113 protein-coding genes and 1 pseudogene (2 of these 114 only partly in view) are annotated in these 115343 nt (G+C 51.4%); 54 read left to right on the plus strand and 60 right to left on the minus strand.

Going from position 1 to position 115343, the window contains the following annotated elements; all coding sequences use genetic code 11:
* Positions 1 to 1393: the 5' portion of an ATP-dependent endonuclease gene (locus tag ACN28R_RS09525; protein ID WP_048639231.1), read on the minus strand. It extends 272 nt beyond the left edge of the window; the window shows 1393 of its 1665 coding nt (coding positions 1-1393); the start codon lies at positions 1391 to 1393; its stop codon lies off the left edge, out of view.
* A 165-nt stretch (positions 1394 to 1558) separates the two neighbouring features.
* Here ACN28R_RS09525 and ACN28R_RS09530 point away from each other — a divergent pair, with 165 nt between their 5' ends.
* Complete coding sequence (locus tag ACN28R_RS09530; protein WP_095834246.1) at positions 1559 to 2458, plus strand: LysO family transporter; 900 nt, start codon at positions 1559 to 1561, stop codon at positions 2456 to 2458.
* A 50-nt stretch (positions 2459 to 2508) separates the two neighbouring features.
* On the opposite strand, the gene ACN28R_RS09535 is transcribed toward ACN28R_RS09530, so the two are convergent.
* Both ACN28R_RS09535 and ACN28R_RS09540 read right to left on the minus strand, forming a co-directional pair.
* The gene (locus tag ACN28R_RS09535) at positions 2509 to 3342 is read right to left on the minus strand and encodes an N-acetylmuramoyl-L-alanine amidase (RefSeq protein WP_095834247.1); all 834 of its coding nucleotides are present in this window, start codon (positions 3340 to 3342) and stop codon (positions 2509 to 2511) included.
* Positions 3343 to 3390: 48 nt separating this feature from the next.
* Complete coding sequence (locus tag ACN28R_RS09540) at positions 3391 to 3714, minus strand: heavy metal-binding domain-containing protein (protein WP_048639234.1); 324 nt, start codon at positions 3712 to 3714, stop codon at positions 3391 to 3393.
* A 385-nt stretch (positions 3715 to 4099) separates the two neighbouring features.
* Between ACN28R_RS09540 and artP the strand changes: the two genes are divergently transcribed.
* From artP to artJ (ACN28R_RS09565), 5 genes are all read left to right on the plus strand, one after another.
* The gene (gene artP / locus ACN28R_RS09545; RefSeq protein WP_308198087.1) at positions 4100 to 4828 is read left to right on the plus strand and encodes an arginine ABC transporter ATP-binding protein ArtP; all 729 of its coding nucleotides are present in this window, start codon (positions 4100 to 4102) and stop codon (positions 4826 to 4828) included.
* 20 nt (positions 4829 to 4848) lie between these two features.
* Positions 4849 to 5580, plus strand: a complete 732-nt coding sequence (artJ, locus tag ACN28R_RS09550) for an arginine ABC transporter substrate-binding protein (RefSeq protein ID WP_048639236.1) — start codon at positions 4849 to 4851, stop codon at positions 5578 to 5580.
* A gap of 11 nt (positions 5581 to 5591) precedes the next feature.
* Positions 5592 to 6308 (plus strand): arginine ABC transporter permease ArtQ, encoded by a 717-nt coding sequence (gene artQ / locus ACN28R_RS09555; RefSeq protein WP_048639237.1) that lies wholly within the window; start codon positions 5592 to 5594, stop codon positions 6306 to 6308.
* A complete protein-coding gene (gene artM, locus ACN28R_RS09560; protein ID WP_048639238.1) occupies positions 6308 to 6976 on the plus strand; it encodes an arginine ABC transporter permease ArtM in 669 nt (222 codons plus the stop codon). The genes artQ and artM overlap by 1 nt, the downstream gene beginning before the upstream one ends.
* A gap of 80 nt (positions 6977 to 7056) precedes the next feature.
* On the plus strand, positions 7057 to 7788 hold the full coding sequence (gene artJ, locus ACN28R_RS09565; RefSeq protein ID WP_048639239.1) for an arginine ABC transporter substrate-binding protein: 732 nt from the start codon (positions 7057 to 7059) through the stop codon (positions 7786 to 7788).
* A 58-nt stretch (positions 7789 to 7846) separates the two neighbouring features.
* Here the strand turns inward: artJ (ACN28R_RS09565) and rlmC are convergent, their stop codons facing one another.
* The 9 genes from rlmC to nfsA form a co-directional block, all read right to left on the minus strand.
* The gene (gene rlmC, locus ACN28R_RS09570) at positions 7847 to 8986 is read right to left on the minus strand and encodes a 23S rRNA (uracil(747)-C(5))-methyltransferase RlmC (RefSeq protein ID WP_095834248.1); all 1140 of its coding nucleotides are present in this window, start codon (positions 8984 to 8986) and stop codon (positions 7847 to 7849) included.
* Positions 8987 to 9130: 144 nt separating this feature from the next.
* Positions 9131 to 9658 (minus strand): YbjO family protein, encoded by a 528-nt coding sequence (locus ACN28R_RS09575; protein WP_048639982.1) that lies wholly within the window; start codon positions 9656 to 9658, stop codon positions 9131 to 9133.
* Between the two features lie 69 nt (positions 9659 to 9727).
* Positions 9728 to 10573, minus strand: coding sequence for a putrescine ABC transporter permease PotI (gene potI, locus ACN28R_RS09580; RefSeq protein WP_048639241.1), 846 nt, complete (start codon positions 10571 to 10573; stop codon positions 9728 to 9730).
* Positions 10570 to 11535, minus strand: a complete 966-nt coding sequence (gene potH, locus ACN28R_RS09585) for a putrescine ABC transporter permease PotH (RefSeq protein ID WP_095834249.1) — start codon at positions 11533 to 11535, stop codon at positions 10570 to 10572. Before potH ends, potI begins: the two co-directional genes overlap by 4 nt.
* A 14-nt stretch (positions 11536 to 11549) precedes the next feature.
* A complete protein-coding gene (potG, locus tag ACN28R_RS09590; RefSeq protein WP_095834250.1) occupies positions 11550 to 12686 on the minus strand; it encodes a putrescine ABC transporter ATP-binding subunit PotG in 1137 nt (378 codons plus the stop codon).
* Positions 12687 to 12841: 155 nt separating this feature from the next.
* Positions 12842 to 13951, minus strand: coding sequence for a spermidine/putrescine ABC transporter substrate-binding protein PotF (potF, locus tag ACN28R_RS09595; RefSeq protein ID WP_048639244.1), 1110 nt, complete (start codon positions 13949 to 13951; stop codon positions 12842 to 12844).
* A 449-nt stretch (positions 13952 to 14400) separates the two neighbouring features.
* Positions 14401 to 14880 carry a type III secretion system chaperone family protein gene (locus tag ACN28R_RS09600; protein WP_048639245.1) on the minus strand — a complete coding sequence of 160 codons (480 nt, stop codon included), beginning with the start codon at positions 14878 to 14880 and terminating at the stop codon, positions 14401 to 14403.
* Positions 14881 to 15026: 146 nt separating this feature from the next.
* Entirely contained in the window at positions 15027 to 15923 is an 897-nt protein-coding gene (gene rimK / locus ACN28R_RS09605) for a 30S ribosomal protein S6--L-glutamate ligase (protein ID WP_095834251.1), read from the minus strand.
* 16 nt (positions 15924 to 15939) lie between these two features.
* Positions 15940 to 16659 (minus strand): oxygen-insensitive NADPH nitroreductase, encoded by a 720-nt coding sequence (gene nfsA / locus ACN28R_RS09610; protein ID WP_095834252.1) that lies wholly within the window; start codon positions 16657 to 16659, stop codon positions 15940 to 15942.
* 376 nt (positions 16660 to 17035) lie between these two features.
* Between nfsA and ACN28R_RS09615 the strand changes: the two genes are divergently transcribed.
* On the plus strand, positions 17036 to 17302 hold the full coding sequence (locus ACN28R_RS09615) for a GrxA family glutaredoxin (RefSeq protein ID WP_048639249.1): 267 nt from the start codon (positions 17036 to 17038) through the stop codon (positions 17300 to 17302).
* 278 nt (positions 17303 to 17580) lie between these two features.
* Here ACN28R_RS09615 and ACN28R_RS09620 read toward each other — a convergent pair whose 3' ends face one another.
* Positions 17581 to 17952 (minus strand): inner membrane protein YbjM, encoded by a 372-nt coding sequence (locus tag ACN28R_RS09620; protein WP_048639250.1) that lies wholly within the window; start codon positions 17950 to 17952, stop codon positions 17581 to 17583.
* Positions 17953 to 18398: 446 nt separating this feature from the next.
* Here ACN28R_RS09620 and ACN28R_RS09625 point away from each other — a divergent pair, with 446 nt between their 5' ends.
* Positions 18399 to 20087 (plus strand): aspartate:alanine antiporter, encoded by a 1689-nt coding sequence (locus ACN28R_RS09625; RefSeq protein WP_048639251.1) that lies wholly within the window; start codon positions 18399 to 18401, stop codon positions 20085 to 20087.
* 178 nt (positions 20088 to 20265) lie between these two features.
* Here ACN28R_RS09625 and ACN28R_RS09630 read toward each other — a convergent pair whose 3' ends face one another.
* Genes ACN28R_RS09630 through rbsK form a run of 3 tightly spaced genes read right to left on the minus strand, consistent with a single transcriptional unit; the run spans position 20266 to position 23573 of the window.
* Positions 20266 to 21279 carry an aldose 1-epimerase family protein gene (locus ACN28R_RS09630; RefSeq protein ID WP_095834253.1) on the minus strand — a complete coding sequence of 338 codons (1014 nt, stop codon included), beginning with the start codon at positions 21277 to 21279 and terminating at the stop codon, positions 20266 to 20268.
* Positions 21280 to 21294: 15 nt separating this feature from the next.
* Positions 21295 to 22629: an L-fucose:H+ symporter permease gene (fucP, locus tag ACN28R_RS09635; RefSeq protein ID WP_095834254.1), complete on the minus strand. Its 1335-nt coding sequence runs from the start codon at positions 22627 to 22629 to the stop codon at positions 21295 to 21297.
* Between the two features lie 14 nt (positions 22630 to 22643).
* Complete coding sequence (rbsK, locus tag ACN28R_RS09640; protein ID WP_095834255.1) at positions 22644 to 23573, minus strand: ribokinase; 930 nt, start codon at positions 23571 to 23573, stop codon at positions 22644 to 22646.
* Positions 23574 to 23773: 200 nt separating this feature from the next.
* Here rbsK and deoC point away from each other — a divergent pair, with 200 nt between their 5' ends.
* Together deoC and deoR are read left to right on the plus strand one after the other, a co-directional pair.
* The gene (gene deoC, locus ACN28R_RS09645; RefSeq protein WP_048639255.1) at positions 23774 to 24454 is read left to right on the plus strand and encodes a deoxyribose-phosphate aldolase; all 681 of its coding nucleotides are present in this window, start codon (positions 23774 to 23776) and stop codon (positions 24452 to 24454) included.
* Between the two features lie 158 nt (positions 24455 to 24612).
* The gene (gene deoR / locus ACN28R_RS09650) at positions 24613 to 25386 is read left to right on the plus strand and encodes a DNA-binding transcriptional repressor DeoR (protein ID WP_095834256.1); all 774 of its coding nucleotides are present in this window, start codon (positions 24613 to 24615) and stop codon (positions 25384 to 25386) included.
* Here deoR and ACN28R_RS09655 read toward each other — a convergent pair.
* The 4 genes from ACN28R_RS09655 to ACN28R_RS09670 all read right to left on the minus strand — a co-directional run bounded on the left by ACN28R_RS09655 (position 25383) and on the right by ACN28R_RS09670 (position 29468).
* Complete coding sequence (locus ACN28R_RS09655) at positions 25383 to 26588, minus strand: serine hydrolase (RefSeq protein ID WP_048639257.1); 1206 nt, start codon at positions 26586 to 26588, stop codon at positions 25383 to 25385. The two genes, deoR and ACN28R_RS09655, sit on opposite strands and share 4 nt — an antisense overlap.
* 265 nt (positions 26589 to 26853) lie before the next feature.
* Positions 26854 to 27513, minus strand: coding sequence for a methionine ABC transporter permease (locus ACN28R_RS09660; RefSeq protein WP_095834257.1), 660 nt, complete (start codon positions 27511 to 27513; stop codon positions 26854 to 26856).
* On the minus strand, positions 27506 to 28522 hold the full coding sequence (locus ACN28R_RS09665; RefSeq protein ID WP_048639259.1) for a methionine ABC transporter ATP-binding protein: 1017 nt from the start codon (positions 28520 to 28522) through the stop codon (positions 27506 to 27508). Before ACN28R_RS09665 ends, ACN28R_RS09660 begins: the two co-directional genes overlap by 8 nt.
* Before the next feature lie 100 nt (positions 28523 to 28622).
* On the minus strand, positions 28623 to 29468 hold the full coding sequence (locus ACN28R_RS09670) for a MetQ/NlpA family ABC transporter substrate-binding protein (protein WP_048639260.1): 846 nt from the start codon (positions 29466 to 29468) through the stop codon (positions 28623 to 28625).
* Between the two features lie 172 nt (positions 29469 to 29640).
* Here ACN28R_RS09670 and ACN28R_RS09675 point away from each other — a divergent pair, with 172 nt between their 5' ends.
* Complete coding sequence (locus ACN28R_RS09675; protein WP_048639261.1) at positions 29641 to 30258, plus strand: glutathione S-transferase family protein; 618 nt, start codon at positions 29641 to 29643, stop codon at positions 30256 to 30258.
* A 35-nt stretch (positions 30259 to 30293) separates the two neighbouring features.
* Here the strand turns inward: ACN28R_RS09675 and ACN28R_RS09680 are convergent, their stop codons facing one another.
* Both ACN28R_RS09680 and ACN28R_RS09685 read right to left on the minus strand, forming a co-directional pair.
* Entirely contained in the window at positions 30294 to 31448 is a 1155-nt protein-coding gene (locus ACN28R_RS09680; protein WP_095834258.1) for a PQQ-dependent sugar dehydrogenase, read from the minus strand.
* Positions 31449 to 31530: 82 nt separating this feature from the next.
* Complete coding sequence (locus ACN28R_RS09685) at positions 31531 to 31683, minus strand: ATP-binding cassette domain-containing protein (RefSeq protein WP_121514176.1); 153 nt, start codon at positions 31681 to 31683, stop codon at positions 31531 to 31533.
* A 245-nt stretch (positions 31684 to 31928) separates the two neighbouring features.
* Between ACN28R_RS09685 and rimO the strand changes: the two genes are divergently transcribed.
* Together rimO and sanA are read left to right on the plus strand one after the other, a co-directional pair.
* Positions 31929 to 33242 (plus strand): 30S ribosomal protein S12 methylthiotransferase RimO, encoded by a 1314-nt coding sequence (rimO, locus tag ACN28R_RS09690; protein WP_048639263.1) that lies wholly within the window; start codon positions 31929 to 31931, stop codon positions 33240 to 33242.
* Between the two features lie 190 nt (positions 33243 to 33432).
* The gene (gene sanA / locus ACN28R_RS09695) at positions 33433 to 34212 is read left to right on the plus strand and encodes an outer membrane permeability protein SanA (RefSeq protein WP_095834259.1); all 780 of its coding nucleotides are present in this window, start codon (positions 33433 to 33435) and stop codon (positions 34210 to 34212) included.
* A gap of 37 nt (positions 34213 to 34249) precedes the next feature.
* Here sanA and yeiB read toward each other — a convergent pair whose 3' ends face one another.
* Positions 34250 to 35413 (minus strand): DUF418 domain-containing protein YeiB, encoded by a 1164-nt coding sequence (gene yeiB, locus ACN28R_RS09700; protein ID WP_095834260.1) that lies wholly within the window; start codon positions 35411 to 35413, stop codon positions 34250 to 34252.
* 105 nt (positions 35414 to 35518) lie between these two features.
* Complete coding sequence (folE, locus tag ACN28R_RS09705) at positions 35519 to 36181, minus strand: GTP cyclohydrolase I FolE (protein ID WP_048639265.1); 663 nt, start codon at positions 36179 to 36181, stop codon at positions 35519 to 35521.
* Between the two features lie 570 nt (positions 36182 to 36751).
* On the opposite strand from folE, the pseudogene ACN28R_RS09710 reads away from it, so the two are divergent.
* The 4 genes and pseudogenes from ACN28R_RS09710 to ACN28R_RS09725 all read left to right on the plus strand — a co-directional run.
* A pseudogene (locus ACN28R_RS09710) lies at positions 36752 to 36892 on the plus strand (helix-turn-helix domain-containing protein); the annotation flags it as partial.
* A gap of 188 nt (positions 36893 to 37080) precedes the next feature.
* Positions 37081 to 38202 carry an S-(hydroxymethyl)glutathione dehydrogenase/class III alcohol dehydrogenase gene (locus ACN28R_RS09715; protein WP_048639266.1) on the plus strand — a complete coding sequence of 374 codons (1122 nt, stop codon included), beginning with the start codon at positions 37081 to 37083 and terminating at the stop codon, positions 38200 to 38202.
* Positions 38203 to 38227: 25 nt separating this feature from the next.
* On the plus strand, positions 38228 to 39073 hold the full coding sequence (gene fghA, locus ACN28R_RS09720) for an S-formylglutathione hydrolase (protein WP_048639267.1): 846 nt from the start codon (positions 38228 to 38230) through the stop codon (positions 39071 to 39073).
* A gap of 213 nt (positions 39074 to 39286) precedes the next feature.
* Entirely contained in the window at positions 39287 to 39499 is a 213-nt protein-coding gene (locus tag ACN28R_RS09725) for a KTSC domain-containing protein (RefSeq protein ID WP_048639268.1), read from the plus strand.
* Positions 39500 to 39552: 53 nt separating this feature from the next.
* Here ACN28R_RS09725 and ACN28R_RS09730 read toward each other — a convergent pair whose 3' ends face one another.
* Positions 39553 to 40641, minus strand: a complete 1089-nt coding sequence (locus ACN28R_RS09730; RefSeq protein ID WP_048639269.1) for an oxidoreductase — start codon at positions 40639 to 40641, stop codon at positions 39553 to 39555.
* A gap of 243 nt (positions 40642 to 40884) precedes the next feature.
* On the opposite strand from ACN28R_RS09730, the gene ACN28R_RS09735 reads away from it, so the two are divergent.
* Both ACN28R_RS09735 and ACN28R_RS09740 read left to right on the plus strand, forming a co-directional pair.
* Positions 40885 to 42399 (plus strand): sugar ABC transporter ATP-binding protein, encoded by a 1515-nt coding sequence (locus ACN28R_RS09735; RefSeq protein WP_048639270.1) that lies wholly within the window; start codon positions 40885 to 40887, stop codon positions 42397 to 42399.
* A gap of 71 nt (positions 42400 to 42470) precedes the next feature.
* On the plus strand, positions 42471 to 43391 hold the full coding sequence (locus ACN28R_RS09740) for an ABC transporter permease (RefSeq protein WP_231604390.1): 921 nt from the start codon (positions 42471 to 42473) through the stop codon (positions 43389 to 43391).
* Positions 43392 to 43462: 71 nt separating this feature from the next.
* Here the strand turns inward: ACN28R_RS09740 and ACN28R_RS09745 are convergent, their stop codons facing one another.
* From ACN28R_RS09745 to yieE, 3 genes are all read right to left on the minus strand, one after another.
* Positions 43463 to 45406, minus strand: a complete 1944-nt coding sequence (locus tag ACN28R_RS09745; protein ID WP_095834262.1) for a ligand-gated channel protein — start codon at positions 45404 to 45406, stop codon at positions 43463 to 43465.
* A gap of 372 nt (positions 45407 to 45778) precedes the next feature.
* On the minus strand, positions 45779 to 47251 hold the full coding sequence (locus ACN28R_RS09750) for an amino acid permease (RefSeq protein ID WP_048639273.1): 1473 nt from the start codon (positions 47249 to 47251) through the stop codon (positions 45779 to 45781).
* 139 nt (positions 47252 to 47390) lie between these two features.
* A complete protein-coding gene (gene yieE / locus ACN28R_RS09755) occupies positions 47391 to 48260 on the minus strand; it encodes a DNA-binding transcriptional regulator YeiE (RefSeq protein WP_095834263.1) in 870 nt (289 codons plus the stop codon).
* A gap of 118 nt (positions 48261 to 48378) precedes the next feature.
* Between yieE and ACN28R_RS09760 the strand changes: the two genes are divergently transcribed.
* Both ACN28R_RS09760 and nfo read left to right on the plus strand, forming a co-directional pair.
* On the plus strand, positions 48379 to 49458 hold the full coding sequence (locus ACN28R_RS09760) for a YeiH family protein (protein ID WP_455578926.1): 1080 nt from the start codon (positions 48379 to 48381) through the stop codon (positions 49456 to 49458).
* A gap of 79 nt (positions 49459 to 49537) precedes the next feature.
* Positions 49538 to 50377, plus strand: coding sequence for a deoxyribonuclease IV (gene nfo, locus ACN28R_RS09765; protein ID WP_048639276.1), 840 nt, complete (start codon positions 49538 to 49540; stop codon positions 50375 to 50377).
* Between the two features lie 84 nt (positions 50378 to 50461).
* Here nfo and fruA read toward each other — a convergent pair whose 3' ends face one another.
* Genes fruA through fruB form a run of 3 tightly spaced genes read right to left on the minus strand, consistent with a single transcriptional unit; the run spans position 50462 to position 54235 of the window.
* On the minus strand, positions 50462 to 52150 hold the full coding sequence (gene fruA / locus ACN28R_RS09770; protein WP_048639277.1) for a PTS fructose transporter subunit IIBC: 1689 nt from the start codon (positions 52148 to 52150) through the stop codon (positions 50462 to 50464).
* A 16-nt stretch (positions 52151 to 52166) separates the two neighbouring features.
* Positions 52167 to 53105: a 1-phosphofructokinase gene (gene fruK / locus ACN28R_RS09775; RefSeq protein WP_048639278.1), complete on the minus strand. Its 939-nt coding sequence runs from the start codon at positions 53103 to 53105 to the stop codon at positions 52167 to 52169.
* Positions 53102 to 54235, minus strand: coding sequence for a fused PTS fructose transporter subunit IIA/HPr protein (gene fruB / locus ACN28R_RS09780; protein ID WP_048639279.1), 1134 nt, complete (start codon positions 54233 to 54235; stop codon positions 53102 to 53104). Before fruB ends, fruK begins: the two co-directional genes overlap by 4 nt.
* Before the next feature lie 335 nt (positions 54236 to 54570).
* On the opposite strand from fruB, the gene setB reads away from it, so the two are divergent.
* Complete coding sequence (gene setB, locus ACN28R_RS09785; protein WP_048639280.1) at positions 54571 to 55749, plus strand: sugar efflux transporter SetB; 1179 nt, start codon at positions 54571 to 54573, stop codon at positions 55747 to 55749.
* On the opposite strand, the gene ACN28R_RS09790 is transcribed toward setB, so the two are convergent.
* Positions 55736 to 56014: a YkgJ family cysteine cluster protein gene (locus ACN28R_RS09790; RefSeq protein WP_048639984.1), complete on the minus strand. Its 279-nt coding sequence runs from the start codon at positions 56012 to 56014 to the stop codon at positions 55736 to 55738. The two genes, setB and ACN28R_RS09790, sit on opposite strands and share 14 nt — an antisense overlap.
* 209 nt (positions 56015 to 56223) lie before the next feature.
* Between ACN28R_RS09790 and yeiP the strand changes: the two genes are divergently transcribed.
* Positions 56224 to 56796 carry an elongation factor P-like protein YeiP gene (gene yeiP, locus ACN28R_RS09795; protein WP_048639281.1) on the plus strand — a complete coding sequence of 191 codons (573 nt, stop codon included), beginning with the start codon at positions 56224 to 56226 and terminating at the stop codon, positions 56794 to 56796.
* A gap of 66 nt (positions 56797 to 56862) precedes the next feature.
* On the opposite strand, the gene ACN28R_RS09800 is transcribed toward yeiP, so the two are convergent.
* Entirely contained in the window at positions 56863 to 57183 is a 321-nt protein-coding gene (locus tag ACN28R_RS09800; protein WP_048639282.1) for a fimbrial protein, read from the minus strand.
* Between the two features lie 144 nt (positions 57184 to 57327).
* Between ACN28R_RS09800 and ACN28R_RS09805 the strand changes: the two genes are divergently transcribed.
* The 7 genes from ACN28R_RS09805 (at position 57328) to yejF (ending at position 65916) form a co-directional block, all read left to right on the plus strand.
* Positions 57328 to 58314 (plus strand): CobW family GTP-binding protein, encoded by a 987-nt coding sequence (locus tag ACN28R_RS09805; protein ID WP_048639985.1) that lies wholly within the window; start codon positions 57328 to 57330, stop codon positions 58312 to 58314.
* Between the two features lie 41 nt (positions 58315 to 58355).
* A complete protein-coding gene (locus tag ACN28R_RS09810; RefSeq protein WP_048639283.1) occupies positions 58356 to 59069 on the plus strand; it encodes a phosphatase PAP2 family protein in 714 nt (237 codons plus the stop codon).
* Between the two features lie 439 nt (positions 59070 to 59508).
* Positions 59509 to 60093: a bifunctional murein DD-endopeptidase/murein LD-carboxypeptidase gene (gene mepS / locus ACN28R_RS09815; protein WP_048639284.1), complete on the plus strand. Its 585-nt coding sequence runs from the start codon at positions 59509 to 59511 to the stop codon at positions 60091 to 60093.
* Between the two features lie 291 nt (positions 60094 to 60384).
* Positions 60385 to 62193 (plus strand): extracellular solute-binding protein, encoded by a 1809-nt coding sequence (locus tag ACN28R_RS09820; protein ID WP_048639285.1) that lies wholly within the window; start codon positions 60385 to 60387, stop codon positions 62191 to 62193.
* A 9-nt stretch (positions 62194 to 62202) separates the two neighbouring features.
* A complete protein-coding gene (locus ACN28R_RS09825) occupies positions 62203 to 63300 on the plus strand; it encodes a microcin C ABC transporter permease YejB (protein WP_048639286.1) in 1098 nt (365 codons plus the stop codon).
* Positions 63297 to 64322: an ABC transporter permease gene (locus ACN28R_RS09830; RefSeq protein ID WP_048639287.1), complete on the plus strand. Its 1026-nt coding sequence runs from the start codon at positions 63297 to 63299 to the stop codon at positions 64320 to 64322. Before ACN28R_RS09825 ends, ACN28R_RS09830 begins: the two co-directional genes overlap by 4 nt.
* Position 64323: 1 nt before the next feature.
* Complete coding sequence (gene yejF / locus ACN28R_RS09835; protein ID WP_048639288.1) at positions 64324 to 65916, plus strand: microcin C ABC transporter ATP-binding protein YejF; 1593 nt, start codon at positions 64324 to 64326, stop codon at positions 65914 to 65916.
* Between the two features lie 97 nt (positions 65917 to 66013).
* Here yejF and ACN28R_RS09840 read toward each other — a convergent pair whose 3' ends face one another.
* The 3 genes from ACN28R_RS09840 to rsuA form a co-directional block, all read right to left on the minus strand.
* Positions 66014 to 66358 carry a YejG family protein gene (locus tag ACN28R_RS09840; protein ID WP_048639289.1) on the minus strand — a complete coding sequence of 115 codons (345 nt, stop codon included), beginning with the start codon at positions 66356 to 66358 and terminating at the stop codon, positions 66014 to 66016.
* A 476-nt stretch (positions 66359 to 66834) separates the two neighbouring features.
* Positions 66835 to 68025, minus strand: coding sequence for a Bcr/CflA family multidrug efflux MFS transporter (locus tag ACN28R_RS09845; RefSeq protein WP_048639290.1), 1191 nt, complete (start codon positions 68023 to 68025; stop codon positions 66835 to 66837).
* 16 nt (positions 68026 to 68041) lie between these two features.
* Complete coding sequence (rsuA, locus tag ACN28R_RS09850) at positions 68042 to 68740, minus strand: 16S rRNA pseudouridine(516) synthase RsuA (protein WP_095834265.1); 699 nt, start codon at positions 68738 to 68740, stop codon at positions 68042 to 68044.
* A 245-nt stretch (positions 68741 to 68985) separates the two neighbouring features.
* On the opposite strand from rsuA, the gene ACN28R_RS09855 reads away from it, so the two are divergent.
* The 3 genes from ACN28R_RS09855 to rplY all read left to right on the plus strand — a co-directional run bounded on the left by ACN28R_RS09855 (position 68986) and on the right by rplY (position 71411).
* Positions 68986 to 69225 carry a YecH family metal-binding protein gene (locus ACN28R_RS09855; protein WP_048639292.1) on the plus strand — a complete coding sequence of 80 codons (240 nt, stop codon included), beginning with the start codon at positions 68986 to 68988 and terminating at the stop codon, positions 69223 to 69225.
* A 3-nt stretch (positions 69226 to 69228) separates the two neighbouring features.
* Positions 69229 to 70989, plus strand: a complete 1761-nt coding sequence (gene radD / locus ACN28R_RS09860) for a DNA repair helicase RadD (protein WP_095834266.1) — start codon at positions 69229 to 69231, stop codon at positions 70987 to 70989.
* Between the two features lie 137 nt (positions 70990 to 71126).
* Positions 71127 to 71411 carry a 50S ribosomal protein L25 gene (rplY, locus tag ACN28R_RS09865; RefSeq protein WP_048639294.1) on the plus strand — a complete coding sequence of 95 codons (285 nt, stop codon included), beginning with the start codon at positions 71127 to 71129 and terminating at the stop codon, positions 71409 to 71411.
* Between the two features lie 148 nt (positions 71412 to 71559).
* Here rplY and phoH read toward each other — a convergent pair whose 3' ends face one another.
* From phoH to ACN28R_RS09890, 5 genes are all read right to left on the minus strand, one after another.
* On the minus strand, positions 71560 to 72348 hold the full coding sequence (gene phoH / locus ACN28R_RS09870; RefSeq protein WP_048639296.1) for a phosphate starvation-inducible protein PhoH: 789 nt from the start codon (positions 72346 to 72348) through the stop codon (positions 71560 to 71562).
* A gap of 633 nt (positions 72349 to 72981) precedes the next feature.
* Positions 72982 to 73494 carry a flagella biosynthesis regulatory protein FliZ gene (gene fliZ / locus ACN28R_RS09875; protein WP_048639297.1) on the minus strand — a complete coding sequence of 171 codons (513 nt, stop codon included), beginning with the start codon at positions 73492 to 73494 and terminating at the stop codon, positions 72982 to 72984.
* A 52-nt stretch (positions 73495 to 73546) separates the two neighbouring features.
* The gene (locus ACN28R_RS09880) at positions 73547 to 74269 is read right to left on the minus strand and encodes an RNA polymerase sigma factor FliA (protein ID WP_048639298.1); all 723 of its coding nucleotides are present in this window, start codon (positions 74267 to 74269) and stop codon (positions 73547 to 73549) included.
* 198 nt (positions 74270 to 74467) lie between these two features.
* The gene (locus tag ACN28R_RS09885; protein ID WP_095834267.1) at positions 74468 to 75391 is read right to left on the minus strand and encodes an Rpn family recombination-promoting nuclease/putative transposase; all 924 of its coding nucleotides are present in this window, start codon (positions 75389 to 75391) and stop codon (positions 74468 to 74470) included.
* A gap of 258 nt (positions 75392 to 75649) precedes the next feature.
* A complete protein-coding gene (locus ACN28R_RS09890; protein WP_095834268.1) occupies positions 75650 to 77341 on the minus strand; it encodes a thiamine pyrophosphate-binding protein in 1692 nt (563 codons plus the stop codon).
* A gap of 375 nt (positions 77342 to 77716) precedes the next feature.
* Between ACN28R_RS09890 and ACN28R_RS09895 the strand changes: the two genes are divergently transcribed.
* Entirely contained in the window at positions 77717 to 79108 is a 1392-nt protein-coding gene (locus ACN28R_RS09895) for an APC family permease (RefSeq protein WP_095834269.1), read from the plus strand.
* Positions 79109 to 79128: 20 nt separating this feature from the next.
* Positions 79129 to 80163 carry a histone deacetylase family protein gene (locus ACN28R_RS09900; protein WP_095834270.1) on the plus strand — a complete coding sequence of 345 codons (1035 nt, stop codon included), beginning with the start codon at positions 79129 to 79131 and terminating at the stop codon, positions 80161 to 80163.
* 145 nt (positions 80164 to 80308) lie between these two features.
* On the opposite strand, the gene ACN28R_RS09905 is transcribed toward ACN28R_RS09900, so the two are convergent.
* The 5 genes from ACN28R_RS09905 to ACN28R_RS09925 all read right to left on the minus strand — a co-directional run bounded on the left by ACN28R_RS09905 (position 80309) and on the right by ACN28R_RS09925 (position 87946).
* Complete coding sequence (locus ACN28R_RS09905) at positions 80309 to 80626, minus strand: hypothetical protein (RefSeq protein WP_095834271.1); 318 nt, start codon at positions 80624 to 80626, stop codon at positions 80309 to 80311.
* A 38-nt stretch (positions 80627 to 80664) separates the two neighbouring features.
* Positions 80665 to 82119: a flagellin N-terminal helical domain-containing protein gene (locus tag ACN28R_RS09910; RefSeq protein ID WP_095834272.1), complete on the minus strand. Its 1455-nt coding sequence runs from the start codon at positions 82117 to 82119 to the stop codon at positions 80665 to 80667.
* 146 nt (positions 82120 to 82265) lie between these two features.
* Positions 82266 to 83432 (minus strand): nucleotide sugar dehydrogenase, encoded by a 1167-nt coding sequence (locus tag ACN28R_RS09915; RefSeq protein ID WP_095834273.1) that lies wholly within the window; start codon positions 83430 to 83432, stop codon positions 82266 to 82268.
* 102 nt (positions 83433 to 83534) lie between these two features.
* Complete coding sequence (locus ACN28R_RS09920; protein ID WP_095834274.1) at positions 83535 to 86897, minus strand: O-linked N-acetylglucosamine transferase, SPINDLY family protein; 3363 nt, start codon at positions 86895 to 86897, stop codon at positions 83535 to 83537.
* A 158-nt stretch (positions 86898 to 87055) separates the two neighbouring features.
* The gene (locus ACN28R_RS09925; RefSeq protein ID WP_269467069.1) at positions 87056 to 87946 is read right to left on the minus strand and encodes a flagellin N-terminal helical domain-containing protein; all 891 of its coding nucleotides are present in this window, start codon (positions 87944 to 87946) and stop codon (positions 87056 to 87058) included.
* 282 nt (positions 87947 to 88228) lie between these two features.
* Between ACN28R_RS09925 and fliD the strand changes: the two genes are divergently transcribed.
* From fliD to fliT, 3 genes are read left to right on the plus strand one after another with little or no spacing between them, the layout of a single operon-like run.
* Positions 88229 to 89647 carry a flagellar filament capping protein FliD gene (gene fliD, locus ACN28R_RS09930; RefSeq protein WP_095834276.1) on the plus strand — a complete coding sequence of 473 codons (1419 nt, stop codon included), beginning with the start codon at positions 88229 to 88231 and terminating at the stop codon, positions 89645 to 89647.
* Between the two features lie 14 nt (positions 89648 to 89661).
* Complete coding sequence (fliS, locus tag ACN28R_RS09935; protein WP_095834277.1) at positions 89662 to 90069, plus strand: flagellar export chaperone FliS; 408 nt, start codon at positions 89662 to 89664, stop codon at positions 90067 to 90069.
* Position 90070: 1 nt separating this feature from the next.
* Entirely contained in the window at positions 90071 to 90445 is a 375-nt protein-coding gene (gene fliT, locus ACN28R_RS09940) for a flagella biosynthesis regulatory protein FliT (protein ID WP_095834278.1), read from the plus strand.
* A gap of 149 nt (positions 90446 to 90594) precedes the next feature.
* Here the strand turns inward: fliT and fliE are convergent, their stop codons facing one another.
* Entirely contained in the window at positions 90595 to 90909 is a 315-nt protein-coding gene (gene fliE / locus ACN28R_RS09945) for a flagellar hook-basal body complex protein FliE (protein ID WP_095834279.1), read from the minus strand.
* A 340-nt stretch (positions 90910 to 91249) separates the two neighbouring features.
* Here fliE and fliF point away from each other — a divergent pair, with 340 nt between their 5' ends.
* The 13 genes from fliF to fliR all read left to right on the plus strand — a co-directional run bounded on the left by fliF (position 91250) and on the right by fliR (position 102120).
* Positions 91250 to 92983, plus strand: coding sequence for a flagellar basal-body MS-ring/collar protein FliF (gene fliF / locus ACN28R_RS09950; protein WP_095834280.1), 1734 nt, complete (start codon positions 91250 to 91252; stop codon positions 92981 to 92983).
* Positions 92980 to 93972, plus strand: coding sequence for a flagellar motor switch protein FliG (fliG, locus tag ACN28R_RS09955; protein ID WP_095834281.1), 993 nt, complete (start codon positions 92980 to 92982; stop codon positions 93970 to 93972). The genes fliF and fliG overlap by 4 nt, the downstream gene beginning before the upstream one ends.
* Complete coding sequence (fliH, locus tag ACN28R_RS09960; protein ID WP_095834282.1) at positions 93965 to 94663, plus strand: flagellar assembly protein FliH; 699 nt, start codon at positions 93965 to 93967, stop codon at positions 94661 to 94663. The genes fliG and fliH overlap by 8 nt, the downstream gene beginning before the upstream one ends.
* Positions 94663 to 96045: a flagellar protein export ATPase FliI gene (gene fliI / locus ACN28R_RS09965; RefSeq protein ID WP_095835771.1), complete on the plus strand. Its 1383-nt coding sequence runs from the start codon at positions 94663 to 94665 to the stop codon at positions 96043 to 96045. Before fliH ends, fliI begins: the two co-directional genes overlap by 1 nt.
* Positions 96042 to 96488 carry a flagellar export protein FliJ gene (gene fliJ, locus ACN28R_RS09970; protein WP_095834283.1) on the plus strand — a complete coding sequence of 149 codons (447 nt, stop codon included), beginning with the start codon at positions 96042 to 96044 and terminating at the stop codon, positions 96486 to 96488. Before fliI ends, fliJ begins: the two co-directional genes overlap by 4 nt.
* Positions 96485 to 97741: a flagellar hook-length control protein FliK gene (locus tag ACN28R_RS09975; protein ID WP_095834284.1), complete on the plus strand. Its 1257-nt coding sequence runs from the start codon at positions 96485 to 96487 to the stop codon at positions 97739 to 97741. Before fliJ ends, ACN28R_RS09975 begins: the two co-directional genes overlap by 4 nt.
* 151 nt (positions 97742 to 97892) lie before the next feature.
* Positions 97893 to 98372: a flagellar basal body-associated protein FliL gene (gene fliL / locus ACN28R_RS09980; RefSeq protein WP_183096750.1), complete on the plus strand. Its 480-nt coding sequence runs from the start codon at positions 97893 to 97895 to the stop codon at positions 98370 to 98372.
* A 5-nt stretch (positions 98373 to 98377) separates the two neighbouring features.
* Entirely contained in the window at positions 98378 to 99394 is a 1017-nt protein-coding gene (fliM, locus tag ACN28R_RS09985; protein ID WP_095834286.1) for a flagellar motor switch protein FliM, read from the plus strand.
* Positions 99387 to 99800, plus strand: a complete 414-nt coding sequence (fliN, locus tag ACN28R_RS09990) for a flagellar motor switch protein FliN (RefSeq protein WP_095834287.1) — start codon at positions 99387 to 99389, stop codon at positions 99798 to 99800. Before fliM ends, fliN begins: the two co-directional genes overlap by 8 nt.
* Positions 99800 to 100225, plus strand: coding sequence for a flagellar biosynthetic protein FliO (gene fliO / locus ACN28R_RS09995; protein WP_183096749.1), 426 nt, complete (start codon positions 99800 to 99802; stop codon positions 100223 to 100225). The genes fliN and fliO overlap by 1 nt, the downstream gene beginning before the upstream one ends.
* A 74-nt stretch (positions 100226 to 100299) precedes the next feature.
* Positions 100300 to 100998: a flagellar type III secretion system pore protein FliP gene (gene fliP, locus ACN28R_RS10000; RefSeq protein WP_375153854.1), complete on the plus strand. Its 699-nt coding sequence runs from the start codon at positions 100300 to 100302 to the stop codon at positions 100996 to 100998.
* A 64-nt stretch (positions 100999 to 101062) separates the two neighbouring features.
* Positions 101063 to 101332 (plus strand): flagellar biosynthesis protein FliQ, encoded by a 270-nt coding sequence (gene fliQ / locus ACN28R_RS10005; protein WP_009113327.1) that lies wholly within the window; start codon positions 101063 to 101065, stop codon positions 101330 to 101332.
* A gap of 2 nt (positions 101333 to 101334) precedes the next feature.
* Positions 101335 to 102120 carry a flagellar biosynthetic protein FliR gene (gene fliR / locus ACN28R_RS10010; protein WP_095834289.1) on the plus strand — a complete coding sequence of 262 codons (786 nt, stop codon included), beginning with the start codon at positions 101335 to 101337 and terminating at the stop codon, positions 102118 to 102120.
* Positions 102121 to 102331: 211 nt separating this feature from the next.
* On the opposite strand, the gene flgL is transcribed toward fliR, so the two are convergent.
* The 11 genes from flgL to flgB all read right to left on the minus strand — a co-directional run bounded on the left by flgL (position 102332) and on the right by flgB (position 112460).
* A complete protein-coding gene (gene flgL / locus ACN28R_RS10015) occupies positions 102332 to 103288 on the minus strand; it encodes a flagellar hook-associated protein FlgL (RefSeq protein WP_095834290.1) in 957 nt (318 codons plus the stop codon).
* A 29-nt stretch (positions 103289 to 103317) separates the two neighbouring features.
* Positions 103318 to 105012 carry a flagellar hook-associated protein FlgK gene (gene flgK, locus ACN28R_RS10020; protein ID WP_095834291.1) on the minus strand — a complete coding sequence of 565 codons (1695 nt, stop codon included), beginning with the start codon at positions 105010 to 105012 and terminating at the stop codon, positions 103318 to 103320.
* A gap of 133 nt (positions 105013 to 105145) precedes the next feature.
* Positions 105146 to 106096 carry a flagellar assembly peptidoglycan hydrolase FlgJ gene (gene flgJ / locus ACN28R_RS10025; protein ID WP_095834292.1) on the minus strand — a complete coding sequence of 317 codons (951 nt, stop codon included), beginning with the start codon at positions 106094 to 106096 and terminating at the stop codon, positions 105146 to 105148.
* Positions 106096 to 107205, minus strand: a complete 1110-nt coding sequence (locus tag ACN28R_RS10030) for a flagellar basal body P-ring protein FlgI (protein ID WP_095834293.1) — start codon at positions 107203 to 107205, stop codon at positions 106096 to 106098. The genes flgJ and ACN28R_RS10030 overlap by 1 nt, the downstream gene beginning before the upstream one ends.
* Before the next feature lie 19 nt (positions 107206 to 107224).
* Entirely contained in the window at positions 107225 to 107941 is a 717-nt protein-coding gene (gene flgH / locus ACN28R_RS10035; protein WP_183096753.1) for a flagellar basal body L-ring protein FlgH, read from the minus strand.
* Between the two features lie 123 nt (positions 107942 to 108064).
* Positions 108065 to 108847, minus strand: coding sequence for a flagellar basal-body rod protein FlgG (gene flgG / locus ACN28R_RS10040; RefSeq protein ID WP_095834294.1), 783 nt, complete (start codon positions 108845 to 108847; stop codon positions 108065 to 108067).
* 28 nt (positions 108848 to 108875) lie between these two features.
* A complete protein-coding gene (locus tag ACN28R_RS10045; RefSeq protein ID WP_095834295.1) occupies positions 108876 to 109631 on the minus strand; it encodes a flagellar basal body rod protein FlgF in 756 nt (251 codons plus the stop codon).
* 21 nt (positions 109632 to 109652) lie between these two features.
* Complete coding sequence (gene flgE / locus ACN28R_RS10050) at positions 109653 to 110846, minus strand: flagellar hook protein FlgE (RefSeq protein ID WP_095834296.1); 1194 nt, start codon at positions 110844 to 110846, stop codon at positions 109653 to 109655.
* Positions 110847 to 110925: 79 nt separating this feature from the next.
* Complete coding sequence (flgD, locus tag ACN28R_RS10055) at positions 110926 to 111597, minus strand: flagellar hook assembly protein FlgD (protein WP_095834297.1); 672 nt, start codon at positions 111595 to 111597, stop codon at positions 110926 to 110928.
* A 14-nt stretch (positions 111598 to 111611) separates the two neighbouring features.
* Positions 111612 to 112016: a flagellar basal body rod protein FlgC gene (gene flgC, locus ACN28R_RS10060; protein ID WP_095834298.1), complete on the minus strand. Its 405-nt coding sequence runs from the start codon at positions 112014 to 112016 to the stop codon at positions 111612 to 111614.
* A 27-nt stretch (positions 112017 to 112043) separates the two neighbouring features.
* Positions 112044 to 112460: a flagellar basal body rod protein FlgB gene (gene flgB / locus ACN28R_RS10065; protein WP_095834299.1), complete on the minus strand. Its 417-nt coding sequence runs from the start codon at positions 112458 to 112460 to the stop codon at positions 112044 to 112046.
* Between the two features lie 159 nt (positions 112461 to 112619).
* Between flgB and flgA the strand changes: the two genes are divergently transcribed.
* The 3 genes from flgA to ACN28R_RS10080 all read left to right on the plus strand — a co-directional run bounded on the left by flgA (position 112620) and on the right by ACN28R_RS10080 (position 114176).
* Complete coding sequence (flgA, locus tag ACN28R_RS10070) at positions 112620 to 113291, plus strand: flagellar basal body P-ring formation chaperone FlgA (protein ID WP_095834300.1); 672 nt, start codon at positions 112620 to 112622, stop codon at positions 113289 to 113291.
* Positions 113292 to 113436: 145 nt separating this feature from the next.
* Entirely contained in the window at positions 113437 to 113733 is a 297-nt protein-coding gene (gene flgM, locus ACN28R_RS10075; RefSeq protein WP_095834301.1) for a flagellar biosynthesis anti-sigma factor FlgM, read from the plus strand.
* A 5-nt stretch (positions 113734 to 113738) separates the two neighbouring features.
* Positions 113739 to 114176 (plus strand): flagella synthesis protein FlgN, encoded by a 438-nt coding sequence (locus tag ACN28R_RS10080; RefSeq protein WP_095834302.1) that lies wholly within the window; start codon positions 113739 to 113741, stop codon positions 114174 to 114176.
* A gap of 67 nt (positions 114177 to 114243) precedes the next feature.
* On the opposite strand, the gene ACN28R_RS10085 is transcribed toward ACN28R_RS10080, so the two are convergent.
* Both ACN28R_RS10085 and flhA read right to left on the minus strand, forming a co-directional pair.
* A complete protein-coding gene (locus tag ACN28R_RS10085; RefSeq protein WP_095834303.1) occupies positions 114244 to 114660 on the minus strand; it encodes a flagellar protein FlhE in 417 nt (138 codons plus the stop codon).
* Positions 114657 to 115343, minus strand: the 3' end of a protein-coding gene (gene flhA, locus ACN28R_RS10090) for a flagellar biosynthesis protein FlhA (RefSeq protein WP_095834304.1). 1395 nt of this gene lie beyond the right edge of the window; 687 of the gene's 2082 nt are visible here — the last part of the coding sequence; the start codon falls outside the window, past its right edge; its stop codon occupies positions 114657 to 114659. Before flhA ends, ACN28R_RS10085 begins: the two co-directional genes overlap by 4 nt.

A 115343-nucleotide genomic window follows, 5' to 3' on the forward strand; every position in this document is an offset into this window, starting at 1 on the left:
CCCGCTCTCTCTCTCCCTGCGCCGCCAGCAGGCTTTGCGCCATGGCGGCGTATTTTTTCCCTGCGTCATCGCCATCGACCAGCACATGCCACTCGATGCCCATCCGCTGGGCGAACTTAAGCAACGGACGCAATCCTGATTGCGCAAATTCAATAACTTTGACGCCCTCGGCCTCAAAATGATGCCCGCATTGACGCGCCAGTTCGCTCAGCATCCAGACTTCGGTTTCTCCCTCCACCAGCAGCCAACAGCGGGCAAACAGCGCCGAAGGACGATTAAAACGGATATGGAAAGCGATGCGTCGGCTGTCTTCCGCGCTCATCCCCTGCCGTCCGATGCGATAGGTCGCAACGCGTGATGATTCGCGAACCAGGCGGCAGACCTGCTCCATCGGAACCAGCGATAATAGCTCGCCAGAATTCGTCGTGGTGATTTTCTGTAACGGCAACTGCATCAATAGCCCCCACGCCACAGACAGCATAATGGGATGCAGCCGCGTTTCCGGGTCTTCGATTAACAACAGTGGACGCGCATGGGGATCCAGCACCACCGGTCCTTTAGCCTGCAATAGCGTAGAAAACAACCCCAACAGGATAATGCGCCGACTACGGCTGTTCGGCCCGGCAATCAGGCGGTTGATATTGTCCAATGCGCGCCAGGACTTGCCATTGTAGGATCGCGAGCGCTTATGATTGTGCCGTTCGCGCAAGATGGAATTCTGTTCTGAAAAATAGTGCTCAAGCAATTGACGCATGGCGGCCAGCCCTTGCCGCAAATTTTTATCGCTTAATTTTTGCGGGTTTTGCGCCAGTTCGAACATCAGCTTTTCAAACTGATGCGCCAGTTTTTCATTGCTGTTTTCAACGGTGGCGTCCAGCGTTCCCGAGCGTAAATGCCGCATAAACCGGGCATCCCGCAGACGCAGCACCGGATGCAGACGGATAACTTCACGCGCCAGTTCGTCGATATCGTCCAAAGGGATGGGGTGGCCTTCGGCATCAAGAAAACTTCGCCAGGTGCACACCGATTGGCTCTCATCAACCTCACCTTCCAATCGGTAAAAAATCCGGTGTAACGACGCCGAGCCTTCTACCCATACGCGGTCAAGCGAGCGATAACGCGGCGCAAGATGATGGCCGGGCGCCGTTTCACAGAACGTGAAGATCACCTGCAAATGATGCTCGCGGCTGGTTTCATCTCCCGGCGTAAAATGAAAATCCTGTAAGTCAAAATGATAGAGCGGTAATGTCGGCGATAGCAGCAGAGATAAGGCATCCAGCAGGCTTGACTTGCCCCATGCGTTCTCGCCAATCAGCACAGTGTTATCATCCAGCGTCAGTGACAGACGATTAATCCCCCGGAATCCCAGAACCTCTACATTCTCCAGATACATCCGCGTCTCCTTTTTCGTCTCGCTGAAATAACAAAACAGCCTGTTGCATAAGTTATGGCGCCAAGCGATACTTTTACTCAATATGATAATTTGTTTGATTTTAATAGATTATGTCATTTTTCCCTCCCGCTACCGGCTTTTATCGCTAAGGACGCCAATTCTGTGATGTACTCGGGATTATTAATTATTCTACTGCCGCTTATCTTTGGCTATTTGGTGCCGCTGCGATCCCCTAAAATATTACAGCCAATTAACCACATGCTGAGCTGGATGGTGTATATCATTCTGTTTTTAATGGGAATTAGTCTGGCTTTCTTGGATAATCTCGGCAGTAATCTGTTACTGATTTTCCGCTATACCGCCATCTGCGCCATCTGCATTATCACGGTAAATATGGTGGCGCTATGGCTATTGGAAAAACGCCATGCCTGGCGCGGCGCCCATGAACAGGGGGTACTTCCCTCCCGGCTGCATATGCTGCTGGATTCACTCAAGCTATGCGGTGTGGTATTCGGCGGATTTTTACTGGGATTAACCCAGTGGACTGGACTTACCTATGCCAACAAAGGCAGCGAATACGCGCTGATACTGCTGTTGTTTCTGGTCGGCGTGCAGTTGCGTAACAGCGGTATGACGTTGCGTCAGATCGTATTGAATCGTCGCGGTATGACGATCGCGCTGGTCGTCGCCGGCAGCGCGCTTATTGGTGGATTGATAGCCGCCTGGGTGCTTAATTTACCGATGAGAACCGGGCTAGCCATGGCTTCCGGCTATGGTTGGTATTCGTTGTCCGGCATCCTGTTGACCGACGCCTTTGGGCCGGTCATCGGCAGCGCGGCTTTTTTTAACGATCTGATCCGTGAGCTGGTGGCCATTATGCTGATCCCCGCGCTGGTTCAGCGTAACCGCTCCTGCGCTTTAGGGCTGTGCGGCGCCACATCGATGGATTTTACCCTGCCGGTATTACAGCGCAGCGCAGGCGTGGATATGGTGCCGGCGGCGATTGTACATGGCTTCCTGTTGAGCCTTGCGGCCCCGATCCTGATGGCGCTATTTTCTTCATAAGGCTGGTGGCGCTTCTTTTTAGCGGTAAAACGCATTTTTATTACCCTGAATTAAGCGCCGGATGCGCCGTACTTCTCAAGCAGCGCATCCGCAATAGCTTCCGTCTGCGCATCCGCATTTCCCCGGTAATCCTGTGGTCTGAAATGCATCTGGAACGCGGAGATAACACGCCGTTTCTGACGTTCGGTCAGATCGCCGGATACCGAATAGCCGTAACGCGCCAATTTATCCAGCAGGCCGTCCATATCAACCGGCTGAGCCGGATCCCGTCCACCAAGGTAGAAGGCCACTCGGGCCGCGTCAGGCCATGCGCCGACACCGGCCTGAGCCAACCGTTCCCAGGGGAACAGCGGACCTGGATCCTGCTTACGCTGCGGGGCGATATCGCTGTGGGCCACCACGTTCTGCGGCGCAATCCGATAACGTTCAACAATCTGTCGCGCAATATCAGTCAATACCGCGATCTGCGGTGGCGGAAACGGCGCCCACGTTATGCCAAGCAGCGTGCGTTGATAACCTGAGTTCTCAAGTTCAATACCGATCGATGCGTTATTAAGACGCGTAAAACCGCGCCAACTGCTGACCCCGGCATGCCATGCCGCTTGCGATTCAGGCACCAGTTGCCATACAACCGGCTTACCCTGATCAAGCGGCGGATGCGCAGAAATAAGATAATGAGCGCTGACGTGTTCGTCCGTCAGCGTGCTCAGCGAGGTGGAAAAATCTTCCGCCGTGTAGTGGATTACCAGAAAACGAATCCGAGACTCCTGAGCCTGCGCCCGATGCGTTAAATCGGCTTTATAGCTGCCGCGATCCTCCAGCAAAGAGGCCGACCGGCACCCGGTCAACGAGAGCAACATCAGGATGATGATGCATCTGATCATGATGTTCCCATTATCGCCAATTCCCGGTCTGAAGTGATAACTCAATGATTAACGGCTGACTTTCACTGCGGTTCCGCTGATTGATACCATCAGCATACTGCTATCCTTACCTACGGTTTCGTAATCAATATCGATCCCGACAACGGCATTGGCGCCTAGCTCTTCCGCCTGTTCCTGCAATTCTTTAAACGCAATCTGTCTTGCCTTGCGCAATTCCTTTTCATAAGCCCCGGAACGGCCGCCCACAATGTCACGAATACCGGCAAAAAAATCACGGAAAATATTGGCGCCAAGGATCGCTTCTCCGGCCACGACGCCGCAATATTGCGTGATGGTGAAACCTTCCAGATTGGGTGTGGTAGATAGGTGCATCATAGATTCCTTCAGGGTTGATATACGTAACACCCTATATCACCGCGCGTGTAGACAGCAACGCTTGTATCGAAACAAACGCTATTAAAGTAGATGGTATTATTTATAACGCCATGATTTTAAATCATAAATTAGCGAGATCGACAACCAATATCGGCACTCGGCGATAAACTGTATGTCGCCGCTGCTTTTCCCATAAGCAAATTATCTGTCCGAATAATTTCCATCATTACAAACCCTGTCCGCCCATCAGCCGGCAACCCAGTATTTTGTGCTATTATTTAAACAATAAACCGCTTATCGGCAAATTTTAACCTACGATGATTGCATAAGTATTCTGCCGACGTTAACATTCGCGGCATCAATGGCTATTCAATTCTTACGCATGAGTATTCAACTAAACGGCATTAATTGTTTTTATGGCGCACATCAGGCGTTGTTCGATATTTCACTCAACTGTCCTGCGGGCGAAACGTTGGTTTTGCTTGGGCCCAGCGGCGCCGGGAAAAGTTCTCTGTTACGCGTCCTTAACCTGTTGGAAATGCCGCGTTCCGGTACTTTGGCCATTGCCGGTAATCAGTTTGATTTCAACCATGCCCCTGCCGACAATGCTATCCGTGAATTACGGCAAAATGTGGGGATGGTCTTTCAGCAATACAATCTCTGGCCTCACCTGACGGTTGCGCAAAACCTGATTGAAGCGCCCTGCCGCGTGCTCGGCCTGGGGAAAAGTCAGGCCCGGGAGCGCGCCGAGAAGTTGCTGACCCGCTTGCGTCTGAATGATTTTGCCGATCGTTATCCCCTTCATCTTTCCGGCGGCCAGCAACAGCGTGTCGCCATCGCCCGTGCGCTCATGATGGAACCCCAGGTGCTGTTGTTCGACGAACCGACCGCGGCGCTGGATCCTGAAATTACCGCTCAGGTGGTGGGCATCATTCAGGAGTTGACGCAAACCGGCATTACTCAGGTGATCGTGACTCATGAGGTTGAGTTTGCACGGAAAACGGCCAGCAGAGTGGTGTATATGGAAAATGGGCGTATTGTGGAGCAAGGGGATGCCAGCCATTTCACCCAGCCACAGTCGAAAGAATTCGCCAGCTATTTATCACACTGATTAATAACAGGAAAATTACAATGAAAAAATTAATCGTTGCAGCATTATTCGCTGGCGTCAGCGTTTCCGCCAGCGCCGCAGACACCATCCGTTTCGCGACCGAAGCCTCTTATCCTCCGTTCGAATTTGTTGATGCCGGCAATAACATCCAGGGTTTTGACATTGATTTGGCGAATGCGCTGTGCAAAGAAATACAGGCCACCTGCACATTCAGCAATCAGGCATTCGACAGTTTGATCCCCGGTTTGAAATTCCGTCGCTTTGAAGCCGTTATCGCCGGGATGGACATCACGCCGGAACGTCAACAGCAGGTATCGTTTACCCAGCCCTACTACGACAACTCCGCACAGTTCATTGCCCAGAAAGGCAAAATTGCTGATGTCGCCGCGCTGAAAGGGAAACGCGTTGGCGTGCAAAACGGCACCACCCACCAGAAGTACCTGATGGATAAACACAGCGACATTACCACCGTGCCTTACGATAGCTATCAGAATGCGGTTTTAGATCTGAAAAATGGCCGTCTGGACGCGGTTTTCGGTGATACCGCGGTGGTCAATGAGTGGCTGAAACAGAATGATGGCCTGGCTGCCGTTGGCCAAAACGTGACGGACAAAGACTATTTCGGCGTCGGTCTGGGGATTGCTGTTCGTCAGAATAACGATGAACTGTTGAAAAAATTCAACGATGCGCTCAGCAAAATCAAACAGGATGGTACTTATCAGGCCATCTATCAAAAATGGTTTCAGCAGTAATCTAACTCTCAATGATTGAATTTCACCCTATCGCAAGCGCCGCCGGGATGACCGTCGGCCTTGCCATTTCTGCGCTGGTGCTTGGGCTGATACTCGCTATGCTATTCGCCGTCTGGGAAACATCCCGATGGAAAATGGTCAGCTGGTGCGGTACGGCGTTGGTGACGTTATTACGCGGCCTGCCGGAAATCCTGGTGGTGCTGTTTATCTATTTTGGTTCGTCTCAGCTGCTGCTGATGCTGGCAGACGGTTTTACCCTGGATCTCTACCTGGTGGCGATCCCGGTAAAATTAAACATCGAGACGTTCGAAGTCAGTCCTTTTTTGTGCGGCGTCATCGCACTGGCGCTGCTCTATGCCGCCTATGCCTCGCAAACGCTGCGCGGCGCGTTGAAAGCCGTGCCGCAGGGCCAGTGGGAATCCGGCCAGGCGTTGGGATTAACCAAATCGGCTATTTTCATCCGCCTGATTATGCCGCAAATGTGGCGTCACGCCCTGCCCGGGCTGGGTAATCAATGGCTGGTGTTGCTGAAAGATACCGCATTGGTTTCCCTGATCAGCGTAAATGACCTGATGCTGCAAACGAAAAGCATCGCCACGCGGACTCAGGAACCCTTTACCTGGTACGTAATTGCCGCCGTTATCTATTTGCTCATCACGCTATTGAGTCAGTATGTTCTCAAACGCATTGAACTGAGAACCACTCGTTTTGAACGGAGGCCTTCCTGATGCTCGCTTATTTACCTGAGCTACTCAAAGGCCTGCATACCAGTCTGACGCTCACCGGGGCGGCGATTATCGTCGCATTGGCGCTGTCGCTGCTGCTGACGATAGTTCTGACGCTGAAAACGCCGGTGATCTCCTCCCTAACGAAAGGCTACATCACGCTGTTTACCGGCACCCCGCTGTTGGTGCAGATCTTCCTGATCTATTACGGCCCCGGCCAGTTCACCGCTATCCAGCAAATTCCGTGGCTATGGCATCTGCTGTCTCAGCCATGGCTTTGCGCCATGATCGCGCTCGCGCTCAATAGCGCCGCCTACACCACGCAGTTATTCTACGGGGCGATAAAGGCCATCCCTGACGGACAGTGGCAATCCTGCGCGGCGCTTGGCATGTCGCGCAAGCAAACGCTGCATATTCTGCTGCCGTTTGCGTTTAAACGCGCGCTTTCATCCTATTCAAATGAAGTCGTGCTGGTGTTCAAAAGCACCTCGCTGGCCTATACCATCACCCTGATGGAAGTCATGGGGTACAGCCAATTGATGTATGGCCGCACGTACGACGTGATGGTTTTTGGTGCGGCAGGGATTATCTATCTTTGCGTCAATGGGTTGCTGACCTTACTGATGCGGCTGATCGAGCGGCGCGCGCTGGCGTTTGAACGCAGGAACTGAGCCCGGATTGATGGCGACTCGCCGCCGTTTAATCAGAGCCGATTTGCACGAATAAAAGAAAAACAGACCGGAGTATGCACATGAAAAAATTATTCATCGCCACATTGCTGGCAGGGATGACATTCAGCGCCGCGGCCGCAGACACCATCCGCTTCGCTTCGTCGGCAACCTACCCGCCATTCGAATCTCTGGATGCCAATAACGAAATCGTCGGTTTCGATATGGATCTGGCGAAAGCGCTGTGTAAACAGATGCAAGCCACCTGCACATTCACTAATCAGGCATTTGACAGCCTGATCCCGGCGTTAAAATTCCGTCGTTATGACGCGGTGATTTCCGGTATGGACATTACGCCGGAACGCAGCAAACAAGTGGCGTTTACCCAGCCTTACTATGCTAACTCGGCGGTGGTGATTGCGCAGAAAGGGAAATTCAGTGATTTTGCCGCCATGAAGGGCAAACGCATCGGCATGGAAAACGGCACCACCCATCAGAAATACATGAACGATAAGCATCCGGAAGTTCAGACGGTTGCGTACGATAGCTATCAAAACGCGGTTCTGGATCTGAAAAATGGCCGTATTGACGGCGTTTTCGGTGATACCGCCGTGGTAAACGAATGGATTAAAACCAACCCGACGTTGGCAACCGTGGGTGAACATGTCACGGATGCGGAATATTTCGGTACCGGTTTAGGCATCGCCGTGCGTCCAAATGACAAAGCCCTGCTGGAAAAACTGAATACGGCGCTGGACGCCATCAAAGCCGACGGGACCTATAAATCGATTAACGACAAGTGGTTCCCGCAATAAGTCCGCTGTCTCTTCGCTACGTGGCGGCAAGCGCCGCGTAGCGTCTCACTCTTCCGCGCTATCGCCCCGGATTTTCTCTTTGCAACAGCGTTAAAACTTCATAATGCGCGGTGTGCGGGAACATATCAAATAGCTGTACCCGTACAGGGCGATAGCAAGTCAGCGCCGCCATGTCTTTCACCATACTGTCGGCATTGCAGCTGGAATAGAGAATATAGTCCGGCGCCATACGGCTCAAATAAGCGCACAGCTCGCTGCCGATGCCCCTTCTCGGCGGGTTAACCAGCACCAGATCAGGGATCTGGTCGTTACCGGTAGCAAACTGCGTCGAATCCAGCGCTTGAAATTCTATCTGCGTCAAGCCGAGCCGTTCGGCGGACAGACGCGCGCAGGCGATGGCTTCGGCGCTGATCTCAATGCCGGTCAGCCGCATTTTCGGCGTGGCGCAATGCAATCCGAAGCCCCCTACCCCACAAAAGAGATCCCACATACTTTTGATGTTTAATTCGGCCACCCAATCGCGGGCGCTAGCATATAAGGCCGCCGCCACATGGGGATTGGTCTGGAAAAAACTTTGCGGACGAATATACAACGGAACATGGTTAAGCTGTTCCGCCAACGATGACGCGTCGCTGAGTATAATTTCCTTTTTCCCTTCCATGATCGCCTGATGCACCGGCTGAATATTGGCTGAGATCACCTCAAGCCGGGGCAGTTGCTGCTGTAACCAGGGCAACGCCGCGCGTAGCTGTGCGAGTTTGGTTTCTGAACGCAGAACGAAGCGCAACATAAAAGCGCCGCGCGAAGAACTTTCCGTCAGCAACAGATACTTTAGCTCTCCGCGCCGACGAGCAACGTTATAGGGCGTCAACCCCGCTCTGGCGATAAACACTTTCAGAACGTCAAATACCGCGCCAAAACTGGCGGGATAAAGCGGGCAGTCGCATAAATCGACCGCCGTGCCATCACGATGCAGCATGCCCAGCAGCGGACGTTCAACGCTTCCGCTGACCACCATTTTGGCTTTGTTGCGAAACGCGGACTGCGGCGAAGGACAGGCCGGCAACCATTGCTGAACGGTATGAGACTGTAACAAATCAGCCAGATGTCGCTGTTTATCAGTGAGTTGCTGTGGATAGGCTTTTTCCAGCCATTGGCAGGAACGACAGGTTCCTGTGCTATAGCGCGCACAATGCATAAATTAAAAATAGAGCTGTAGAGATAGATGGGGAATAAGAGCGATTATACCACCCCGGGGGAAGATCCCATTCATCTTTCATGTCGCCGATGGCGTAGGCAGCCTCGCGTTAAAATTCATTGATATGTAAGCCGGGAGCGTTTTTCAATGCCGATTGCGGCGGCCCATGGGGCGGGTCTCATGGATGGCGCGAGTAAAAAAACGCCGGGAGCGACGCGGTAAGAAGAGCAGTACAATCACCAGCAAATCCGGTATTTTCTGTAATAACAATTGATGCAGCACCGCGACATGATTATCGCCGGAGATATGGAAAATAGCGGGGAAATATTCGCTCACGGACGCAATCAGCATATACGAAACGACCAGACACTGACAGATAACATACCCCCAGCGGCCCCAGTTGGCGCCGGCCAGTACCGCCACGCCGCAACGGATCTCCGTATAAACCATCGTCATCGACAACAGTAGGATCACCGTCGAGTCCCATGCCTGTATACTGCTCTCTATCCAGCCGCCCAGCTCGCTCAGACCGAGTTCCCAGACCAACAGTAAAATCCCCAGAAAGCGGATCGCAATAATAGCGATACCCGCCACCATGACTGGAACAGGCGTATAGGTTTTTCGCTGAGTCGGTTCGCTTTTACTGTACAAAATCGCCGGTTTCTCCTTCATGGAATAACAACGCCACCCGACTCTGGTGGCGTTGTTATTTAACAGCAAAATCCGCCGAACGGCGACCAATCACCCCCGCCGGGCTTTCTGCATATCACGCTGACGCTGTTTCTCGGCCCTTGCCATAAACCACCAGGCAATAAAACCGATAACTCCTACCACCAACAGTATCAAAGAAGCGAGCGCATTAATTTGTGGGTTAACGCCCATTCTTACGCTGGAGAACACCAGCATCGGCAACGTGGTCGATCCCGGCCCGGCGACAAAGCTGGCAATAACCAGATCGTCCAGCGACAGGGTAAACGCCAGCAACCAGCCGGAGATCAGCGCCGGAGCAATCATGGGAACCGTGATGATGAAGAAAACTTTTAACGGCGTGGCGCCCAGATCCATCGCCGCTTCTTCAATCGAACGGTCCAGTTCCCGCAGACGCGCGCTGATCACCACCGTGACATAAGCGGTACAAAACGTCACGTGCGCCAGCCAGATGGTGAGCATCCCGCGCTCCGCCGGCCATCCGATGGCATGCCCTAATGCCACAAACAGCAACAGCAGCGAAAGCCCGGTGATGACATCCGGCATAACCAGTGGCGCAGTCAGCATAAAGGCGAAGCCATTTGAACCGCGAAAACTGCCGAAACGCACCATGACCACGGCCGCCAGCGTTCCCAAAACCACCGCCATCGTCGCTGAAGCGGCGGCAATCGTCAAACTGAGCACAACCGCGCTGATCATGGCCGAATCATGGAACAGTTCGGTGTACCAGCGTGTCGACCATCCCGCCCATACCGTCACCAGTTTGGAGCTGTTGAATGAATAAATCACCAGCATCAGCATCGGTGCATAAAGAAACGTAAAACACAGGACCAGAATAACGATACGCCACGGCGAGCGAACTACCGGCAAACTATTCATGACTCAGCCTCCGCCGCTTTGCTCTGATGTTTGTGGAACCAGATGATTGGCATAATCAGCAGCAGCAACATGATGATCGCCACCGCCGAAGCGACAGGCCAGTCACGATTATTAAAGAACTCCTGCCATAGAATGCGCCCGATCATAATGCTGTCCGGCCCGCCCAGCAGTTCGGGAATCACATATTCCCCGACGGCCGGAATAAACACCAACATCGATCCCGCAATGATTCCTCCTTTGGTCAGCGGCACAATAACGCTGAAAAAGGTTTTCATCGGCCGGGCGCCCAAATCAAGCGAGGCTTCAACCAGTGAGTAATCGAGCCGGGTTAACGCGGTATAGATCGGCAGCACCATAAAGGGCAGATAGGAGTACACCACGCCGATATACACCGCCAGATTGGTATGCAGAATAACCAACGGCTGATCGATAACGCCGAGCCACAAAAGGAAATTATTCAAAATACCGTTATTTTTCAGGATCCCCATCCAGGCATACACGCGGATAAGGAACGATGTCCAGGAGGGCAGAATCACCAACAGCAGCAGGATATTACGGGTGGACGGCTTACTGTGCGCCACGGCCCAGGCCAGCGGATAACCAACCAACAGACAACACAGCGTTGATACGGCCGCCACCTGCAGTGATTGCAGATAGGCTTCGACATACAGCGCATCGCCCAGCAATTGCAGATAGTTCGCCAGGTTTAACGAAATATCAAGCTTGTCGTCCACCCAGGAAATCAGATCGGTATAGGGTGGTACGGCGCGCGCCATTTCCGCCAGGCTGATCTTGAACACAATCAAGAACGGCAGCATAAACAGCAGCAGCAGCCACAAATAAGGCAGCGCGATAACCAGCTTACGGCCATGTTCCTGCCGCCAGCGCGCCATCAGCATGGTTAGCCGCCCTCTTTTCTCTACCGGCGATGCGGCGGTGTTCTGCTCAGAAAACATTGTCATAGTGCTATTCCCCGCTACACCGTCAGCACCACACAGCTATCGGCATCCCAACACAACCTTACCTCATCGCCCCAGGTCGGCGCGCCTTTACGGTAGCGATAAGCATTCTGCAACTGTGCGCTGATAATCTGCCCGCTGTTCAGCCTGACGTGATAAATCGACAAATCGCCCAGATAGGCGATGTGTACCACCTCCCCGACGGCAAAATTGCAGCCGTCGGCCGGCGTCTCATCACAAAGCATGATTTTCTCCGGCCGAAGGGCGATATAAACCGGCACGCCATCCACAATGGAAACATCGGAATCGACCTTCAGCGGATGGACCAATCCCGGACTGCGGATAATTAATTCATCATCATGGCGCTCGGTCAGCATGCCTTCAAACATATTGACCGAGCCAATAAACTCGGCGCTGAAACGGGTATTCGGATGTTCGTATATTTCCTCCGGCTCGCCGATCTGCACGAATTTGCCACGATTCATGATGGCAATACGGCCGGCCATCGTCATCGCTTCTTCCTGATCGTGCGTCACCATAACGCAGGTCACGCCGACACGCTCCAGAATATCGACGACTTCAAGCTGCATGCGGTCACGCAATTTTTTATCCAGCGCCCCCATGGGTTCGTCCAGCAGCAACAGTTTGGGGCGTTTGGCCAGGCTACGCGCCAACGCCACACGCTGGCGCTGGCCGCCGGAAAGCTGATGCGGCTTACGACCGGCGAACTCCTGCATATGGACCAGCGTCAGCATCTCTTCCACACGATCCTTGATCTCGGAACGGGGCAGCCGATCCTGCTTCAGACCGAAAGCAATATTCTTTTCCACCGTCATATGAGGGAACAGCGCGTACGACTGAAACATCATGTTAATGGGGCGTTGATAAGGGGGAACCAGAGAGAGATCCTGCCCATCCAAGACAATCTGCCCCTGGGTGGGATGTTCAAAACCGGCCAGCATGCGCAACAGCGTGGACTTGCCACAACCGGAGGCACCCAGCAGAGCGAATATTTCGCCCTTGTAAATCGTCAGACTAACGTCATCAACAGCGGCCTGACCATCAAACGATTTGGTCAGGTTACGAACTTCCAACAGCGGCGTAACCGCTTTTTGGGGCTTGGGCTGGGGGGGACGTGGAATCACTTCACTCACTTCGCGTTGCTCTCCGGCAAAAGCAGAACACGTCACCACTTTGCTCAAGAGCGCTTAACAGCCCTTATACCAATGTCAAAGTGATGACACATATATAGTGCAAACAGGCGGGTTCAACCGCCTGTTGTATTACATAAACTCAGAATGAAAACCGCTTATTTACCGCTTTTTACTCTGGTCCAAGCACGAGTACGAGTGCGGTCAATCTGTGGTGATTGCACCTTGAGCGTAAACAGTTTCGCGCGTACATCCGCTGGCGGATAAATACCGGGATCGTTACGAATTTCTTCGTTGACCAGCGGGATCGCTTCTTTATTCGCACTGGCGTAGTACACATGATTACTGATATTCGCGATAACATCCGGTTTCAGCAGATAATTGAGGAACTGGTAGGCGGAATCGACGTTTTTGGCATCAGCCGGTATTGCGAACACGTCAAAGAAAGCCAGCGCCCCCTCTTTCGGAATACTGTAATGAATATTGACGCCGTTGTTGGCTTCCTTGGCGCGGTTGGCAGCCTGCATCACGTCGCCGGCCCAGCCGATGGCCACGCAAATATCGCCGTTTGCCAGATCGTTAATATATTGAGACGAATGGAAGTAACGAATGCTGGGACGCAGTTTCAGCAACAGATCCGTCGCGGAGCCCGTATAGTCGTCCGCTTTCGTACTGTTAGGATCTTTGCCCTGATAGTTCAGCACGGTGGCGAAAACCTCTTCAGGCGCATCCAGGAAAGAGACGCCGCAGCTTTTCAGCTTTTCCAAGTTTTCCGGCTTCAGCACCAGATCCCAACTGTCCACGGGGGCATCAGCGCCCAACACGGCTTTGACTTTGTCGACATTATAGCCAATACCGGTAGTCGCCCATAAATACGGCAGTGCATACTTATTATCCGGATCGTGCTGAGCAATCAATTTCAGCAGTTCGGGATCGAGATTCTTATAGTTCGGCAGTTTACTTTTGTCTAACGGCTGGAATACGCCGGCAGAGAGTTGACGCTCCAGAAAACTTGCTGAAGGCACCACCAAATCAAACCCCGTACTGCCCGCCATCAGTTTGCCTTCCAATACTTCATTGGAGTCAAACACGTCATAAACCACTTTGATGCCCGTTTCCTTCTGGAAATTCTGCAACGTGTCTGGGGCAATGTAGTCAGACCAGTTATAAATATGCAGCACTTTCTCTTCCGCAGATGCGGTGACGGACGCGGCCATCATTAAGCCGGCAACAACACCCGATAACCATTTTTTACGCTGGGTGAACATCCGTTCCTTCCTCCATACAAGGGTGTGATTCATGGGAGCAAACTTGTATCCATCAGATACAAAACTCTTCCTGCGTCTGTTGATTGCGTCATTACGATAAAAGCACGAGACGGCCATGCCTTCCATTTTTCAAGTTACATAGCGTGTGATTTCCTACCGTTTGAAATCTATGGGATATCTTCCCTAAATTCAGCAGGATAGACAGCGTCACGAATATAACTTTAACGCGCAACTGTTACAGAAATTAAGCATAACCGCACTACATCAGTCATACCATAGCCGAACGTAAAAAATGGCTTTTATCGATTATTTATTCATATTTTATCTATGTAATACGGGTATTTATCAACAAACTCAGATAAATATCCGGCAATACTGTGCAAAGTACAGAATAAATGATGGTTGGACAAAATAAGAAAAACTAATTGCTACCGTTGGCAGCAATAGCCTTAATGCAGGAAGGAGGTGTTCATTCTGCCAGCAGAGGAATCTTCTTCATCGCCAATAAACAGCAGATTATTGGCTCCGGCCTCTAAAATAACCATTGAAACCTGCTCTTCAGATTGTTGCATGAAGTGGCGGAACTGCTCCAGCGTCATACCCGCGGCAACGCTGAACGATTGACACACAATCAGTTTCGGCAGGTTGTCATCCTGAACGTCGATAAAGGCTTTTACCGTCAAAGAGCTGGCGTTGATTTGGCTCAGATCGCCGACCAGCGGAATTAACGCGCTGGGTTTCACCTCGGCCAATGCCGAGAACAGCACCACGTTATCCACCAGATCGACTTTGGCATCAAATACCCCGTCAAAATTCTGCATATGCGGTAAATGTAGCGCCTGACAGGAATCGCATTCAAAAAACAGGATATTTAATTGATCCAGCCACCGCCGTAGCATAGCCAAATCCGGGACGATGAGTGAATCCATTATTGTTGCCTCATACTGACTGTTTTTAAAAGGGCTCATAGCTTACGGAATATTGCGTTCTGATGCCATGATAAACTCGCACTAAGCGGCGATAAATCACAAACGATCGGAGCGATATTTTACCTCTCCGATCGTTATACAGAAAACTAACTTTTATTCATTAATAACGCACGGACACGTTGTTCGATAAATTCAATCATCAGCCCGGCAATATCAATTCCAGTGGCGTTTTCGATGCCTTCCAGCCCCGGGGAGGCGTTCACCTCCATCACCAACGGCCCGCGTTCGGCGCGTAAAATATCCACGCCCGCCACGTTCAACCCCAGCGTTTTGGTCGCCTTAAGGGCAACGGCCCGTTCCCGGGCGGTGATTTGCACCCGGCTTGCCGAACCGCCGCGGTGCAGATTGGAACGAAACTCCCCCGCTTTGGCCTGCCGTTCGATGGCCGCCACAACGCGATCGCCAATCACCAGACAGCGAATGTCCCTGCCCTGAGCTTCCCGAATATACTCTTGAACCAGAATATGGGCATTCAGCCCGCGAAAGGCGTCGATCACGCTCTCCGCGGCCTGCCGGGTTTCGGCCAGTACCACCCCGATGCCCTGCGTGCCTTCCACCAGCTTGACAACCAGCGGCGCGCCGCCAACCATTTCAATCAAGTCGTTGGTATCATCGGGAGAATGGGCAAAGCCGGTCACCGGCAAGTCAATACCGGCACTGGCCAATAGCTGAAGTGAATGCAGCTTGTCACGGGCGCGAATAACCGCGACGGCGTTGTTGAGCGGGAAACTTCCCAGCATTTCAAACTGACGCAGCACCGCCGTACCATAAAACGTGATCATCGAACCGATGCGCGGAATCACCGCATCGTATTTCACCAGCCGGCGGCCACGATAGTGCGCCGATGGCGCCGCCGAATTGATATTCATGTAACAGGAAAGCGGGTCGATAATATCAACTTGGTGTCTGCGCTCTTTTGCCGCTTCACGCAGACGTTTGCAGGAATACAAAGAACCATCCCGAGACAGAATCGCTATCTTCATAAATGTCCTACAGATACTAACGTATCGCCCATCCCTGTTGATGTAAGTAGTCCAGCATAAACGGACGTAGCTCTTTTTTTAGCGTGCGCTGTACATGCTCGCTCCAGCTATCACGGCGATTACCGGTGCGCTGTAGGTAATACTCCGCCAGTTGTCGATCGTACTCGGCCAGTTTTTCACCATCGAGCGGCTGATAGGCATTCTCATGCAACAACATTTCAGGCGGCATGCGTGGCTTTAACGGCGGCTCCGCATCCGGGTATCCCAGGCAGAGCCCGAATAACGGCAGCACCTGCTGCGGCAGTTTCAATAGCGTCGTGACATCTGCGATACTATTGCGAATCCCGCCGATAAATACGCCGCCCAATCCTAATGATTCCGCGGCGATCAGCGCATTCTGCGCCATGATTGCCGTATCAATACAACCTATCAACAGCTGTTCCGCCATCCCGACTTCAGCCTGTGGAGATATTTGCAGATGACGATGGAAATCCGCGCAGAACACCCAAAACTCCGCGGCCTGCGCAACATAGCGCTGTTCGCCGCAATAGTGAACCAGCGTCTGCCGAATTGCAGGGTCGGTAATACGGATAATGGAACTGCATTGTAGAAAACTGGAGCTGGAAGCGCTCTGGGCAGCGGCGACGATCGCGCCGCGTTGTTCATCCGTCAGCGTCTGTGAGGTAAAGGCGCGGATGGATCGATGATGTCGTAACAGGTCAATGGTGGGCGTCACGCTGGGTATCCTTCAGCAATATAAAGTTCTTCACCGATGAAAATGCCGATGCCGATGCTTTCCGGGATCGCGACGTAAACAGACCACGGATAGGCATATCATATATCTGTATAGCAGCGCGGCCATTATATGTCAGCCGATACGCCTGACCAACGTTCCTCTGTAGCGCCATCCTATAATTGTTTCCTGGCGGGGGAAATCAACGCGGCTGAAACCGATGAATGAAGGGGATATGATAGATAAAGGAAATCGCTGTAACAGGTAATGACTGCTTTTTTTCATCGACTAATGCGAGCATAGTAACCGCATTAATATTAGGCGTTTCGCCGACAATTTTAGAAAAAACGACATTTTTCTCATTTATTAAGGAGTTTACATGATCGCTGTTATTTTTGGGCGCCCTGGTTGCCCATATTGTGTGCGTGCTAAAGAGTTGGCTGAAAAACTGGCGGAACAGCGTGACGACTTCCGCTACCGCTACGTGGATATCCGTGCGGAAGGCATCACCAAAGAAGATTTGTCGAAAACGGTCGGCAAACCCGTAGAAACCGTGCCGCAGATCTTCCTTGATGAAAAACACATCGGTGGTTGTACGGATTTTGAAGCTTACGCGAAAGAAAATCTGGGTTTGTTCCAAAACTAACCAGAGCGCTAAGCAAAGACGCGCACTGCGTTTCAGACCGTTGGCAAAATAGATTTATACCCGCCATCCTCACTCGCAAAAACATCAGGAATGTTATTAACGCTGCTTGCGGCGGCCCGAATATCGAATAGTACGGCGGGGACTTCCTGGTGGCTGGCTTGTTGATTAAAAGCAGATTCCCGCCTGCGCGGGAATAACGGATTGGCGGGTCGGGATGTTGTCGTCAAACTTAAACGATGGCCGCGTCCTTTTTATCTTTATCGTCGATAAAGGATAATTCAGCGAAAATATCGTCGATAGATCGCATGAATACATAAAAATATCAGCGCCCCCAGCACACTCCAGAATACCGCGCTCAGCACATAGGCCAACTCCTGCCAGAAAGAGTGGTTCAGCGCGCGTCCGAAATACGACATCAATAGACACACCGGCATCGCAACCAATGCGCCAATCAGCGGGTAAATCAACCGCCCGCGCGCAGACAGGCAGCTCGCCGCCAGGCCGGGTAATAAAAAGAGCAACATGCCGGGATCGCCACTTAATTTATCTTCGTTGATCACATCAAGCGCACTCATTTTCTGGCTTAAAAAGATCACGGTAAACAGCAAAAAACAGCAGGCCGCACCTCCCCAACCCTTATCGCTCGCCATTATGTTTCCTCTATTGATATGCATCTGCCTCATATCCGCCCGGTGCCCTTTTCTTCACTCTTCATGGTGAATTGCTGCCTGCCCCCCCCGACTTTACCGTCAAGAGCGGCAAATTCATTGCCGGCAGGCCGTACCTTGAAAAGCTATTGGGTTTAAATCCGACACGGTAAATATGAATGGCTAAATATCCCCGATATGACACAAAGTGAGGCATTATCACTATTTATTCAGCGAATACTGGTTGTACGCCCAACAAACATCTAGAATAGCGGCTCCACAATAATTGCGATGAGCAATTTATCCTGAGTAATTATACTGGTCGTGGCTGATTCCTTTCAGTTGCCAGTTATTTATGATGCCAGTGGAACTTATGCAGGCAATGGCTAAATTTAGCCCAGATAACCATTTATATCAAGCACTTACTGGTAAATGACAAGTTACATCCCATGAATATAAACGTCGCTGATTTGTTAAACGGGAATTACATTCTGCTCTTATTCGTGGTTCTTTCATTAGGACTCTGCCTGGGGAAATTACGCCTGGGTCCAGTACAACTCGGTAATTCTATTGGTGTTTTAGTTGTATCGTTATTACTCGGCCAACAACATTTTTCGATTAATACTGAAGCACTCAACCTCGGTTTCATGTTGTTTATTTTTTGTGTTGGTGTTGAAGCCGGGCCTAATTTCTTTTCTATTTTTTTCCGCGACGGCAAAAATTACCTGATGCTTGCCTTGGTAATGGTTCTCAGCGCAATGCTTTTAGCGCTCGGGCTAGGGAAACTATTCGGTTGGGGGATCGGACTGACGGCAGGTATGCTTGCCGGCTCGATGACGTCAACGCCCGTGTTGGTCGGCGCCGGCGATACCCTACGCACAATGTCCGGTCTCGGTTCGCAGATCGGTATTGAACAGGACAACCTGAGCCTGGGTTATGCGCTCACTTACTTGGTCGGTTTGGTCAGCCTGATTTTCGGCGCACGCTATCTGCCCAAGTTACAGCATCAGGATCTGCCCACCAGCGCCCAGCAAATCGCCCGCGAGCGCGGGCTTGATACCGACAGCCAAAGAAAAGTCTACCTGCCGATTATCCGCGCCTACCGCGTCGGGCCTGAACTGGTCGCCTGGGCGGACGGTAAAAACCTGCGCGAGCTAGGCATTTACCGCCAGACCGGCTGCTACATTGAACGTATTCGCCGTAATGGCATTTTGGCCAACCCGGATGGCGATGCCGTGCTGCAACTCGGCGATGAGATCGCCCTGGTTGGCTACCCCGACGCCCACGCCCGCCTTAACCCTAACTTCCGCGACGGGAAAGAAGTTTTCGATCGCGACCTGCTGGATATGCGCATCGTGACCGAAGAGATCGTGGTGAAAAACCACAATGCCGTCGGTAAACGCCTCAGCCAGCTAAAACTAACCGACCACGGTTGTTTTCTTAACCGTATTATCCGCAGCCAGATTGAAATGCCTATTGATGACGGCGTCGTGCTGAATAAAGGCGATGTTTTGCAGGTGAGCGGTGATGCCCGGCGGGTAAAAAGCATTGCGGATAGAATCGGGTTTATCTCTATTCACAGCCAGGTGACCGACCTGCTGGCTTTCTGCGCTTTCTTTATTATCGGTATCATGGTCGGCCTGATTACCATCCAATTCAGTAATTTCACGTTCGGCATAGGCAATGCCGCAGGACTGCTGTTTGCCGGCATCATGCTTGGTTTCCTGCGCGCCAACCACCCAACCTTCGGCTATATACCGCAAGGGGCGCTGAACATGGTGAAAGAGTTCGGTCTCATGGTGTTTATGGCTGGCGTCGGGTTAAGCGCCGGCAGCAGTATCGGCCGTAGCTTCGGTGAAATCGGGGCGCAGATGCTGGTATCGGGATTGATTGTCAGCCTGGTGCCGGTGATTATTTGTTTCCTCTTCGGGGCGTATGTATTGCGGATGAATCGCGCGCTGCTTTTTGGCGCCATGATGGGAGCCAGAACCTGCGCGCCGGCCATGGAGATCATCAGCGATACTGCCCGCAGTAATATTCCTGCTCTGGGCTATGCGGGAACCTATGCCATTGCTAATGTATTACTGACATTAGCGGGCTCGCTCATCATTATTATCTGGCCTGAATTACCTGGATGACGACAAATATAAAAAATCATCAATGTTTCTCAGAAAACGCAGAACTTTTTCTTAGGGCCAGAGTCTGAATCATTGCCACTGCTTTTCTTTGTTATCCCCATATTGAGGAGCCCATCGTTCCCGCCTTTGAGGTTCAAGATCGATGGGCGTTTTCTTTTCTGAACACCTTCTGACGTTATCAGGCTAATCCGGTTTCCACATGGAAACGTCGTGTCTCGCCTGCGGCCATTTCAATTAGCGATCCTGCCCGACGAGCAGCGTTGTGTCCTTCAGGCCGACAGGTCGCCGGCAGAACAAACGCGGCGACTTTTTGATCGCCGTTATGCAAAATCCAGCGTGTGGCGTAATTCAGTTCCGCCGTAGAAAAACGGGTAATAAAACGATGCCCCTGCGGCGCATGCATGCTGAATTCTACCTGTTGCGCATACTGAGACAGGTTATCGGCAAAAAAGACGATTTCAGGATCGTAAAACTCAGGTTCATCCAGCGCCTTGAAACTTTCGGGCGTCTGCGCCAGCCTCTCCGTGTAATTCAGCCACTGAGGCGTGGGATGAACATGACCCGGGATGGAGGCGCGTAAGGCGAAAGCCCGATCGGGAATATTTTGACTAAAGGTTGCCCCGGCCACATAGGCATAGTTCATGTGGCACATGTACTGTAACGGCATCGGCACGCTCGCCAAATTCGTCACCGCCATATCAATCTTCAACAGCGTACTGCCTGCCGTCATGGTAACTGCCGGCGCGGCCCGATAATGATGACCGAATCCCTTTACATATTCATAGTCGCCCGTCAGCGTCAGACTATTATCGCCAATCACCAGACGCGCGCTGTCCATCGGCGCGCAGGCCATTTCCCCGTGCAGCGGATGTTGATCGTCCTCGGCGGGACAGCCATTACTCAGCAAACCGGAATGAAAGGCGAAACAGCCGTAGGTATCGATGATACTGCTACCCGGTTTAGGCTCCGTGAACGGGTTGGTCATCGTCAACGAATGGCCGTCAAATTCCGCATCCCAAAGCATCTGTCCATAAAACGGCAGCACAATAACGTACCCGCGCGCATTCTGTAACTTGACGGCCTCAATCCCTGAGGCATAGCGAAAGGTCGTCGCCGAAAAATCCGTATTTTCCAACAACACCCGGGGCTGTTGCGTAAACATCGAACGTGATAAGTGAATTTGCGTGCTCATCGAACTCTCCTCCATTCAGGCTTCATTCTTAACCGCGGGCCGACCGGCGGCGATACGCTGCTTGTTACGCATTTCACCCCAGAAGTAGAAACCGACGTAGGCAAAACACAGCAGGGAGACGCCAAACGATTTCTGCATTGAACCGAGATGATCGGAGACATATCCCTGAATTGCCGGGACCACGGCGGCGCCTACGATAGACATGACAATAATGGCGCCGGCGACCTCGGTGTATTTCTTATCGACGGTATCCAGCGTGCCGGCATAGATCGTTGCCCAGCAGGGGCCGAACAGTACGCTGACGAACACGGCGGCATAAACGGCGGTGAAGCTGGGCACCATGGCGACATAGGCCAGCGTCGCTACGCCTAACACCGAGTAAGCAATCAACACTTTTTCGGCGCTGAAGCGCGTCATCAGGAAATTCGCCACAAACTTACCGATAAAGAAGCAGATAAAGCTATAAATCATAAAGTTAGAGGCGTCGCGTTCGTTAGACGCGCCTAAGGTCAATGCCAGCCGAATGGTGAAAGACCACACCGCGACCTGCATTCCGACATACAGGAACTGCGCCATAATGCCGCGTTTGAAGTGGCTGTTGCCCGCCAGATAGCGCAAGGTTTCCCCCAGTGACGGCAATGGCTTTTTGCTCTGCTCGTCAACCTGCACCTTACATCTCGGGTAACGGGTCAACAGGAACAGGAAGAAGACGACCAGCAACACAAAAATCAGATATTTATAGGGTTCCAGCGTGTGTTCCAGCATTTGCAGACGGAACGCATGGACCTGCTCCGGCGTCATGGCCGCCATCTGGCTCTCCAGGCTATCGCCCTCCTGGAATACCAGATATTTACCCAGCACAATCCCCATTAACGCGCCGACCGGATAAAACGTCTGGCTGATATTCAGCCGCAGCGTGGCGTAATCGCGATGACCAATCATGGAACTATAGGTGTTTGCGGCCGTTTCCAGGAAGCTCAGGCCAATGGCGATGGCAAAAATCGCCGCCAGAAACATGGTATAGGTGGCCATATGCGATGCCGGATAAAACAGGCTGCACCCGGCGATGTACAGCGTCAGCCCCATCAAGATGGCGATTTTATAACTGCTTTTCCGAATCACTACCGACGCCGGGATAGCGATCAGAAAATAGCCGCCGTAAAACGCGCTTTGCACCAGCGCACTGGCGAAATCGCTTAGTTCAAACACGCTTTTAAATTGAGTAATCAAAATATCATTCAGGCTGGCCGCGCATCCCCACAGCGGGAACAAGCACGACAGCAAGATGAACTGGAACAATGGCGTCTTGTTCAGATAGCCATCCGGCATTTGGATAATGTCCTGACGCATGATGTTTTCCCCGGTTAGTTGGCAAGAGAATGGCTGGTAAGAAAATCACAAAATTGCGCCGCATCCGGGTAGGCACGCTGGGTACCTTTTCCCGTAACGCTATAGGCCGCAAAAGCAGAGGCATATTCCATCGCCCGTTTTATATCTCCGTCCTTCACAAAGTAGTGCGCAAAACAGCCGATGAAGGCGTCACCGGCGCCGCTGGTATCAATGGCGTGAACGCTGACCGGCTTAATATGTTGAATCTGCTCCCCCGTCATCCATACCGAACCCCGGTGCCCCATGGTAATAATCAGGTTCTTCAACCCTCTGGACAGCAGCGAACGCCCGGCTTTAATAATGTTTTCTTCGTTATCGACCGGCATATCGGTCAGGATCTCCAGTTCGGTTTCGTTGGGCATAAAGAAATCACACTGGCAGGCATAGCCGATATCCAGTTTGCGCGAGGCCGGCGCCGGATTTAAAATCACCTGGATGTGATGCTGACGGGCAAAATCAATGGCGTAATAGACGGTTTCGAGCGGGATCTCCAACTGGAGGATAATCAATTGGCATTGCATGAGTGATTCGGCCGCCGCGTCGATATCCTGAGCTGACAGATGATTGTTCGCGCCTTTGATAATCAAAATCCGGTTTTGCGATGACTTATCGACGAAGATCGGCGCCACCCCGCTTGATGTTCCGGGTACAGGCGTGACATGGCGCGTATCCACCCCAAAACGCTGTAAGTTCTTTACCGTATTGTCGGCAAAGAGATCGTCGCCGACCCGGCTGACCATCATGACGGATGCCCCCAGCTTAGCCGCGGCAACCGCCTGGTTTGCCCCCTTTCCGCCGCAACCTATTTCAAAATCGGGCGCTTCCAGCGTTTCGCCGGTTTTGGGCATGTCATCAATGTAGGTGATGAGATCCACCATGTTTGAACCAATAACTGCAATATCCATAACACGCTTCCCCTGATGGTTTTTTAATTATTCAATGTTATATTAATAACAATAACAACTAACAATTGTTATTAATGTGACAAAGATCGCATGACCAAAGGGATTTTCTGCGCATAAAGCAACAAAATAAGATTGATAACACGACGATAATGTTATTATTATAACATCTCAATTCGATTGAACCATCAAAGGAGTCAGTGATGACCACCGAAACACGCGATTACGCCCCCTATATTGACCATACGCTGCTGGCCGCCGACGCCACCGAACAACAGATCGTCAAACTGTGTGAGGAAGCAAAAACGCATCACTTCTATGCGGTCTGCGTCAACTCAGGCTACGTCCCATTAGTCGCCAGCCAGCTAAAAAATACTTCGGTCCACGTTTGCTCGGTGATCGGCTTCCCATTGGGAGCAGGACTGACATCAGCCAAAGTCTTTGAAGCGAAAGCCGCCATTGACGCCGGTGCTGAGGAAATAGATATGGTGATAAATATCGGCTGGTTGAAAAGCGGCAACCTTGACGCGGTTAAAGCCGATATTCAGGCCGTGCGCGAGGTTTGCGCCGCTATACCGTTGAAGGTAATATTGGAAACCTGCCTGCTTGACGATGAACAAATCGTGCTGATTTGTGAAATGTGTCGTGAATTGAAAGTGGCTTTCGTTAAAACATCCACGGGATTCAGCACCGGCGGCGCTCGCGCAGAACACGTGAAGTTGATGCGCCAAACGGTAGGGCCGGAGGTTGGCGTTAAAGCGTCGGGAGCCGTTCGCGATCGCCAGACGGCGGAGATCATGATCCGCGCAGGCGCTACCCGCATCGGTACCAGTTCCGGCGTGGCTATTGTTTCCGGTGAGTCGGCAGCGGCGGGAACCTACTAATTAGCGTTCACTTAAGGGCGATAACAGTAAAGAACGTGCGGATGAGGCGCCCCTGAGGGCGCCTCATCCCGTGAAACCTGGGTATATCAATACGTAACCGAATAGTATTATCCAATATAGTATTACCCGATTATGCAGGCCCACTATCAGGACATCACATGGAAACACGGCGCGAAGAACGGATTAACAAACTTGCCCAGGTTTTGAAAACAGCAGACAAACTTCATCTTAAGGATGCGGCCCAGCTACTGGGGGTTTCCGAGATGACCGTTCGTCGCGATCTGAACGCCGAGTCAGCCGCCGTGGTATTACTCGGTGGCTATGTCGTCAGTGATTTGAAAAATAATAACGTCACTAATTATTTTGTTTCCGATCAACAAACCAAACAGGTGACGGAAAAACGGACCGTCGGAGACGTCGCCGCTCGCCTGATTGATGCGAACGATACGGTGTTCTTCGATTGCGGAACAACCACGCCGTTTATTATTGAAGCCATTCCAGACGATCTGCCTTTTACCGGTATTTGTTATTCCCTGAATACCTTTCTGGCATTACAGGGGAAAAATGCCTGCAAAGTGATCCTGTGCGGTGGTCAATTTCACCCGGATAACGCCATTTTCACCCCGCTCAGCCAACGTAACGAGCTTGATAATATCTGCCCGAATAAGGCGTTTATTTCAGCGGCAGGTATCGACCTTACCGCCGGAGCAACCTGTTTTAACTTTGCTGAATTGAGCATGAAACACCGCGCGCTGGCGATGGCGCAGCGCGCGGTATTGGTTGCCGATAGCAGCAAGTTTGGTCAAATCAGACCGGCCTGCATTGGCTCACTCACGCTGTTCGATACGCTGATCACCGATCGTAAGCCAACCGCAGACTATCTCCGCTACTTCAGCGACAATGGCATTATGTTAATGGACGGCGCTCGTTAACCGAATAAGCCGCCAAACCACTGTTGCAGTTTCATCATGATGGAATCCCACAGCCGGCTAAAAAAGCCCGCTTCGGGGATCTCGTCCAGCGCAACTAACTGGCGTTGCCCGATGCTTTTACCATCAAGCTGAAAATCAATGGTGCCGACGACCTGATTTTTCGCCAATGGCGCCGTCAGCTGCGGCTGAAGCAGCGTAAAACTGGCTTTCATATTTTTCATCTGCCCTTTTGGGATCGTCAATGCGGCATCTTTCGCCACCCCAAGCCGGGCGTCCTTTTGGCTGCCAAACCAGACCCGCTGCGTGGTAAACGTCGCCCCCTCTTTGATCGGCGTTACCGTTTCATAGAAGCGGAATCCCCAGGTCAGCAGTTTCTCGCTTTCACGGAACCTTACCGCGTCCGTTGGCGCCCCCAGCACAACGGAGATCAGGCGCATATTTCCTTCGGTGGCCGAGGCGACCAGATTATGACCGGCACCGCTGGTGTGACCGGTTTTAATGCCGTCCACATTCAGGTTGGTGCTCCACAACAGACGATTACGATTGGGCTGGCGAATATTATTGAAGGTGAACTCTTTTTCCTTATGCAGCGCATACTCGTCCGGCACATCACGAATCAATGCCTGCCCCAATAACGCCATATCGCGCGCGGTGCTGTACTGTCCCGGCGCATCCAGCCCATGCACGGTAAGAAAGTGGGTATTGGTTAATCCCAGCGCCTTGACATAATTGTTCATCAGGCTAACAAACGCATCCTGACTGCCGGCCACGTGGTCAGCCAGCGCAATACTGGCATCATTCCCCGATTGAATGACGATACCTTTATTCAGTTCCGAAACCGCAATGCGATCGCCTGGCTTAAGAAACATCAGCGATGAACCACGCAGCACCGGATTGCCGGTCGCCCAGGCGTCTCTCCCGACCGTAACCTCATCCGTGGGCCGAATTTTCCCGGCCTTGATAGCCTGGCCGGTAACATAACTCGCCATCATTTTGGTGAGGCTGGCCGGGTCAAGACGTTCATCAGCATTAGATTCGGTCAGGACTTCTCCGCTGTGATAATCCATCAGAATGAAAGCCTTAGCGTCAATCTGAGGGGCGGCAGGCATCTGTTCGGCATACACTGGCGCAACGAGTCCTGCCAGTAATGCCGCGCCCGCCGTGAAAAATTTTAGATGGGGAAAGAGAATAGTTTTCTTCATGAGATCGCCGCGATATCCACAATTCATTTAAAAGATTTAACTTTCAATATGTTTCGAAAACTTTAGTAACGTCCCAAGGTAGCCGTTCATCTCGCTCAAGGAAACAACTCATTTTGTAAAAATAATCAAAGAAATGAAAAGGTCTAAAAAAACGACGAGAGAAGAGAAAAAATCAGACAACCGGCAACCATACGGGCTACGCCTGGCTGAACCATTCAATGCGGCGCCGGATACGGCGCCGCAGGTTATTGGTACGGTAAAACAATCAGCGGCGTTCGCGCTTATCAGCCCGTTTCGACAGCCAATCACCCAGCGTTTGTACAATCTGCACCAGAATGACCAACGCGATAACGGTGATAATCATGACCTCGGTTTCATAACGATAGTAACCGAAGCGGATCGCCAGATCGCCGACGCCGCCGCCGCCGACAATGCCCGCCATGGCCGAATAACCGATAAGACTGACCAGCGTAATGGTCAGCCCGCGTAATAAACCGGCCTTGGCCTCCGGCAATAATACGGTGCAGATGATCCGCATCGGGGTGGCGCCAAAGGCTTCGGCGGCTTCAATAATACCGGGCTCCACTTCACGCAGCGCGCTATCCACCAGACGGGCATAGAATGCGATGGCCGCGACCGACATCGGCACCGCAGCCGCCACCGGTCCAATGGTATTGCCTAACAGAATCTGCGTTAGCGGCAACAGCAGCACCAGCAGAATCACAAACGGAATCGAACGGATGATATTCACCAGCACGGTGCTGAACAGATACACCGCGCGGTTTTCCCAAAACAGATGACGGTCGGTCACATAAATTAGGAAACCCAGCGGTAATCCGCCGATAATGGCGAACAGGGTTGAAATACCCACCATCTGGAATGTTTCCCCGAACGCCGAAACCAGATCGATCCATAAATCAGCCATGTAACACCTCCACCTGCGCAGTCGCGGCCTGAATATGCGCCACGGCTTCCGCCACTTTTGCCGGTTCGGACGGATGTGTTAACAGCGCGACCAGAACCCCCAATGCGCGATTGCCGATATACTCAATTTTGCCATGTAGAATATTGACGGACACGCCATAACGGGTCGCCACATCAGACAACACCGGCTGTTCCGCTGAGTCGCCCACAAACAGGATTTTCAGCAACGTTCCCTGTAAATCCTCCATCAGACGGGAAGGAAGTTCGAGATTCAACGTATGAGCAACCAGTTGGCGGGTAAACGGATGCCGCGGCGAGGCGAAAATATCAAAGACATCGCCGTCCTCCACCACTTTACCGCCGGTCATCACCGCAACCCGGTCGCAGATCGACTTGATCACGCTCATCTCATGTGAAATCAGCACAATGGTGATACCCAGCTTCTGGTTAATCTCTTTGAGCAACGCCAGGATCGCCGCCGACGTCTCCAGATCAAGCGCGGAAGTCGGCTCATCACACAACAGCACTTCCGGATGATTGGCGATGGCGCGGGCAATCCCCACACGCTGCTTTTGTCCGCCGCTGAGCTGAGACGGGTACGCCTCGGCTTTATCGCCCAATCCCACCAGATTGAGAATTTCCGGCACCCGTTGTGCAATTTCAACGCTGGATTTCCCCGCCGCCTTCAGGCTGAACGCGACATTTTCCGCGACGGTACGCGTTTGCATCAAATTGAAATGCTGGAATATCATCCCGATTTTCTGGCGCTGCTCACGCAGGCTTTTACCATGCAAGTCGCTGATCTTAACCCCATTGACCCGAACTTCGCCGGCCGTAGGACGCTGTAATACATTGATCGTCCGCAGCAGCGTACTTTTCCCCGCCCCGCTGGTTCCCACAATGCCGAAAACCTCTCCCGGCTTGATATGCAACGTCACATTATCAACGGCACGATTCCCTCGCTGCTTCCCCTGAGAGAAGTCAACACAAACACTCTCTAACTGAATCATTATCCGCAAACTCCTGGCCTAAGCGGAAAAAGAATAAAGCCGGTCACAGACCGGCCAGACAAATACAACATGTTAATGACCAGTGACTACCGGCCCGTATTTACTGCGCGGGAGCTGGCGTTTTTGCCTGCATCCACTCTGGTTTCTGGAATTGGCTGAACATTGAACCCGGTTGGTTAATCACCGCGGCATAGGCAGGCGATTCAACGACGGCTTTGGTATCTTTGACAAACGGCTTGTCCAGATCCTCTGTGCGCACCGCAATCACATTCTTCAGATTTTCATCCAGCGTTTCCAGTTTGATCGCGGAAGCGAGATCCAGTCCCGCCGCAAAGGCAAAATTACCATTAACCAGCGAAGCGGTCACGCTATCCAGCGTTCTGGGCAGTTGCGCCGCTTCCAACGGTTTGAATACCAGCCCGCGCGGATTTTCAACAATATCCTTTTCCGACGCTTTGGTTGGGTCGAGATCGGGTTTGATGGTGATCAGGCCCAGCGATTGCAGAAACCGCAAGCCGCGCGCCAGATTGGTCGCGTCATTAGACAAGGTGATGACATCGCCTTTTTTCAGTTCATCCAATGATTTGATTTTATGGGAATAAAGACCCATGCTCGCCGTAGGGACGATAATCAGGCGGCTGATTTTCAGATTCTTATCGGCGGCGAATTTTTCCAGATACAGCGTATGCTGAAACAGATTGGCGTCAATACTGCCGTTGGCGAGAGCAAGGTTGGGCTGGACATAATCGCTGAATTCACGAACCACTACCTTGTAACCTTTTTTCGTCAGTTCAGGTTTAATCGCCTGGTTGACCATATCGCCATAAGGCCCCGGTGCGACACCGAAGACGATAGTTTGCGGATCGCTGTTGGCAGAAGCCAGTTGGATCCCGGCGGCCAGCAACGCGACACCTAGCGTTGCACGAAGAGAATGCGTCAATTTCATTGAATAAATTTCCTGTCTGAACACGACTTTTCGTCATTATTGAGAATAACAAGTTAAATCATAAAGATTAAAAAGGCATATCATTATTTCGCATCTATCATTCACTGTGTAGTCCGGTTGTTGGTAATAGAATACATTTTCTTCTTGTATAGCGAGTATGGCGAGGTTCTAAATGATAACGATTTGGGGACGTGACAATTCAACCAACGTTAAGAAAGTGCTTTGGTGTGCGGCGGAATTGGCGCTGCCTTACCATCATATCCCGGCCGGCGGGCAATTCGGCCGCAATCATGACGCGGATTTTCTGGCGATGAACCCTAACGGACTGATCCCCTGTTTACAAGACGGTGAACGGGTGCTGTGGGAATCAAACACTATCGTGCGTTATCTGGCCGCGCAATATGGAGAAAACTCGCTGTATATTGCGGATGCCGGGGCACGGGCCAGCGCCGAGAAATGGATGGACTGGGCGATGATGCTGGCGCCATCGTTTAGTGTGGCATTGATCAATCTGGTGCGAACCAAACCGGAAAACCGTGATATGGCATCGGTGGAAAAAGCGATAATGGAATGCGAGCGGCTACTCGGCATCGTCGATTCCGCGCTGGCGAATCAACCGTGGCTATCGGGCGATCAATTCGGCATCGGCGATATTCCTCTGGGCTGCATTATCTACGGCTGGCTTAACATGGCGATCGAACGTCAGCCGCATCCCAACCTGGAGCGCTGGTATCGGCAATTAAGCGAGCGGCCGGCTTATCAAAAACACGTCATGATTCCTTTATCCTGAGCTAACAGGCGCCGTTGCGCGCCTGTCATTTCCTGTTATTCCAACCCCACTTGCAACAGCTTGCCGTTATCGTGATCGGTCAGCAGATAAATATAGCCGTCCGGCCCCAGCCGTACTTCGCGGATACGCTCGTTGCGTTCATTCAATAAACGCTCTTCGGCCACAACGCTATCGCCGTCCAGCGTCAGGCGGATCAGATTCCGTTCGGCCAGCGCGCCAATAAACAGTGAGTTTTTCCATTGCGGGAACCGGTCGCTGTTATAGAACGCCATGCCGCTGACAGCCGGGGATTTTTGCCAGTAAAAAATCGGATCCGCCATCCCGGCAACCTGCCCGCCTTTGGCTTCAGGAATTTTCTCCCCGGAATAGTTAATGCCGTAGGTCGCTATCGGCCAACCGTAGTTTTCTCCGGCTTGGGGAATGTTAATCTCATCGCCGCCCCGAGGACCATGCTCATTCTCCCACAGCGCGCCGGACCAAGGGTTAATCGCAATGCCCTGCGGATTTCGATGGCCGTACGACCAGATTTCCGGCCGCGCGTTGGCGCGGTTAACCAGCGGATTGTCTGGCGGAATCTGCCCATCGCCGGTCAGACGGACGATTTTGCCTTGGAGCTTATCCAGATCCTGCGCCGTCGGCCGTTGGTTATTTTCGCCTAGCGCAATAAACAGATAACCCTGACGATCAAACACCAGTTTGCCGCCAAAATGGTTGCCGGTAGAAAGTTTGGGCTCCTGACGGAAGAAAACCGTGAAATTCTCCAACCGCGCATAATCGTCCGACAGGCGGCCATAACCGACGGCCGTACCGGCTTTTCCATCACTGCCTTCTTCAGCGAAGCTCAGATAAATACGCCGGCTTTGCGCAAAATCAGGTGATAACGTCACTTCCAGCAGCCCGCCCTGCGATCTGGCATAGACACGGGGAACGCCGGCAATCGGCGCTGAAAGTCCGGCTCCTGGCTGCCAACGCCGTAGATTCCCGGCGCGTTCGGTAATCAGCAGCCCCTGCGCATCCGGCAGAAAGGCCAACGACCACGGATGATCGAGTTTATCCTGCAACTCCGTTACCTTGAGCGTCGCGGCAGACAGAGTGCCGGAAACGGCAAGCAACAATGCCGCGCCGCTTAATAACAGGCGGGTCAAGCGTGACGATAACGAAGAGTCGTCAGGCGACGAGTTACGAGGCATCGCGTTGTCTCCACTCAACAGAAGTTCTGTAACTCTAGGCGTCGAGTGATATTTGTGCAAAAAAACGGCGGCAGGTTTACATTTATTGAAGAATGCTTGTCACACTTCCAGTCATCACGAAGCCCCAATCATCAGGATTCAGATATTGGCCCAGCGGAACTGAGTAGGTTTCGCGTAACGTTTTTGTCAGCGTCGTCTTTCCCGAACCGTTTGGTCCGGCAATCCCTATCTGCATTTGACGTGGCGATGAAAATATATACCACGAAGTGGATGAGGTTGATGACAAACCTTCCCAAACCCGTCATTCCAACGGCGCTATCAAACACTCTTCTATCCAAACAAGCCGTGCGGCGTATACTCCCAATCTTGATGCCAACATAGTCAGCATACTGACTTTAGCTGTACGACGACTATAAGGCGCAACAACTATGGTGTAGAATCCTGCGGTTTTTCTTTTTGAATAAATTGTGAGCAAATAACATGCAACAACCACGAATTGGATTCGTTTCACTCGGCTGCCCGAAAAATTTGGTGGACTCCGAGAGGATCCTAACCGAATTGCGTACTGAAGGTTATCAGGTGGTGCCGCGCTATAACGATGCCGAACTGGTGATCGTCAATACCTGTGGTTTTATTGACAGCGCCGTTCAGGAATCGCTGGAGGCCATCGGTGAAGCGCTGAATGAAAATGGCAAGGTGATCGTCACCGGCTGTCTGGGTGCGAAAGAGAATCAAATCCGCGAAGTCCACCCCAAAGTGCTGGAAATCACCGGACCTCACAGTTACGAGCAGGTGCTGTCGCACGTACATCAGTATGTGCCCAAGCCGGAACACCATCCGTTCACCAGTCTGGTGCCAGCCCAGGGCGTAAAACTGACGCCGCGTCATTACGCTTATTTGAAAATATCGGAAGGCTGCAACCATCGCTGTACCTTCTGCATTATTCCGTCTATGCGTGGCGATCTGGATAGCCGCCCGATTGGTTCGGTGCTGGATGAAGCGAAACGACTGGTCGACGCCGGCGTCAAAGAACTGCTGGTGATCTCCCAGGATACTTCCGCCTACGGCGCCGACGTTAAACAACGTACCGGCTTCTGGAATGGCCAACCGGTGAAAACCAGTATGGTCAGCCTGTGCGAACAGCTTGCTTCACTGGGCGTGTGGATTCGCTTGCACTACGTTTACCCCTATCCGCACGTGGACGATGTCATTCCGTTGATGGCCGAAGGGAAAATCCTGCCGTATCTGGATATTCCATTGCAGCACGCCAGCCCTCGCATCCTCAAGCTGATGAAACGCCCGGGCGCGGTGGAAAGAACGCTGGAACGCATCAAACGCTGGCGGGAGATCTGTCCGGAACTGACATTACGTTCGACGTTTATTGTCGGCTTCCCAGGTGAAACGGAAGAAGACTTCCAGATGCTGCTGGATTTCCTGCGGGAAGCCAGACTGGATCGCGTCGGTTGCTTTAAATACAGCCCGGTGGAGGGCGCCGCAGCCAATCAGTTGCCCGATCAGGTGCCGGAAGACGTAAAAGAGGCGCGTTATCATCGCTTCATGCAGCTTCAGCAAGGTATCTCCGCCCAGCGTTTACAGGAAAAAATTGGCCGTCAGTTGCCAGTGTTGATTGATGAAGTCGATGATGAAGGCGCGATTGGACGCAGCATGGCCGATGCGCCGGAGATCGATGGCGCGGTTTATCTGAACGGAGAAACCAACGTTAAGGTCGGCGATATCATTAACGTAAAAATAGAGCATGCGGACGAATACGATCTGTGGGGCAGTCGGGTCTGACGGTTCTGCTTGTCAGCCGGTCTTTTGTTCAATAAAAGACCGGCATTATTATTCAGCCGCGCAGTTTTTCCCCCGGCGCGGTAAAATCCGTCAATAATCCTCCTCTGCGACACCTGCTCCTTGCGTCCAACTTGCAGGTAAAGTAGCCTTGGAGCATGATTACTCCAATCGCCTTACCCGAGGCATAAGCATGTGGAAGCGCTTGATATACAGCCTATTAACAATTATTGGCGTACTGCTGCTGTCTGCTTTTGTCCTCGACCGCTGGATCAGTTGGAAAACAGCTCCTTTCGTCTATGACGAACTGCAGGATCTGCCGTCGCGGCAGGTCGGCGTTGTGCTGGGTACCGCCAAGTATTACCGTACCGGCGTCATCAACCAGTATTATCTCTTCCGTATTCAGGGCGCGATGAATGCCTATAACAGCGGTAAGGTCAGCTACCTGTTGCTGAGCGGCGACAATGCCCAGCAAAGTTACAACGAGCCGATGACCATGCGTCGCGATTTGATCGCGGCGGGCGTGCCGCCGGCGGATATCGTGCTGGATTATGCGGGATTTCGCACGTTAGACTCGATCGTCAGAACGCGAAAAGTCTTTGATACCAATGACTTCACCATCATCACCCAACGTTTTCACTGTGAGCGGGCGTTATTCATCGCCCTGCATCTCGGTATTCAGGCGCAATGTTACGCCGTACCATCGCCGAAAAATATTATGACGGTGCGTATCCGGGAATTTGGCGCCAGACTGGGAGCGTTGTTCGATCTGTATATCCTGAAACGGGAGCCGCGTTTTCTCGGGCCGATCATTTCCATTCCGGCACAACATAAAATTCCTGATGATGCGCAGGACTATCCCGCGGTTCTCCCTGACCAGGTTCCCAATTCTGCATCGACGGCCGCCGCCCCTTCTGCCGATCGTGCTGAACAGACCACAAATACGCCAAACGCCGCTACTTCCGCGCATTAATGAACGTCCCCTGGCTGTGGGGTTTCGCTCGCGGCCGTTATGGCGCGCTCTTCGCCACCGCCGTGGTTAACTTGCGCCACAGCCATTCAATCGGGCCTTGGCGAAAATGTTTCAGCCAGTAGTGGGAAAAGAACAAATTTATTGCCCAGATGACGGGAACGATAGCCACCAGTTGCAGGCGGTCAAGCCGCATAAACAGCCCGAGGTGGTTAAACAGCGTGGTGCATACCAAAGTTTGCAGTAGATAGTTTGTCAGCGCCATACGGCCAATGTCCGTAATCCAGTAGGTAATACGCCATTGGCACAGCGTTGGCCAAAAACCATAACACAGCGCCAGATAGCCTATCGCCTGTAAAGGCGCGCTCAGCTCGCGAGGGATCTGCAATAACAGGCCGCTCCAGCGATATTCCCAGTGAACCAGCCATTGCGCCGCCACGCCAACGCCATTGATAAATAACGCCAGTGGAATGATCCATAAGGCAAGTTTGCGATAATGCGTCAGACTGAATTCGCCTTTTAGCCAACCGCTGCGCATCAGCCCTGCGCCAAACAGCATCGAGCCGGCCAGTAACCAACCGTACTGAACGCCCAGCGACAGTAAACTGTCGATCAGCAAATCCACCCGGTTACGCCACGCTTCCGGTCCCCCCAACGTCTGCCAGTAAACCTCGTAGGCTATATTAGCAGCGCTCGGTTGCCAGAATCGTCCCGGCTGCAGGCTGAGTAACTGGCTTAACACCAGCAGAACGCAGATCCCGAGCAGATACATAAGCGCGCCGCTTCGCAGCAGAGCCTGACTTCCCGCCGCATGACGAATCATGCCGCAACACACCAGCCCAATCAGGCCGTAATCCAGCAGAATGTCGCCATCCCAAAAGAAAATGGCATGGGCCAACCCTATCACCATCAGCCAGAAAAGCCGGGCGTGGATCCAATAGGTTCCTCTTGCCAGCAAAAGCTGAAGCCCCGCACCGAAAAGCAGAGAAAACAGCGTCAGAAATTTTGCCTGCACCGTAAGATCCATAATGGCCCAGGTCCAGACATCCGTCGGCGATGGCTGCCCCTGCCAGGCCGGATTGAGGTAGGCGGCTTTCGGTAAACCGAATGCGGTGATATTGAGTAATAAAATACCGAGTACGGCGACGCCGCGCGCAAAATCCAGCGTCGCGATACGTGGTGACGAAGTGGGGTTAGCAGGCATAATTTTACGTATCAGGTCATCGGAATCACGATTGTATTAACAGACGGCCAGAAATAATACGCATTTTATTATACGTGGGCGCATATTGGCCCACGTATAGCGGAATCAGTTGTGATGGCGTACCGCGCGCAAAAATTCCTGACGGGTATTCTGACTGGATTTAAATAGTCCGCCCAGTGACGTTGTGGTGGTCGCGCTGGTTGCATCGCGAATACCGCGCGCTTTAACGCAATAATGCACGGCATCAATCGATACGGCGACATTGTTGGTGCCCAGCAGCGTTTGCAAGGCAATCAGGATTTGCTGCGTTAACCGCTCCTGAACCTGCGGACGCTGAGAAAAGAACTGCACGATCCGGTTGATCTTTGATAACCCGATAACGCCGTCTTTCGGGATATAGGCAACGGTCGCCTTGCCATCAATCGTGACAAAATGATGTTCGCAGGTGCTGGTTAAGGTGATGTCCCGGACAGTGACCATTTCATCCACCTTCATCTTATTCTCAATGATGGTGATTTTAGGGAAATTGGCATAATCCAAGCCGGAGAATATTTCATCAACATACATTTTCGCAATGCGATGCGGTGTTTCCGCCAGACTGTCATCTTCCAAATCAAGACTCAGCAGATTCATGATCTCCGTCATATGCTCGGTAATCCGCTGTTTACGCGTTTCCCGGTCTAACAATTCTCCACGCAGCGGCGTTTCAAGACCTCGCGCCATCAACGCTTCATGAACCATGACGGCTTCTTTACTTAAGGATGACATTATTATTCTCCAGCAGGTGTTACTTAAAACTTATTCCATCAGGCAGTATTGCTTGCCGGTTTGAACCTAAGCCGCGCCCGCAAAACGCGATAGCGTTGCTACGCCCGCAGAGCGGCTCGTCAGGGGGAGCATCGCGAATAATCTTACTGACTACACTGCCTTGCGGGACTGCGCGTTGTCGTGTTCAAGCTGCCTGCGACAATAACGCCGATTGGAATAGGTTCCTAAAATTGACATTGGTCGGGCCAAAACGCCGCCACCACTGTAGTTGAGAGAGAAATAATTATCCAGTGATAGTGCGTTATGATAGCTGAAATAGCTGCGGGTTATCATCATCCGGGCGCTTATGCCTTCACGTCGCCGGACCAACATCCCGGCGATGATTAATCCGCCGCCGGCAATATAAAGCGCCGATTCAAGACCGTGCGTTAGCGCCGGCCGACTTGAGAAAACCGCTTAACGCCATGTTAAACGCCTTGCTTGTTACATGAACGTTGCCAATGGTGTGACCTATCGTTAAACTCACGGAAGTGAATAATTAAGACAAAGTTAATGACAAAAAGAGAATGCATGGATCCGATTCAGTCACGCATGTTCTGCCTTGTCGCCGAAACCGGTTCGGTCGTCCGTGCGGCAGGACATCTCCACCAGGCGCCATCGAACCTCACTACCCGCCTGCGGCAGCTTGGGCAGGATCTGGGAGCCGACCTTTAATTACCACGGGAAAGAGCCGATACGTCGACCAGGTTAATCTGGCGGCGCGATGCCTTCGGCCCCAATGTTGCCGTTCTGAAAAAGCTCAGCGCTGAGCACGTCTCCGGCCAGGAGAATATTCACTAAAATCACTCAATAACCAATAGCAAAGTTTCTCGCAACAATGCCGCAATAGGAGTCACATCATGCAAACAATAAAAACTCGCGCCGCCGTCGCCTGGGGCCCAGGCCAACCGCTTTCCATTGAAGAAGTGGATCTGATGCCGCCTCAGAAAGGCGAAGTTCTGGTACGCATTGTCGCCAGCGGCGTTTGTCATACCGATGCCTATACGCTGTCAGGCAAAGATCCCGAAGGCGTTTTCCCGGCCATTCTCGGCCATGAAGGCGGCGGTATTGTGGAAGCCATCGGCGAGGGCGTGACCAGCGTCGCCGTTGGCGATCACGTTATTCCGTTGTACACCCCCGAATGCGGCGAATGTAAATTCTGCCGTTCCGGCAAAACCAATCTGTGTCAGGCCATCCGCACCACACAGGGTAAAGGTTTAATGCCCGACGGCACCACCCGCTTCTCTAAAGACGGTCAGCCGATTTTTCATTATATGGGCACCTCTACGTTTGCCGAGCACACCGTCGTACCTGAAATCTCGCTGGCTAAAATCAGCAAAGATGCGCCGCTTGAAGAGGTTTGCCTGCTTGGCTGCGGCGTAACCACCGGGATGGGGGCGGTGATCAATACCGCCAAAGTAAAACCCGGCGACAGCGTTGCCATTTTCGGCCTCGGCGGCATCGGGCTATCGGCGATTATCGGCGCGCAGATGGCCGGCGCCGGGCGGATTATCGGTATTGATATCAATACCAGCAAATTCGATCTGGCGCGCAAGCTGGGCGCCACCGATCTGATTAATCCCAAAGATTACGATAAACCGATTCAGGACGTCATTGTCGAACTGACCGACGGCGGCGTTGATTTCTCCTTTGAGTGTATCGGCAACGTCAACGTGATGCGTTCGGCGCTGGAGTGCTGCCACAAGGGCTGGGGCGAGTCGGTAATTATCGGCGTGGCCGGCGCGGGGGAAGAAATCTCCACCCGCCCCTTCCAACTGGTAACCGGCCGGGTGTGGCGTGGTTCCGCATTCGGCGGGGTAAAAGGCCGCAGCCAGTTGCCGGGTATCGTACAGCGTTATATGGATGGCGAATTCCCGCTCAGCGACTTTATTACTCACACCATGGGGCTGGAAGAGATCAATAGCGCATTCGATTTAATGCATGAAGGTAAATCGATCCGTTCTGTTATCCATTTCAGCTAAAAGCCAGCAAGGGGACCGTGTAGAAATGAACTCATCACTGGAACTTCTGGAAGAGCACCGCCTATTCGGCGGTTGGCAACGGCGCTATCGCCATGCCTCTGATACGCTGAATTGCAGCATGACGTTCAGTATCTATATCCCGCCGACGCCGGATGATACGCCATCGCCGGTACTGTACTGGCTATCGGGGTTAACCTGTAATGATGAAAATTTCACCGCCAAGGCCGGCGCTCAACGCGCCGCCGCTGAACTTGGCCTGGTTCTAGTCATGCCGGATACCAGCCCGCGGGGGGAGAACGTCGCAGATGATGCCGGATACGATCTTGGTCAGGGCGCCGGATTTTACATTAACGCCACCCAGCAACCCTGGGCCGCTCACTATCAGATGTATGACTACGTCCGTGATGAACTGCCGGCATTGATTCAGCAGCATTTTAACGTTAACCGCCGCCAGTCCATCAGCGGACACTCCATGGGCGGACACGGTGCGTTGATGCTTGCGTTGCGCAACCCAGATCGCTACCTGTCCGCTTCCGCCTTTGCGCCTATCGTTAACCCTTGCCAGGTTCCCTGGGGACGCAAAGCGTTCAGTGCTTATCTGGGTGAGGATGAAACGCAGTGGCGTCAGTATGACAGTTGCCATTTGCTGGCCAACAGCCGCAGCAAACTTCCCCTCCTTATCGATCAGGGCGATGGCGATCAGTTTTTACCCGACCAATTACAACCGGCGAAACTGGCCGAACTGGCGCAGCAACACGACTGGCCGTTCACGCTGAGAACGCAACCCGGTTATGACCACAGTTACTTTTTCATCGCCAGCTTTATTGAGGATCACCTGCGCTTTCACGCCCGGTATTTGCATCAAAAATAGCGTAATGCCGCTTTCGTTACGTCCTATTTTTAACTGGAAATCGGGAATCAGCATGGCTGGTTCCTGATTTTTTCTGAATAAAGAAAAAATTCGGCATGCCGATAAAACATTATTACAACGGCGTATAATTGCCGTTGCACAAGGCACCTTATTGCCGAACAATCATAATTACCTAACAAATAATTCAAATAATTCGGTTGGGAGTAGTTTATTTTGCAAAGAAAACGGGTTTCATCATCAGAATTGTTTGCCGTCGGGTACGACGCGGAAAATAGCGTATTAGAAGTAGAACTGCTGAACGGCAGCATATATCAATATACCGGCGTGGCGCGGATGATTTATGAAGAGCTAATGTCGAGTACGGCCAAACACCGCTATTATGCTCGCTACATTAAAAGCTCATTTCCCTATGAGAAGTTACAGTAATAAATGGAAGAATTAGGCGTTTGTCGCAGCAACCGCCTAATTCTTCGCCCGGTTTATCCCGCCGCCGTCTCCACCGTGTTAAACGCATCCAGCAGCACCGATTCACTCAACGTTTGCGGTAGATAGTGAATAGATTCACTGGGTTGCAACGTTCTCTCCGCCACCGCCTGAATAGACGCGCGATCGTTAATATCAACATCCAGTTCAGCCAGCGACGTCGGCAATCCCAAGATCTTGAATGCGGCCTTCAACTGCCGTAACGTGTCGAGATCCCCTTGCAGCGCGCTTTGCACCAGAATGCCGTACGCCACCTTGGTTCCATGCAGGAATTTCTCTGTCTGTGGCAAAACCGTTAACCCATTATGTACCGAATGCGCAGCGGCAACCCGCGTATAGCGCTCTCCCAGCCCGCCAACCATGCCGCCGCCGGCAATAATGGCATCGACGACATCGAGAAAGTCCCGCGTCAGCGTACCGCTGGCCGCGGCGTCCAACGCGGAAGCGCTTTTTTGCAATAACACGTCACGAATATCCAAGGCGGTTTGCAGCCCAAGCCGTACCGTCAACGGCAAGGTTTCAGGCTGAGGGCTTAACACCATCGCTTCATACCATTTCGCCAACGTGTCCCCCACCCCGGCCAGTAGATATTCCACCGGCGCCGCTAAAATAATGCGCGGCTCCACCAACACCAGGTGATTGGAATCAGTAAAAATTTCAAAACGCAGCGCCTGACCTTCATCGGTGTACCAGACGGAAAGCGGCGTCCAGGCGGCACAGGTGGCCGCAATCGTCGGGATCGCCACCAGCGGCACGCCCACCTCACGCGCCACGACTTTTGCCGTATCCAGCACCGCGCCGCCGCCGATACCGATCACCACCTGACAGCTATCCCCGGCCAGGGCCGCCAGCTTCGCCACTTCGCCTTCGCTGCAGTGCGCGCCAAACAAGACTCGCCGTGCCGATGGCGCATCAAATTCAGCGGGAAGATAAGGTCTTGCCGCCTTTAATGCCCGATCGCCGTAAATCCATAGCGCGTTGTTCAGCACCGCCGGCGGATAAAACTCCAGCAGTTTATCGATTGCGCCAGGGAAGGAAAAATAGTTGGCCGGGCCGACCTGTACGCGGATTGCCGTTGTACTCATGTTCTGATGTTCCTCAGGGAGCCATGCGAATAGAGCGCGATGGCGGTAATAAGGAGAATGTATTAATAACGCTATCTTATTCACTTAGCAGACAGGGGTTAAGAATTTTTTTGCTTAACTTATTCTTTTTCATTCGTAGATTACCGCCTTTCCAGCGCTGAATCTGAATTGAATCATGTTAGTTCTGTGTTACATTCCAGACCAGTTTTCTGATGATATTCACCGCCAAGAGCGTTACTGAACATGACTTCCACCACCCAACGAACACGGCTGGAAATGCGCAACATTTCCATCTCTTTTTCTGGCTTTCATGCACTGAAGCAGGTTGATTTCACGCTAGAGGGTGGCTCTGTACATGCATTAACCGGCGCCAACGGCGCGGGCAAATCAACGCTGATGACTATTCTGTCCGGCGCCTACCGTCATTACAGCGGCGACATCGTTATTGATGGTTCGCGGGTTGACATTCACTCCCCGCGCGCGGCCAAACAGCATGGCATCCATCTGGTACAGCAGGAGGTGGACGTCGCCCTGGTGCCGACGTTGTCCGTCGCGGAGAATATTATGCTGGATACGCTGGCCCAGACCGGGCATCTCCTCAACTGGCCGCAGGTTTATCGCCAGGCGCAGGCGTTGCTCGATCAGCTCGGTATCCACCTGAATGTTCGACAACGGCTGGATCGCTGCTCACTGGCGGAAAAACAACAGATTCTGTTAGCCAGAGCGCTGTCTCATGAGTGTCGTTTTTTAATTCTGGATGAGCCGACCGCCCCGCTCGATCAGGCGGAAAGCGCACGATTATTCCAGGTGGTCCGGCGCTTACAGGCCGCCGGTATCGGCATCGTTTTCATTTCTCACCGTATCCATGAAGTGAGTGAAATCTGCGATACGCTGACGGTGTTGCGTGACGGCGAGTTCGTCAGCAGCGGTCCGATGCAGGGACTCAGCGGCGAACAAATTGTCGAGAGGATGCTGGGACACCGGCTGGATGATATTTTCCCGCCTCGTCGTCACGCATCGTTACAGGATCCGTTACTGCGGGTTAAAGGACTGCACGACGAAACCCTGTTGCGGGATATCTCACTGACGTTGCGTAAAGGCGAAATTCTCGGGATCGCCGGACTGGCGGGCGCGGGCAAAACCGAACTGTGTAAAGCGTTGTTCGGCGCAACGCCTAGTCAGATTGAACAAGGCGAATATAACGGCGCCTCATGGCGTCCTCATTCGCCCTATCGGTCTGTCGAACAAGGCATCGCATTAGTGCCCGAAGAGCGCCGCAAAGAGGGCATCTTTATTGAAGAATCCGTCGCGATGAATCTTAGCGTCAGCGCCAGCGACAGTTTTTCCCGTTGGGGGGTATTCAGCCACCGGCAGGCGCAGTCCTGGGCCAAACAGATCATTACGCGATTAGCGATCCGCACCACCGGGCCGATGCAAAAACTGGCGCGGCTCTCCGGCGGCAATCAGCAAAAAGTGGCGATTGGCAAATGGCTGCGCGGCGAGGCGCAGGTGCTGATCTTTGACGAACCCACCAAAGGCGTCGACATCAAAGCGAAACAGGATCTGTTCTCGCTGATTGACGGTCTGGCCCGACAGGGTAAAGGCATCATTTACGCCTCGGGCGAGTTTTCCGAACTCGTCGGGCTGTGCGATCGCATCTGTGTACTGTGGGATGGACGTATCGTCGCCGAACTGGATGCAGCAACCATTGATGAAGAAACACTATTATTGTATTCAACTGGAGGAACTCCCGCGTGAGTCACCAACTTTCACCTAACGGGGTTCTCCCCTTGCGTCACCGCTTTTTTGAGTTCCTGTACAACTGGGGCATGCTGATCACCGTCGTCGCGCTGGTCGCGCTCTTCGGTCTGGCATCGGACAATTTTCTCGATCCTTATAACATCATCAATATCCTGCGTTCGATTGCCATCGTGACCGTGATTGCGATCGGGGTGTCCATCTCCCTGTCGGTAGGCGGTTTCGATCTTTCCGTCGGCTCGACCGCCTCGCTGGCCAATGCGCTGGTGATTTCCCTGTTTGTCTGGCATGGTTTTGACACCACAGCAGCCATCGTACTGACCCTGCTGCTGTGTACGCTGGTGGGGCTGTTTAACGCCTTCCTTATCGTGGTGCTGAAAATCCCCGATATGTTGGCGACGCTCGCCAGCCTGTTTGTCATTCAGGGCGTCGCCATGACCTACAGCTACGGCGGCTCCATCACGCAGAATATGGTGCTGCCGAGCGGTGAAATGGCCGAGGGCGTCATTCCGGAATTCTTCGCCACGTTGGGACAGGTGCCGGTCATCGTCGTCATCATGCTGGTCGTGACGTTGGTGGTTCAACTCTATCTGTCGCTGACCAAACATGGCCGCCGCATGTACGCCATCGGCGGCAATCCTGAGGCGGCGCGCCTGGCCGGGATCAGAACGGCGCGCTATCGGGTTCAGGCCTATATTCTGTCTTCGCTGCTGGCGGCGCTAGGGGGGATTCTGCTGGCTTCCCGCATTGGCTCTTCACAGGTCAATGCCGGCGGCGGGTATTTAATGGATGCCGTAGCCGCCGCCTATATTGGTTTCTCGCTGGCGGGTTCCGGCAAGCCGAACGCGTTGGGCACGCTGGTCGGCGCGGTTATTCTCGGCGTACTGCAAAACGGGTTGGTCATGCTGTCCGTTCCATACTACGCCATGGATATCATAAAAGGTCTGGTGCTGGCGCTGGCCCTCGCCATGACCTACATTCAGAAACGCTGATCGCAGCCGCTGTTTGACAAAAAAAGAAACTGATACGGGTTCAACCACCCGTATCAGATGCTTATCGGCGATCAGAAGGTAACATTCACACCCACGTTATAACGGCGTCCGTCCAGAACCGTTTCATAGGTTTCATAATCAACGCGTTTATCGAGCACATTATAGACGCCGCCCAATAACTGCACGTCTTTGGTGACCTGGTACGTCGCCCCAAGATCGACAAACGTATAGGACGGCGTAGGGGAAGACATACTGGTGCGGCCTAAATATTCAGAAGTCTTCCCGCGATAATTCACCCGCGCCCAGGCGCCCAGATCCTCGGTGGTTTTCCAGTTCAATGTGCTATTGAACATATGCTTCGGCATCTGGTTTAACGGCTTGCCTTTAAACTCGCCGCTCTTCTGTTCCGAATGGGTATAGGTATAGCTGGAAGCTAACGATAAATCGTCGGTGATATCCCAGTTGAAAGTCGATTCGACCCCGCGCATGGTCGCTTTATCAACATTGACCCGATTACTGATGAAGCGGTAATTATGACCGTCATACGGACAGGAGCCGGTATCACATATCCGAGCCTCGGTGATTTTGTCTTTGTAATCCGTATTAAACAGCGTTAGGCCGAAATTCACCCCTTCTCGGTTATCCCAGATAATGCCGACTTCCTGGCTCAGACTTTTTTCCGGCTTAAGGTCCGGATTTCCCAGAATGATCGCATTACCCGCCCGGCCCCCGGTTGCCTGTCCCCAGTTTTTAACCGTATGACGCAAATCGGGCGATCGGTATCCCGCAGAGACGCCGCCCTTCAACGTCCACTGTTCCGTTAAGTGCCATACGCCATAGGCTCTGGGCGTCCAATGCGAACCATAGTTTTCATCGCTATCCATGCGCAGACCGGTGGTCAGCGCAAAATCGTTGGTCATCTGCCATTCGTCTTCGGCAAACAGCGCCCAGCTCTTACGCGTCAGTTTTTCCAGATCCTGCGCCGTCGATAGCTGATTTCCCTTATCGTTTAAAGACTCATAGCGATACTGTCCGCCCAAACTCAAGGTATGGTCGCCAAGATAAAAGGATGTCTGGGTATTGAAAATGGTATTATCCAGCTTCATTTCACGATGTGGATTACGGTTTTCCTCACGCTGGATATAGCTGGTTGTCATGCCGAAATCGTAGATTCCGCTGTGGGTAATCGCATAATTATTACGCTCATAGCGAACGTCGGACTCGGTGTCCGAGGTTTCAATCGATTTACCCGGCGTGACATTTCTGTCCTGTACCGAATGGGATAAATCAAAGTCCAGCGTATTTTTTTCGTCGGGCGTTAGCGTGAATGTCACGCCGCCATTACGCATGCGCTGCTCGTTATAGCCGTTAACGATTTTATCTTCACTGCGATGCGAAAGCAGACCATTAATCTGAACGCCCAAAAGACCGTCAATCAGCGGACCTGCGGCATAGATACTCGATTGATATATATCGCCTGAATCGCGATCTTCCTGAATCGTCGCATCCCCCCGCACCGACGTCGTCCATTCACTGTGCGTTTTACGGGTAATAACGTTGATGACCCCGCCCATCGCATCAGAACCATACAGCGAAGACATCGGGCCGCGCACAACCTCGATCCGCTCAATGGCGGCAATCGGCGGCAGCCACCCTTGTTCAATCCCGGAGTTATCGCTGTTCGGACGCGTACCCCGCGTATCAACCCGTTTCCCATCCACAAGAATCAGGGTGTATTTAGACGACATACCGCGAATACTGATGTCGCTGCTGCTAGCGCCACCGGTTACAACAACGCCGGGTACATCTTTCAGCGCGTCGGTAACATCACGGTAGGCCTTGGTTTCCAACTGTTCGCGAGAAATAACGGAAATAGAAGCAGCGGAATCCTCTATTTTTTGTTCATAGCCTGAAGCCGTTACCACCATCACATCCTGCTGTGTGGCGCCGAACACGGATGTAGAAGCGGTTGCCGCCAGAGCCAGCGCTACTGATTTTCTTATACTGATTGACATGTTTTTGCCCTTCTAAAAACGGATGGGTTACGTTGAGTTTTTTTGCCAAATACAGTGTAATTAATTCGAAATAATTGTAAATATAAATAACTATCATTTACATAATCATTAGCCTGAACAGGATTCCATAAAAAATTATAATAAAAACAAAATATTATAATAATGACATTGCTCGATTGCAGACAAAATGAAACGCATTCGTAAGGATTACGTAAATAACTTTATTCAATTTTTATGATTAAAAGAGGAGACGCGACAGCGGATGAATGAAAACAGAAATTGAGAACGGGAAAGGTAAAGGACAGTTTATCGACGTAAAGCGGGCTGCCCCAACGCGCTAGAGCAACCCGATAAGCACAACCGCTATCGCGCTTATTTATGTTCCGGGAACGTCATATCCTGATATTTAATGAAATGCGTACCGCGCGAAAGTTTATAGCCCAACCAAATAAGCAGAAACAGCGGGATACCGATATAGGTTGCCGTAACGCCATACCAATCAATTTTATCTTCCAGGAAAGCCTGATAGTTCTGTCCCAATGTAATCACCAGGCACAGCACAAAGGCGAAAATCGGCCCCAGCGGGAAGAAACTGGAAAGGTATGGAAGACGATTCAGATCGTGTCCGGCCTTGACATAACCGCGACGGAAACGATAGTGACTGATGGCGATACCCAGCCAGGCGATAAAACCGGTCATGCCTGACGTATTTAATAACCAAAGATAAACCGTTTGATTACCGTACATGGATGACAGGAAGCACAATGCGGCAACCACCGTGGTCGCATATAACGCATTACGGGGTACGCCTCCTGTTGACAGTTTGGCGAAAAAGCGCGGCGCTTTCCCCTCAGACGCCAGCGTAAACAGCATTCGGGTACAGGCATACATCCCCGAATTGCCCGCCGACAGCACCGCCGTAAGAATAACCGCGTTCATCACCGCTGCCGCGGAAAGCAAACCGGCATGCTGAAATACCAGCGTAAAGGGGCTGACGGCCACATCTTTCACATCATTACGCAGCAGATTAGGATCGGTATACGGAATGATCAGGCTGATAATCAAAATAGCAAAGACATAAAACAGCAGAATACGCCAAAACACCTGACGAATGGCTCGCGGGATATTTTTCTGCGGATCTTTTGATTCCCCGGCGGCCACGCCGATTAATTCCGTGCCCTGGAACGAAAAACCGACAATCATCGCCACGCCCACCATAGCGGAGAATCCCCCCGCGAATGGCGCATCGCCAATCTGCCAGTTATGTATCCCCGCATTTTCAGCGCCGCGCAGGATGCCGATAATCATCAGGACGCCGACGGCGATAAAAATGACCACCGTCACCACTTTAATCAACGAGAACCAATACTCGGCTTCACCAAATCCTTTTACTGAAATGACGTTCAATAGCACCATAACCGCTAAAAACAGCGCGCTCCAGATCCAGCCGGGCACGTCCGGGAACCAATAGCCCATCACCAATTGCGCGGCGACCAGGTCAACCGCAATCGTCACGGCCCAGTTGTACCAATAGTTCCACCCCAATGCGAAACCGAAACCTTCTTCTACATAGCGGGAACCGTAAGTTGCAAACGATCCTGAAACGGGCATAAACGCCGCCAGCTCTCCCAGGCTGGTCATCAGAAAATAGACCATCGCGCCAATCAGCACGTACGACAATAAAGCCCCGCCCGGACCCGCTTGTGAAACCGTTGCGCCGGAAGCAACAAACAGACCGGTGCCTATCGAACCGCCAATCGCGATCATCGTCAAATGCCGTGCTTTCAGTTCACGGCGCAGGGATGTTCTGCCCTGAACAGAATGTTGAATGTCTTGCTGAGCCATTATTATCCTGATTGCTCTTACTAAAAAATCGAGGCGGGATTGTAACAAATAGCGCTAGTCAGGATCCCCAGGATCGCCGAATTATAAGTGAGCTTCATAACTCAAGCCCGATCATTAGCAAATGGATATATCTCCCGCGTTACGCCTCACGGCAATAACTCAAAAAACGCTGTAAAACGTTTGAAAGATGCTTCTGGCGATGGTGAACCAGGTAGAGGGTACGCATGAATTTGGGCAACGGAATAGATAATTCCATCAGTACCCCGCTTTCCAACTGTTCGGCAATAACGTGGCGAGAGAGACAACTGATGCCAATGCAATGACGCACCGCGTGCTTAATGGCTTCGGAGTTACCCAGTTCCATCACCAGACGGAAACGCGGCAGGTGCGCCAGGAGCAGATGGTCCAGAACTTCACGGGTTCCCGACCCCTGCTCACGCAGGATCCACGGAACTTCGGCCAGCGCCGATAAAGACAGCGTCTGCCGGGCAAGGGGATGAGTCGGCGCGCAGAAAACCACCAGTTCATCTTCCAGCCAGGGCTGCGTTACCAAATCGGGATGATGGCACGGCCCTTCGATCAGCCCGAGATCGACACGAAACTCGGACACGCTGGTAATCACATCCTGAGTATTGCCAACATGCAATTCCAAGGGAATTTCAGGAAAATCCTGCCGATAGCGGGCGATCATGGCCGGCAGTAAATAGTTGCCGATAGTGCTGCTGGCGTAAATACGTAACGCGCCGTTATCACGGCGAAAAAGCTGTTCAATCTCCGCTGATTGTTCAAGCAGCGATAACGCTTTGGGATAAAGCAAGCGGCCATGCTCATTGACGACGAGACGCTTGCCGACACGATCGAATAACTGGACGCCTAATTGCCCTTCCAGATCGGCCAGCGCGGCACTGACTGCGGATTGAGAAAGAGCAAGTACGACCGAAGCCTGAGTGGTTGAACCACTTTTCAGGACTTCAGTAAACACTTCCAACTGACGTAATGTGATATGCATAACAGGCTCTTTATCTGAAATACTTATAGGTTATAAATATATAATCAATTACTCTTTTAACTACTCTCAGCATAGGATCGGCCATCGATTCATTATTCTTTGAACAGGTAATAAAATGGTGGCTATTCCTGACGGTCAGTACCTAACGACGTGCCGAGACCGGACAAAACAAATCCTTCCTGGCCTATTAATAATAGGCTTAATGACATGCATCCTTCTTTGGCTGGCAGCTATTCCGAAGGTCATACAGTGGGGACCAGGCACATTAACACTGGCTATCGTGGCAGGTGTCATACTTGGTAATACGGTCTATCCATGGTTACATTCATTCTGCGACCCAGGCACGCAGTGGGCAAAACATCATCTGCTGCGATGGGGAATTATCCTTTACGGGTTTCGACTCAGTTTTCAACAAATTACCGAAATTGGCGTCACGGGTATCGCTATTGATTCCGTCATCGTGGCATCAACCTTCTTGCTCGCCTGCTGGCTAGGCCGCCGGATATTCAACCTTGACAGCGAAACCGTCATCCTCATTGGCGCGGGCAGCAGCATCTGCGGCGCGGCAGCGGTTATGGCTACGGCCCCGGTAATTAAAGCACCGGGAAATAAAATCGCCATTGCAATTTCAACCGTGGTTATTTTCGGCACGACAGCCATGTTCTTTTATCCCTGGCTGTATCGGCTCAACCTTTATTATCACTGGTTGGCCTTCAATCCGCAAACATTCGGCATGTACCTCGGCTCAACGGTACACGAGGTTGCCCAGGTTGTCGCCGCCGGACATGCAATTGGAACTGAAACGGAAAATATCGCCGTCATCGGCAAAATGCTGCGCGTGATGATGCTGGCGCCTTTCCTGCTGGTTCTTGGCATTGTGTTTAAAAAAACGCGAACAAAAACCGCGGAATCCGCATCAGAATCGTTGTCTATTGTGTTCCCCTGGTTTGCGCTATGGTTTATGGCGGCCGCCGCAATAAACTCAACCCGGCTACTCTCCCCTGCGCTGACCGGCGATTTAACCCGGTTGGATAATGTCTTGCTGACGATGGCGATGATAGCACTGGGGCTAACCACTCGCATTAGAGATATCCGTAATGCCGGATTAAAACCGCTGCTGCTGGCACTTATTTTATTCCTCTGGCTGGTTCTGGGCGGCGCCGGCATCAACCTGGCTTTTGACCAATTATTCAACTAGAAGTCAATAAATTATCAGTTAACAGCTGGTTAACCTGAGCGACAATGCCATAATGCCCCGTCATCAAGAGGAGAACATCATGAAATACGTAGGTGCTCATGTCAGTGCGGCCGGCGGTGTCGATCAAGCGGTCATACGCGCTCATGAGCTGGAAGCAACGGCTTTCGCCTTGTTCACCAAAAATCAGCGCCAGTGGCGGGCCGCGCCGTTGGCGTCCGAGGTGATTGAACGATTTAAAACCGCGTGCGCAACCTATGATTATACCCCGGCGCAAATTTTGCCGCACGATAGCTACCTGATTAATCTTGGGCACCCGGAAACGGAAGCGCTGGAAAAATCACGCGCCGCCTTTATTGACGAGATGGCGCGTTGCCAGCAATTGGGATTGACCCTGCTGAATTTCCACCCGGGAAGTCATCTAAAACAGATTGATGAAGATCGCTGTCTGGCGCGGATCGCCGAGTCGATCAATATTGCGCTGGCGGCAACCGAAGGCGTCACGGCGGTGATTGAAAATACCGCCGGGCAAGGCACGAATCTGGGATTCCGCTTTGAACATCTGGCCGCCATTATCGACGGCGTTGAAGACAAAAGCCGCGTTGGCGTCTGCATCGATACCTGCCACGCCTTTGCCGGCGGGTACGATTTACGCAGCAAAGCCGAGTGTGACAACACCTTTGCCGAATTCGATAAAGTTGTCGGTTTTCATTACTTACGCGGTATGCATCTGAACGATGCCAAAAGCGAATTCAACAGCCGGGTTGACCGTCACAACAGCTTAGGAGAGGGTAATATCGGCAAAACGGCCTTCAGCTACATCATGGGAGACGCGCGTTTTGATGGTATCCCGTTGATTCTGGAAACCGTGAATCCAGATATTTGGGCGGAGGAAATCGCCTGGCTCAAGTCGCAGATCTGATGTGTCGCGCTAAACGTAAAATGGAGCCGATGGCTTATGCCACCGGCTCCATTTTACGACTTCCCTGTATACCGGCTCGTCCTGTTAAGCAGCCGTTTTCACCAGTTCTTCATCCGGGCGTTTCAGGAATGCGTACAGCACGCCGGCCACGACTGTCCCGGCGATAATCGCAAACAGATAACCCAATACCGGCGTAATGGCGCTTGGGATCAACAGCACAAACAGACCGCCGTGCGGCGCCATCAGTTTGGCTCCCACCGCCATTGAAATAGCACCGGTCAGCGCGCCGCCGATGATGCAGCATGGCAATACGCGGATAGGATCACGGGCAGCGAACGGGATGGCCCCTTCGGAAATAAAGCACAGCCCCAGAACAAACGCCGCTTTACCGCCCTCGCGTTCCGTCGGGTTAAATTTCTTGCCGGCCAGCAACGTTGCCAGACCCATCGCCAGCGGCGGCACCATCCCCCCCGCCATAATCGCGGCCATGGGGCCATAAATCTGGCTGCTCAGCAATGTAGTGCCAAATACGTAAGCCACTTTGTTTACCGGCCCGCCCATATCGGTACACATCATGCCGCCCAGGATAGCGCCCAGGATCACCGCATTCGCCGTACCCATGGATTGCAGCCAGTCGGTCAAACCGGTCAGGATCTTGGATACCGGCGTACCAATGCCGTATACCATGATCAAGCCCATAATCAAGGTTGCCAATAGCGGGATAATCAAGATCGGTTTCAGCGCCGACATACTTTGCGGCAGGTGGATATGCTTGTTGATCGCTCTGGCGATATACCCCGCCAGAAAACCAGCGATGATACCGCCAATGAACCCGGCTCCCATGGTATTCGCCAACACGCCGCCAACCAAACCTGGCGCCAGGCCGGGACGGTCGGCAATGGAAAACGCGATATATCCGGCCAACACCGGCACCATCAGCATAAACGCCGAGTCACCGATCGTTTTCAGCGCTGCAGCCAGCGTACCCGGTTCCTTAAAGGCTTCGATACCGAACATAAACGACAGTGCGATACACAACCCGCCGGCCACCACCACCGGCAGCATGTACGACACGCCGGTCAACAGGTGGCTATAAGGCCCCGAACCGCCTTTTTTCGATTGGCCGGTCGCTTCCGCGCCGCTCTGTCCGCTGGGCTGATAAACCGTTGCTTCCGCCAGCGCCTTATCCAACTCCTGCGCGGTCTTTTTCAGCGCCAGACCGGTAGAAGTACGGTACATTTTCTTACCGGCGAACTTACTCAGATCGACTTCAATATCCGCCGCGACAATCACCACATCGGCCTGTTCGACTTCTTCCGGCGTGATGGGATTGCCCGCGCCGACGGAACCGCGGGTTTCAACTTTAACCCACCAGCCGCGTTTCTTCGCTTCGGTTTCAATCGCTTCCGCCGCCATGAACGTATGCGCCACGCCCGTTGGGCACGCCGTTACGGCGACGATACGTTTTGGTGACGCGCTTTGCTGAACTGGTGCTGCCGCAGTCGCCTGATACGTGGTTGCGTCCGCTTTGGCCTTATCCAGAAAAGCCTCCGGTTGGCTTGCGGCCAGTTCAACATCGCCAACAAAGACCTGTTTTCCATTCAGCGCCGCGTCCGCCGCAGCGGTTGCGCCAAGAATGATAGCCAGTTCGGCTTCATCAGCCTGTTCTGTAAACGTCAGCCCTGCTTTCGCAGCGGCAGCGCCGAGTAGATTTTTCACCAGATGGCTTCTCGCCAGGCCCAGTGATTTGTCTAAAATCAGCAGCGTTTTCATTATCTATCTCCTGCTGTCAGTTAAAGGGTTTCAGATCGACCCGCGCCATCATCGCGGCCAACTGAGGACGATCGGTAATACCAACATTGCTTTGGCTCACTGCCAGTGCTGCCACCGCCGTTGCCAAGCGCAAAGTATGTTCACTGGACTCGCGCATCAATAATCCATAAATCAGTCCCCCAACCATGGAGTCACCCGCGCCCACCGTACTAACCACTTCACAAGCAGGCGGTTTTGCCAGCCACGCGCCCGATGCGTTGACCCACAGGGCGCCTTCCGCCCCCAGTGAGATAACAACATGAGCGATCCCTTGTTCACGCAATGCATGCGCGGCATCAACCACATCATCCAACGTAGGTAATTTACGTCCCGCCCAGATTTCCAACTCCCGGCGATTCGGTTTTACCAGCCAGGGAGCGGCCTTCAGTCCCGCCACCAGCGCATCACGGCTGCTGTCAAAAATAATGCACGGACAATGGCTGCGTAACCTGGACATCCAATCGGTAAAGGCATCCGGATCAACACCGGCAGGCAAACTACCGCTGACGGCAACCATATCGAACTGCCCGAGCCAACTCAGGGAATCATTGACAAAACGTTGCCAATCCTGCTGCGTTACTTCAAATCCGGAGAAATTGAGATCGGTAACGTCCCCGTCTTTTTCCGTCAGTTTGACATTGATACGCGTACGTCCCGGTACAACCTGAAAACGGTTCGCAATGCCCAATTCACTGAACAATTGCTGAAAACCATCCTGATTGTCTTTACCCAGGAACCCACCCACCGTGACATCAATCCCGAGGTCTTTCAGCACCTTGGCGACATTGATACCTTTGCCAGCCGCATGCAGACCCGCTGTCTGAACCAGGTTTACTTCGCCCTTTTCAATTTCAGGACAATAGCCAACCAGGTCATAAGCCGGATTCAGGGTAATGGTGGCGACTCGCCTGCTCATGCTGCCCCCTCGCCTAAGCCAGAATTAATTGCTTCGCCAATGGCGGCCAATGCTTGTTCAGCATCGCTGCCGCTGGCGGTAAAACGTAGTTTGTGACCTTTCTTCACACCCAGTGCGATAACTTTCATCAGGCTGCGGCCATTCACCGCTTTGCCGGTACCATCAAGATTGGCAACGGTAATGTCGCTGCTGAACTGCTTAATCACATTAACCAGCATCGTGCCCGGACGCGCGTGCAAACCATGATCGTTGCGGATGGTGAACTCCGCCGTCAGCACGTCGCTCTGCTCCGGCACATCGCTGGTCAGCAAGGCCAGCAAGGTAGGCGCATCGGCTTTCAGCAAGCGTTCAGCTTTTTGCTCGGTCAACAGTTTGGTCAGGTAATCAATCGGCGCATAGGCCTGATCGTCGGCGGCGGCAACCGTCACCAGCAACGCGACAGACTCGCCATCGACATCGAAAGGCGCGGCCGGACGGGCAACGGCGGCGGCGCTGCTGATGTTGCCTTCAGCACTGTCGCTGAACCAGATACCCTGTCCCAGATTCAGTGGTTTATTGCTCACGACATGGCTGACGAAACCGGCATCCGCCGCGCCAATCTGTTGCAGGCGGCCGGCATTCAGCGCCTGCAGCGTCAGCAGATTGTCCGTTGCCACATCAAGCGAAATCAGTGAGGTATCGAAACGGAACTCCGGCATCTGCTGTTCGCCCATCAGCAGGCTGCGCAGTTCTTCCGCCGAAGTGGTGCTCGCCAAACGAGCCGCGACGCGATCGTCGCTAAGGACATGCGTTAACTGGCGTAACAGCGCCAGGTGCTCATCCGAGCGGGCCGCAATCCCCAGCACCACATAGGCCGTTTGATCTTCTCCCCAGGTAACGCCTTGGGGAAATTGAAACACCTGAACACCCGTTTTCAGTACCAGATCGCGGGTATCCGTCGTGCCATGAGGAATGGCGATGCCGTTCCCTAAATAAGTGGAGGTTTGCGTCTCGCGCTTCAGCATGCCGTCGACATATGCTGCGCTGACGCACCCGGCCTGAGTCAGAGCTGAAGCAACAAGCTGTATAGCTTCCTGCTTGCTACTGGCTACCGCGCCTAAATGAATATCTTGCTGTAACAACTGGAACATGGCTCTCCTCTCTTGCTGAAAGTTGAATCGTTTCAGCTTTTATGAGAAAAAATGTGTTTATCGAGAAAGGCGTTTCAAAAAAATCATCGCTGAAACGTTTCAATTAGTCTGTTTCCATTACGTCATTTATGCAAGCATTCCGCACTGTTTACGTAACGAATTTATGACGTCACGCACATTTTAGCCGCTATGCGACACAGCCTGATGACAAAAAACCACTTAAAGCTGAAGTGCTGCTGAAGAAAAACCACAAAACAGGTTTTCTGTTTTTTTATAAATCGGCGTAATATGGCGCGCTCATCTCGTTTTTTGTCGGCTTTTTAACCGTTATCAACATGCACACATCCGTCAGCACCACTCGACATCAGCCCGATCTGACTTCGCCCGCGTTTCTCGTTATCGCCTTTCTGACCGGAATCGCTGGTGCATTACAGCTCCCGACGCTCAGTCTTTTTCTGTCAAATGAAGTCCAGGTGCGCCCCTTCCTGGTCGGGATGTTCTATACCGGAAGCGCCGTGATCGGCATCATCGTCAGCCAGGTGTTGGCAACGCGCTCAGACCGCCAAGGCGATCGCAAAACGCTTATTTTCCAGTGCTGTTTACTTGGCGCCCTGGCCTGTCTGTTATTTGCCTGGAATCGCAACTACTTTATTCTGCTGTTCGTTGGCGTACTGCTCAGCAGCTTCGGCTCGACGGCAAACCCCCAGCTATTCGCTCTGGCGCGGGAACATGCCGATCGGACGGGCCGCGAAGCCGCGATGTTCAGCTCCATTTTGCGCGCCCAGGTCTCACTCTCCTGGGTGATTGGCCCGCCGATCGCCTTTGCTCTGGCGCTGGGTTTTGGCTTTACGTCAATGTATCTGACGGCAGCCGCCGTATTTGTGCTGTGCGCTATTCTGGTCAGAATTTTTCTTCCATCGATGCCGAAGTCGGTGGTCAAAACCACCGCCACCCTTGAGGCTCCCCGCCGTAATCGCCGGGATACCTTACTGCTGTTCGCCGCCTGCACATTGATGTGGACATGCAACGGCATCTACATCATCAATATGCCGCTCTATTTGGTACATGAGCTTCATCTGCCGGAAAAACTGGCGGGGATAATGATGGGTACCGCAGCCGGATTAGAGATACCGGCCATGTTGATCGCGGGCTATGTCGCCAAACGTTTCGGCAAACGTTTTTTGATGCGGCTGGCCGTCTTCTCCGGTCTGTTGTTTTATGTGGGATTATTGTGCCTCGACAGCGAAATCGCGCTGCTGGCCTTACAGTTGCTGAACGCTATTTTTATCGGCATTCTCGCCGGCATCGGCATGCTCTATTTTCAGGATCTGATGCCCGGACAGGCGGGCGCGGCAACCACGCTCTTCACCAATACCGGGCGCGTCGGCTGGATTATTTCCGGCTCGTTGGCGGGGATTGTGGCGGAAATCTGGAATTATCACGCCGTGTTTTTTATCGCGTTGTTTATGATCGCCGGATCGGGTTACTGCATGTGGCGAATTAAAAACGTGTAGACAGGCGGATATCGGGCGCCGTATCGGCTTCCAGTTTGAACAGGTAAATAAGCGCCTCATCACGATGGCTGAAACACATATCAGCTCGCGCCTGTAACCCTGAACAAACGGCCGGTCTGAGCGGCGAATGAAATATTCCGCAGCGCATCTGCGCATCCAGATGAATACACGGCGTATTGGCCGGTTTGCCATTCGGCATGCCGGGCAACGGGCTGGATATTGAAGGGGCGATGCAGCATGCGCCGCAATCAGAACGACAGTCCATCAGTTGGCTCTCCGGCGGTTCGGCAATAGGATTGTCAGCCACCATAACAGCCATCCGGGCGAATGCCAGCGCTTCTTCATATTAGTTGCCCATGATCTACAATTAATGCTGGCGACATGCCCGTTGCATGAATTCCTGCTTGCCTGAATCCTGCGGCGCGAGTAACGTGTCGCCACAAAAATCTCACTCCTCATAGACAGGTATTTTTTATGGCAAGAGCGAACGAAATTAAACGCGGTATGGCCGTTAACTATAATGGCAAATTGCTGCTGGTGAAGGACATTGATATCCAGAGCCCAAGCGCCCGTGGAGCCAGTACGCTATACAAGATGCGTTTTTCTGACGTGCGCACCGGATTAAAGGTTGAAGAACGTTTTAAGGGCGATGATATTCTCGATACCATCTCCCTGACGCGTCGGACGGTCACCTTCTCTTATATTGATGGCGACGAGTACGTCTTTATGGATGATGAAGACTACACGCCATACAACTTCAAAAAAGACCAAATAGAAGAAGAATTGCTATTCATTCCCGAAGGCGGCATGCCGGGTATTCAGGTATTGAGCTGGGATGGTGAACTCATTGCGCTTGAATTACCGCAGACGGTGGATATGGAAATTGTCGACACGGCTCCCGGCATCAAAGGCGCCTCAGCCAGCGCCCGAAACAAACCAGCGACAATGAGCACTGGCCTGACGATTCAGGTACCGGAATATCTGAGCGCCGGTGAGAAAATCCGTATCCATATTCCAGAACGCCGTTATATGGGCCGCGCGGAGTAAGCGTCGTCGCCGTTCGTGGGTAACACCCTCTCGAAGCGGTGTTACTTGCGAATACACATTGTTCAACTACCGGTAGGTTACGGTCAACAGCCTGGCGGTACGTTCAGCGTTGAGCCAATCCATGCGAGTTTCCTCTATCAGGTCCGGCAATACTTGATTAGCTGCCGTCGCTGAATTCGTATTGTAACGATAATTAGCCTGCTTACCCTCTTGATAACAAGAGAAATTGACGACCGCCTGCTGCGCGCTGGCGACGCAGGGCGACTCAACAATCTGCCCAGTAAATCGGATAATGCCCGAAGCCGCATCGCTGGCGGACGCAATGCCTGATGTGAGCGAGCACAGCGCAACCCCACCCAATAACACCCAATTGCTTAACCTACTCATAAGTTCCCCCTATCAATTGCCGAATATGTAATAGGTATCGACAACAAACAGGGTGAACATTAATTAATTTGATATTATTTCTGATGTAGCATAAGTAAATCTATTCACATCACAATGTGATCCTATTTAAATCAGGAGTCTATGTTGCTGACCAAAGTTAATCTCATCACCGGCTTTCTTGGCAGCGGGAAAACCACAACGATCCGGCACCTTCTTTCTCAGAAGCCGGAAGATGAAGTCTGGGCCGTATTGGTTAACGAATTTGGCGAAATCGGCATTGACGGCGCGCTGCTGGCGGACAGCGGCGCGGTATTGAAAGAGATCCCCGGGGGATGCATGTGCTGCGTTAACGGTTTGCCGATGCAGGTCGGCCTGAATATGTTACTGCAGCAAAAAAAGCCGCACCGCTTATTAATTGAGCCTACCGGCCTGGGCCATCCTAAGCAGATTCTCTCGTTGCTGACAGGAGCGAGTTACCAGCCCTGGCTGACGTTACAGGCGACATTATGCCTGCTCGATGCCCGCCAATTGCGCGAATCCCGCTATACGGAGAATGAAAATTTCCGCGACCAGTTGGCCGCCGCCGACATCATTATCGCCAACAAGCAGGATACCTATCTTGATGTAGACCGATCCGCGTTGCAGAAGTGGCAACAGGACAATAACGACACGCGGCAAATCGTGATGGTTAGTCAAGGACAGGTAGACCGGCAACTGCTGGACCAGCCTCGCCATAATCGGCGTGAACTGCCTGACGGCGCCCACCATCACCAGCATAAGATCGCACAAGGTCTGGCGGCGCTGCGGCTGCCGGCCAATGAACCCTGGCGGCGATCGTTAAATCAAGGTCAGGGCTACCATGCCTGCGGCTGGATTTTCGCCCCGGAAACCATCTTTGATACTGCTGCATTGCTGGACTGGGTTCGTCTGTCGCCGGTCAGCCGGGTAAAAGGGGTTATGCGCATCAAAGAAGGAACCTTGATCGTCAACCGTCAGGGGGCCGACCTGCATATTGAAACGAAATCCGTCGCGCCGATTGACAGCCGCATTGAACTCATCAATGAAGCACCCGCCGAATGGAATAGTTTACAATCCGTATTGTTAAAGGCTCGTTTAACTATTGCAGGATAGAATAACCGTTTAGTTGAATTTACATTCGAGTTATCTACTTTATGTCACGGCGTAACGGTTTCACTATCTTACTGCTCAACATACTGGGTATTGGGCTTTTTCTATCCTGGTATTTACCGCCGGATCACGGCTTCTGGTTTAGTGTGGATAGTCATATCTTCTTCTATTTCAACCATCTGTTGCCCCAAAGCCCAGCGTTCCTGAAACTGGTGGCTATCACCAACCTGCGGGCGTTTGATGCTTGCGCGCTGATTGTGATGGGGTTGCTATATCTGTCATTTTATCTAAAAGCGACGCCGTCCGGGCGGCGGCGTTTGCTGATTATCGGCATCGTTATGCTGCTCAGCGCCCTGGTGCTGAATCAGCTGGGACATCTATTACCAGTCCAGCATGCCAGTCCGACCCTCTATTTTCATGATATCCATCGGGTCAGCGACTTGACCGATATTCCGGCGAAAGATGCCTCTAAAGATAGTTTCCCGGGCGACCACGGCATGATGCTGATGGTATTCGCCGCCTTTATGCTGCGCTATTTTACCCGCTCCGCATTCGCCGCGGGTGTGGCGATCGTGATCGTTTTTTCACTGCCGCGCGTTATGATCGGCGCCCACTGGTTTACCGACATTGCGGTAGGTTCGCTGTCGGTCGTCCTGGTCGGATTAAGCTGGTTCTTGCTCACGCCTGCCAGCGATACATTAATTAATTTGCTGTATCGCCATCTGCCCAGCCGACGCCAATCAGCGGGAAAACAGTAGTAATATCGTCTATTATGGAAGATCTTCTCGCTGGCCGTTTTAGCGGCCGGCGTTACCCCGAGGATACTTTTCCTTATTATCGAATATCTTTGTTTCCATGCGGCAGACTTTCTCCGCTTTCTGACACATCTTTTTAACAAAAAAGCCTTCTATTTAAGATTTTTTACATCGCCATTTTTTCACTAATCACATCATTAAATCTTATAAATAAAATAGTTAAAACTGCTCGCAATCTGTTTATCGATACGGTAGTCTCAGTAAAGTTTGCTTTTTTCCTCTTATTGAGCTAGAGGAAAAAGAAAATAATTGTGCTTTCCGGCACACTTTCATGGTTCTGTGTTTGGATAAGTGCGAGCGCTGCTTTAGTCTAAATCTCGTTTTGTCGTTTGGCATTTATAACGATATTTATCGTTAAGGAAATCAAGGAAACATAACAATAATGGTCAAATCTCAACCGATCCTGAGATATATCTGGCGGGCATTGCCTGCTGTTGCGATAGCAATGACGCTTTCCGCATGTAGTAATAACAGTGTATCTAATCACCCAAACCCCCAAACTGAGATGCATGCAGTTAACGATAAAGATGGCCTTTTACTGCAAGCCTCTCAGGATGAATTTGAAGCATTGGTGCGTAATGTGGATATCAAATCCAAATTACTTAGCCAATATGCTAGTTGGAAAGGCGTACGTTACCGTTTAGGCGGCGATAGCAAAGGCGGTATTGATTGTTCCGCATTTGTTCGCCGGACTTTCCGTGAACAGTTCGGTATGGATTTGCCCCGCTCAACCTATGAACAACAGGAAGTCGGGCAAAAAATTCAGCGCACGAAATTGCGTCCGGGCGATCTTGTCATGTTCCGTGCCGGTTCAACCGGGCGTCACGTCGGCATTTACCTCGGCAATAATCAGTTTGTTCATGCCTCGACCAGCAGTGGCGTCATGATTTCCAATCTGGACGAAACTTATTGGAAGAAACGCTATCACGAAGCCCGTCGCGTGCTGGATAAAGGGACTAACAGCTAACCGATATTCTTTCCTTGATTAGATACCAAACGAGATAACAGAACGCTGCTTAGCAATAAGCAGCGTTTTTTTATGAAAAAAGATTGCTGACAATATTTTATTAACATTATTTTACGGCTCTCTGGATGACACCCGCGCACACCGTGATTATGGTAGGTTTATCGGTCTATTTCGTGGTAAAAAGGGAAAACTGGGGCTAATTGATGTAATGCTAATGATTTCAAAAACTTTATGCTGTAAAAAGCCTCTATTATGCTAAAGCCTGTCACACTGCGGGAGAGTGCCGTCAAGATGTTAAAACGCGTTATTACTGCTGTATTGTTTTCCATCATGCCACTGGGATTGTATGCAGAAACCATCGAGCATAGCACCGCTTTCGCTATTCTAGGCGAGCCTAAATACCATGCGGATTTCCGTCATTTCGACTATGTAAACCCCGATGCACCGAAGGGCGGCAGTATTACGCTCAGCGCCCTCGGCACTTTCGATAACTTTAACCGCTTTGCTCTGCGCGGCGTGGCGGCAGCCCGAACCGAGCGACTGTATGATTCGCTTTTCGTGACATCTGATGATGAGCCCGGCAGCTATTACCCATTAGTGGCTCAATCCACCCGGCATGACGCTGATTTTCACTGGATAGAAATCGACCTGAATCCACGCGCGAGTTTTCATGACGGCACACCGATTACCGCAGCCGACGTGGCTTTCACCTATAACATGTTTATGACGCAGGGCGTGCCGCAGTTCCGCATCTATTTTAAAGGCGTGACGGCAAAGACCGTGGCGCCGCTTACCGTCCGCTTTGACTTCCCCACTCCCGATAAGAACCGCATGTTCAGCCTGCTGACGCTGCCCATCATGCCGGAGAAATTCTGGAAAAATCATAAGTTAAGCGATCCGCTGCCCTATCCGCCGCCGGCCAGCGGCCCCTACCGCATTACGGCTTATCGCACAGGACAGTACGTTACCTATTCACGGGTTAAAGATTACTGGGGTGCCGATTTGCCGGTGAATAAAGGCCAGTACAATTTCGATCAAATCCGCTACGACTATTATCTGGATGACAGCGTCGCGCTGGAGGCGTTTAAAGCGGGCGCTTTTGATCTGCGAGTTGAAGGCTCGCCAAAACATTGGGCGGCGCAATATCAAGGCGGCAATTTTGACCGCGGTTACATCATCAAGCAGGATCAGACAAATCAGTCCGCGCAGGATACCCGCTGGCTGGCTTTTAATATCCAACGGCCCATATTCAGCGACCGCCGGGTTCGCCAGGCGCTGACGCTAGCGTTTGATTTTAACTGGATGAATAAAGCGCTGTATTACAACGCTTATCAGCGCGTCGATAGCTATTTTCAGAATACGATCTATGCTGCAAAAGGCGAACCCGGCGCCGATGAGCTGGCCTGGCTGACGCCGCTGAAAGATAAAGTGCCGCCGGAAGTATTTGGCCCCAGCTACCAACCGCCCGCTTCCGACGGCAGCGGTTACGACCGGGGAAACTGGCTGAAGGCGCTGAAGCTATTGGAACAGGCCGGATGGGAATTGAAAAATCAGCGGCTGGTCAATCGTCAAACGGGTAAACCGTTTGAATTCGAACTCCTGTTGCCTACCGCAGGCAATTCGCAATACGCGCTGCCTTTCCAACAGAATCTGAAAAAGCTCGGCATTACGATGAACATAAGAAACATCGACAGCACCCAGTTTAACAGCCGCCTGCGCAAACGCGATTTTGATATGACGACAACGCTTTACAGAGCAATGCTTTATCCTAATGATGACCTGCAAATTCGTTGGAGTTCTCAATATATTGATTCCACCTACAATACCCCCGGCGTGCAGGATCCGGCGATAGATAGCTTGATTGAACAAATCGTTGCCCATCAGGGCCAGCCCGCACCGCTACTCGCATTGGGTCGGGCGCTGGACCGGGTGTTGACCTGGAATCAGTTAATGCTCCCCATGTGGTATTCCAATCATGACCGTTTCGCCTACTGGAACAAGTTCGCCATGCCTGCGGTTCGTCCGGCTTATTCATTAGGTTTAGACGGCTGGTGGTACGATGTTAAACAGGCGGCCACGCTGCCGGCAGAGCGACGTTAAGGAGTCAACGTGGGAACTTACCTATTACGCCGCCTTTTACTGGTGATCCCAACATTGTGGGCGATTATCACCATTAACTTCTTTATCGTGCAAATCGCGCCGGGCGGCCCGGTCGATCAGGCGATCGCCAACATCGAAATGGGTCATGGCAGCGGTTTTACCGGCGGCAGCGGCATCGATACCGGCATGGCCCGCACGGGCAACACGGGCGCGCTCAATATTGAGAATACCTATCGCGGCGCCCGCGGTCTGGATCCCGAGGTGATCGAAGAGATCACCAAGCGCTATGGCTTTGATAAGCCGATCCATGAACGTTACTTCAAGCTGTTATGGGACTACGTACGCTTCGACTTTGGCGACAGCCTGTTCCGCGGCTCCTCGGTGATACAACTGATCAAAGAGAGTATGCCGGTTTCCATTACGCTCGGGTTGTGGAGCACCCTGATTATCTATCTGGTTTCCATTCCGCTGGGGATCAAAAAAGCGGTCAAAAACGGCACCTCCTTTGATACCTGGAGCAGCACGCTGATTATCATCGGTTATGCCATTCCCGCGTTCCTGTTTGCCATCTTACTGATTGTTCTGTTCGCCGGCGGCAGCTATCTGGACTGGTTTCCGCTGCGCGGGCTGGTCTCCAGCAATTTTGATACCCTGCCCTGGTACCAGAAAGTCACCGATTACCTATGGCACATCGCGCTACCGGTGTTAGCGACCGTGATTGGCGGTTTCGCCACGCTGACCATGTTGACCAAAAACTCGTTTATGGACGAAATCCGTAAGCAATATGTGGTGACGGCGAGAGCCAAGGGGCTGGATGAAAAAAGCATTCTCTACCGCCACGTATTTCGCAACGCGATGCTGCTGGTGATTGCCGGTTTCCCCGCCACCTTTATCAGCATGTTTTTTACCGGATCGCTGTTAATCGAAGTGATGTTCTCGCTGAACGGTCTGGGGCTTCTCGGCTACGACGCCACGTTGCAACGCGATTACCCGGTAATGTTCGGGACGCTCTACATTTTTACGCTGATCGGCCTGTTATTGAATATCATCAGCGATATGACCTATACGCTGGTTGACCCGCGTATTGATTTCGAGGGACGCCAATGAGCCGACTGAGCCCCATTAATCAGGCGCGCTGGGCGCGTTTTAAAAGCAATCGCCGTGGATACTGGTCGCTGTGGATTTTTCTCGTGATCTTTATCATCACGCTGTTCTCAGAGCTGATTGCCAATGATAAGCCGCTATTAGTGAAATACGACGACCAGTTCTATACCCCCTTTATCGTCAACTACAGCGAAACAACGTTCGGCGGTCAGTTCGACACCACGACAGACTTCCGCGATCCCTATATTGCTCAACGCATTGAACAGCACGGCTGGGTATTATGGCCGCTGATCCGCTACAGCTACGACACGATTAACTACGCGACGACCGTCTCTTTTCCCTCTCCGCCATCGCGGCAAAACCTGTTGGGTACCGACAGTCAGGGAAAAGATGTGGTTGCGCAGGTGTTTTATGGGTTTCGCATCTCGTTATTGTTCGGTCTGGCGCTGACGATACTTTCCAGCCTGATTGGCATTACCGTCGGCGCCACGCAGGGGTATTACGGCGGCCGTTTGGATTTGTGGGGGCAGCGCTTTATTGAGGTCTGGTCCGGTATGCCGACCCTGTTTCTGATTATCCTGCTTTCCAGCGTGATTCAGCCCGATTTCTGGTGGCTGTTGGGTATCACGGTGCTATTCGGCTGGATGAGTCTGGTGGGCGTCGTGCGGGCGGAATTCCTTCGCACCCGGAATTTTGATTATATCCGCGCCGCGCAGGCGATGGGCGTCAGCGATCGGGCCATTATGTATCGCTGCATGCTGCCGAACGCCATGGTCGCCACCTTGACCTACCTGCCGTTTATTCTGTGCGGCTCCATCACCACCCTGACCTCTCTGGACTTCCTGGGATTTGGTTTGCCGATGGGATCGCCCTCATTAGGGGCGCTATTGCTGGAGGGGAAAAATAACCTTCAGGCGCCCTGGCTGGGCATTACCGTATTTATGGTGCTCTCTATTGTGCTGTCTTTACTCATTTTTATCGGCGAAGCGGTGCGCGACGCCTTTGACCCCAGCAAGGCGCATTAATATGTCTACTTCACCACTGCTACAAATTGAAAACCTTAGCATCGCCTTTCGCAGCGGCGAGAGCGAACAGCAAGTCGTCGATCAGATCTCGCTTGCCGTCAATGCGGGCGAAACGCTGGCGCTGGTGGGTGAGTCGGGGTCGGGGAAAAGCGTGACCGCCCTCTCCATCCTGCGGTTGCTGCCTTCTCCTCCGGTGGTTTATCAGCAGGGGGATATTATCTTCGCCGGTCAGTCGCTGCTGCATGCGGATGAGAAAACGCTGCGCCAGATCCGCGGCGATCGCATTGCCATGATCTTTCAGGAACCGATGGTTTCACTCAATCCGTTGCAAAGCATCGAGAAGCAGCTAATCGAAGTGCTCGCGCTGCATCGCGGCATGCGCACTGATGTCGCCCGCAGCGAAGTGATTACCTGTCTGGATCGCGTCGGTATCCGGCAGGCCAAAAGCCGGCTGAATGATTTCCCCCACCAGCTTTCCGGCGGAGAACGACAGCGGGTGATGATTGCGATGGCGCTGCTGACGCAGCCCGACCTGCTGATCGCCGATGAGCCCACTACCGCGCTGGATGTGACCGTACAGGCGCAAATACTGACGCTGCTGGATGAACTGAAACAGGAACTGGGCATGAGCCTGCTGTTCATCACCCACAATCTGAATATTGTTCGCCGATTGGCTGATAACGTTGCGGTGATGAAGTCCGGCCAACGCGTGGAATATAACACCCGTGATAGGCTGTTCGCCGCGCCGCAACACCCCTATACCCGTCAGTTGCTGGATGCCGAACCCGCCGGCGAACCGGCGCCGCTCACCAGTGATATTCAGCCCATTTTGCGCGTTGAACAATTGCAGGTTTCTTTTCCTGTCAAACGCGGGCTGCTGCGACGCACCGTCGATGAAAAACAGGTGGTAAAAGACATCAACTTCACCCTGCGTCGCGGCGAAAGTATTGGTTTGGTCGGCGAGTCCGGTTCGGGGAAAAGCACCACCGGGCTGGCGCTGCTGCGTTTACTGCGTTCACGCGGAAAAATTTGGTTCGATAATCAACCATTGCATGAATTTACCCGCAAACAGATGTTGCCTTTCCGCCGCCGGATCCAGGTCGTTTTTCAGGATCCCAATTCAGCCTTGAACCCGCGGCTGAATGCCGAGCAAATTATTTCGGAAGGACTGAGCGTACATCAGAAATTGAGTGTTCAGGCGCGGGAACAACGCGTAATTGAGGCGATGCGGGAGGTGGGGCTGGATCCCTCGACCCGTCACCGCTATCCCTCCGAATTTTCCGGAGGACAACGTCAGCGTATTGCCATTGCCAGGGCGCTGATTCTGCAACCCGAGCTGCTTATTCTCGATGAACCAACCTCGTCATTGGACAGAACCGTTCAGGCCCAGATCCTGGCCTTGCTGAAATCGCTGCAACAGAAACACCAACTGGCTTATTTGTTTATCAGCCATGATCTGCAAGTTGTGCGGGCATTGTGTCATCAGGTGATTGTGCTAAAACAGGGCGAAGTGGTGGAGCAAGGGGATTGCCGGGCGGTATTTACGCATCCAGCGCAGGACTACACGCGAGAGCTGCTTCAGTTGTCATCGTAAAATCGGGTTAAACGTACTTTGGATTTTATTAACGAAGCATCGATCATTCATCAATAGATGCTAAAAAGCGCAGCAACGTCAGGGCCGACATTGCCGCTTAAAACGGATATTGTGCGGATACAGGTTCAGCTATCGCTACGCCGATGTTTTTTAAACGGCACATGGCGGTACTTTCATCATTACGATGTAAAAAAAGACAGGGTTCTCCTTCCCATTCCAATACGGAACTCTCAACCTGAATTTCATTCAGGGATTGATTCAGTTGGCGCATAACCATCCAGGCATCATCACCATCATGGCTCAATAATTTCAAGCCGATCAAATTATTATCTTCATCTCTGCCACTCAGCGGTATGGGTTCAACGTTTACACCTGCAAAACCCGATAACCAGCGATAACTTTGCGGCAAACGATGCACTACCGAAAGTTGTAAACTATTCACTACTGTTTTCCCTCAGGTTAAGTTTTACCGATAATTCACAAAAAAATAACATTTCATCATGGTAGCCCGATCGCTCTATCTTTTCTAGCTAAAAAACGATGCGGCGAATTACATCGGGCCTCACTCTCTGCTTATAGCAATGGTATAGGCCAGAGTAGGGATAATTAATGTCAGAGCGTTCACAAATTACTATTCTTTCTCAGGTTATATGTAACCCTTTCCATTTAATATCTCAACTCTTTTCTCTCTAATTATTCACTTTTGATTTATATATTTTACATATACAAAACAAATAAAGAGACAGATCGCTCCCCAAACGCCCCAATCCGTCATTCCGCGCGCAGGCGGGAACTGGCGTTCATGGTCGCTGAAATGTTATTTTCGAGCTGAAATGTTACTTTCGAATGTATTACGGAAGCGCGCGGGCAGAAGGGAAAACAGAGTGCAGAAGCCCGCGCCGTTATGGATATCAGAATTTACGCTTTACTGGGGCGGCTGGCGTAAAAGTATGCCAGGAGCGCGCCCAGTGAGCACAGCGCCATGGAAATCACCATCGGCCAGGCGCTGGTAAACGCCATCAGCGATAGAAGACTCCCCGTTATCGCCCCGAAACCAAAACGGAGCGTACCCGCCAGCGACGATGCCGTGCCCGCCATATGAGGAAACTCATCCAGAATTATCGCCATGGCATTGGATCCCACCATCGCCGTACAGCCAACAAATATGGCGACGCCAAGCACCAGCGCCGGGAAACCCAAATCAAACGCGCATACCAGAAGCAGAAATATTCCCATCGAGAACTGAATCGTCAACCCAATGCGAAACAGAATGACCGCGCCCAGGCGTCGGACATTTCGGCTGTTGAATAACGTCATCAGAACCAGGAAAACAATATTCAGGGCAAAGTAATAACCAAAATTCTGCGGAGAAACGCCATGCAGGTCGATATAAACAAACGGGCCGGCGCTCAGGAAAGAAAACATGCCGCAGAAAGACAATCCCCCTGCCACCATATAGCTAAAAGCGCGCTTGTGACGGAAAAGGCTCACAAAGTTACCGACCGTCGTGCGCAGGTGAAACTTCTGTCGCCTGGTCGGCGGAAGGGTTTCCTGAATAAAGAAGAAGACCAGCGCCGTCGCCAATAAGGCGGCGCCCGACATCACCCAGAAAATCGCATGCCAGCTGAACCACACCAGCAGCGCGCCGCCTAAAATCGGCGCGACCAGCGGCGCCACGGTCATCACCAGCACGACAAACGACATCATGCGCGAGAAGTCATCTTTCGTGAACATATCTCGCATCAAAGCGTTGATGACCACGGCAGCCGCCGCCGCCGACATACCGTGCAGGAAGCGCAGATAAATCAGCTGTTCGATACTCTGCGCCAACGCACAGGCCGCGCCGGCAATAGCGAAAACCAACGTTCCGCCCAGAATGACCGGCTTACGCCCCAGGCTGTCAGCCATGGGGCCATAGAACATCTGGCCAAGAGAAAATCCCAGTACATAGGCGCTGAGCGTCATCTGGACACGCCCGGCCTCAACAGCGAACTCCGTCGCAATGGTCGGCAATGCCGGCAAATACATATCAATCGCCAGTGGCATGAGCATGGAAATCAAGCCAAGGATAAAAATCAACCCGATGTGGGAAGGCTGGTTCTGTTGCACTGAGAATGGCTCCTGATTACTGCCCGATGCTCGCGACTTCCTGACTGCTCAACGCCCGGTATTCACCCGGTTCCAACTCGCTGTCCAGACTAATACCGCCGATGCGCTCACGGTGTAACTGCACAACTCGGTTACCTACCGCGGCGAACATCCTTTTCACCTGATGATATCGCCCTTCACTGATGGTCAGGCGTACCTGATACGCCGTTATTTTCTCCAGCATAGCGGGTTTGGTTAAATGCTTCTCGCCGTTAAGCTGAATACCGGCCGCAAACTGTTCGGCGGTATCCTCGCTTAATGGCTGCTCCAGCGTCACCAGGTACGTTTTCTCGCAGTGATGTTTAGGTGAAGTAATTCGATGCGACCATTGTCCGTCGTCGGTAAGCAGCACTAATCCGGTGGTATCGATATCAAGACGTCCCGCCGCATGCAGCTTATGCGCGACCGGCTCATCCATAAAATAAAGAATGGTCGGATGATCGGGATCTTCCGTTGAACAGACGTAGCCCTGCGGTTTATTCAGCATAAAATAACGCGGCCCGAGCTGCTGCACCAGCGGATTGCCATCGAACGCGACCTGATGTTCGGGCAACAGTTTAAAAGAGCCGCTTTTTACCACCTCACCATCAACGGTAACCCGTTGCGCACGCAGTTCACGTGCCACCAGCGAACGGCTGATTGCCAGTTGCTGAGATAAAAATTTGTCCAATCGCATTACAAACCAACTGCCTTTTTAAACCACGAGGCTGATACGCGCGGGCCGATACGCCAACGCGTCAATACTCATGAAGATGAAGAAGAGCAACAAAAACGCTGCCAGAGTGTTTCAGTATAACGGGGCTTTGGCCGACATCCTAGAATTCACATAGGCCAGCCGCCATGAATATGTTGGCGCGTCTCTCGCGCCGAACATGATCAAGGGGCATAATATGACAATTGTTCGTTGTGAGGATCTAACAAATGTCTTCTATCCACGGTCATGAAGTCCTGCAAATGATGCTCGACGCCGGCGAGTCTTTTACTACTGAACGGCTGATTGCCGCTATTGAAAAGCGTTTCGGCCACGATGCCCGTTTCCATACCTGTTCAGCCTCCGATATGACGGCAGCGGCGCTGGTTGAGTTTCTGACCGAACGCGGCAAGTTTATTCCGCTTGAAGCCGGTTTTACCACCAGCGCCAGTAAAATTTGTCAGCACTGAGTTATGCCTTTTACCCTACGCCCTTACCAACGTGAGGCAGTATCCGCAACGCTTGAATATTTTCGTCGCCATACCCACCCGGCAGTGATTGTGCTGCCGACGGGCGCAGGGAAAAGCCTGGTCATTGCCGAATTGGCCAAACTCGCCCGTGGCCGCGTGCTGGTATTGGCGCACGTCAAAGAACTGGTGGCGCAGAACCACGCCAAATACTGCGCCTGGGGGCTGGAGGCGGATATTTTTGCCGCCGGGCTACAGCAACGACAAAGCCGGGGGAAAGTCGTGTTTGGCAGCGTTCAATCCGTCGCTCGCAATCTGGATCGATTCGAACAATCCTTTTCATTACTGATCGTTGATGAATGCCACCGCATCGGCGATGACGACGACAGCCAATACCAGCAGATTATCCAGCATCTGCGGCAAACCAACCCGCAACTGCGCCTGCTGGGTTTGACGGCGACGCCCTACCGTCTGGGAAAAGGCTGGATTTACCACTATCACTATCACGGCATGATTCGCGGTGATGAACACAGCCTGTTCCGCGATTGTATCTATGAACTGCCGCTGCGCTATATGATCAAGCATGGCTTTCTGGTGCCGCCGGAACGGCTGGATATGCCCATAGTAAAATATGACTTCAGCAAACTGGCGGCCAGAAGCAACGGCTTGTTTAGCGAGATTGATCTCAACCGCGAGTTAAAGCGGCAACAGCGCATTACGCCGCACATTGTCAGTCAGATAGTCGAATATGCCCAGACGCGCCTGGGCGTGATGATATTCGCGGCAACCGTTGAACATGCCCGTGAAATCCATCGGTTGCTACCTGAAGGTCAAGCGGCGCTGGTCAGCGCCGATACGCCGTCTGCGGAGCGGGATGCGCTTATCGACGCGTTTAAACAACAACGGTTACGTTATCTGGTCAACGTTGCCGTACTGACGACCGGTTTTGATGCGCCGCACGTTGACCTGATAGCCATTTTGCGCCCGACGGAATCCGTAAGTTTATATCAACAGATTGTCGGTCGCGGCCTACGTTTGTTTCCCGGCAAAACCTCATGCCTGATCCTGGATTACGCCGGCAACCCTCACGATCTCTATACGCCTGAAGTCGGCAACAGCAAACCTCACGGCGACAGCCAGCCGGTACAGGTTTTTTGCCCGCAGTGCGGTTTCGCCAATCTTTTCTGGGGAAAAACCACCCCGGACGGCAGCGTAATTGAACATTACGGCCGACGCTGTCAAGGATGGGAAATGCTGGACAACGGTCAACGCCAGCAATGCGACTTTCGCTTTCGCTTTAAAATCTGCCCGCACTGCGGCGCGGAAAACGACATTGCAGCCCGGCGTTGCCACCAGTGTGAAAACGTACTCGTCGATCCGGACGATATGCTGAAAGCGGCATTAAGACTAAAAGACGCGCTGGTGCTACGCTGTAGCGGGATGAGCCTGACGCCGGGGCGGGATGCCAAAGGGGAATGGCTTAACATTACCTACTATGACGAGGATGGCGCGGATGTCAGCGAACGTTTTCGCCTGCAAACACCCGCACAGCGCCACGTGTTTCAGTTGAATTTCATACGCATTCATCAACGGGCGCCCGGTGTTCCCTTCGTCTGGCAAACGGCCGCGGATATTCTGGCGCAGCAACCTCTATTACGGGCTCCCGATTTTGTCGTGGCTCGTCGTCAGGGGAAATTCTGGCAACTACGGGAAAAAATATTCGATTATCAGGGCCGTTTCCGCCGGGCAAACGAGTTGCGAGGATAACTTATTTCTCGGTTTTATTTGCCCGACGAACCATATTCCGTTAGAATTCCGTCCGCTTTTGCACCGCAGAAGCTGAATAACCCAACTTGCTGCTGGGTCGCCTGTAGCAGGATTACTTATATTAAGTAGAGTAAAAAATGATTACTATCAAAGCAGAAGCACGTAAAGATCAGGGTAAGGGTGCGAGCCGCCGCCTGCGTCATGCTGGTAAATTCCCCGCCATCGTTTATGGTGGTTCAGAAGCGCCAGTTGCTATCGAATTGGATCACGACGTAGTAAAAAACCAGGAACTGAAAGAAGGTTTCTACGGTGAAGTGGTGATTCTGTCTATCGATGGAAAAGAAGTCAAAGCTAAAGTTCAGGCTGTACAGCGTCATCCGTTCAAGCCGAAACTGACTCATATCGACTTCATTCGCGCTTAATCACGCCGAAGTTAATCCGGGACGCCGGAAGAAAAACGCCGCTTTCGCGGCGTTTTTTTATGGCGGGCTCTCCCTGCCCGCCCCCTTTCGGGCCGTTAAAAACACTCCCTGCGTTTTTGTTTTCCAGAATACAGACAGAGATTAAATATTATCCATACGCGATGAGCGTGCGCTGGCATAGCTCTGAGCGCACACAGTCTTGTTTACCGAACGACACGATGCCAATCATGTCATCTTCCGCAAAACGCTCCAGCGCATCACGCAGTCCGGATTTAACCCCAGAAGGTAAATCACACTGCGTAATATCACCATTCACGATTACCGTTACATTTTCACCCAGACGAGTAAGGAACATCTTCATCTGGTTAACCGTCACATTCTGCGCTTCATCCAGAATCACCACGGCATTTTCAAACGTCCGACCGCGCATATAAGCAAATGGCGCGATTTCCACTTTGGCTATTTCCGGTCGCAAACAATACTGCATAAACGACGCGCCGAGACGCCGTAACAGTACGTCATAAACCGGACGGAAATAAGGCGCGAATTTCTCGGCAATATCTCCAGGTAAAAAGCCTAAATCCTCATCGGCCTGTAATACCGGCCTGGTCACAATAATACGATCGACCTCTTTATGAATAAGTGCTTCCGCCGCTTTGGCCGCACTCAGAAACGTTTTGCCACAACCCGCCTCACCGGTGGCAAAGATTAACTGTTTATTCTCTATTGCAGACAAGTAATGCTCCTGGGCGGTTGTCCTGGCTTCAATGATAGAGGTATCGCGATTTTCCCGCGCCATCCCTATCGATTCAATTCCGCCCATTTGAACCAGAGAAGTGACCGACTCTTCCTCACGCTGACGATGACTACGCGACTCACGTCTAATAACGCGCTTCGCTTCACGACGTGCTTTGATCACTGCTTTTTGTCTTCCCATAGTGGCACCTTACAGTTTGTTTCACTTACCGCACTGCCTGGCAGCGCGTGACGTTTCACTCACAACGAGGTTTGGCTTCCTTATTAAGCCGATGAAGAACAAAATAAATAACGCTCAACCCGGAATAACGTAAACACCGGTTGGGCGACGTAATTAATGAGGGGTAAACAGACCGAACGGATAAGAGAGAAAGTGGGGTTAACAACGAGCGATACAGTGTAGGAAATTGGTGGCGGGGAAATCCCTCGCATCGGCGAGTCCGTAGACAACGATATTGATTTTGACTACTCAGTCCCAAAAAGGACACCACCATCCGCGTTCCTCACTGTGACAACAACTATTCCAATGAATAATGATTGACCGTATTAAGAACTACCGCTAATCATCTGACTAAAAATTAGTGCCGGATGATTGCAGTAGTATGACAGTGCAATACTTTGCCTCCACTTTGCAAGTTTTTTTACACAGGTATAACTTTTACATATGTCTGGGATCTTATTATTTGCCAGAATTCATATCACGCCTGGTATTACATCGTTACTAATAGCAACAATCGGAAAATACCTCTCCTACGCGCTTTTCTAGAATAAAAGCAAGTCGGCCAATAGCGTGATAGCCCAAGCAGATAATGGGTTATCGATAGTATTTGTACCAATCCAGATACTGGTCATATTTTCGCAGCGCGCTTCTGTAGATATCGGGGTTAATATCGGGGAGATAATCGTAAATATGCCGCTGGATGTTATCTCTGGCGAACGCTTCCTTTGGATGATTTTTCGCCGCTAGCAATTCATCCAACCGCCGCAGTCGAATAACATATTCGCGCATCGTGCTATGCCTGATTTCCGTTTGTTCAATCAGGTACTGGCTGAATGCTTGAATGTCGAAATAGTTAGCATAGGTGTTGCATATTATTTCGCAACAGAAACGACAAAGCGGCACGAAATCCTGTTGTATTTTTGACCACGCTTCATCATCAATTAGGTCATCAATGTCACCAATTGTTTTTTTATTAACGACTTGGTGACGAAATGCCAATGAAACGCGATCAAGCTCTCTATTGCAGTGAGAACAATGGGTTTGCTTATGTTTGAAATCTTTCAGATAACGACTAAGACGTTGTTTCTTCCGAACTGATTGAGGCATGAATCCATTCCATGACAATATACCGAGATAACATTATTCCTGCGCAGATAAATTAAACGTCATTCATTAATTTCACGCGCAGACGCTTTATCGCCTGGCTGTGCAACTGACTGACCCGAGACTCCCCCACTTCCAGAACCGCGCCGATCTCTTTCAGATTCAACTCTTCCTGATAGTAAAGCGTTAATACCAGCTTCTCGCGCTCGGGCAGGTTTTCTATCGCCTCCATTACCCGATGGCGTAAATTACCTTCCATCAGTTGATGCAATGGATTGGCATCTTCACTGCCCTCCAACAATGCTTCCGCGCTATCGCCATGCTCTTCACGCCATTCATCGTAAGAAAAAAGCTGGCTATTATTGGTATCCAGCAAAATCTGACGATAGTCTTCCAGCGTAATATGCAAAGCGTGCGCCACTTCCTGCTCAGTTGGAACACGACCAAGCTGCTGTTCAGCCTGTTGCATCGCTTGTGCCACTTCCCGCGCGTTGCGCCGCACGCTGCGCGGAGCCCAGTCGCGGCTGCGTAACTCATCCAGCATTGCGCCGCGGATCCGCTGAACGGCATAGGTGGTAAACGCCGTACCCTGCAACGAATCGTAACGCTCTACTGCGCTGAGCAAACCGATGCCGCCGGCCTGCAACAGATCATCAAGTTCAACGCTCGCAGGAAGACGAACCTGTAGCCGCAATGCTTCATGGCGTACTAAAGGGACATAGCGCTTCCAAAGCGCGCTTTTATCCATTGTGCCTTCGGCGGTATACAGTTCGCTCACAGTGACAAATACCTACGATGATAATGTTATCGACACTATTATGCTTTTGATGAGGGTTGCCAATCGCTTGAATAGCGCAAGAAAAGGAAGGCTAATTGAGGTATGCCGTTGTCAGCACGGGTGAACATCTGCTGTCGCCATTACGTAAAACGTCAATCGGCATCAGCCCCTACAGGCAGACTTATTACCGGTTACACATTATTCATCAGCGGTTGATATCACCGTTTGCATATCGGCATCTGACAGATCGGTCATCTGTTGCACCTGCTGCCGGGACATGCCCTTTTTCAGCATCTGGCGGGCGATACGTAAGGCGCTGGCTTTCATGCCTTGTTCTAATCCTTGACCAATCCCTTGCTGAAGCCCTTTCTCAAAACCTTCACGCTTCAGTTGGTTCGCGATACTTTCCATATTTTCCTCCCGTTCACCGGTTAAAGGTTCGGTTACCCCATCAATAAAGGCACGATAATCGGATGTTTGCCCCGTTTTCAGAATATAAAACATCAACGCCCGCTGCGGCGTCAAGGGCAGTTTCCAAAACTCCATCAACAGCCCGATATCCCGAGCCAGCTCTAGCATATCCCGCGTGCGAATATGCTTCAGCACCAGCTCTAATAAGGCGATGCGGCGATGGGTTTTGATTTCCTCATCCGGGGTCACCGTCAAATCCAGCAGCGGGAACGCCGTAGTGTAGATCCGCCGCGCCAGCAACGGATCCGCAAAGCTCTCCAGCCAGCTCAGGCTATACGGATATGGGCTGCGCTCGCCATGATAAAACAACAGCGGCACCACCAACGGCAGAATTTCATGCCCCTGAGATAAATGCTGCTGCATCGCCGCCAGGCTGTAACGCAGCAACCGGAATGCCATCAGCCTGTCCGGCGAGCTCTGGTGCTCAATAACGCAATAAATATAACCTTTCCCCTGCGAAGTACGGCACGAATAGAGCATATCCGATATGCGCGAGCGCAGCTCATCATCCACAAATGAGGCCGATTCAAGCTGTAGGGTGGTGAAATCACAGTGCGCCTGAATATCCGGCGGCAAATGGATAGAAAGGAAATCCCGCGCGATATCGATATTACCGAGGAACTGCTTAAAAATGGCATCGTGAGGCTGCATGGCGCCGCTTCCCTGTGGTGGTGATTGTCCGCAACTTTAACGGGTTATCTTCAGCAGGGAAGTGGCGGAGGGAAAAGTGTGAAGGCGCTTCGCAGTAAATTACTCGTTCTTAGAGGAGATAGCCGTTTGCATATTCTCATCGGACAGGCCGGCCATAGTTGCACCTGCGCTCGCCATGATAACCGCCATCGGTTATTGAACAACCGCATATCCGCCATACTGCAAATTGCAGTATGACAAATATATAGGGGTATGGAATTAAGCAAGGACGATCTCGATCAGATTCGCCTGTCCGGAATGGATGCCCGCCTCCACCGCCGGCGCGATATCGGCAGCCCGGGTGATGCGTCTGGCGGTTACGCCCATCGAACGGGCCAGAGCCTGATAGTCAATCTCGGGATTGACTAAATCCATGGCGATGAATCTCTCGGTTTGCGCCGCCAGGTAATGCTGCTGACTGCGCATGAAATTTTTCAGCACATTGTACTGCCGGTTATTCATAACGATAAAAGTGACGGGGAGATTTTCATGCGCCGCCGTCCACAGCGACTGCGGCGAATATAGCGCAGCGCCGTCTCCCACCAGCGAAACGACGGGCGCACGCCCCAGACCAAGAGAACAGCCGACCGCCGCCGGCATACCCCAACCCAGCGCCCCGCCTCTTAAAAAGGAGTATTGCTCATACGAAGGGCTGTTCAAAAATTGGCGCACGGTGGAAGAGGTAACGATCGCTTCATCGACAATAGCAATATCATGCCCGATAACCCGCATCACCTCACGGGCCGCCACCAGCGGCGAAATAACGCCTGACGTATAGTCATCCTCGGCCTGCGCGTACAGCGTTTTTCTGTTCGCATCGCGCTGTACCCGCAACGCATCGCTATTGGCATTTCTATCCGCTCGGGTCGGCTGCGTGAGCCCGGACAGTATCGGCAACAGCGCATCAAGCGACGCCCGTAAATGGCCGACCAGCGAAAGGCGCGTGGGATAGGTTCTGCCGAGATCGCCCACATCGGACGACAACTGATAGACGGTGCAATTGTCCGGCACCGCAGATGACGAGGTATACAGAATGGAAATCAGCGATTTGCCGCCCAGCGCGAAAATCGCATCATAGTTGCTAAGCTCATCCGCAATCGCCGCGGCCTTAGTGGGTAAGTTCCCCGCCCACAGAGGATGCGACGTCGGAAACGGAATCCGCGACGGCCAGGAAGAACCGTACACCGGCGCGCCCAACAGCTCGGCCAGCTTGACGGCCTGCGTAGCCGCCTGGCTGCTGTACAGCTCATCGCCGGCGATAATCGCCAGCCGTCCGGGCTGAATACGCGCCAACTCTTCAGCCAACGACTCCAGCGATGAGGCCACGCTATGCGTATCAATCACTGAGCGCGACAACAGCGGCGTATCGCTCATCTCTTCCATGACGTTCATGGGCAGCGACAACATCACCGGCCCTGGCGGCGGCGCCACCACATCGTGAAACGCGCGGCGCAGCAAGACCGGCAACTGCGAGGGATGCGACACTTCCTGCGCCCATTTTACCGCCGGTTGAGCCAACTGAACCAAATCGCCGAATAACAACGGATCGGTAATGGCGTGACGCAGATCCTGCTGGCCGGCCGTCACCACCAGCGGCGTATGGGAAATCTTAGCGTTGAGCAAGTTGCCCATGCCGTGTCCCAACCCGCCTGCCGTATGCAAATTCAGAAAACCGGGCTTACGGGCGGCCTGAGCATAACCATCCGCCATGGCGACCGCGCTTGCCTCTTGCAACGCCAGAATATAGCTGATATCGGTTTTGCCCACCAACGCATCCATCAGCGGCAATTCGGTCGTTCCCGGATTACCAAAAATATATTCAACGCCCTCGCTGGCCAGTATCTCGAGCAGTATTTCCGCCCCTTTGCGCGCAGGCACTTTATCAGTGGATATAAAAACACTATCAGTCATGGCATACCTCATTCCGTTGGGTGATTATTAATTAATAAATCAAACAGCTACGGATCATGGACAACATGATAACGCCGCGGGCAAACAGAGTTCACTCACTTATTTTGAATTATTGGGGGATGTTATGTCGCCACGGTAAAGTTTGCCCGTAGGGTCATCATCGCTCTCCCCGCCACCACGGTAAGTAATGGCCCATCCGTTATAGGAAACCGCCGAACCTTCGTTTAAATAAATGTTCCGCAACGGAATAACGCACCGCCAGCCGTAAGGATTTCCTATTATCCTCCTATTTCCCGCCTTGATTAGGATAGAAAATTATCAATCGGTCAGCCTCCCCGACGCTAAAGAGAGAGGCGTCCATAGGTGAGGGAAAATATGAGTAGTCCATCAGTAGTAAACAACAAAGCGCCCGCAAGCGCGCATGCGCCGGATGTCGCCCAGACGCCACATCTGCGCCGCGTTCTGAGGCTACCCGCGCTGGTGTTTTTCGGCCTGGTGTATATGGTGCCGCTGACGATGTTCACCACGTACGGCGTGGTGACGGAGATAACAGGCGGACGCACCGCCAGCGCCTATCTGATTACGCTGGCGGCCATGCTATTCACCGCGCTGTCGTATGGCTTCATGGTGAGAAAGCATCCTATCGCCGGTTCCGCTTATTCCTATACCAGCCTCAGTTTCGGACCGGGAATTGGTTTTCTCACCGGTTGGTCGCTGCTGTTGGATTACCTATTCCTGCCGATGATCAACTATCTGTTGATTGGTCTGTTTCTCAATATCGCTTTTCCCATGGTGCCCGCCTGGGTGTTCGTGGTGACGGCGATAGCGCTGGTCACCGTGCTGAATGTGATCGGCATCAATTCGGTGTCCGGCATGAGCAATATTATCGTCGGCGCGCAGATCCTGTTTATCGTGGTATTCGTCGCGATGTCCACCCGCCACCTGTACGCCATGCCGACGCTGGATTTCAGCGCGCCTTTCGCCGGTGATGGCAGTCAGCCCGGCTTTGCGCCGCTGATGGCCGGCGCGGCGGTGCTGTGTCTGTCGTTTCTCGGCTTTGATGCGGTGTCGACGCTGGCGGAAGAAACCCGCCAGCCGCAGCGTGATATTCCGCGCGCCATCGTGATCACCACGCTGGTCGCCGGGGTGTTGTTCACCGCGCTGGCGGTAGTCAGCCAACTGGTGTTTCCCGGCAGCGTGTTCAAAGATGCCGAATCCGCCGCCACCGAAGTGATGGGCACAGCGGGCGGCGCATTGCTGAGCAGCCTGTTCACGGCGGCTTATGTCGCCGGGTCGATGGGGTCGGCGCTGGCTTCTCAGGCGTCCGTTTCCCGCATACTCTTTAGTATGGGACGCGACGGCATTTTGCCAAGGCCGCTGTTTGGCACCCTATCGGCGCGTTTTAACACGCCGGTGGGCGCCATTTTGGTGGTGTCGCTGATTTCTCTGCTGGCGATAGTGCTCAGCCTGACCACGCTGGCGTCGATGATCAGCTTCGGCGCGCTGGTGGCCTTTTCCGCCGTCAATCTGGCGGTGATCCACAGCCACCTGATAGAGGAAAGGCGCTGCAGCGTACGCGACCTGCTGCTCTACGGCGCTATCCCGGCCATTGGCATGGGAATGACGCTATGGCTATGGACCAGCCTATCGGGAATGACGCTGATCATCGGCCTAGGCTGGTTCGCGGTGGGCATTCTCTATCTGGCGGTACAAACGCGCGGTTTTCGCCACAAGGCGCCCGGCGCCAGCTTTTCCGAATCGCTTTAAACTGACTGCGGAGAAAATAAATGTTAACGATTTACAGTGATGCGCACCGGAATCATCACGGCCAGTACGAACTGATGGATGGGAAATTTACCCCATGTTACGAAAAACCCAGTCGCGCCGACATGATTCTGGCGCGCGTCAAGCAGATGGATCTGGGCGAAATCAAAACGCCCGACGATTTCGGCCTGGCGCCGATTTTACGCGTGCATAGCGAAGATTTCGTGCGTTTTCTACAAGGCGCCTGGCAGGCATGGCAGGCTATCGGCCGCGATCATGACATGCTGCCGCTGGCGTGGCCGGTGCGTCGTCTGCGCCAGAAAGCGCCGGACAGCATCGACGGGCAACTCGGTTATTACTCGCTGGACGCCAGCGCGCCAATCACCGCCGGTACCTGGCAGGCGATTACCGGATCGGCGAATGTGGCGTTGAGCGGGCAGGCCGAACTCGGCCGCGGCGCGCGCGCGGTATTTTCGCTATGCCGTCCGCCAGGTCATCACGCCGCGGCGGACTATATGGGCGGGTATTGCTTCTTCAATAATGCGGCGATCGCCGCGCAGGCGCTGCTTGACCGGGGCGCGGGACGAGTGGCGGTACTGGATGTCGATTACCACCATGGCAATGGCACGCAAGACATTTTTTACCAGCGCGCCGATGTACTGTTCGCCTCTATTCATGGCGACCCGCGTTTCGAATACCCCTACTTTCTGGGCTATGCGGACGAAAAGGGAGTGGGTGTTGGAGAAGGCTACAATATCAACTATCCGCTGGCCGCCGGCAGCGACTGGCGAATATGGAATCAGGCGCTGCAAAGCGCCATGCGCCAGATACGCGCCTATGCGCCGGATGTGCTGATCGTTTCGCTCGGCGTGGATACCTATCAGGGCGACCCCATTTCGCACTTCACGCTGCAAAGCGAAGACTACCTGCGCATGGGCGAACAGCTTGGCGCGCTGGGCATGACGACGCTGTTCGTCATGGAAGGCGGCTATGCGGTGGAAGAGATTGGCGTGAACGCGGTAAATGTATTGCAGGGATTCGAAACAACCCACCGTTAAGACCCAAGCCGGGCGATATTTATTTCGCCCGGTCTGGCGCGATAAATCAGGCTGATTGCAGCATACATTATTTATTAGCGTTAACCGACAAGCACCATATTAAATATGGTATCGGCCTTCCCTCCAACATATAAAACAAAACATATTAGAATATTGTAAATCGATACTTTTTCAATATATCCAACGAGATATTATCTGAAATATTTCCATCTAAAAACTCGGTTTTATTGTATGGCTTATGATTATCGCCCCGGTAGGTTATACTTTTTCCATTACTTAATTCTAACTGATAATTTGGTCGTTCGCCGTCTCCTGTCAAACCAAATTTTACACCGAGTATAAAGTACTTATCCTTGGAAAACTTACTGTTAGTATTATTTTCATCAATTGTAGTCCACACTTTGCTCAAGTAATTTTTTCCCTTAACAGACCTAAGAAAAGCATGTAATTCTTCTGTTGTCATCTCACACCCCGCATCACTATTTTCATTATGGTAGTTTATCACCGCTGCAACAACGTCAGCACCGTCTCCGGCACCTGATTCGCCTGCGTCAATACCGATGAAGACACTTGTTGCAGTATTTGCTGCTTCGTCATAGCAGAAACTTCCTGCGCATAATCCGCATCCAGAATACGCGAGCGTGCGGCGGAGGTGGCTAGTGATGTCTGCGCCAGATTTGATCGGATGGATTCAAAGCGGTTCACCTGGCTGCCATACTCACTGCGATAGCCATTTATTTTTTCCAGTGCCCGATCAAAAGAAGCTAACGCTTTACGCGCTTCCTCAATCGGATCCAAACCAACATCTTTCAGCCCCAAAGACTCGCTATCCGACGGCGTTGGGTTGATGGTAACCGCTTGTACTTCCTCGCCAAAATCGGCACTGACAACAATATCCGTCGGCGTACTGATCGGCGGCAACGGCGGAGGCGGTAATTGTGTCGGCGTGGGTAATTTATCCCAGGTGGCCATACCGGTAAACGCTCCCTGCCCTATCACCATGACGATTAAATCTTCTGTCGTCTTATTAATATGAATACGCTCATTAAGTTCCGTACCATTGACTCCATCGTTAAATTCGCCAGTAGAGTCATCCTCATAACGATCCCCGTCACCACTATAAGTAATGGTCATTCCGTTATAAGAAATCGATGAACTGCCGTTTAAATTAAAACCACCTCCACCTTGCGCCAAATCTTCGGCAGAATAATTCGCCAAGGGTAAAAAACCATTGTCTTCAGTTAAAACCCGTGAGCCCGCCGATACCGCATCCGTTATACCGTTTTGTCGCCAGACAATATCGGCATCCTCACCTTCCAATGGCGTTCCGACTAAATGCTTGCCTTCACGGCTAAAGATTTGGATATCATCATCCAGACCCAATGAATTTATCGTAATGGTTAAATTTTCTGCGCCGGCGGGAATGTAGGCCAGAGAAACAATACCGGAAGAAAATATATTACTTGAACCACTAGTGGGAAATTTTTCTGCCAGCGGCGGCGTATTCCCTAGATTAACGGGCAGTTCACGCTGAGTGGAGGGGGCCAGCGGGTACTTGCCAAATGCTTCGGTAGAATAGGCTATGCGATCGATTTCAGCACGTAATTGCAAATATTCGGTATTCAAACTGGCGCGATCGGCATCCGATAGCGTACCGTTCGCTGCCTGCACAGCTAACTCTCTTGACCGCTGCACCAGGTTGTTAATTTCATTCAACCCGCCTTCAGCGGTTTGCATCAAGCCGATACCGTCGTTTAAGCCACGGGCTATAACGTCATTGGCATTCAGGTTAGCGCTCATTCGGTTGGCTATTGCCTGCCCGGCTGCGTCATCCTTCGCGCCGTTAATGCGTAGACCGGATGAAAGGCGTGCAATAGCGGTACTCAGTGAGGAAGTCGTTTTATCACTGTTTTTTTGAACCGTAAGAGAAAAAAGATTGGTGTTGATAACCGCCATCGGGTCACCTTGCTCAATTTTTTATTTTAGATAATCTTTGATCTTCATCGGCACCTGGAAAGGAAACTTTAGCCCAAAATGATAAGTAATATTAAAATCTTTGTGCAAGCACAGGCTCGCATTCCGGGGAAAATGCAGACGATCCATCAGTCATTCCCGAAAATATCACGCGTATAAACCTTTTCTATTACATCGCTCAAATCAGTAGACATACGGTTTGCCAGAATCACATCTGAACGATTTTTAAATTCCGATAAATCATTAATCACCGGGGAATGAAAAAATTCACCATCCGTCATCGCTGGTTCATAGACAACAACACGAATCCCTTTTGCTTTTATCCGTTTCATTATTCCTTGAATGGCTGATGATCTAAAATTATCAGACTCGGCTTTCATTACCAGACGATAAATACCGACAACACTCGGGTTCATTTTTAGCACTGACTGAGCAATAAAATCTTTACGTGTACTATTTGCTGCAACAATAGCCTGAATAATATTATTAGGCACGCTAGCATAGTTTGCTAACAATTGTTTTGTATCTTTGGGAAGACAATAGCCGCCATAACCAAATGAAGGATTATTATAGTGATTGCCAATCCTTGGATCCAACCCTACCCCTTCAATGATCGACCTGCTTTGCAAGCCTAAAGATTGAGCATAAGTATCTAATTCATTAAAATAAGCGATTCGCATTGCCAGATAGGTGTTTGAGAATAATTTAATTGCTTCCGCTTCTGTTGATTCGGTGAATAAAACCGGAACGTCTTTTTTCATTGCGCCCTGTAGTAATAATTGTGCAAATTGTTCCGCACGCTCGGAACGCTCACCCACAACAATGCGTGATGGATAAAGGTTATCGTATAGAGCCTTCCCTTCTCGTAAGAATTCAGGTGAGAAGATAATATTATCCGTATTAAATTTACTTTTGATTTCCTGCGTATATCCTACCGGTATTGTTGATTTAATCAACATAACCGCATTAGGATTTAAAGACAGCACCTGTCGGACAACTGATTCAACAGAGGCCGTATTGAAATGATTCGTTTCAGGATCATAATCGGTGGGCGTAGCGACAACAACAAAATCCGCATTTTGATATGCCAACGTCGCATCTAGAGTTGCCCTAAAATTTAACTTTCTATGCAGAAGAAAATGTTCTATTTCCTTATCAACAATGGGCGATTTACCCTCATTTAGCATTGCTACTTTTTCGGCGACAACGTCAACAGCAACGACTTCATTATGTTGAGCCAAAAGCATCGCATTGGACAATCCGACATATCCGGTTCCGGCAATAGCTATTTTCATGATAGGATCGCTTTATTATATTAAGTAGTTAATGGTTGAATTCACATAAGGGCACCTTTCAGAAAGGTGCCCTTATTTCCCCCAGTTTTCTTTTGCTTCTTTTTATTGGGGAATATATTTGTATTTTTCCAGCATTTCCTCAAGCGAGGACATATTGATATTCTTCTTAATTTTGAAAACTCCTGCTGTTTCTGCAGTGTCTTCCGTTTCCAAAAATGCCAATACCGCATGATAATCAGGTCTGCACCAGAAGTCATGAATGAAAATCGACGTATCGGCAATGTTTTTCTGCTTTTGTAAACTATGTTTTATTGCATTCAATGTGCAGGCGACGCGAAAACGTCCATCGACAAGGATAAGATCAAATGAATTATCATATTTCAAAATAGATTCACTGTAGCGAGGGAAGTTTTCCTTATTGCTATTATCAACGGGATAGCCCCATTCTTTAGTTGGACCAATATCAGCGAACTCAACCTTGCAAAGAGGACCAACCTCATTACGAAGCGTTTCCACCCAGAACTTATCACTTTCAACGCCGAATATTTCTATATTGCACCTGGCGGCAAGTTTTGTAGAACCCCCACTACCAAACTCAAAGTAAGATTTGGTTTTCTTTAAGCAACGCTCAAAGAGTTGCGTTTCTTCGTCCGACATCCTCGGCATATCAGGTATAAGAGAAAGCGGAGCCTTCACGATTTTTTTCTTTGCCTTAGACGCGTCACCTGGCTCTATATACTTATTGTCATCAATGTAATGCGTGGCCCTTTCTTTAGAATCTATTGCCAATACGAAATAAGCCAGATCGTGAATGCCATAGACCGTATGCAGAATAAAGGCCAGCTTTTCACGCTGATCTGGAGAAAATGATTTTAGACGAGCATCATCTGGCACATATACCGCGATAGCCGAAATCATTTTTGATGACGGCAGCGTTTTCTGTTCGTCAATCGTGACGGGCTGAGCATATTCGATATTTTTCAGCGTATGGAAAACAAAACCATATTTCGCCAACAGCGCGGTCACATCGCCGAATAACAGCTGGTCCTGATGTGTTAATGTGAAAGTGATGCGCACCTGAACCGCAAGACATCCCGATAGAATATGCTCACCGTGAGCAATGGCTTTTCTAATATCGTAGCGATTATCCAAAATCAGCCAGTCAAGATGATCCAATCCATGGATATGATCGAGCTTTGACGTTTGCGCGACGACTTCAGCAAGTACCTGTTTACCAGGAGCCTTTTCTTGTAGTTCACCATTTGTTGCCAATGGCTTCAGATCACTACTGTATTCAGGGGCAAGACACATATAGACAGGCGTCGGATTACCGTCACCCAACCCATGTAATTTGATGTGCTGTATGGATTTTTTACGCAGCGGCAAATGTTTTTCTTCAACCGCGCCGATGATATCCATGATAACAAAGTGGAAGGCGTCGGTAGCGGTTAAATTAATAAAATTTGAACCGGTAGCCACACCGCCGCCATTATCAATGGTAATAACTTTACCAGGCAGTTGGAAACTGAAACCGTCCGATACTTTATTGTTACCCAGAGCAATCGCATCAACAGGGTGCTGCAATGTAACCGGCTGATTATCATCATGGAAATAAGGCGCGAAATCATTACTCAGCGTCAATGCCTCCGGCTCTTTCCCTTCACAATACCGCTGCCATATTGCGCGCATGGCATCAGAGAAATGTTTAGCGAAACGTTTACCGTCACAGACCGGAGACGACAGTAATATATCTCGCAGGTGCTGACGAATAACGCTTAAACTACCTAAATCATTCGCTATCCCTACTGTGATATTAATGTATTGCTCCCAGTCATTAGCCACCAGTTCCGGCATACCGGCATTGACCAGATGAGAAGCTGAATGGCGGCCGGCAAATGTTGGTCCAGGCAAGGTGACAACGGGTACCCCCATCACCATGGCCTCACAGGTGGTCAAACCACCGGAATAAGGCCACGGATCCAGCGCGATATCCACATCATTGTAGCTGGCTAGCAGTTCCTTATGTGGCGATTCCCCTTCAATTCTAACTCGGTCACGAACAACACCATGTTTTTCTAAAGCGGCATAAATATGTTCACTCAATGACTGATTTTTGTAATTAAAACTTTTCAAAAACAACCGCGAATTCGGAACCGCATGTAAAATAGCAGCCCATTGAGTCAGTAAAACATCATTTATTTTGGAGGCGTTATTAAAACAACCAAAAGTGATATATCCTTTGCTAGTCACCGGTAGTTCATTGATCGGCGGCAAATAATGAGGCGGATCATAACAGATATAGTCATCCGGCAGGCGAATCAGCTTTTCAGTATATAACGCATCCACCCCCGGCGGCGTTTCTACATGGTCACTTAACAGGTAATCCATCGTTGCTAAACCGGTGCTGCTAATCAACCCACCTACCCACTTTATCTGAATCGGCGCGGGAGCCGTTAACAGAGTCAGCATACGACTATTTGCGTTATAGCCGCACAAGTCGAACAATATATCGATCTCATCCTCACGGATCATTTGCGCCAATACATTTTGGGGTGTATCTGCAATTACTTTCCATTGAGCACAAACATTTTGTATACGCTGTGTAATATGATCTTCTTTATCGTTGGTGCTATAGGCATAAAACTCGATTTGTGATTCAGGAATATGCGCCAGTCCGATGGTGATCATATTGCCTACCGGATGAGAGCGAAAACCATCCGAAATCATACCGATACGCAATCGCTTATTCGCTGTTTTATTGTTGGCGACTGCGCGGGAAACTTTTCCAGCAGGTTTGAACTTTGGCTGCCAGATCTTACACAGCGCCAAAATCTGTTCTGCCGTTCTTTCGGGATGATAGTGTGAACCGACAATGCGATTAAAAAAAGGCGTGGGATTACTTTTGGTAACAACCCCGCCCTGTTGATATGCCGCATCCATCTCATCAAAACAACCGAGGTCCTGCTTAAGCATTCCCAAATTGTTCCAATACAGCCAGTTACCGGGATCTTCTTTTATCAGTCCTTTGAAAATGTCTTCTGCTTGTTCATATTTTTTCAACTTCTGCAAAACCGTTGCCTGAATCGACCGTAAAGGCCGCGACTCTTCCTTCGGCACTCTTTTTACTACATCAGATAAATATATTTCCGCTTCTTCCAACCGCTCTCTACGGTAGAGCAAGTCCGCCTTGGCATGCAAGCCTTCAACATACGATGGGTAAAGTTTCAGCGCTTCGTCAATATACTGCTCCGCCGCAAAGAAATTACCGAGCCTTTGCAGTGCTCTTCCTGCAATCACCAATAATAACGGGTTTTGAGCATCTTTTTGTAACAGCTCCTTCGCTAACTGCAAAGCGTTTTCCGGCTGTGCTGAAAGCCACTCGGCCGCCAATTTGATTTTATTATTCACTGAGGCTTTTGGGCTTTGTTTTCTGGCGGTAATAGCTTTGGCGGATGACTTTTTCATATTGGGCGCTTCATCATAGTGATAACAGTGGCCTACCCTATCAGGATCTGATCAGATATACCTGTCTGGAAAACTCCCAGTATAAAGAACATAAATAAAAATAGCGGGTATAAAAACCCGCTATTTGTACGCTATTTATTAGGATTGACGCGACTGAATTACTGCAGCAGTGACAGAACAGTTTGCGGAACCTGATTAGCCTGTGCCAATACGGACGTACCCGCCTGTTGCAGAATCTGGTTTTTGCTCATGTTGGACACTTCCGTCGCCACATCCGCATCTTCAATACGGCTACGGGCGGAGGTCAGGTTGGCTACCGTGCTGTTCAGGTTGGTAACGGTGGATTCAAAACGGTTCTGGCTTGCACCCAGGCTGCTACGCAGGGAGTCAACGCTGGAGATGGCTTTATCAATTTCAGCCAACAAACCGCTTGCAACTGTGGCAACTGCAGCCGTTGTGCCAGTCGCAGCAGTATAAGATGCCAGGATACCCACAGAACCAGCGCCGGTGCTGCCTTCAGTGATACCAGTCAGTCCACCAGTACTAAACAGCGTCGTGGAATCGATTTTCTTCAGACTGATATTGATGCTTTCATTATCATTCGCGCCAACCTGGATAGACAGTTCTTGACCAGTAGCCAGTACTTTCACGCCGTTGAACTGAGTCTGCTCGGAAACACGGTTGATTTCTTTTACGCGGTCAACGATTTCGTTGTTGATGGAAACCAGGTCATCGGCGGAGTTGGTGCCGTTGTTAGCCTGTACCGTCAATTCACGGATACGCTGCAGGTTGTTGTTGATTTCGTTCAACGCGCCTTCAGTGGTCTGAGCGATGGAGATACCGTCGTTAGCGTTACGGGCAGCCTGGGTCAGGCCTTTGATGTTCGCGGTGAAACGGTTGGCGATCGCCTGGCCTGCGGCATCGTCTTTGGCGCTGTTGATACGGTAGCCTGAAGACAGACGCTCAATAGCCGTACCCAGCGCGGACTGAGATTTATTCAGGTTGTTTTGCGCTGTCAGAGACAGGCTATTAGTATTAATGACTGCCATGATTATATTCCTTATTGCAATTCAAGTCGGTTTAGGGTTCGGGCTGTAGCCCACGGCTTTCATCACCGTCCTAACCTGTATCGGCACCCTTGAAAGAAGCTTTAAAATTATTTTCAGAAAAAATCCGTCAGACGATTGAATACAGTACCGTTATTTAAATCGCCATAATGATTGCATACACTGTATTTAGTACCTGTGTTTTCTTTTATAGGCAAAGCTAAACTTTCCTCTTGTATTGCCGATACCCTTTCCACGATATATGAAATAATTTAAGGAAGCATTATGGCCAGCATTAGTTTCACCGGTTCTACCAGCGGCTTAAGCGACATATTGTCTCAATTGACAGCCAATGAGCAAACGCGTCTTACGCCAATCAAGACTCAGCAAACGCTGTATGAAAACCGTGATAAAGGTTTCGACACGCTGAAAACGGCGTTAACCAAGCTGGAATCCGCCAACGAAGCGCTGACAAAAGCAAATTCAATCAATAAAACCACCGTTAGCAGCACAAACACGGCGTTTACCGCCACTACGACCAGCAGCGCCTCTTCCGGCACTTATAATATTGAGGTTAATAAGCTTGCTACCGCCCATTCATTGCTCTCATCCGAATTCACCAGCAGTACGGAAAATATTGGAACAACCACGGGCGGAACCAGAACATTAACCATCAGCCAGCCAGGACGTGAAGAGCCGCTGGAAATCACGCTCACGGACAGCCAAACCACATTGGAAGGCATCCGCGACGCGATTAACAAAGCGGATAGCGGAGTCGGCGCTAGTATTATTAAAGCGGATGATGACAGCTATTATCTGGCCATCACGGCGAAAGACACCGGCACCGATGCCCAAATGACCGTCAGTGTAACCGGCGATGATACGCTGAACAGCAAGTTAAGCTACTCCGCGCAAACCAATAGCGGCGCCCTGACGCAACAAACCGCGGCCCAAAATGCCGAAGTCGTGATTAACAGCATCACCGTAACGCGCCAAAGCAATACCATCACCGATGCCGTTGATGGCGTGTCACTGACGCTAAAAGCACAAACCACTTCTGGCACGCCAGAGACGCTTGATGTTACCAGCGATACAGAGCCAATGCAGAAAGCCATTCAGGAATGGGTTGATGCCTACAACGCGCTGCAAACAACGATCGGCACCTTAACAAAATACACAGCCGTTGACTCTGGCGCCGATGCGCAAGACTCAAGTAATGGCGTGTTGCTTGGCAATAGCACTCTGCGTACTATTCAGAACAAGCTGAAAATGCAGATATCCACTGCCCAAAGCGGTATGGACATCAGTACTCTAAACGAGCTTGGAGTCAAGCAAAACGCCACAACCGGCTTACTGGAAGTTGATACTGAAAAACTGCAAACGGCATTAAAAGAAAAATCTGGCAACGTTACTGAGTTCTTTGTGGGCGACGGAAAAACCACCGGCTTTTCTACTCAGATTAATACTTATCTGGACAGCGTTCTGGATACGAAAGATGGCGCGATTCAGGCGGCAAAAGACGGCATCGCCTCTACGCTGAAAACATTACAAAAGCAGTATGATAATACGCAAGTCAGCATCGAGGCCACCATCGCCCGATATAAAGCACAGTTCACTCAGTTAGATACGCTGGTTTCACAAATGAACAGCACCAGCGATTATCTGACAACGCAACTGGCCGCATTAAATAACACTAGTTCGTAAAAGGGGAAGCAACGATGTATAGCAGAACTGGCAGCCAAGCTTACGCTCGGATAGGTGTAGAAAGTAGCGTGATGAGCGCCAGCCCACACCAGCTTATTGTCTTGCTGTTTGATGGCGCTCGCAGCGCCATGGTGCGAGCCAGAATTCTTCTGCAGCAAGGTGATATCCAAGGCAAAGGCATGGCTTTATCAAAAGCCATAAATATCATTACCAATGGATTAAAAGCTGGCCTGGATACAGAGAAAGGCGGTGAACTGGCGGAGAATCTGTCGGCGTTATATGACTATATGACGCAACGGTTGATGATGGCCAATCTACATAACGACGTAAAAATCATTGAGGAAGTGGAAGGATTATTGGAAAACATTGCCGACGCCTGGCGTCAGATTGGTCCAAATTATCAACCAGCTCAGGAAGCATAAAATGGACAATCTCCACCAGCTTCTTAAAGATTATAAACAGCTGCAATCCCTCAGTAGAAAGATCCTTGGCTTAGCCTCTGGCGGCCAATGGGACGAGTTGGTTGATCAAGAGATTATTTATATTCAATCCGTCGAAAAATTGAGTACAACACCTATTCCTACTAATTTAGACAGCGTTATGCAATTACATTTTCGGCGTATTTTGCAGGAAATTCTTGAAAATGAAGCACAGATAAAACAGCTGTTGCAAAACAGAATGAATGAATTGAGTTCGCTTATGGGAACTTCTCTCAAGCAGCATGCTGTGAATTCAGCATATGCCGAGTTTGCCGGGCAAAAACTATTACCTGGTGAGCTAGACAAAACCGTAAAGTAGGATGCTGCCCCGCCCCTGAAACCAGCAAACGAATACGCTGTTTTTTTATATCGATAAGCAGATTCCCGCTTACGCGGGAATGACTTGAGGTGCGAGGATTTTAATTGGAGTGCGGGAATAACACGTCGGAAGTGGTAAACACAGAACGCCTACACCGACATATTCATCACTTCCTGATATGCCGAAACCAGTTTATTGCGCACCTGAATCCCCATTTGCATGGATATTGATGACTTTTGCAAGTCCACCATCACATCATTCAACGCGACACCGGGTTTACCCAGGGTAAAATCCTGGGCCTGCGCGCGGGACTGCTGCTGCACTTCGCTGATTTTATCGATTGCCGACCTGAGTTCGGTTGCGAAACCAGGTTCTACCGCGGGTCGGGAAACCGCCGTGTTTGCAGCCTGCAAAGCGTTAACCTGCAATTGCTGTAATACCCCTTCGATACCTTGAACAGACATATCCCCTCGCTAATCACCAGAGTGCATTGTTTTCATTGCCGAAATTGATGATTGTTTAATTAAATAAATCTTTTATCGACAATCATTTCATATTGAAATGTCTCGATTTTTCCACCACCACTTCAGGTTGCCATACACACTACCACACCCTTTCTCTGCTAAATCGCCCAATTAGCGTTAAAAAGGTGGGCTTATCGACCCATCGATTTTTCTTTTACGGAAAATAATGACATGCCTGTAATTTTAGGCGAATTGTTTTATTGATTGCGCACTCAGGGAGTTCTGTTTTGTTACGTAACAACGTTAAGTATACCGTTCAACAACCAAGCAGAGATCGAGTATGAACGCCTCGATGACCGGCACTGCTTCCGGTAAAAACGGCTTTGGCGAAATACTCAACCGCTTACGGGCCAACCCGAAAATTCCTCTGTTGATTGCCGCAGCCGCCGCCATCGCAATTGTTGTTGCGCTGGCCCTGTGGGCCAAAGGTCCTGACTATCGGGTGTTATATAGTAATGTCAATGATCGTGATGGCGGAGCCATTGTCAGCGAATTGACCAAACTGAATATTCCTTATCGCTTTGCCGACGGCGGCGGCGCGATAATGATCCCGGCACAAAATGTGCATGAAACACGTCTGCGTCTGGCGCAGCTGGGCTTGCCTAAGGGCGGCGCAGTCGGTTTTGAACTGCTCGACCAGGAAAAGTTCGGCATCAGCCAATTCAGCGAGCAGATCAATTATCAGCGAGCTCTGGAAGGCGAGCTTTCCAGAACCATTGAAACGCTGGGACCGGTACAAAACGCCCGCGTGCATTTGGCTATTCCCAAGCCATCGCTTTTTGTGCGCGAGCAAAAGTCCCCTTCCTCCTCGGTAACGCTAACGCTGCAACCCGGCCGGGCTCTGGATGAAGGACAGATCAACTCGATTGTCTATATGGTCTCCAGCAGCGTTGCCGGGCTTCCCCCTGATAACGTTACCGTCGTAGACCAGACCGGGCGTCTGCTGACACAGGCCGGCGGCAGCGGCCGCGATCTGAACGCGGCGCAGCTTAAATACAGCAATGAAGTTGAAGCCATGTATCAGCGTCGTATAGAGGCCATCATCGCCCCTATCGTCGGCATGGGAAATGTGCATGCGCAGGTAACCGCGCAAATCGACTTTGCCGCCCGCGAGCAGACCGATGAGCAGTATCAGCCAAATCAAGCGCCTGACAAGAGCGCAATTCGCTCGCAGCAAACCAGCCAAAGCGAGCAGAGAGGCGGGCCTAACATCGGCGGCGTGCCTGGCGCGTTGTCTAACCAACCGGCTCCCGCGCCTACCGCGCCGATTCAGACGCAACCGAATAATAACGCCAACGCCAATAATCAGGCTGGCAATCAACAACCCGGTCAACAGAATAACGCGGCGGGTACGCAGGCCAACGCCAATGCCAATACCGCTATTCAGACGTCCAACATCCGTAACGATGCCACGACAAACTACGAAGTAGACAAAACCATCCTGCACACCAAGCACAGTACCGGTGGCGTAAAACGGTTGTCAGCGGCAATCATCGTTAACTATTTACCCACGGGCGAAGAGGGTAAACCGGCCGCACTGACAGAAGATCAAATAAAACAGATTGAAAGCGTTGCGCGAGAAGCCATGGGGTTCTCTGCTGAACGCGGCGATTCTTTGAACGTTGTCAATACGCCGTTTATGGATTCAGTTGAAGGCACCGGCGAACTTCCCTTCTGGCAACAACAGGCATTTTTCGATCTGCTGATCGAAGCGGGTCGCTGGTTGCTGGTGCTGATTGTCGCCTGGATATTATGGCGCAAACTGGTCCGTCCGCAGCTGCAGAAGAAAGCTCAGCAACAAGAAGCCGAGGCCTCCGTAGCGGCGGCAACCATGGCTAAAGGCGGAAATGACGATGTCATCGTCAACCTGAACGCCTCGGAAGCAGAGCAACAGAGAAAATCGCAACAGCGTGTCAGCGCAGAGCTGCAAAGCCAGCGGATACGTGAACTGGCAGAGAACGATCCGCGCGTTGTCGCGTTGGTCATTCGTGAATGGATGAGTAGTGAACTATGAGCCTGACAGGAACAGAAAAAAGCGCCATCTTATTGATGACCATCGGTGAAGACCGGGCCGCAGAGGTATTTACTCACCTTTCCACCAGAGAGGTGCAGCACCTCAGCGCGGCGATGGCGAGCATGCGTCAGGTTTCACAACAGCAGTTAATGGAAGTGCTCAAAGAATTTGAAACAGATTCAGAGCAGTTCGCAGCGCTGAGCATTAATGCAAGTGATTATCTGCGTTCCGTATTGGTCAAAGCGCTGGGGGAAGAACGCGCATCAAGCCTGTTAGAAGATATCCTGGAAAGCCGCGAAACCACCACCGGTATGGAAACGCTCAATTTCATGGAACCGCAGACCGCCGCCGATTTGATCCGCGACGAGCATCCGCAGATTATCGCCACCATACTGGTACATCTGAAACGGGCGCAGGCTGCCGATATCCTTGCGCTATTTGACGAGCGCCTGCGTAATGACGTCATGTTGCGTATCGCCACCTTTGGCGGCATACAACCCGCAGCATTGGCCGAACTGACCGATGTTCTGAACGGCCTGCTGGACGGACAGAACCTCAAACGCAGCAAGATGGGAGGGGTTCGTACAGCAGCCGAGATTATCAACCTGATGAAGGCACAGCAGGAAGAAGCGGTTATCGATGCGGTTCGGGAATTCGACGGCGAACTGGCGCAGAAAATCATCGACGAAATGTTCCTGTTCGAGAATTTGGTGGACGTGGACGACCGCAGCATTCAACGTTTGTTGCAAGAAGTGGAATCCGAATCCCTGTTGCTGGCATTGAAAGGCGCCGACGAGTCTCTACGCGAGAAATTCCTGCGCAACATGTCGCAACGTGCGGCGGAAATCCTCCGCGACGATCTGGCCACCCGTGGTCCGGTTCGCATGTCTCAGGTGGAAAACGAACAGAAGGCCATTCTACTTATTGTTCGCCGTTTGGCGGACAGCGGAGAAATGATCATTGGCGGCGGCGAGGATGCTTATGTCTAATGCCTCTATCGATCTTGACTGGCAACCCTGGCAGTTAAATGACTTGTCTGAACCCAGTAACCCGGTTGTCGAGGAACCGGAGATCATTGAGCCGGATATCGTCACCGACGAGGATCCGCTGGGGGACGATGATCTTATTTCGTTGCGCCAGCAGGCTATACAACAAGGCCGGGAAGAGGGGTTTGCGCAAGGCCGCCAACAGGGCTATGACGCCGGTTATCAAGAAGGTTTGACCGCCGGCCGACAGCAAGGGCTTCAGGATGCATCGCAACAGCAGCAGCCCATGGTTGAACAGATGCAACAGATGGTTACCGAATTCCAGCAAACGCTGGATGCGCTGGACAGCGTCATCCCTGCCCGCCTGATGCAACTTGCATTGACGGCCGCCAAACAAATTCTGGGACAGCCGCCGGTATGCGACGGCACCGCTTTACTCAGCCAAATCCAGCAGTTGATCCAACAGGAGCCGATGTTTTCCGGCAAGCCGCAATTACGTGTGCATCCTGCGGATCTTGAACGAGTCGAGCAGACATTGGGGCCGACGCTCAGTCTGCACGGCTGGAGACTGTTAGCGGATAATCAACTGCATCCCGGCGGCTGTAAAGTCAGCGCCGAGGAAGGCGATCTGGATGCGAGCATAGCAACTCGCTGGCATGAACTCTGCCGTTTGGCGGCGCCGGGAGAGTTATGATGACCTCACGTCTCGGACGCTGGCTCTCTTCTCTGGATTCAATTGAGAAACGTATTGGAGGAACGCCATCCATACGCCGCTATGGCCGTCTGACACGGGCAACAGGGTTGGTTTTGGAAGCGACCGGTTTGCATATGCCGCTGGGAGCGACCTGTCTTATCGAACGTAAAAATGGCAATCAGGTAGAAGAAGTGGAAAGCGAAGTCGTTGGCTTTAATGGACAACGACTTTTTCTGATGCCTTTGGAAGAGGTGGAAGGCATCATCCCCGGCGCCCGCGTTTATGCCCGCGTTAATTTAGATAATAACTCGCAAGGGAAGCAGCTTCCGTTGGGGCCGGAGTTATTGGGCCGCGTATTAGACGGCAGCGCCAAACCCCTGGATGGATTACCGGCGCCGGATACCGGCTATCGCGCGCCGTTAATTACCGCGCCATTCAACCCGTTGCAAAGAACGCCGATTGAAAACGTGCTGGATGTGGGCGTCCGCGCCATTAATGCCCTGCTGACCGTGGGTCGTGGTCAACGTATGGGATTATTCGCCGGTTCCGGCGTCGGTAAAAGCGTATTGTTGGGCATGATGGCCCGCTATACCCAAGCGGATGTCATTGTCGTCGGTCTGATCGGCGAGCGTGGACGTGAAGTCAAAGACTTTATTGAAAATATTCTGGGTGCCGAAGGCCGCGCCCGTTCCGTCGTCATTGCCGCTCCCGCCGACGTGTCGCCGTTATTGAGAATGCAGGGCGCCGCTTATGCGACACGCATTGCGGAAGATTTTAGAGACCGGGGTCAACATGTTCTGTTAATCATGGATTCACTGACGCGTTATGCCATGGCGCAGCGTGAAATCGCGCTGGCGATTGGCGAGCCTCCGGCTACCAAGGGTTATCCGCCATCCGTTTTCGCCAAATTGCCGGCGCTGGTTGAACGCGCAGGCAACGGTATTCACGGCGGCGGTTCGATCACCGCTTTTTATACCGTATTAACCGAAGGGGACGACCAGCAAGATCCCATCGCGGATTCTGCGCGCGCCATTCTTGACGGGCATATCGTTCTGTCGCGTCAGTTGGCCGAATCCGGTCACTATCCGGCAATTGATATAGAAGCGTCGATCAGTCGTGCTATGACCGCATTGATTGATGAAAATCACTACGCCACTGTACGTCAGTTTAAACAACTGCTATCCAGCTATCAGCGTAACCGCGATTTGGTCAGCGTCGGTGCTTATGCCGCCGGCAGCGATCCACTGCTTGACAAAGCCATTCGTTTATACCCGCAGATGGAAGCCTTTTTGCAACAGGGTATGTTCGAGCGAAGCAGCTATGATGAGGCCTGTCAGGCGCTGAATACTATTTTCCCTCGTAACGAGCAGGAGAGCAGATGAAAAACCAGTCTCCTTTAATTACGTTGCGTGATTTGGCGCAGAAAGAGGTAGAGAAAGCTGTCGGTCAGTTAGGCCAGGTGCGCCAGGCGCATCAGCAAGCCGAACAGCAGTTGAATATGCTATTGAACTATCAGGACGATTATCGCCAAAAATTAAACACCACAATGTCCGGCGGTATGGCGAACAATAGCTGGCAGAATTATCAGCAGTTTATTCAGACACTGGATAAGGCGATTGAACAACACCGACAACAGCTTTTACAGTGGACATCACGTCTGGATCTGGCGATGAAAGCGTGGCGGGAAAAACAGCAACGGTTAAACGCGTTTGAAACATTACAGGATCGCGAAACAACCAGGCAAGTTGCCAGAGATAACCGTATAGAACAAAAACAGATGGACGAGTTCGCCCAACGGGCCTCACAGAGGAAAACAGAGCTATGAAGCTGTCCGCATTACCTATAACGACAAGCGCCGGCGATACCGGTAGTTCTACCGCATCTCCCCTGTTGACGCAGGGCGAGTTACCCAAAGATTTTGTAGCGCTGCTGGGAAAACAGTTATCTCTGCCTTCAGACCTGTCAGGCAACAAATCGGTTGAGGTGATGGATAATAAAGAAGCGCTGTTGAACGCGCTTGGGAAAGACGCTGTCGCTGATTTAAATAGTGATGATTTGAATGCCCTGTTGGCGTCATTCGGCTCGTTAACCGTGTCAGTGACCCCAGCGGGCATTGAGCATAGCGACGTAACGAACAAATTAGATAAAGACGAAAAAAACAGCGAAACTGACAATGAAGCGATCATCATGCAGGCATTGCTTGCGATGTTGCCACAAGGAACAGTGGCGATCGCGCCAGCGAACAGTTCTGATGATGCGCAAAACGTCGCCCCAGCCCTTTTCGGCTTGATCAACGGGAAAAGACAGGATGAGGCGCCTTTATCTGATGTTCGCGCGGCAAAAGACGATGCCGAGGATATGCCATCAACACGCATTGGCAGTGCATTAAAAGACGCCGATAAGGCGTTAATATCGAGCGATCCGCTCAAACACTCAGCGACGGTCGATCAGTCTGATAGCTCAGCCAATTTCGCCACCACATCGCCGCTGATAGCCAACGATCGTAATAGTCAGGAATCTCCGCTGACCTCCGGTAGTCAAAGCGCGCCAGCGCCGCATATATCGCTGACCCCGAATGCTCAATCAACGCTTACCGGCAATTCTGCGACACTATCGCATCAATTAGCTACGCCGTTTGGATCGCCGCAGTGGCAGGACGCACTGAGTCAACAGGTGGTTATGTTCAGCCGCAACGGACAGCAGAATGCTGAGCTGCGCCTAAACCCGCAAGAGTTGGGGCCGCTTCATATCAGTTTGAAGATTGACGATAATCAAGCGCAAATTCACCTGGCATCCGCAAATAGCCAGGTTCGCTCGGCACTGGAGGCCGCTCTGCCCCACTTGCGTAATGCGATGGCGGAAAGCGGCATTAATCTGGGACAAAGCAGCGTCGGCAGCGATGCATCCAGTTGGCAAGCTCAGCAACAAATGGCAAATAGCGGTGGCGAAGGCAGCAACGGTTCTTCTTATCAGCAGCAGTTTGGCGATGCGCCGGAAAATATTGCCAAGCAATTAGAGGTTCCAGCACATTTGCAAGCAATGGCGTCTTCAGCAAATGGCGTTGATATTTTTGCCTGATATTGCAGTAAAGAAATAAGTTAACACGTTTTTTCTTGTCTATTCATCGTATTGATCGTTTGAATAGACGAGATAATCATTAACATGATGCATTTATTATTGGTTTCCATCGGTAATAAATATCAATAAGTAACAGGAACTCTCTTTGGCTATGTCTGATATACAAGTCCGGCCGGGACGAAAGCGCTCTGTCTGGTTAATACTACTGATTATCGTTGCTCTTGCAGCCACCGGCGCCGCGGGCGTTGGCTGGTGGCTATTGCATCAGAAAAACGCTGCGACCGCTGAACAGGAGGCACCGCCGCCGCCTAAACCCGTATTTATGCCGCTGGACACTTTCACAGTCAATTTAGTCAATGCGGATAACGATCCCGATCGCGTGTTATACGTCGGCTTTACCCTGCGTTTGCCGGATGAGGCGACCCACACTCGGTTTAATAATTATCTGCCTGAGGTTCGCAGCCGTTTATTGTTGCTTCTGTCCCGCCAGAGTGCGACTGAGCTTGCTAACGAGCAGGGTAAACAGAAATTAATAGAAGATATCAAGGAAGTGTTAAGCCCGCCATTGATCCCCGGTCAACCGAATCAAGTGGTCACTGATGTCCTGTTCACTGCATTTATACTGCGATAATCATTATGGGCGATAGCATTCTTTCTCAAGCAGAAATAGACGCGCTATTAAATGGCGACAGCGGCGATAGTGCCGCTGATGCCAACGCGTCGACTAAATCTTCAGATGGGGACGTTAGACCTTACGATCCCAATACACAGCGACGAGTCATCCGTGAACGTTTACATGCGCTGGAAATTATTAATGAACGATTTGGCCGCCAGTTCCGGATGGGATTATTTAACCTCCTGCGCCGTAGTCCTGATATTACGGTAGGCCCAATCAAAATTCAGCCCTATCATGATTTTGCGCGAAATCTTCCTGTACCGACGAATCTCAACCTGGTGCATCTAAAGCCATTACGCGGCACGGCGCTGTTTGTTTTTTCCCCCAGCCTGGTATTTATCGCTGTTGATAACCTGTTTGGCGGCGATGGCAGATTCCCGACAAAAGTGGAAGGGCGAGAGTTCACACATACTGAACAGCGCGTCGTCAAACGCATGCTGCGTCTGGCTCTTGAGGCTTACAGCGACGCCTGGAATGCCATCTACAAACTGGACGTGGAGTACGTCCGTTCAGAAATGCAGGTCAAATTCACCAACATAACTACGTCACCTAACGACATTGTGGTCACAACGCCGTTCCATGTTGAAATCGGTTCGCTGACTGGTGAATTTAATATCTGCATCCCCTTCTCCATGATTGAACCGTTGCGTGAGTTACTGGCCAATCCGCCGCTGGAAAATTCACGTCTGGAAGATCAGAGTTGGCGGGAAACATTGGCTAAGCAGGTACAGCATTCCGAACTCGAATTGGTGGCGAATTTTGTCGATATTCCTTTGCGTTTATCCAAAGTTTTGCAGTTGAAACCAGGGGATGTTTTACCTATCGATAAACCTGAACGCTTGATTGCCCATGTCGATGGCGTACCGGTTCTGACCAGTCAGTACGGCACGCTCAACGGGCAGTATGCCTTACGTGTTGAACACTTGATTAACCCAATTTTGAATTCTCTGGATAATGAGGAACAGCCCAATGAGTGACACCAAGAAACCGTCCGACGAAAAGGAATCAGTGGACGATCTGTGGGCTGATGCATTCAACGAGCAACAGACTGCGGAAAAAAGCGCTGCGACGACTGAAGGCGTATTTAAAACATTGGAAGGTCAGGAGTCCATCGGCTCATTACAGGACATCGATCTGATCCTGGATATTCCCGTTAAACTGACCGTTGAGCTGGGGCGCACCAAAATGACCATTAAAGAGCTATTGAGATTATCTCAAGGCTCGGTCGTCGCGCTCGACGGGCTGGCAGGCGAACCGCTGGATATTCTGATTAATGGATATCTGATCGCCCAGGGCGAAGTAGTCGTTGTCGCCGATAAATATGGCGTGCGTATTACGGACATTATCACGCCGTCCGAACGTATGCGTCGCCTGAGTCGCTGATGACAACACTCCAGACGCCGCCCTCCCATACCGCGACGACAGGCCAGCCATCCACGCTGGCGGCCGCACCGCCACTCACCGGCCATATGCTGTTGACACAGGTTGGCAGCGTCTTGGGTGGGATATTATTACTTATTTTGTTGATTGCCTGGCTGGTGCGCAAACTCGGTTTTGCCCCGCAGGCAAAACAGAATAAGTTGTTGAAAGTGGTCTCCAGTTGCCCGGTCGGGCAGCGCGAACGAGTGGTTATTGTGGAAGTTGACGACACTTGGCTGGTGTTGGGAGTGACCGCGCAACAGATTACACAATTACATACCCTTCCCGCGCGGCAAACCGACAGCAATGCATCAACCGGTGAAATCAAGCCGGTCGATTTTCAGCAACTGTTCAAAAAAGTTCTAAAGCGTCCGGAAAAATCGGAATGAGTTTTCTATTCAGTCAATCACCCATCGCTACGCTGCTTCGTACCTTGCGCTACGTGTTGGGTGCTGCATTACTTATGCTGGCGCCGTCCGTATGGGCGCAGTTACCCGGAATCGTCACTCAGCCGCTGGCTAACGGCGGACAGAGTTGGACACTGCCGGTACAGACGCTGGTTTTTTTAACCTCGCTGACTTTTATTCCCGCCGCATTACTGATGATGACCAGCTTTACTCGTATCATCATCGTATTAAGCTTGCTGCGTAATGCGCTCGGTACACCGACCGCACCGCCAAACCAGGTTTTGCTGGGGTTAACGCTTTTTCTGACTTTTTTTGTTATGTCTCCGGTATTAAACCGTGTGTACGAAGAAGCCTATTTGCCATTTAGTCAGGATCAAATCAGTATGGAACTGGCCATAGAGCGAGGCGCAGAACCACTGCGGGAATTTATGCTGCGCCAAACGCGGGAATCCGATCTGGCATTATTCACGCGGCTAGCGGAAATTCCGCAAATACAGGGGCCGGAAGCAGTACCGATGCGCGTCTTGTTGCCCGCCTTTGTAACCAGTGAGTTGAAAACGGCTTTCCAAATTGGCTTCACCGTCTTTATTCCGTTTTTGATCATCGACCTGGTGGTCGCCAGCGTTCTGATGGCGCTGGGTATGATGATGGTGCCACCAGCCACCATATCGCTTCCCTTTAAACTGATGCTGTTTGTGTTGGTTGATGGCTGGCAATTACTGCTTGGCTCACTCGCTCAAAGTTTTTACAGTTAGCGATTTTGACAACAAGAAATAGAAATATCCGCATCTTGCGTGCGCTTGATAGGGGAACGCTAAAATGACGCCAGAATCGGTAATGGCGCTTGGCTATGAAGCAATGAAAATTGCTTTGGCACTGGCGGCGCCTCCGCTCTTATCCGCCCTGCTCAGCGGTTTAATTATCAGTTTGTTGCAGGCGGCGACGCAGGTAAACGAAATGACGCTGTCGTTTATCCCTAAAATCCTGACAGTGTTCCTCACTCTAGTTATTGCCGGCCCCTGGATGCTAAACCTTATGCTGGACTATATGCGCACCCTGTTCGGCCAGCTTCCCTACATCATTGGTTAAACATGCTGACGTTTAACAGTTGGGACATGCTTAACTGGGTCAGCCAGTTTTTCTGGCCTTTTGTCAGGATACTGGCGCTTATCAGTACCGCTCCGGTATTCAGTGAACGCTCGATTAGCAATCGGGTAAAAATAGGGTTGGCGCTGTTTATTACTCTTCTTGTTGCGCCCTATTTACCATTAAATACCACGCCTATCTTTTCCGTGATTGGTATATGGGTGTTGATTCAGCAGATTTTAATCGGTATCGCATTAGGGATATCAATGCAGTTGGCGTTCGCCGCCATCCGCCATGCGGGGGAACTGATCGGGTTGCAAATGGGATTGGCGTTCGCCACTTTTTTTGACCCGACAGGCGGTCCGAATATGCAGGTGTTGGCCCGTATTCTTAACATATTGGCGATTTTACTTTTTCTTTCCTTTGATGGGCACCTCTGGTTGATTTCACTGCTGGCCGATAGCTTTTATACCTTACCGATAAGTGCTAACCCATTAAATAGTCATGCTTTTCTGGCCATTGCCCGAGCCGGTGGATTGATTTTCATCAATGGGCTGATGCTGGCGTTACCGATCGTAACCCTGCTGTTGACCATCAATCTGTCATTGGGACTCCTTAACCGCGTCGCCCCCCAACTCTCCATTTTTGTTGTCGGATTCCCTGTCACGTTAACCGTGGGCATCATGACGATCGGCCTGTTAATTCCGTTGATCGCCCCGTTCGCGGAGCGTTTATTCAGTGAAGTATTCGATTTATTGGCTGAAATTCTCACTCAATTATCCGCCTCCTGAGCATCCATTTTTACATTACGAATATTCCCACAATGCAGCTTTGACGAGAGATTAGCGTTATTTTACGCGGGGTATGGCGGTGAAAGTTAAATCGAGGAACAGGATAAGATAGATAAAATAAAAAATGGCATGTCATCTCAATCAAGGTGACATGCCCAAAAAATACGCCCGGTTTAAGCGTATTCAAATCCTAGCCCGGACGATGCGGCCGCTATTTATTTAACTGAAACAGTGACATGGTTTGCATATTATTAAAGACTTGGTATGACGCATTCAGTGAGGCTTGCTGCATCATATAAGTTGAAATAGCATCATACCAATCAGTATCTTGCAGTTGAGATAGCGTTGTTTTATTGGCAAGCGTCCGGTCAGCGCCGATAGAATCTAGGTTATCCAATTCATTAAGCTGAACGCCAAGTTCAGCACGCACGGCGGAAACATTGTTTAGTGCGTTGGTTAAACCACGGCCGGCCTTGTCCATTGCGGCCTGAACCGCGGCTTTGGTGGCATCATCGGCGCCAGCAAGCGGGGTTTCAAGGGCGCTGATCGCCAAATCCAGCGTAGCGAACAGATCGGACTGTACGCTACCGTCGGGTTCTTTTTGCGCATCCCCCGTTACGCCGTTAAATACAGCGGAACCTATATGGCTAACAGTCATTGAACGGGCGGCATCAACTTGTTGCTCAATGGCCTGGTATCCACCAACATAGTCCACGTTGGTCGCTCCCTGTACATACGGCGCGCTATCGGTATCATAGCCGGCAAAAATATAATTGCCGTTACCGTCGGTGCTGTTGGCCATATTCAGCAGTTGCGCTTTGATGCCGCGCAATTCTGTCGCTATAGACTGACGGTCATCATCGCTTTTCACCCCGCCACCGTTGATAACCTGAGTACTCGCAGCAATAACGGAATCAGCCACCTTTGACAGAATTGACTCTTCCAAAGACATACTCTGCCTGGCAAATGTGCGCGCCAGCGTATATTGACTGTTTTCCGACTCGGCCTGACTGAGCATCACTACCTGAGCTGCGGCTATGGGATCATCCGATGGATTAACAACACGTTTTCCCGTAGAAAGCTGCTCGCCACTTTTCTGCCAGACAGACTGACCGTTCAATATGCCTTGCATATTCTGCTGATATATCATGCTGGTGCTTAAACGCATGGTATCAATTCCTCTTTCTAAACGGTGGGTTAGCTACGAATCGACAGTAAAGCATCAAATATGGTTGATGCGGTTTGGATAACGGCGGCATTTGCCTGGTAATACTGTTGATAACGCAATAACTCGCCATATTCCTCATCCAGATTCACCCCGGACACCGACTGTTGTTCGGCAGTAAGTTGGGTAACGACGCCAGATTGTGACGTATTATTGATTTTCATGGTGTTAGTCTGGTTGCCGACATCAGCAATCAGGCTGGCATAGGCGCCAGTAATGGTGGATTTACCTTCTATGACTTTTTCGCTCTGTAATGCCAATAACGCTTTGGCATTAGTATTGTCGCTAGCGCCGCCAAATACCGGGTCTCCGTTGCCGTCCAGCACCTGATTGCCGTCTTCATCCAGCTTGATGGAAGCCGCGGCGATTTTACTGGAATCAGTAATGGCGACGCTCATATTCGTGATAACGTTGGCCAGCGGCTTCAGCGTAAAGCTATCGTTGGCGGAAGGCGTACCCGAAATCGCCACCTTCAACCCATCAAAATTCAAGCTGGAATCAGAGGTATCGACAGTTGCCGTGAATGTTGCATTATCAGATAAGCGAGTTACCTGCCAGTCGGCTCCATCATATTTGATCGTATAATCCGAAGCCTTGACTTCACCTGTCGCCGTGTAGCTGGCGGTCAGTTCCGCACTCCCCGCATTTGTCGTATTTTTTAGCACCGAAGCGCCGCCAAATGTGAAAAAGTCCCCACCGATCTCGCCATTCAGATCGTATCCGGCCTTATGCTGGGTATTAAACGCATCGGCAAAGGCCAAAGCCATCTGGCCCAGTTGGTTGCTGACGTTATCTAACGTCTCAGAACGGAAGGAAAGCAGCCCACTGAGGGAACCGCCGGTGATTGAGCTTTCCTTGACTTCACTGACGCCGGCAATCTTATCGTTATAACCGACCGTAATGCGGCTAGGATCGCTGCTGGAACTGACTGCAACCAGCTCATTGCTACGGGTTCCCTGCACCAGACTAAGACCGTTTTTGAGCGTAACGTTATAAACAACGCCATCCTGAACGGCAACATCAACACCAACCAGTTTATTCAGCTCATTGACTAATTGATCGCGCTGATCGAGCAGATCATTTGGCGTCTGACCCTGATTCGCTCCCGTCAGGCGGGTAATCTGGTTATTCAACTCGGCAATCTGGCTGGCGTAGGTATTGATCTGCCCAACCGTACTCTGAATTTGCGTATTAAGACCCTCGGCGGTGTCTTTTAGATATTTATCGGTTACCTTGAACTGATTGACCAATCCCTCTGCCTTGCCCAGCACAGTCTGGCGGGTCGATGAATCGCCTGCATTACTGGTCAGGTTCTGCAAGTTGGTAAAGAAATCCTGCAACGTTGCCGAAAGACTGGTGGTGCTATCAGCCAATAAATTATCAATCTTGGAGATTTGTTCGTAATAGCTGTTTATTGAACTACTTTGTGTTTGTGCGGCACGTAATTGCGTCGAAATGAAATCACTATATTCGCGGTTAATGCCGACCACGTTAACGCCATTGCCAATATAACCGGCTGAAGTGCTGGTGCTTACCGCCTGTGAAAGCAACACATTCTGTCGGTTGTACCCTGTCACAGCCTGGTTACTGATGTTATTACTCACCGTACTCAACGCCGCCTGTGCGCCTTTTAAGCCACTCATCGCGGTATTAATCAAATTGGACATGTGGAAGTTCCTTGTACACAGGCTTTGACAAAATGCCATGCGCTTATTAAATAAATGTGCCGCGAATGGCTATACCACACTCGCTTTGCCTGAATAAGTTATCGACCGGAAACAGCAAAACTTGAAAGAAAAATCAAAACAGCTGGCTTAAATCATGGGTATAGGCTTTGACCGCTTTTTCGCCCGCACTTTTCATCTGCTGAATCATACCGACCAGCTTTTTAGCGTATTGGGGATCGGTCGCATAACCGGCATTCTGCAAGGCGTGAGCAGCCTGCTCGGCGCTGCCGGCATTCGCCACATTGGCATAACGGGGATTTTGCGTCAGCAGTTTCACATAATCAGCGATAGCCTCTGCATAGGAGTCGTAAACCCGAAAGCTGGCCTTGACCTTTTTCGCCACCCCTTGTTCATATTCCGTCGTGGTTATCTCGGTAACCGGCCCATCCCAACGACTGCCGGCCTTGATGCCAAAAAGGTTATGACTTGGGCGCCCGTCTTCGGTGGGGATTTCACGCTGTCCCCAGCCTGACTCCAGCGCAGCCTGTGCAATGATTAAGTGATGAGGAATACCACTTTGCTGACTGGCCATCTGCGCCGGGATCGACAAACGGGAAACAAAGTTATCGCTGGACAGCGGCAGAGCGGATCCTTCCGCCGGCAATCTGGGCATGGCGCGACGTACAATTTGTTCTACCGCCGCCGCCGGCATGTTTTGCACCGCAACACGGTCAAATGTTAATGGCACGGACGCTTTGGGTTCGGTCGGCATGCTTCGCCCCCCGGACAGTTGCCGCACCATCACATCAGCTAATCCCAACCCTTTTCCTGCGACCTGCTGACCAATTTGCTGATCGTACATCGATGTATACAGACGCGTCTGCTCACTGCTGAAGAGCCCGTCCTGCGGCAGCGCGGCGCGCATACTCTTCATCATCATCTGGACAAAAACGCCTTCCATTTGTTGAGCCACCGCCCGAATCCCTTCTGCATTCTGGGGATTACCGGTCACCTGCCTTTTGAGAGCATTCAGCGATTGGGCGTCATATGCGGCGCTGCTCTGTATTTGTACATCGTTGTTCATCAGATAATTTCCAACTTGGCACGCAGACAACCCGCGCTTTGCATTGCCTGTAAGATGGACATCAGCTCCATTGGCGTTGCGCCTAACGAATTCAACGTACGCACGACATTATTCAAATTGGCGCTGGCGTTAACGCGCTGCAACGCTCCACCGCTCTGCTGGACGGCAATTTCAGTTTGTGGTGTAACAACCGTCTGCCCGCCGGCAAATGGCGTATCGGGCTGATTGACATTCGCTTGCTGGTTGATCGTCACCGACAGATTGCCCTGAGCAACGGCACAGTTCCCCAACACGACGTCGCGGTTCATCACCACCGAGCCGGTGCGGGAATTAATAATTACTTTGGCATCCTGTGCGCCCATATTGATTTCAATATTTTGAACATCTGCCAGGAAACGAACCTGCGAACTATTACCATGTGGAACCATAACCTGGACGGTACGTGAATCTAATGGCGTCGCGCTGCCGCTAAGACCAGAACGGTTGATGGCGTCGCTAATGCGTTGCGCCATGGTAAAATCATCTTCGTTCAGTTGCAGAATGATAGTATTCGTGGAGCCGAACGTGTTCGGCAATTCACGCTCAATAATCGCGCCATTGCTGATACGACCGCCGGCAAGCTGGTTAACCTGAACGCTGCTGCCGCCGGCGGCGGCGCCGGCTCCGCCAACCAGTACGTTGCCTTGCGCTAATGCATAGACCTGATTATCAACACCCTTTAATGGCGTCATCAACAATGTCCCGCCGCGCAGACTTTTGGCGTTCCCCATCGAAGAAACGACAACATCAATATTTTGCCCGGCTCGGGCAAACGGCGGCAACTTTGCCGTGACCATTACCGCAGCGACATTCTTAAGCTGCATATTGGTTCCGGTCGGGACGGTAATACCCAACTGGGAAAGCATGTTATTCAGGCTCTGCGTCGTAAAAGGCGTCTGCATGGTTTGGTCGCCTGACCCATCAAGCCCGACCACCAATCCGTAACCAATCAGTGCGTTATCACGCACGCCCTGAACATTCACCAGATCGCGAATCCGCTCTGCCGAAACGGGCATGCTGGTCAGCGCCAGCAGGGCAAACAGAACGGTGAAAAATGAAGTAATCCGCATCAGGCGCCTCTTTATTAACTTAGAACGGAGAAACATTAAGGAAGAACCGCTGCAGCCAGCCCATGTTTTGCGCTTCATTGATATAACCGTTGCCTACATATTCTATACGCGCATCGGCAACCTGCGTTGAAGGCACTGAGTTAGTGCCGCTAATGGTTCTGGGATTCACCACGCCAGAGAAACGGATGAACTCAGTTCCCTGATTGATCGCAATCTGTTTTTCGCCCACCACATTCAGGTTGCCATTCGGTAAAACCTGATTAACGGTAACCGTAATCGTACCGCTGAATGTGTTGTTGGCATTCGCCCCGCCCTGACCGGCGAACTCATTTGTCCCCGATGCATCCAGGGTTGCTCGGTTATTGCCAAAAAGCCCTTCCAGATAACGCGGTGTGGTGCCGAAGCCAAAAGTGGATGACCCATCACGGCTTGCGCTGGCCGACGAACTCTTGCTGGCACTTACGTTTTCCTGCAACACGATGGTCAGGGTGTCTCCCACATTACGAGGACGGCGATCTTCAAACATCGGCTGATAGCCGTAGTTCATTGGCTGGCTTGTTTGAAAAATAGATCCATTAGACGCAGTCATCACCATCGGAGTCGGTTGAGCTGTTGTCGGGCCAGTCACAACTTTATCGTGTGGAATATAGGCGCAGCCGTTGAGTGTCAACATCATGAACAAGGCCAACAGACGCGGTCGGCGGAATTGTTGGATAGCAACCGACTTTGCATTCATCATCACTACGGATATCGCCTTAATTAAAAATATTTCAAAATATTCATAGGGTAACTGCAACACGGAACGCTCTCGCCGGATATTCTGAACGCGCCATGCTATTACCCTTTTTACCATGACTTATTACAGTTGGGTCAGCTTCTGCAACATTTGGTCAGAAGATGAAACCGCCTTGCTGTTAATCTCATAAGCACGCTGTGTCTGAATCATGGAAACCAACTCTTCGGCCACATTAACGTTCGAGGTTTCAACATACTTCTGATACAACAAACCGGCGCCGTTCAGGCCCGGATTGCTTTCATTCGGCGCCCCGGAGCTTTCGGTTTCCATGTATAAATTTTCACCGACGCTTTCCAGCCCGCTGTCATTGATAAAAGTCGTCAGCGTTAATTGTCCGACCTGCGTCGCTGCAGTCTGACCTTGCTGGGTGACGCTGACAATACCGTCACGACCAATCGTCATTTCAATGGCATTGGCGGGAATGGTTATCGCCGGCTGCACCAGAAAACCGCTGGACGTCACCAACTGACCGTTGCCATCCAGTTGAAAAGCGCCATCGCGGGTATATGCCGTTGTACCATCCGGCAGTTGTACCTGGAAAAAGCCCTGTCCCTTGATCGCCACATCCTTGGAGTTTCCCGTTTCAGAGAAGGCCCCCTGGGTATGTATACGCTCGGTTGATACCGGGCGAACGCCAGTCCCTAACTGCAAACCAGACGGCAACATTGTCTGCTCGGATGACTGAGCGCCCGGCTGACGAACGGTCTGATACAGCAAATCCTCAAACACCGCACGCTGACGTTTGAACCCATTGGTGCTGACGTTTGCCAGGTTATTGGAAATAACATCCATATTGGTTTGCTGGGCATTCAGACCGGTTTTCGCAATCCACAAAGAACGGATCATCTAGTCACTCCTGTGCGCGCTCTGGCGCTTAACTCATTGCTAATATCTGATTAGCGCGTTGGGCATTATCATCGACGCTGCTGATCACTTTCATCTGCATTTCGAAGCGTCGGGCGTTGGCGATCATATCCACCATGGTATTAACCGGATTGACGTTACTGCCTTCCAACACGCCGGGCATCACTTGCACGGTAGGATCGTTAGGCAGCACATTACCGCGTTGTTGCTGCGCTTGTGTCGTGAGACGGAATAAACCATCGTCAGAGCGCGTCACTTCCTGCCCTGTCGCCTGTACCAGTTTCAATCGTCCTAGCTGAGCGATGGTATTTGGCGGATCGCCGGCATTCAATGCGGAGATGGTTCCATCCGACGCAATAGTGATTTGGGCCTGGGGAGGAACTTCAATCGGCCCGCCGTCACCTTGCACCAAATGCCCCTGGATCATCAGTTCACCGTCGGCATTGATCTCTATATTGCCGTTACGGGTGTATGCTTCATTGCCATCCGCCGCCTGGACAGCCAACCAACCGTCTTTCGAGAGAGCGACATCCATCGCCCGACCGGTATAGTCCATTATCCCTTGCGTCATATCGGCGCCGGGCGTCGAGGCGACAACCAGCGTGCGGGTGGGTAGTGACAACCCATTCACCGGTACTGCGCGCAGCGCCGAAAGTTGGGCGCGAAAACCCGGTGTCGATGCATTGGCCAGATTGTGAGCGGTGACGGCCTGCTGTTCCAGCGTCTGACTCGCCGCCCCCATCGCGGTGTAAATAGCATGATCCATGCAATATCTCCGTTAAAATAATTAACGCAGGCTGATCAGCGTTTGCAGAATGGCATCCTGCGTTTTAATGGTCTGCGAATTGGCCTGATAGTTGCGTTGAGCCACAATCATATTGACCAGTTCTTGACTCATATCGACGTTAGAACTTTCCGTCGCCTGACCGATCAGCTTACCCAGATTGCCGGTACCGGCCAGATTAACCACCGCCTGCCCGGAGTTATCGGTCGCCGACCAGACGTTATCGCCCTCGGGAGATAACCCCTCAGGGTTGGCGAAGCTGGCTAATACAATCTGCCCCAGAACCTGTTGTTTCTGGTTGGAATAGGTACCGACGACGGTGCCGTCGTCATTGATGCTATAACCCGTCAATTCACCAGGCGCGTAGCCGTTCTGAGTCGGTGATTTGGTGCTGTTATCGCTGTTTTGCTGGGTACTGCCGGTAAAACTCAACGTAAACGGGCTTGGCGCAGAACCATTCAGCGAGTTCATCTCAAGCGTAAAAGGCCCCGGCGTCGTTATCGTGCCGTTAGAGGAAAATTCAAGGTCTATCTGTTGAAAATCGGAGGTGCTGTCGCTGGTGTCTTTAGCGTAGGCGCTCCACTGATTGTCGTCCACCTTAACAAAATAGAGTGCGAAATCGTGGGCGTTGCCCAGGCTGTCGTAGGTGGTGATGGAACCTTTATAGTTTGAGGTATCAGCCGGGTTGGTTTCATCCCAGATCTTGGTCTCATCCGAAGAGTTCAGGTTGGCGATAATGGAAGCCACAGTGGTCGCCTGAGCCGCCATGGCATCTTCGGGAATAGTCAGCCCGACGGGATCGGCCCCCTGCTGGATAGTCGGCGGCGTACCGGTTGCCGGATAGCCGGTCAACTGCATACCCTGCATATTGACGATATTACGGGCGCTATCCAGCGTGAACTGACCATTGCGGCTGTAATAAACAGAGCCGTTGGTATCTTGCATACGGAAAAAACCGCTGCCGCTGATGGCGATATCCAGCGCGCGTGAACTGCTGGTAACGGTGCCGTTGCTGAAATCCTGCATCACGGCAGCGACCTGGGTACCCATTCCGACCTTGGAACCCGCGAACATATCGGCAAAAGAGACCGTGCCGGATTTAAATCCTACCGTTGCCGAGTTGGCAATATTGTTGCCGATGACATCCAGGTTATTGGATGCGGCGTTTAACCCGCTGACCGCCTGCGAAAAACCCATGTTGCTCTCTCCAGATAAATTGATTACTTCGTATTCCAATCATGCTGTCGCACTGGAATAGTATGACGTTCGATGACTGTTACAGGATCTGCCGTACATCTTCCAGCGTGGCTTTACCGCGCAGGCCGAGATCCAGCAAAGCCCCGGAATCGCTGTTGGTCACGCTGTTGACCAGCGCATAATTCAACGGCTGCACCACCTGCTGCGCGCCGTTGGCGCTGGCGGCAATAGACACGGTGTAGGCGCCATCCGGCGCGGCTGTGCCGTCTGTCGTTTTGCCGTCCCAGGTAAAGGAGTGTACGCCGGCAGACAAAGCGCCCAGATCCAGAGACTGAACAACTTTGCCGGTACTGTCGGTAATCGTCGCGGTGACCGTGTCCGCCGCTTGCTCCAGCTCCAGCCCGAACGGCGTCGTCGTCTCACTCCCGACTAGCACCTCGCTTCCAGGCACCATCACCCCATGACCAATCAGGGTCGTTGCCTGCAACGACTGATTGTTATTGATCTGACCGGAGATAGAACCCAGCGTCGTATTGAGTTTTTCAATACCGCTTACGGTATTAATCTGCGCCAACTGACTTAATAACTGATCGTTATCCATCGGATTGGTTGGATCCTGATTCTGCAACTGTGCAACCAACAGCGTCAGAAACTGATTTTGCAGATCGACACTGCCGGTGCCGGTTGTGGTCGTTGTCGAACTGGCCGCTGTTTGCGTTGCCGAGCTCGTATCGTTAATGGTAATTGACATGCCATTCCCCCGGTTTATTGACCAATCGTCAGCGTTTTCAACATCATCGTTTTCGTGGTGTTCAATACTTCTACGTTTGCCTGATAACTGCGTGATGCTGAAATGGTGTTAACCATTTCCGACACCGGATCGACATTCGGCATACGTACATACCCCTGAGCGTCCGCTAAAGGATTGCCTGGTTCATAAACCAAACGAGCAGGCGACGGGTCATCAACGACGCCGGAAACTCGCACACCACCGGTGGACTGGCCAGGCGCCGCATTCACCTCGAACACCACCTGTTTGGCGCGATAAGGTTCTCCATCCGGGCCGGTAACGCTGTCGGCATTCGCCAGGTTACTGGCGCTCACGTTCATGCGCTGCGATTGCGCGGCAAGCGCGGAACCAGAAATCTCGAATATATTTAATAACGACATAAAACCTTACCTTTCATCACGCTAATATCACGAACCAGACTGTAATACCGTCATCATGCCTTTGATTTGACCGCTCAAAACCGTCAGGCTGGATTGATATTTCAGGCTGTTGTCGGCAAAATTGGTGCGCTCGCGATCCATGTCCACGGTGTTGCCGTCCAGTGCCGGCTGGTCGGGAACGCGGTATAACAGATCAAGCTCCGGCGGCTGGAAATTCTGTGCGGGAATATGCCGTACAGAGGTGGTTTTTAAAGCAATACCCGTACCTTCCGCTCGGCCCTGTTCCATCACTTTACTTAGCTGACTGGCGAAATCGATATCCCTTGCCTGGTAGCCAGGGGTGTCCGCATTGGCTATATTTGCAGCCAGAATTTCCTGCCGCTGGGCACGCAAGTTCAACGCTTCCTGTTGAAACCGCAATGAGGCGTCTAATTTATCGAGCATGCTCCCTCCGCAAGTTAGAATTTAGAGCAGATAGGATAATTCTCATTATGGCGATGCCATCGAATGAATAGACATAAAATGCGGCTCTATTTATTGCCTTAACCTCAGGCGTAAGCCATTACACTGGCGCACGGATATGCCATTATCTGGAGATCGCATATGAAGATACAAAATAACCTCATATGGCTACTGATCTGTTTGTCAGTATCGCCGCGCGGTTATGCTGCAGCGACTGATCTTCCGACACAGTTAAATGAATTTTTTTCCGCACGCTATAAGGGGAGCCCCAATACGACTGTTAAGGTCGTGGTAAAATCGCCAGACTCACAGTGGCCACAGTGCGAAAGGCCGCAAATATCCTTACCGACAAGTACGCGCACCTGGGGTAATATCAGCGTTTCGGTTCGTTGCGGCCAGCAGCGTAAGTTCATCCAGACCGAGGTTCAGGTGACCGGACACTATGTGGTGAGCAGCCGTATCGTAAACCGCGGCGCAAAACTGGAAAGCAAGGATCTGCGCCTGAATAAAGGCCGCCTTGACCAGTTGCCGCCACGCGCCATACATACTCTGAGCGAGGCTGAAGGCGCGATTACCCTGCGTGATCTGACGCCGGGACAACCAATAACCGCATCCATGCTACGCAGAGCATGGATAATTAAGGCCGGTCAGAATGTTCAGGTGTTCGCTCAGGGAGAAGGCTTTACAATCAACAGCGAGGGTAAGGCTATGAATAATGCGGCGATTGGTCAGTCGGTCAGGGTCAGAACCGCATCAGGCCAAATAATAAGCGGCATCGCCGGCGATGATGGGATAATTCTTATTCCACAGTAATTTATTAAAGCTTTTTTGCCATATGCCGATGATATACACAAGGTCATTGAAGGCTATGTTTTCCCCAACTGGACTGTAGCGTTTATCTACATGTATCAGATTGATAATTAACTTATTTTATCCTCATTTCAGAGGGATTGATTTTATGAGTATTGATCGTACCCAGCCGCTGAAACCAGTCAGTCAGGTTCAGCAGCGCGAACCGGGTGAGGTATCCAAGCCCAAACGTAAACAGACTGAAGCACAGACCGAAATCAGCGCCACGCAGGTAAAACTCAGCGATGCGCAGGCTAAATTAATGCAGCCTGGCACGAGCGATATTGATATGAATCGGGTCGAAACACTGAAACAAGCTATCCGTGATGGCTCGTTGAAAATCGATGTTGAAAAAATCGCTGATGCGTTAATCAAAGACACTCAGGACTTCTTAGCAAGTAATTAATCACGATGGAAAAACTACAAACGATACTCGATAAGTTGCTGAATAATCTGAATGACCTACAGCAGGTTATGTCGGATGAGCAAACACAGCTATGTGCCGGCCAAATCAATAGCGGCGCACTTCAACAAGTTACCGAGAAAAAAAGTTCGTTATTGGCAACAATGCAATATCTGGAGACATGTCGTCATGAAGAAGAATCATTGAAAAAACTTCAGGCGCCATATGAAGATATAGAAGCGTTAGCAGAGCGCTGGCAACAGATACAGCAGCTAACGAAAAGTCTGCGAAACAAAAATCAGCATAATGGCATGCTGCTCAATCAACATATTTCCCACACTGATAAAGCGCTCGAAGTACTAAGGCCGCGTCACGGACAGTCACTATATGGACCAGACGGTCAAGCGAAAGGCGCCAATTTTTCTGGCCGTAAAATCAGCATCTAAATGTCTCTTATCATTCATGTAGAGACATTCCTTCAGCAATTTATTTCTTCAATAATATCTATTGATATTACTTATAGTTAACCGCCAGGCTGATACTGTTTACGTTAAACGCCCGGTTAAGCCTTCCGCCGCCTTCTATGTAGTATATAAAACGGAATTCACTATTAGCGGGTACGCCGCTAAAACTTCGCGTCTGCCCACTTGCTCCATCCAGTTTCACACACCGCCGAAGTGTGCAAAGCCGGACAATCAATCCGACGGGTTCAGGAGACAAAGACTCATAACGCCAGTAGATCAGGGTAACGCTCTTCTCGCTACCGACCGCCATATTAGGGCTAGGCAAAAATGCCGGAGAAGAGGCGGTGACGCCGCGATGCTCCAGCACTACCCCTCTTTGACTGGCATTCCACGCGCCCGGCGTAGCAAAAACCGCAGCAGGAACAATGATAAATAGTGCGGCAACCGCTATCCGGGCAAGTCTCATTGCGCCTCTCCGATAATCGAAGTCATGCGGATCTGCCGATTGTCACTGATTTCCAGATTAGAAAGCACCGCCATATTCGGCAAGCTACGATGTAGGAAACGAGCCAGCAATCCACGCAATGCATGATTGACCAATAATACCGGAGGCGCTCCCAGCATTTCCTGTCGTTGCAGCGCCTGTTTTGCCTGCGCCAGCAGCCTATCGGCCAGACCTGGCTCAAGTCCCCCGCCGCCTTGTAAAGCCTGAAGCAGCAGGCGTTCCAACGACCCATCCAGTCCAATCACCTGCAGCTCGCTATCGCCAGGGAACCACTGCTGTGTTATGGCTCGTCCCAGAGCAACCCGGACAACAGTTGTTAACTCATACGGATCAGGTTGCACCGGCGCATGTTCGGCCAGTGTTTCCATAATGGTTCGCATATCGCGAATAGAAACGTTTTCGCTCAGTAGATTCTGTAAAACCTTATGCAAGGTCGTTAACGTCACGACCCCCGGAATAAAGTCTTCCGCCAGCTTTGGCATTTCCTGCGCGACACGATCCATCAACTGCTGCGCTTCTTGTCGTCCAAAAAGTTCGCTGGCATGCATACTAATTAAATGATTAAGATGCGTTGCAACAACGGTACTGGCTTCTACTACCGTATATCCCTGAGTTTGCGCCTGCTCTTTTATTCCACTTTCTAT

Source organism: Brenneria goodwinii (assembly GCF_002291445.1).
Lineage (GTDB): Bacteria > Pseudomonadota > Gammaproteobacteria > Enterobacterales > Enterobacteriaceae > Brenneria > Brenneria goodwinii.

Coding starts and splice junctions, on each gene's coding strand:
- ACN28R_RS09530 (WP_095834246.1), top strand. CDS start 1,559: ATGTACTCGGGATTATTAATTATTCTACTGCCGCTTATCTTTGGCTAT.
- ACN28R_RS09535 (WP_095834247.1), bottom strand. CDS start 3,342: ATGATCAGATGCATCATCATCCTGATGTTGCTCTCGTTGACCGGGTGC.
- ACN28R_RS09540 (WP_048639234.1), bottom strand. CDS start 3,714: ATGCACCTATCTACCACACCCAATCTGGAAGGTTTCACCATCACGCAA.
- artP (WP_308198087.1), top strand. CDS start 4,100: ATGAGTATTCAACTAAACGGCATTAATTGTTTTTATGGCGCACATCAG.
- artJ (WP_048639236.1), top strand. CDS start 4,849: ATGAAAAAATTAATCGTTGCAGCATTATTCGCTGGCGTCAGCGTTTCC.
- artQ (WP_048639237.1), top strand. CDS start 5,592: ATGATTGAATTTCACCCTATCGCAAGCGCCGCCGGGATGACCGTCGGC.
- artM (WP_048639238.1), top strand. CDS start 6,308: ATGCTCGCTTATTTACCTGAGCTACTCAAAGGCCTGCATACCAGTCTG.
- artJ (WP_048639239.1), top strand. CDS start 7,057: ATGAAAAAATTATTCATCGCCACATTGCTGGCAGGGATGACATTCAGC.
- rlmC (WP_095834248.1), bottom strand. CDS start 8,986: ATGCATTGTGCGCGCTATAGCACAGGAACCTGTCGTTCCTGCCAATGG.
- ACN28R_RS09575 (WP_048639982.1), bottom strand. CDS start 9,658: ATGAAGGAGAAACCGGCGATTTTGTACAGTAAAAGCGAACCGACTCAG.
- potI (WP_048639241.1), bottom strand. CDS start 10,573: ATGAATAGTTTGCCGGTAGTTCGCTCGCCGTGGCGTATCGTTATTCTG.
- potH (WP_095834249.1), bottom strand. CDS start 11,535: ATGACAATGTTTTCTGAGCAGAACACCGCCGCATCGCCGGTAGAGAAA.
- potF (WP_048639244.1), bottom strand. CDS start 13,951: ATGTTCACCCAGCGTAAAAAATGGTTATCGGGTGTTGTTGCCGGCTTA.
- ACN28R_RS09600 (WP_048639245.1), bottom strand. CDS start 14,880: ATGGATTCACTCATCGTCCCGGATTTGGCTATGCTACGGCGGTGGCTG.
- rimK (WP_095834251.1), bottom strand. CDS start 15,923: ATGAAGATAGCGATTCTGTCTCGGGATGGTTCTTTGTATTCCTGCAAA.
- ACN28R_RS09615 (WP_048639249.1), top strand. CDS start 17,036: ATGATCGCTGTTATTTTTGGGCGCCCTGGTTGCCCATATTGTGTGCGT.
- ACN28R_RS09620 (WP_048639250.1), bottom strand. CDS start 17,952: ATGGCGAGCGATAAGGGTTGGGGAGGTGCGGCCTGCTGTTTTTTGCTG.
- ACN28R_RS09625 (WP_048639251.1), top strand. CDS start 18,399: ATGAATATAAACGTCGCTGATTTGTTAAACGGGAATTACATTCTGCTC.
- ACN28R_RS09630 (WP_095834253.1), bottom strand. CDS start 21,279: ATGAGCACGCAAATTCACTTATCACGTTCGATGTTTACGCAACAGCCC.
- fucP (WP_095834254.1), bottom strand. CDS start 22,629: ATGCGTCAGGACATTATCCAAATGCCGGATGGCTATCTGAACAAGACG.
- rbsK (WP_095834255.1), bottom strand. CDS start 23,573: ATGGATATTGCAGTTATTGGTTCAAACATGGTGGATCTCATCACCTAC.
- deoC (WP_048639255.1), top strand. CDS start 23,774: ATGACCACCGAAACACGCGATTACGCCCCCTATATTGACCATACGCTG.
- deoR (WP_095834256.1), top strand. CDS start 24,613: ATGGAAACACGGCGCGAAGAACGGATTAACAAACTTGCCCAGGTTTTG.
- ACN28R_RS09655 (WP_048639257.1), bottom strand. CDS start 26,588: ATGAAGAAAACTATTCTCTTTCCCCATCTAAAATTTTTCACGGCGGGC.
- ACN28R_RS09660 (WP_095834257.1), bottom strand. CDS start 27,513: ATGGCTGATTTATGGATCGATCTGGTTTCGGCGTTCGGGGAAACATTC.
- ACN28R_RS09665 (WP_048639259.1), bottom strand. CDS start 28,522: ATGATTCAGTTAGAGAGTGTTTGTGTTGACTTCTCTCAGGGGAAGCAG.
- ACN28R_RS09670 (WP_048639260.1), bottom strand. CDS start 29,468: ATGAAATTGACGCATTCTCTTCGTGCAACGCTAGGTGTCGCGTTGCTG.
- ACN28R_RS09675 (WP_048639261.1), top strand. CDS start 29,641: ATGATAACGATTTGGGGACGTGACAATTCAACCAACGTTAAGAAAGTG.
- ACN28R_RS09680 (WP_095834258.1), bottom strand. CDS start 31,448: ATGCCTCGTAACTCGTCGCCTGACGACTCTTCGTTATCGTCACGCTTG.
- ACN28R_RS09685 (WP_121514176.1), bottom strand. CDS start 31,683: ATGCAGATAGGGATTGCCGGACCAAACGGTTCGGGAAAGACGACGCTG.
- rimO (WP_048639263.1), top strand. CDS start 31,929: ATGCAACAACCACGAATTGGATTCGTTTCACTCGGCTGCCCGAAAAAT.
- sanA (WP_095834259.1), top strand. CDS start 33,433: ATGTGGAAGCGCTTGATATACAGCCTATTAACAATTATTGGCGTACTG.
- yeiB (WP_095834260.1), bottom strand. CDS start 35,413: ATGCCTGCTAACCCCACTTCGTCACCACGTATCGCGACGCTGGATTTT.
- folE (WP_048639265.1), bottom strand. CDS start 36,181: ATGTCATCCTTAAGTAAAGAAGCCGTCATGGTTCATGAAGCGTTGATG.
- ACN28R_RS09715 (WP_048639266.1), top strand. CDS start 37,081: ATGCAAACAATAAAAACTCGCGCCGCCGTCGCCTGGGGCCCAGGCCAA.
- fghA (WP_048639267.1), top strand. CDS start 38,228: ATGAACTCATCACTGGAACTTCTGGAAGAGCACCGCCTATTCGGCGGT.
- ACN28R_RS09730 (WP_048639269.1), bottom strand. CDS start 40,641: ATGAGTACAACGGCAATCCGCGTACAGGTCGGCCCGGCCAACTATTTT.
- ACN28R_RS09735 (WP_048639270.1), top strand. CDS start 40,885: ATGACTTCCACCACCCAACGAACACGGCTGGAAATGCGCAACATTTCC.
- ACN28R_RS09740 (WP_231604390.1), top strand. CDS start 42,471: ATGCTGATCACCGTCGTCGCGCTGGTCGCGCTCTTCGGTCTGGCATCG.
- ACN28R_RS09745 (WP_095834262.1), bottom strand. CDS start 45,406: ATGTCAATCAGTATAAGAAAATCAGTAGCGCTGGCTCTGGCGGCAACC.
- ACN28R_RS09750 (WP_048639273.1), bottom strand. CDS start 47,251: ATGGCTCAGCAAGACATTCAACATTCTGTTCAGGGCAGAACATCCCTG.
- yieE (WP_095834263.1), bottom strand. CDS start 48,260: ATGCATATCACATTACGTCAGTTGGAAGTGTTTACTGAAGTCCTGAAA.
- nfo (WP_048639276.1), top strand. CDS start 49,538: ATGAAATACGTAGGTGCTCATGTCAGTGCGGCCGGCGGTGTCGATCAA.
- fruA (WP_048639277.1), bottom strand. CDS start 52,150: ATGAAAACGCTGCTGATTTTAGACAAATCACTGGGCCTGGCGAGAAGC.
- fruK (WP_048639278.1), bottom strand. CDS start 53,105: ATGAGCAGGCGAGTCGCCACCATTACCCTGAATCCGGCTTATGACCTG.
- fruB (WP_048639279.1), bottom strand. CDS start 54,235: ATGTTCCAGTTGTTACAGCAAGATATTCATTTAGGCGCGGTAGCCAGT.
- setB (WP_048639280.1), top strand. CDS start 54,571: ATGCACACATCCGTCAGCACCACTCGACATCAGCCCGATCTGACTTCG.
- ACN28R_RS09790 (WP_048639984.1), bottom strand. CDS start 56,014: ATGGACTGTCGTTCTGATTGCGGCGCATGCTGCATCGCCCCTTCAATA.
- yeiP (WP_048639281.1), top strand. CDS start 56,224: ATGGCAAGAGCGAACGAAATTAAACGCGGTATGGCCGTTAACTATAAT.
- ACN28R_RS09800 (WP_048639282.1), bottom strand. CDS start 57,183: ATGAGTAGGTTAAGCAATTGGGTGTTATTGGGTGGGGTTGCGCTGTGC.
- ACN28R_RS09810 (WP_048639283.1), top strand. CDS start 58,356: ATGTCACGGCGTAACGGTTTCACTATCTTACTGCTCAACATACTGGGT.
- mepS (WP_048639284.1), top strand. CDS start 59,509: ATGGTCAAATCTCAACCGATCCTGAGATATATCTGGCGGGCATTGCCT.
- ACN28R_RS09820 (WP_048639285.1), top strand. CDS start 60,385: ATGTTAAAACGCGTTATTACTGCTGTATTGTTTTCCATCATGCCACTG.
- ACN28R_RS09830 (WP_048639287.1), top strand. CDS start 63,297: ATGAGCCGACTGAGCCCCATTAATCAGGCGCGCTGGGCGCGTTTTAAA.
- yejF (WP_048639288.1), top strand. CDS start 64,324: ATGTCTACTTCACCACTGCTACAAATTGAAAACCTTAGCATCGCCTTT.
- rsuA (WP_095834265.1), bottom strand. CDS start 68,740: ATGCGATTGGACAAATTTTTATCTCAGCAACTGGCAATCAGCCGTTCG.
- ACN28R_RS09855 (WP_048639292.1), top strand. CDS start 68,986: ATGTCTTCTATCCACGGTCATGAAGTCCTGCAAATGATGCTCGACGCC.
- radD (WP_095834266.1), top strand. CDS start 69,229: ATGCCTTTTACCCTACGCCCTTACCAACGTGAGGCAGTATCCGCAACG.
- rplY (WP_048639294.1), top strand. CDS start 71,127: ATGATTACTATCAAAGCAGAAGCACGTAAAGATCAGGGTAAGGGTGCG.
- phoH (WP_048639296.1), bottom strand. CDS start 72,348: ATGGGAAGACAAAAAGCAGTGATCAAAGCACGTCGTGAAGCGAAGCGC.
- fliZ (WP_048639297.1), bottom strand. CDS start 73,494: ATGCCTCAATCAGTTCGGAAGAAACAACGTCTTAGTCGTTATCTGAAA.
- ACN28R_RS09885 (WP_095834267.1), bottom strand. CDS start 75,391: ATGCAGCCTCACGATGCCATTTTTAAGCAGTTCCTCGGTAATATCGAT.
- ACN28R_RS09890 (WP_095834268.1), bottom strand. CDS start 77,341: ATGACTGATAGTGTTTTTATATCCACTGATAAAGTGCCTGCGCGCAAA.
- ACN28R_RS09895 (WP_095834269.1), top strand. CDS start 77,717: ATGAGTAGTCCATCAGTAGTAAACAACAAAGCGCCCGCAAGCGCGCAT.
- ACN28R_RS09900 (WP_095834270.1), top strand. CDS start 79,129: ATGTTAACGATTTACAGTGATGCGCACCGGAATCATCACGGCCAGTAC.
- ACN28R_RS09905 (WP_095834271.1), bottom strand. CDS start 80,626: ATGACAACAGAAGAATTACATGCTTTTCTTAGGTCTGTTAAGGGAAAA.
- ACN28R_RS09910 (WP_095834272.1), bottom strand. CDS start 82,119: ATGGCGGTTATCAACACCAATCTTTTTTCTCTTACGGTTCAAAAAAAC.
- ACN28R_RS09915 (WP_095834273.1), bottom strand. CDS start 83,432: ATGAAAATAGCTATTGCCGGAACCGGATATGTCGGATTGTCCAATGCG.
- ACN28R_RS09920 (WP_095834274.1), bottom strand. CDS start 86,897: ATGAAAAAGTCATCCGCCAAAGCTATTACCGCCAGAAAACAAAGCCCA.
- ACN28R_RS09925 (WP_269467069.1), bottom strand. CDS start 87,946: ATGGCAGTCATTAATACTAATAGCCTGTCTCTGACAGCGCAAAACAAC.
- fliD (WP_095834276.1), top strand. CDS start 88,229: ATGGCCAGCATTAGTTTCACCGGTTCTACCAGCGGCTTAAGCGACATA.
- fliS (WP_095834277.1), top strand. CDS start 89,662: ATGTATAGCAGAACTGGCAGCCAAGCTTACGCTCGGATAGGTGTAGAA.
- fliT (WP_095834278.1), top strand. CDS start 90,071: ATGGACAATCTCCACCAGCTTCTTAAAGATTATAAACAGCTGCAATCC.
- fliE (WP_095834279.1), bottom strand. CDS start 90,909: ATGTCTGTTCAAGGTATCGAAGGGGTATTACAGCAATTGCAGGTTAAC.
- fliF (WP_095834280.1), top strand. CDS start 91,250: ATGAACGCCTCGATGACCGGCACTGCTTCCGGTAAAAACGGCTTTGGC.
- fliG (WP_095834281.1), top strand. CDS start 92,980: ATGAGCCTGACAGGAACAGAAAAAAGCGCCATCTTATTGATGACCATC.
- fliH (WP_095834282.1), top strand. CDS start 93,965: ATGTCTAATGCCTCTATCGATCTTGACTGGCAACCCTGGCAGTTAAAT.
- fliI (WP_095835771.1), top strand. CDS start 94,663: ATGACCTCACGTCTCGGACGCTGGCTCTCTTCTCTGGATTCAATTGAG.
- fliJ (WP_095834283.1), top strand. CDS start 96,042: ATGAAAAACCAGTCTCCTTTAATTACGTTGCGTGATTTGGCGCAGAAA.
- ACN28R_RS09975 (WP_095834284.1), top strand. CDS start 96,485: ATGAAGCTGTCCGCATTACCTATAACGACAAGCGCCGGCGATACCGGT.
- fliL (WP_183096750.1), top strand. CDS start 97,893: ATGTCTGATATACAAGTCCGGCCGGGACGAAAGCGCTCTGTCTGGTTA.
- fliM (WP_095834286.1), top strand. CDS start 98,378: ATGGGCGATAGCATTCTTTCTCAAGCAGAAATAGACGCGCTATTAAAT.
- fliN (WP_095834287.1), top strand. CDS start 99,387: ATGAGTGACACCAAGAAACCGTCCGACGAAAAGGAATCAGTGGACGAT.
- fliO (WP_183096749.1), top strand. CDS start 99,800: ATGACAACACTCCAGACGCCGCCCTCCCATACCGCGACGACAGGCCAG.
- fliP (WP_375153854.1), top strand. CDS start 100,300: ATGCTGGCGCCGTCCGTATGGGCGCAGTTACCCGGAATCGTCACTCAG.
- fliQ (WP_009113327.1), top strand. CDS start 101,063: ATGACGCCAGAATCGGTAATGGCGCTTGGCTATGAAGCAATGAAAATT.
- fliR (WP_095834289.1), top strand. CDS start 101,335: ATGCTGACGTTTAACAGTTGGGACATGCTTAACTGGGTCAGCCAGTTT.
- flgL (WP_095834290.1), bottom strand. CDS start 103,288: ATGCGTTTAAGCACCAGCATGATATATCAGCAGAATATGCAAGGCATA.
- flgK (WP_095834291.1), bottom strand. CDS start 105,012: ATGTCCAATTTGATTAATACCGCGATGAGTGGCTTAAAAGGCGCACAG.
- flgJ (WP_095834292.1), bottom strand. CDS start 106,096: ATGAACAACGATGTACAAATACAGAGCAGCGCCGCATATGACGCCCAA.
- ACN28R_RS10030 (WP_095834293.1), bottom strand. CDS start 107,205: ATGCGGATTACTTCATTTTTCACCGTTCTGTTTGCCCTGCTGGCGCTG.
- flgH (WP_183096753.1), bottom strand. CDS start 107,941: ATGAATGCAAAGTCGGTTGCTATCCAACAATTCCGCCGACCGCGTCTG.
- flgG (WP_095834294.1), bottom strand. CDS start 108,847: ATGATCCGTTCTTTGTGGATTGCGAAAACCGGTCTGAATGCCCAGCAA.
- ACN28R_RS10045 (WP_095834295.1), bottom strand. CDS start 109,631: ATGGATCATGCTATTTACACCGCGATGGGGGCGGCGAGTCAGACGCTG.
- flgE (WP_095834296.1), bottom strand. CDS start 110,846: ATGGGTTTTTCGCAGGCGGTCAGCGGGTTAAACGCCGCATCCAATAAC.
- flgD (WP_095834297.1), bottom strand. CDS start 111,597: ATGTCAATTACCATTAACGATACGAGCTCGGCAACGCAAACAGCGGCC.
- flgC (WP_095834298.1), bottom strand. CDS start 112,016: ATGTCGTTATTAAATATATTCGAGATTTCTGGTTCCGCGCTTGCCGCG.
- flgB (WP_095834299.1), bottom strand. CDS start 112,460: ATGCTCGATAAATTAGACGCCTCATTGCGGTTTCAACAGGAAGCGTTG.
- flgA (WP_095834300.1), top strand. CDS start 112,620: ATGAAGATACAAAATAACCTCATATGGCTACTGATCTGTTTGTCAGTA.
- flgM (WP_095834301.1), top strand. CDS start 113,437: ATGAGTATTGATCGTACCCAGCCGCTGAAACCAGTCAGTCAGGTTCAG.
- ACN28R_RS10080 (WP_095834302.1), top strand. CDS start 113,739: ATGGAAAAACTACAAACGATACTCGATAAGTTGCTGAATAATCTGAAT.
- ACN28R_RS10085 (WP_095834303.1), bottom strand. CDS start 114,660: ATGAGACTTGCCCGGATAGCGGTTGCCGCACTATTTATCATTGTTCCT.